Source organism: Trichocoleus sp. DQ-A2 (genome assembly GCF_039961915.1).
GTDB lineage: Bacteria > Cyanobacteriota > Cyanobacteriia > Cyanobacteriales > FACHB-T130 > FACHB-T130.
The window spans coordinates 114716-230058 of sequence record NZ_JAMPKD010000009.1; the positions used below are offsets into that span (position 1 = coordinate 114716).

The following is a 115343-nucleotide window of genomic DNA, read 5'->3' on the forward strand; positions in this document are numbered from 1 at the left end:
GTGATGCAAGGCGTTTCTCAGTTTCCAGTTCGGATCAAATGTGCTAACCTCACCTGGCATACTTTAAAAGCTGCCTTAGAATCACCCAATGGCAATCAGCCAAATGGGTTCGTCAGTAATGAAAAGGAAGACGCTTAAGTTGCCATGTTAACGACTACTTTTTTTCTAGAACTAGCCAAATGGTCGGCGGTTCTTACCATCGCCAGTGCAGTTGTAACCGTGCTGGGGTTTATTTTCCAATGGGGTATTCGGTTTAGGCTGGTGGGTAGCACTGGATTTATGGGTGTGCTAACAGCCGGTTTATTTTCTTTGAGTTTGGTACCGCTTACCCATACAGCAGTTCCAGGTTCGGTTCGCTATAAGTTGGTTTATGACACCGGCGGGGCGCAAACGGTGATTTCCGTACCGCCGACGATTTCCAACGCCCAATTAGATGCAACGATGCGTCAAGCTGCTAGCGATTTGTACTCTTATGGTCGTTTAGGTCGGGCAAAAGACAATTTACTGACCATTCGGGTACGTACCGTTATTCATCCCTCCCCTGGCGCTTCTAAACCGCTTTACTTGGGTGAGGTGAAGCGATCGCTAGCCATCCGGGATGATGAACAGCTTAACATCCAAGTCTTCCCAGAAAACCTGGCACAATTGCCAAAGTCTACCGCGTAATTACGGATCTTTCTCTATTTTCTCTAGATTGGGTCTTTCAGAGTCAAAGCGAGGCGGAGCCTAGAAACGAGTGCCTAGAAACGAGTATTAAATAGGCTGCTGCCTCCCTCAATTACTAAAGTAAAGTTATTAGAGAAATTTGTTATAAATTCTTTCATAAGCAGTATTGAGCAATTCCCTTCTTTAAACTAAAATGGTTGATTCTATGGCCAATCAATCCTTACCAGAGTTGTCTACTCAAACCGCTCCTTCGTTATTTTCGCTGATGGTGGCTCCCGGTCGGGTGCTGCGCGGTCAGAGGGCGCTGGAACAAGCGGGAGACGCGATCGCGACTTTTGGGCGGCGTCCCTTGGTTGTTGGGGGCGATCGCACGCTGTCCGTCACGCTACCCCGATTGCAGCTTGCCCTAAAACAGCAAAAAACAGACATTGCCCAGGCATCTTACAGCCCAGATTGCAGTACGCGATCGCTTGAATCTCTGCGGAAAGCTGTCACCGACCATCAAGCCGACGTAATTATAGGCATCGGCGGTGGCAAAGCATTAGACACCGCAAAACTCCTGGCTCATCAATGCCAGTTGCCAGTCGTCACAATTCCCACCTCAGGGGCGACCTGCGCTGCTTGGACAGCCCTTTCTAACGTCTATTCCGACGAAGGGGCATTTCTCTATGATGTCAGCCTCGATCGGTGCCCGGATTTGCTAGTGCTGGATTACGAGTTAATCCAGACTGCACCGCAACGCACCTTAATTGCTGGGATTGGCGACGCCTTGGCAAAGTGGTACGAAGCTTCTGTCAGCAGCGGTCACTCCGACCAAACTTTGATGATCGCCGCCGTGCAACAAGCGCGAGTGCTACGGGATATTCTCTTCCAAAAAGCCGCAGCAGCGCTGAAAGAACCGGGCAGTGAAGTTTGGCGAGAAGTCGTAGATGCCTCAGTTTTACTTGCCGGGGTCATTGGTGGTTTAGGTGGTGCCCAGTGCCGTACCGTCGCCGCCCACGCCGTCCATAATGGTTTGACCCATATCCCCGCCGCCCACGGTGCCATACATGGTGAGAAAGTCGCCTATGGCATTCTCGTCCAGTTACGGTTAGAAGAAATGCTGCAAAGCAACCAACTCGCAGCAACCGCAAGGCAACAGTTATTGAAGTTTTACGCCGAAATTGGACTGCCTCAAACTTTGGATGATTTGGGTTTGGGAAATATTACACTGGGAGAATTTCGGCAAGCCGCTGAAATTGCCTGTGCCCCTAACTCGGATATCCACCGGCTACCCTTCCGGGTGGTGCCCGAACAGCTGATGGCGGCAATGGTGTCGACAACCGCACCCGTTGAGGTAGGGCGTCCAAATCTGGGGCTGACCTCAGCGGCGAATCATAATGATGTTTGAATTTCAAAAATTGCAGGTTTAAACGCATTGAAGGTTGAAGAATCTCAAAAGTTGAAAGTTTTAATCAACCTGCTAATCTCCAACCTGCAATCCTGCCTGCCAACCTGCTTTCCTTGCCAACTTTCCTGCCTTAACCAATGACGTTAGATTGGATTAGCCCAGCGGAACGCCTGCAATCACTGCCCCCTTATGTATTTGCCCGTCTGGATGAACTGAAAGCCAGGGCACGCGAACAAGGGCTGGATTTAATTGACTTGGGAATGGGGAATCCAGATGGCCCAGCGCCTCAGCCAGTGATAGACGCTGCGATCGCAGCGTTGCAAAATCCGACAAATCACGGCTATCCCCCCTTTGAAGGGACTCTCAGCTTCCGCCGTGCCATCACTAACTGGTACGGGCGTCGCTATAATGTTGACCTCGATCCAGATAGCGAAGCCTTGCCGCTACTCGGTTCCAAGGAAGGGCTGACTCACCTCGCCTTTGCATACATCAACCCAGGCGATGTGATTCTGGTACCGAGTCCCTCTTATCCGCCCCATTTTCGCGGGCCAGCGATCGCTGGGGGCAAAATTCACCCAATAATTTTGAAAGCTGAAAATGACTGGTTGATCGATCTCGGTGACATTCCCGATGATGTCGCCCAACAAGCCAAGATTCTCTATTTCAACTATCCCAGCAATCCTACTGGCGCAACCGCACCCCGCGAGTTCTTCAAAGATATCGTTGCTTTTGCCAAGAAGCACGAAATCTTACTGGTGCATGATTTGTGCTACGCAGAATTAGCTTTTGATAGTTATCAACCAACCAGCTTGTTAGAAATTCCAGGGGCGAAGGAAATCGGCGTCGAGTTTCATACTCTGTCTAAAACTTACAACATGGCAGGCTGGCGCGTTGGCTTTGTGGTAGGCAACCAACACATTATTCAAGGGTTGCGGACACTCAAGACCAATCTGGATTATGGCATCTTTGCCGCCTTGCAATCTGCCGCCGAAACCGCCTTACAACTTCCAGATGTTTATGTAAATCAGGTTTGCGATCGCTATCGCCGTCGCCGCGATTTTCTGATTGAGGGATTTGCTGAGTTGGGTTGGACGGTTCCCAAACCAAAAGCCACCATGTACCTGTGGGTTCCTTGTCCGGTAGGAATGACCTCAACAGATTTTGCCCTCTCTGTCTTACAGCAGACGGGCGTGGTCGTGACTCCAGGAAATGCCTTTGGAGCGGGTGGTGAGGGGTATGTGCGGGTTAGTTTGATTGCGGAATGCGATCGCTTAGCTGAAGCTTTGCGGCGTTTCAAAGAAGCCAATATCCGCTATTCATCCGAAAATGAGGGCGCGTTTATCAAACAGGGATAAAACATTCAAGCTTCAATTCTTGGATTTTATCTTTAATTTGGAAATGTCCCTACTTCAAAGTAAACGCTTTGGTTTCTGTTACCCTACCACCACCTACCTTGTCATAAACCGTTAGCTGAATTTGGTAAGTGCCAGGTTGAATTTTAGGAGTTGTATTAACAGTGCCATTGGGAGAGGCTGCCACATCATCTTTTAAAGCTGTATGTCCTTTTTCTCCAATTAGGCTCTTTTTTACCAAGATGACTTCACCCTTGGCATTTTTAACTTCCATATCCATATCTAGCCAGTTTTTCCCATCCTGACCTTTCTTAAATTTGCCAACATTAAGCAAGACTAGCTGAACATCTTCCCCTCTTTTATAAACTCCATCATTGACCAGCACAACTTTTTTATCGGGAGTTTTTCTGACAAGGAAAGATTTTTCAAAAGTCAGTCGAGAAGAAGTCGGTGTAGAGGTAGTTGAAGTCTGAGATGTAGTAGATTTTGGAGAAGGAGAAGCCTGAGATGTAGCGGATTTTTCGCCTCTACCACAACCACTGACCAGCGCCATTGAAAACACGACAAGACCTGTTAACAATACATTATTTAATGTTTTTTTCATAATGTTCTCCCTGTTTATTTTTTTTAAACCTAGTTATTTGATAAACGATGAGTTGAGGTAGTTAACACAGTTGAGCTAACTACAACCATAAATTATCATAATTTATTCAAATTTATCTTTTGGGCGTAGTGGCTTTAGCAACTAGCGACGCGAACAATTGCTTTCAGACGGCACTTTGGTAATTCTCTATTGAATGCACTCCGGTTTAACCGCACCTTGTGAACCCAGAGGGCCAGGGATTAAAGATTCTCCCTTCTCCGTCCACGGAGAAGGGCTAGGGGTGAGGTTCCATCTGATGGTGTTCATCTCTACATCGTTCGCTACACTTGAAACGATTCGTTTTACTGCAAATTAAGCGTAGACTTATAGGCAAAAGGCGGTCTGTGACCTGCACAGACCGCCTTCTATTGTCAATCAATCTAAAGTATTGCTACTTAAAGGCGTTTAATTGCCGCCAGACTGGACAGCGGCGCGAGTTACGGGATTTGAATTGTCTTCGTTTATCATTTCAGGAGTCCGCTCCCACTCGCCATTTTCACCTTGACGGTATTCGCTTTTGATGGTATTCCACGCAACTTTGCGGGCAGATTCTTCGTCCATCCCGTCTTCTTGGGCACTCTTAAATGCAGCCTGGAAAATCTGCTGAGCTGCCTCAGGCAGTGCTTGTACTTCTGAAGGTAAGTTATTAACTTGTTGATCTGGTTGCTCGGTCATAAACTACTCCTATTATTTTTGCCTGGGATCATCTTAGAAAGCCAGATGTACGAATTCCTCTTCCCAGGATGTAGTTATGGCTGCTCGATATACCTATCTGAGGTATTATCTTATGTAAAGTAATTTTGTATTTACATATACAAAGCTTTGCCCCAAATCATCTGCTTGCAAATACAGTGGTTTAGCTCTCCGACTTGTTAGAGAACTCAGTGGACTCGGATTCACGAATCATTGAGGATTGCTATAGATGAGATGGAGCCGCTACCTAGTTCGTTGCTAAAGCGAGTTCAAAGCTTGGAAGCAAACAAATACCAATTCACTTTATGGCTCGAATCTCACCTGAAAAGGGGAGTTGGAGGATCTAATGTGTAATTCCACAAAAGTGAACTGGTATCATTTACCGACTAAGGGAAACCACAAGTTCCAGCCGGTACAGTGGTTCCAGACCAATTGCTAAGATCGCTGACAGAGATATTATTTGTAGACAGCGTTCCCGTTTCTATCTGGATCGCTCCTCCAAAACTGTCATTTAAGAAAAAGTTGCCAATCGTATTATTGCGGGGTTGCAGACAAATTGTATCGCCAGAACCGCTGGTTATTGCTTCGAGATCCCCGATGGCTCCGCCTGTTAAGGTGTTAAACCGGACTCCAGCAAAGATTTTGGCAGTATCGTAGCTGTTGAGGGAAAACCCGGTAAAAGCATTATCAATAATTTGATTCGATTCACTGAGGAGTTGAAGTTGGGCATTTCCATTGATGCTGGTGAATATTCCGTAAAATCCATTTTTAGAAATTTGCTGATTGTTAGAAATATTGACTGTTCCTATCGCTGCATCGGAAAGTGCGATATTCACTCCATTATCTTGATTTTCAGCAATGGTGCTATTGGTAATGTTGAAGGTTCCAGAGGTGTTATTTGAGAGAAGTATCCCAACCCCATCAAACCCGTTTTTAGAAATTTGAGTATTAGTAATATTAAACGTTCCAGTCGCGGTATCGTTTAGCTTAATAGAAATTCCATCAAATTGATTGCCTGAGATTGTGCTGTTGGCAATCTCAAATGTTCCCGAAGTATTGGATTCAAGTTCAATATTAATGCCACTAAATTGATTTGCGGTTATTTGGTTATTAGTAAGAGTAAAGGTTCCGGAAGCACTCTCGAACAGTTTTACCTCGACTCCGTCGGCGATGCTCCCGAAGCTGTTACTGCCAGTAATCGTATTCTCTGAGATATTAAAGGTTCCAGTTGCAGTATTGCGAAGTTCAAGATTGATGCCGTCCCCTTCGTTAGCTAAAGCACCATTGTTGGCGATCGTGTTTTTGACAAGAATTAGGTTAACTTGCCCCTGATTATTGCTGAGGGAAAAGCCTTCCAAAGCAGAATTTGCGATCGCGTTGTCTTGGATCAGTATCTGCCCGGTCACGTTCTCAAGTAGGAGACCCTCGCTAGCAGAATTCGCGATCGCGTTGTCTCGAATAATTGCATTGCTGATGCTGCTTCCAGCGATGCCAGAACCATTAGTTGTGGTGATAGCGAAACCTGAAAGCGTTGTCGTGTTCCCCATTGTGACCGTTCCTGTCACGTCTGCCAGTACCCCCGCATTAGACAAGGGTAATTGTAAATTGCCGAGTTCCACGGTATCTATACGCTGCACAGGGCCAGTTGAAAGCACCTGCACTTGGTCGGGAATCTTGAAAGCAGGAACCCCAGGATTTGTCCCTGGTTGCACGTAGACAATATCATTGGGTTGAGCCACAACCAAAGCTTCCGCAACCGTTCCAGTCGGATTCTCAAACGTGCCGTTCCCGGTTCCAATTCCCAAATTGACGTGCCGAAATCTCCACGGTTGACCCGTTGTAGGATTCGTGACAAATACCGTATCCTGCACGCTGAAAGACTCAGATTCGGATTGTTCATCGACTACGATATTCGCGTTTCGGGTCACAGATTCCCCCAGACGCGCCAGAACCCGATCTTCTGTTCGTATCCCTCTCAGACGAGTTCCGGGAAAATTCGCCCCCACACTCAGCACTAAATTCGTGCCAAAAGTGGCATCATTTGAGAGCAATAGTCCCAGCCTGAAAGTGTCAGTAGGACGGGCTTCTAACCGAGTCCGCCAGCCCAAAATCTCTGCACTGCCTGGGGCATCATAATAATAAAGTCCGGCATAGCCTCGGAGGTCGCCGGTTCGACTGATTTGGGCAATTTTCATGCCAGCTTCAACATCAAACCCTGCCATCGCCGCTTCAAAATTGCGATCGCGTTGAAGTTGTTGATTTCTAGTTTGACCCAAGAAATTACCCTGAAAGAAAGGGTCTGAAAACGATAAACCTGTAGAAAAAACCCTCTCTTGGGTCAGTTGGCGGGTATCTCCAACCGGAATGTAAGCATTCGCGCGAATATCCCAGTTTTCTCCTAAGCTTTCAAACCCAGCACCCAGTTGATTAAAGTTGCTATTACCCGTGTCGCGGGTATCGAAGGCAACATAGCCGCCCAAGATCCGGTTATCTTTGGCACTATAAAAGCGATGTCCTAAAACAATATTGCTGCTTATATGAGAATCTTCCGTTGACAACAGCAATCGACCTTCTAAGAAGGTGAGGTTGTCTGAGTTTTGCCATAGGGGAACAAAGCCTCCAATGCTACCAAAAGAACTTTCATAACCCACACCAGAGCCAGTGGTAAATTCAGCGCCGATCCGGGGCAGAAATCGTTGAGAACGAACTCGATCTGATGGTGCTGTTTGTTTAGTGGCAGCGCTAATCTCTTCTGTAGGAGCGGCGTTTTCTGGGGTTAGTATTTCTTGGAGTAACCCTGCTTCGCGCAAAGTCCGAGGAGGTGTTTTTACTGCTGCTAAAGGTTGAGAAATCTCAACCTCCAATGTCTCTGGGGAAGGTACGGGTTTGGGACTAGATTCTGGTGTGGGGAGTGCAGTTTTTACATTAGATATTTGGGCAACAAAACGCCCTTGTTTTAGCGTGTAAAAAGACGGTTTGGCTAAAGACTTCTGGTCCTCGAAGCTTAAGGCTGCGGGTTCCAACGCGCCTGGTGGGTGTTTTGCTACATCAAGGGTATCGCCAAAGGATGAGTCTACAGTATCGTTATTTAATTCAGGAATGCCATCAGGTAGCTGGAGGATTGTAACGCCTGTAAAGTCTGTTGTCGAGCTTGATGGATTGGGTTTTAAATTAGGTGTTTGGGCGGTAGCAGTTGAAGTTAGCGTTCCTAACAGCAGCAAAATTGTGTAGATGTACGGTGTTGATGTTCTTAGAAGCATTTTCTCTATTAGATTCTGTTCTGGCTTCAGGCTCATATCCACAGCAACTCATTGTCAATAGTTGCCAAATCAGCAGCTTTAAATATTAATTAAAGCTGCTTCCTTATACTAGATACTTACAAAAGTAGAAGCTGCATTACTCATAAACGTAGCAGCATTCACCCCAGCCAATATTGCCAGAGTCTGGTTGTTGGAATTGTCAATAATGCTGGTATTGCTACCTTGCTGAATAATCGACAACTGATTCAGTGCCAAACCACCAACTAACCCAATGTAGTCTTGACCAATTTGGAAGTCGCGGATGGTGTCAGTTCCTTCACCTTTGGAAACTGCGAAAATATCGCGCCCCAAACCTCCGGTGAGGATGTCATTCCCCAAGCCTCCGTAAAGTCGGTCATCGCCCCCATCTCCCCAGATTTGGTCATCTCCGGACTCACCGTACAGATAATCATTGCCACCACAACCGTTGATGCGATCGCTACCTGTACCGCCGTAGATGATGTCATCCATACCCATCGAACCCCCAGTCAAGAGATTATTGTTGAGGTCGCCAATCAGGGTATCGTTGCCGTCATCGCCGTAAATCCGGTCTTTTCCCAGTCCCCCTACAATCGTGTCATGACCGCCAAAACCATTGATCCGGTCGTCTAAAGAGGTTCCCACCAAGGTTTCAGAAAGCCAAGTGCCGTTAATGACATTGAGGGGTGCAGTGTCGTTGTCAATGTTGACAACAGCAACATCTTGCGGGTTCAGTCCGTTGTATTTGGCGTCGGTGCTAATAGCAGGGGCAGTAACGATGCTGTAGGCGATATTTCCATCGACAAGTACATCGTCAACTCCTTTCACCGTAATGGTTTGAGCAATATTCCAATTATTTGAAGTAAAGGTCAGCGATGGGCTGGAAACGCTGCCTTCTGTCGGATCGGAACTTCCTAAACCAAGGGTGACGTTAGCTGTAGGTTGACTATTGAGTTTGACGGTAAAGTTGGCAGCGCCTCCGGCTTCGGTGGTGTTGCCGCTAATTGGGGTGATGGTAAATCCGGCGGCGTCGTTGTCGATGTTGGTGACAGCGACATCAACAGGATTGAGTTTGTTGTAGTTAAGGTCGGTACTGACGCTTGGGGCGGTGATGATGTTGTAGGCGATATTGCCATCAACCAGTGCATCATCAACTCCTTTGACCGTAACGGTTTGAGCAATATTCCAGTTATTGGCTGTGAATGTGAGGCTGGGGCTAGAGACGGTACCTTCGGTGGTGTCGGAACTGGTTAAGCCAAGGGTGACATTAGCGGTGGGTTGGCTGTTGAGTTTAACTGTAAATGTGGCAGTACCTCCAGCTTCGGTGGTGTTGCCGCTGATCGGGGAAATAGTGAATCCAGGGGTGTCATCGTTTTTGATGATGCCTGTGGCAGTAGTGTTGCCTAGATTGGCGTTGGTAGCACTGTTGAGTTTGACGCTGAAGGTTTCATCTTTCTCAAACTTGTTGTCACCCGTGGCGTTAACCGTGATGGTTTTTGTTAAGGGGTCGCCCGGATTAAAGGTAAGGATGCCGTCGTTGTCGGTGTAGTCGCCGTCGGTTGTGGCGGCGGTGCCGTCGTTGGTACTGTAGTTGACCGTAATTGGCTGGTCGCTGGGGTTGGAAAGGGACACGGTGAAGGTGTAGGCGGTGGTGCCAGTATTGCCTTCGCTTTGAGTAACGGTGGCTGGTGCGATAGAGACGATGGGTTGAGAATCGTCGTTGGTGATGATGGCGGTACTGGCGTTCGCCTCTGGGTTAACGGTGGCGTTGGTAGCATTGTTGAGTTTGACGCTGAAGGTTTCATCTTTCTCAAACTTGTTGTCACCCTTGACGTTAATCGTGATGGTTTTAGTTAAGGGGTCGCCCGGATTGAAGGTAAGGATGCCGTCGTTGTCGACGTAGTCGCCGTCTGTGGTGGTGGCGGTGCCGTCGTTGGTACTGTAGTTGACCGTAATTGGCTGGTCACTGGGGTTGGAGAGGGACACGGTGAAGGTGTAGGCGCTGGTTCCTGTGGTGCCTTCGCTTTGAGTAACAGTGGCTGGTGTGATGGAGACGGTGGGTTTGGCATCGTCGTTAATAACCGTTACCTGTGCTGTACCTGTAGTAATCGTCGAACTTGCGGGGGCAAGTGTTAGGTTCGGTTTACTCAGGGTGACATTGATGGTTTCATCTTGCTCAAATATTGTGTCACCCAAAACATCTAGGTTGATTGTTTTGGTTGTCTCGCCAACTCCAAAGCTAAGCGTGCCGGAAAGGGCAGTTGTCCCACCTGTAACCAGTATGTTGTTGTAGTCAATGCCATTGGTTGCGGTTCCACCAATTCCATAATCAACGGTACTGGCTACCCCAATTCCGCCGCTGCGCGTGACAGTAAAGGTAGCAGTTTGCTTACCAGTGTCACCTTCAATCAAAGTTGGGTAAGCAGTAGTAATCGCGTATTGAATCGGGTCGTTGGATGCGATCGCTACCGTAGCATTGTTCTTAGCAGCATCAATGGTGTAACCTGCACCCGTCGCCAAGTTTAGCCGCAGCGTTTCGGCTAACTCTGGCAAAGTATCATCAACAGCAGTAAGAGTAACATTGACAAAACTCTGCCCATTTGGAATCACCACGGACAAACCGCCGCTACTGAGATTGTAGTCGCTTGCGATCGCAGTGCTGCTACCATCAACAGCAAGATTCACTGTCAAATCGCCCGTTGTGTTGCCAGTCCGGGTAATCTGGTAAGTTCCAGTATTTGCGCCTGCTTCTGCTGCATCAGCATCTATCGCCTGTATGCTAACTGTCGGTGTTCCAGAATTGACGGTAATTTGAAAGGTTTGCACTACTGAGGTATCGATACCACCGTTAGCAGTGCCACCATTGTCCTTAACTTGGACTGCAACTGTGGCTGTAGTAGCTGTCGCAATTGTTGCAGCAGGAGTATAAGTAAGATTACCTGTCAGCGGGTCAATTTTTGGTGCAGAGGCGAAGATACCAGGGTTGCTAGTGACGTTGACGATGTAGTTGTCGATGCTTTGACTTGATTCGTTGGCAGCACCCGGATTAAACCCACTCGCCCAGCCAGTGACAGTTTGCGCCCCTGTCCCAGCTGCGATACTTTGATTGCCACCAAGTGTGAAACTGGGGGCATCGTTTACTGGGTTAATAATAATACTGACTGTTTCAGCATCAATGCTGAAGGAAGATGCGCCGCCACCCGCCCCAGGGTTTACTCCAGTTTTACCGCTAGTGAGTCCGTCAGAAGCATCCCAAGCGCGGAAGGTAATGCCTGAAGTGACAGTACCGTTAAAATCGGCATTAGGGAGAAAACGGATGAGATCGCTTGTTGTATCTTTTAGTACGGTAGCAGCCGCAGCAGACACCGCAAAGTTATTCCAGCTACTTCCGCCATCAGTAGAATACTGCCAAGTGCCGTTGGTATTATCCACCCCAATTACAGCAATTCCCTCGACTGCACCTGCATCTGCATCGGTGATAGGATTGCTGCCAGCACCGCTAGCAATAATTTCAGAAACCAGAGTCCCCTTGTTGCTGGCGAGGGCAACATCTTCATTAATTGCTGTTAGTACCGGACTCCCAGCATTATTTAACACCGGGGCATCATTGGCTGGGGTGACGGTAATTGGTATCGTCTTGATATTGCTAGTAGCTGCACCATCGTTAGCTGTAATCTTGAGCGTGTCGCTACCATTAAAGTCTTGCTTGCCTTTGTATAGCAGTCCGTTTGTGGCGGCTAAGTTAGCGTTAATCTTGCTTTGACTGCCTGTCAGGGTGACAGTTCCCGTGCCGTTGCCATTGACTGTTAACCCAGTAGAGTTGACTGTCAAAGCACCATTGTTGACTTCTAGAGTGACGGTGATAGCAGTATTTCCCGCATCCACGTCAAATACGCTAACTCCTGCGATCGATAAATCGGTATCTTCAGCAACTGTTTGGGGTGCAAAGCTGCTGTTAGTTGTAATTGAGACATCTGATAACTTTACTTTGGCGCTGGCAGAGGTAGTACCATCCCCGAAGAAAATGAAGTTAGGGGTTTCATAGGGATCGATAGGCCCCACCCCCACCCAAGCAGTGTAATCCCGCAGCTTACCGCTAAGGATGGTAGTGCCGCCTGTTGAGAGAGTGTAAGTATCGCCAAGAACTGTCAGCTGGTAGGGAATTAAACCCGCAGTAGTGTTGAAGGTAGCGCCTTCAGCATGGGTGAACAGAAGTTGGTTGTTGCTGGCAGAAGGATTTGTACTTGGATCTGTCTGAGTTGTGCCATCTTCCTGCGCCCAGATTTCGTCATCCCAAAATCCTAATTCGATGCCTTTTTTGTCGCTGCTAAGGACTATGATGCTGAAACCAGCTCTATCGGCAATGCCATCGCCGTTTTTATCCGCTGTGCTCGTCGTATGATCTTCTGAGAGAACTTGGGCAGTGAAGCTGACGGTGTAACCAGTAGTGCGATCCAGGTTCGGCACGCTGTTAGGAGAATAGCCCGCATAAGTGCCTGAGTCGGCAGTGGTATCCAAGGTAGTTGCGCCACCGGAGGCACTTTGCGTTGCACTACCAACGGGAATGTATGTAAATCCTTGAGTGTCGGGCGTGGTATTTAACGAACCATCGTATTTAATTACTGAAGCACCAATAATCGGCGCATCGTTGACAGATGTAACGTTGATGGTTTCAGTAACAGCGGTGCTGGTGCCACCATCGCCATCGGTAACGACAAAGCGGACGGTGCGAGGAGTGGTGCTGGGGTTCTCTGAGGCGTTCTGATAGGTGATGTTTTGCAGCAGTGCAGTAGCGGCGGCGGGTATGGCGTTGGCGTTGAAAGTGACGACTAGAGGAGTGGTGCCAGTCCCGCCTGTGAAGGTGCCGATTTGCACTCCGCCGTATTTGACAATTGTGCCATCTAGCCCAATTTGCCCTGCACCGTTACCTTGGTTGCGAATTGCTAAACGGTCGGATGCCGTGCCACCTGCCGTAAAATCTACTGTCAGCTTCCCGGTGTCAAAGTTGAGGGAGTCGCTATCTGTGACAGTGGCGGTGCTATTAATGACGGTAGCAGCTGCATTTTCGGTGTAAGGCACAGGTGCAACTGTGAGAGCAATCGCCGGCGCAATGTTGGTGTTGGCGATCGTGTGGCTTCCTAAACCATTGAAGGTGTCTTGGGCGAACCCATCCCATTGAACGCTGGGATCAAATGGATCGAAAGGACTTGGATCTCCAGTTGTTACGTTACTCTTACGGCGCAGGGTATTATTTTGGGTACTGGTAAGCCCATTACCCCATTCTGTGCCAGGGTCGTTGCCAATTTGACCAATCGAGTCAATGATGGTTGCACCCTTACGCAGCACAACCGCATCGTCCCCGTTGTACCAGCCATTAAAATTGTTGGTTTGATCGGCTTGACCCAGAATGCTAAGGGCAGCATTAGCTTGTGCTAAAACAAATACATCCTTATCTGCTACTATGCCGCTCAAGTTGATAGTTAGAGTCGGGCTAGTGCTACCGTTTGCATAAAAGTCTACGGCGTAACCTGCTGCGGCTAAGTTAATTGCTGCCCCAGTACCGTTATAAAATTCAAGAGCTTTATTGTTGCTGCTACCTTCAACATACTCTGAGATGAACAGATCGCTTGGCAGGACTGAAGTATAAGTTGCGATCGCTGCTCCCCCAAACACCAGAGAAGTTTCTATCTGCCCTGTAGCAACTTCCAAATCCCAGTCACCGCCCAAAGCTGCGCTGCCTGTCAAGTCAACCGAAGCGGCAATGTCAGCACCTGTTAGCTGACTGAGTTGTTGCACAAAAGCTGCACCGACTTCCCCTGCTGCTACATCGCAACCGTAGAGAAGGATGTCAGCATCAGGGGTTAAAGCATTTGCCCACTGCTGTAACTGGCTAGTGTATGCTTCTAGGTTGCTTGAATTCAGTCGGGTTGACCCCAGTTGCAAAGTGCCTTGTGTGCCGTGGGAAACTATGTGAACGCTGGCGATATCGCTGCGTCCCGCCAGCACTTGTGCGATCTGCGCTACTCCATCCTGCATTGGGTTCAGGATAAATACTTCCGTCCCCGGTTCCACACCAGCAGCGAGACTCTGGTAATTCTCAACTGTAGAGTCAATGAAGACTATCTTTTGTACTCGCTGGGTGGGAGAAGTCTCTACCACTGAAGAGTTTTCACCAGCAATGCCCTGACCAGCTTGGTTTGATTGTTGATTTGAGGAGGAATGATTCCAAAAGTCTTGCATGATGAGGTTTGGGTGTAAATATCAATGGTTGAGATAAGTAGAGACACCAGATCGATCGCCAGCGTGTCGCTCAATAACGTAGAGAAAGCCGTCAGTTTGTAGATATTCAGGTCGCCAATAGCTGGTGAACTGAATTAATCTCAGTAGATGCTGTCATATAGTTTCCAGAAATTTTGATAAACTAGCGTTTTTAGCCTCAATTATCGAAATTCCTGTAAATATCTGGCTAGAGAGGACATTTTGTTGATAAAGGTGTATCGAGCGAGGACAAATGCAAACAATCTCAAAATTGCATTGCTTGGAAAAGTTATAGTGTAGTCTTTAGCACATTTCAATTCTTTCTGTACTTATTTGACAATTTAATTGTTTACTACTTTAGGAAGATGAAAAAATTTTGACAAAAACTTTATAAAAAATTCATTGTCACTTTATCTCTGCTTTATATAACTTTTTCTTATAGAGGTTTAGATCCGTAAACCCTAACCAGAACGATGTCCGATTACGGTCAACAGATGATTACCAATTGCTTGTTACTTAGCTAGATTGTGGTGAAATCACTGCTGGTAAGGGTGTTTGCTTGCACTCCAGTAAGCGTCGCTAATAGTTCTCCTGTGTTTGCAATCCTGATTAAAGTATCGTTTGCATTCGCACCCGTCCCTTGGGTAATCGTGAGATACTCCAACTTCAAACCATCGGACAATACAATTAGGTCTTGAGGATCGGTGAAGTCAAGAATGGTGTTTGCGCCGCTGTTATTGGATAAAACAAAGCGATCGCTACCATTACCGCCGAAGAGTGTATTTTGACCAATCCCACCATTAAGCCAGTCATCACCGTCGCCACCGGCGAGGTAATCGTTTCCTTCTCCACCTAATAGAGTGTCCTTGCCAATCCCGCCACGCAGCAAGTCATCGCCACCCAATCCTTCTAACGTATCATTGCCACCTTGACCGTTAATAACATCGTTAGAAGCATCAAAACCTTGGGTGTTGTTATCCAAATCGTTAAGGAAAGCGACGGTATTTTTGTTGAAAATCTGTTTGAGCTCCTCGTTAGCGTTAGCAATTTCAAAGCTTTTCTGAATCTGCGTTTGTCCGTTAAAGAGAATATTGCCGATGTCTACCGACGCACCTGTAGATTGTTGGAGGTTATTGAAATCTTGGAGGGTAAAATTTTTCAAGATAACCTTCGTGTTATCAACGCCATCGAATGCGATCGCTAAATCGCTACCCGTTTGAGTTAAAAGTAGATTGTTGGCAGTTAGACCAGCCCCTTCAAATTTGAGGGTATCGACTTCAGAAATTATCTCTGCGGATGGATGATTTCCCGTTCCTACGCCACCGAAATCTGTAATTGTGTCGATGCCATCGCCGCTGCGAATTACAAAAATATCTTGGTCTCCACCGCCGGTGAGGATATCATTTCCTTGCAGTCCGATCAGGGTATCGTTCCCCGCTTTCCCATCAATACGATTATTACTATTACTGCCTATCAAGGTATTAGAACTTGCGTTGCCATTGATTGGTAAGGTAAAACGGGCGACTAGCGGATCGTGGTCGCTATCTTGAGTAGCAAACTCGGCATTGAGATGCACAACATCAATTTCTGCCGTCGAGTTGAGATTTTTACTGACTAAAATGTGGTCAAGCGCTTGAGAATTCCCTTCAAAAATGTAGGTATATTGTTCGTTCTTCGGCAAAGTATCAATCAAGTTCGTGAGGTCGTTACCTTTTAATACTTCTAACGGCTTTGAGAACTGAAAATCATTAAAATCCCCCAGGACTATGACATTGGCATTGGGGTCAATTGCTAGCAGGCTATCGACAAAGTTATTAACGGTAGCGGCTTGTTGTAGACGTTGCGCTTCTGAAGTGAGTGTTGGCGGTTGAGAACTTCCGAAAAGAGGTTGATCGCCACCTTTGGAGTTGAAGTGGTTGCCGATGACAAATACTTGATTGCCCTTGAAGAGAAACTCCCCAACCAAAGGCTTGCGACTGTTGGCAAAAGCGTCACCATTGGAAAGGTTAGTGTCAAGAATGCGACCCGGACTAGCGGAAAGTTCTACGCCATCTGTGCCGCTATTTACGGTGGTGTTGGTTATGGAGGTGCCGCCAGGACGGTCTACAAACTCAACGCGATTCGGGTTGAAGAGGAAGCCGACGCGGATATTCCCCCCCGGTTGACCGCCATCTTGGTCGTCTACCGGATTAATTTGACGGTACTGGTAAGTTGCACCACCCATAGATGCGATCGCATCTATTAGGGTTTGGTAAGTTTGGTTAGCATCAACGACACTATCATTTGTGGCACCATTGTTGTCTTGGATTTCCTCCAAGCTAATAATGTCTGGTAATTTGAGGTTGTTGATAACAATATTCGCAAGGCTGCTAAATTTAGCGTTATCATCAGCAGGATTGAGATTCTCGACGTTAAAACTAGCAACCGTCAACTGGTCAGCACTTCCTGTTAATGCAGTTGTTTCCCGTGCTAAATTTCCCGAAATGACGTTAGGTAAAGGTGCAGTGTTGAGAAGCTTATAATTGCCAAAGCTGTAGTCGATGACGCCAGTGATGGAACCAGCGAAGGTGTCGCCCACATTTACTTGAGGTTCACCGTTAATAATGGCATCGTCGATAATAATCCGTTCCGGGTTAAAATCCCCCGGCTGAACTACGATACCGCCCCTGTCCGTTCGGGTGCTAGCATTCACACCATTGTCAGCCAGGACGGGAATTTCACCAAAATCATTGGTAGGCCCTACCGCTACCGCATTATTCACCTGCACCCGCATTCCTTCTAGGCTTTCGTAGAAGTCAATGCCGTCTTGCGCCGGGTTGAATATACCTAATCCATCATCAATCACTTGAGTTGGAATCGTGCGTCCGCCCTCACCCAAAATAGTGCTACTAGGTAAAGGATTGCCCTTGGAAATTGTTGCAATCCCTGCATTCCCCACAATAATTTGAGTTGTGGAGAGACTGCTGCTATCAGAACCGCTAGGAATGAATTCATCAACAATCCCGCTAACCAGAATAGAGTCCCCAATACTGACTTTGGGGGTTATCCAAGTGAGGACGAAAATCCCCTCGGAGGTAGCATCATTCGTGTCCGGATTAGGATCTTGCAGATAAAATCCATTTGACTTTACTGCGGTGACGATACCAGGGACTTTGGAAACCAACTGACCCACCAATGGCGATGTATGGCTAGCACCTTGAATGTCATGGATGCGAATATTACCAGCTTCTAGTTCGTCGTCAGTTACGGTTACGGTAATTGTGCCGCTAATATATTGGGTTGCAGAAGCTGTTAATGTCACCGTCTGAGAACCCTCTACAAACGGATCGTTCACCGCATCAATTGCGAAGGTTGCTGATGCCTGATTTGCTGGAATGGTTACAGTTGTCGCAACGGTAGCTTCGCTGGTGTCGCTGCTGAGTAAGTTAATCGTGAGTGACTTTGATAAGTCTCCGGTTCGGGTAACAGTTCCAGTGGCAGCACCTGCACCCGCAGCTTCTGAGAAGGTAGCGGAGTCAACCGTCAAACTAAGGGATTCTGTTATTTCGCTGCCAGTATTTGTCACTGTAAATGCACTACTGGGCATCGTCAACCGTTGGGTATTATTGCCCGTCCAATTCGCTGGGTTGCTGATTTTTGCAAGTAACTCTCCTCTAGTTCCGGAAGTGCCGTTAGTAATGTTATAAGTTGCGTTATCAATTTCTGGGATAGATAGCGCCGTTAATCCGTTTGTTAATCCTGGCGGTAATGCAGAGTTATTGTTACTAGTTGCATTCTCTGCCCATGCCGAATCGTTACTATTAATTGCATAAATAAAAGTGGGAGCTGTTGCCAAACCCTGGTAGGCAAGGATTTGATCTCCATCGCTTGAAAGTTTCATTGAACCAACACCCGGATTGACAATTTCGCCAACCGAGTAGTTTCTATTTGCTGTCCAAGTCAGGGTTCCTTCACCCTTTCTAAATTCGTTGCTGCTTTGCCAACCTTTATTTGTAAAGTGAATTGCAGTTCCAGAAGCAATATCTTTTAGCAAAACAAAGGCAAATTGATCGGGATCGTCAAAATTGAAACCGATAATGGCGATGTCACCAGCAGCAAGCGTTGTCGGAGCCATATAAGTCTCTTTTCATTTTCAATGGTTGTCTAGAACTGTGAAGTCAAGTGGGAGTAGTATGGCGATCGCTAAATTCCATTTTTCAGGAGCGATCGCCATACTACTGTTTCTTCACAGAGATTACTCTTTCCCTCGGCAGGTCAAATTGAGCCAACCTACTTGTGGTAAAACAGATACTTTGGCAAAATCTATCTCTCCAGAAAATTGGTTGTTTGTAGCCAACATCATCAGCACTTATCTCAGTGCCAAGGGCAGGATTTCAAACTTTCCTTAGCCTAAATAGCGCCACCCTAAAGATATTCAGTTGATGTTAACAAACCCTGATAATTAATTCTAAGTATAAATTAAGCTGGGATGAAGTTGCCGTAAATTCACGCAATCTTCATAAACCATCCTGGTACTAAGAAATCGCTATCTCTGTAGATATACTGAGAGCGGCAAAAAGTGGGCTAATACTTGTCGGCAACCACCCTCTATCTTGGGAGGGCGAACCCTGCTGCGGGGCTACCTTAAAGTCAGACAGGGAGACCCCACCCCGTCTACAGCAGGGTGGTTTCATACAATCCTTAGAAAATTTCGAGGCATTGCGACATTTTGTAGGGATATGGCAATCAAAAAGCCCCTACCGCCAACCAAAATCAACGTTACAGAATTTTCTTTTAATAAATGAAACCACCCTGCTACCGCTCCCCGTCCACAGCTACCGTGTATATACAAGTCTTCTTGAACTTGCAAGTCCCGTTTTGATCCCCCAACCCCTGCTAAATTGGGGGGCAATCAATTTACATCAACTTTGCCTTTAAAGTCACGCTGAATCCGAGACTGAAGACTCGATAAACTGTAATAAACCGACTTGTTGCATCCGCTCTTTGAGCCAGTTATTAAACATTTCGTCAATCAATCGACGGCGCATTTGTTCATCTAGCTGTGCTGGCAAGAACTTTTCAAGTCGAACGATTGCATACCACTCTTCCAGACGAGTAGGAGGCCATAACTGTCCCGGCTGACTAATGGATAGCATTTTTGCGATCGCTGGATGCAAAGCACTCAAACTTACCGGGCCAATGACTCCCCCAGTGTGAGCTTCTGTTCCTTGGGAATATTCTCTAGCTAACTCTGCGAAAGATTGCTCTCCTTCCTGAATTCTAAAGTAGACTTCCTGGGCAATTCCCATATCTTTGGTACGAATTAAGGAACACACTACCTGGTCGAGACTCGCTTTGCGAGCGATAAAATAAGACTCGACCTTTGAACTCCAAGTAGCCATCTTAAACTTCTCTAGCAGCAAGGGTCGTACAGCTAAGTCTTCCAGTTGTTCTAAGGTCATGCCTTGGGATACCGCCCAAGCTTTTCGCGTTTCTGGGGAGGTGAGTTGGTGTTGCGCGGCAAACTGCTCTACAGCCAATTGACGCTCTATATCTGTGCAAGAATAGAGCGCGATCGCTTCGTCAATAATAATCCCTTGCAAAAACTGGGGCAGCAACTGATAACGGCTCAACAAAGACGGAATCTCATGTGCCTGAATTACCTGGCTGCCAACTTGAAAAATTTCCGCCATCTCAAACGCAGCTACCCGCCTAGGTTTTCCCCGATTGCATGAGTCACTCGGATTGGTTCTCAACTCTTTGCTACTGACCAAATCTTATAGCAGATTCGGTCGTTATCTTTACAGAAGTGTGGATTGAACTAGAGAATTGCCAGATGACGCAACTATTGTTTTGGCTGAAATCAACAGAGCAATTGGGATGATTTAACAGCGGGGAAAGATGAAATAATTTCCTAAGTTAAGCGATCGCGCAACGCCATCCTCCGCAACTTGCACTTCAATTAGACCGAATTTGCAAGCAAAGTGGGTGTTATCTATCAGGATGCAGGGCACATCTTGGTTGAACATTTTGGTGTGGAGGAACACGCGATCTGCCTCAACATGGATAGTCAGCGTATCTAGATATGACATGTAGCTGCCCGCATAAGATGCCCAAGCCGAGAAATCCGGCACAAACGAAGCATCGAGTTCGATGCGTTCGCAGGGTGAAGAGTTGACCATAATATACCGTGTCGGTTCTGTTGCTTCGAGGATAAAACCGACAGGAATTTTATCTTGGCTATCTGGCTTTTGTGCAAAATAAAGGTCTTTTTTGAGCGCCTGTAAAGGCATTACCTGCTCGTTTAATTCAAGCATCAGCTGACCATCCACCACCTGAATCTTGAGCAAACCCGTCTGAGGTCCCAAGTATAATCCTGTATACTGCGACCATAACGCGGTATCGGGCGCGATCGCTTGCGGCTTCGGTGCCTGCTTTGGCAGATTCAGGAGTTCGTCAAAGATTCGGTTGACGATTTTGTAAGCAGCAAAGTCAGGGGCACGACGGTTGAACACCAGCGAAACTGCAACATCAGCCTCCGGAACCATGAGGAACCAGCTACCAAAGCTGCTAATTGCACCATTGTGTCCGATTCGACGTATCCCCTTGTAGGGATCAACCATGAAAGTCAGTCCATATCCCGCCCCTTCCGCCGTATACCAGTCTGCATGAAGTGTTTGCATTTGGGCAACCGACTGGGGTGAGAGGATCTGGCGATCGCGAAAACAACCCTGGTTCATGTGCATCATCGCAAAGTTTGCCAAATCTAGCACCGTAGAAATAACAAATCCCGCTGGATAGCCAGCCGTATTGTCAGCAAAGCGGCGATCCACACTTAACGTCCCATCCTCATTCTGGTTATGCGATTGGGCAATCGGATAAGTCATCGCCACCGTCGGATCAAATGTAGTGCGTTGCATCTCCAAAGGGTCGAAAACCAACTCTTGCATCAGTTGGGTAAATGGCTTACCGCTGACTACCTCAGCGAGATAACCCACCACCATAATGCCGGGGTTGCTATAGGAATACAGTTTGCCGGGAGGTGCAATAATCGGGTACTTCGGGATCTGGTCTCGGACGTAAGCCTCAAGTCCCTCTGGATCGCGCCGACCAAAATTTTGGGCATCCGTGGGGAGTCCAGACGTATGTGTCATCAGCATCCGTAGGGTGATGCGTTCAGCGGCTCCCTCTTCGCTGAGCGCGAACCAATCAATGTAATCTTTAATGGGTCGATCTAGGTCAAGTTTTCCGGTTTCAACCAGCCGCATCACCGCAGTCCCAGTCAGCGGCTTGGTGACAGAACCAATCCGAAACAGAGTTTGCGGCGTCACAGGGATTGAGCCATCTTCCACACTGGTGACACCAAAACCCCTGGCATAGATGACTTCCCCATTTTGCACAACCGAAAGCGCCAAACCTGGGATAGCGGAGGCTTTCATCTGTTCTTCAATTTGCTGTTCTAATTGATAAAAGTTAAGCATTTGTCTCTACATCCAGAATTTTTGTAATTAACGGATTTCATCGGATATTTTGCATCCGGGTAACAGTGAGGGCAGTTCCTGTGTCCCTAACGGTTACGCAGACTAAACCCACCTTGTATGCCGTAATGATTCGGTTCGTCCCCCCAAATCCATTACAGTTTAAAGAGATAACTAAAATCCGATCCTTAAGCTTATAGGGAAATCTGGAATGCATTTGAGTGAAATTACTCATCCCAACCAGTTGCACGGTCTATCAATTCGTCAACTTCAGCAAATTGCCCGTCAAATTCGGGAAAAGCATCTCCAAACTGTAGCCACCAGCGGCGGTCATTTAGGACCGGGATTGGGGGTCGTAGAACTGACAATAGCTTTGTATCAAACGCTAGACTTAGATCGCGATAAAGTGACCTGGGATGTCGGGCACCAAGCCTATCCGCACAAGTTGCTTACAGGGCGATATCACCGCTTCCACACACTGCGCCAAAAAGATGGCATCGCCGGTTATCTCAAGCGGTGTGAAAGTAAATTCGATCACTTTGGTGCTGGTCATGCTTCCACCAGTATTTCATCTGCTTTGGGCATGGCGATGGCGCGAGACCTCAAAGGCGATAACTTCAAAGTCGCGGCAGTGATTGGCGATGGGGCACTCACTGGCGGCATGGCGTTGGAAGCGATTAACCATGCCGGACACTTGCCCAAAACCAACCTGCTGGTGGTGCTGAACGATAACGAAATGTCGATTTCGCCCAACGTCGGCGCGATTCCTCGCTATCTGAACAAAATGCGTCTCAGTCCGCCGATGCAGTTTATTACAGATAATCTGGAGGAGCAGTTCAAGCATATTCCTTTTGTGGGTGAATCCCTGACCCCAGAACTGGAACGAGTGAAAGAAGGGATGAAGCGTCTGGCAGTTCCTAAAGTAGGGGCGGTATTTGAAGAACTCGGCTTTACTTATATGGGACCAGTGGATGGTCACAATTTAGAGGAACTGATTGCCACCTTTAAGCAAGCACACAAGATGCAGGGACCAGTCCTGGTTCACGTAGCAACGGTGAAAGGAAAAGGCTACGAAATCGCTGAGAAAGACCAAGTCGGCTACCACGCACAATCCCCCTTTAACCTCGCAACTGGGAAAGCGGTTCCTTCCAGCAAACCCAAACCTCCTTCTTATGCCAAGGTGTTTTCCCACACGCTGGTTAAACTCGCTGAGAATAATCCCAAAATTGTCGGCATCACAGCAGCAATGGCGACTGGTACGGGTTTAGACAAACTCGCCAGCAAACTGCCCAAGCAATACATTGATGTCGGCATTGCCGAACAACACGCGGTTACTTTAGCCGCCGGTTTGGCTTGTGAAGAGATGCGACCCGTTGTCGCGATTTATTCTACTTTTCTGCAACGCGGCTACGACCAAATCGTTCACGATGTCTGCATTCAAAAATTACCCGTCTTTTTCTGTCTTGACCGCGCCGGGATTGTCGGTGCTGATGGTCCCACGCACCAAGGGATGTACGATATCGCTTATTTGCGCTGTCTCCCGAACATGGTGCTGATGGCACCCAAAGATGAAGCTGAATTGCAGCAGATGATCGTCACTGGTGTTAACTACACCGATGGTCCGATTGCCATGCGCTATCCTCGCGGCAATGGCTACGGGGTGCCCCTGATGGAAGAAGGCTGGGAAGAACTACCCATTGGCAAAGCAGAAATTTTGCGCCAAGGCGATGATGTTTTGATCCTGGGTTATGGCTCGATGGTATATCCCGCCATGCAGGCAGCGGAGATTTTGAGCGAGCATGGGATTGAAGCGACTGTTGTGAATGGCCGTTTTGCTAAGCCGCTGGATACTGAGTTAATTTTGCCTCTGGCTCAGCAGATTGGTCGGGTGGTGACGCTGGAAGAAGGCTGCATCATCGGCGGCTTTGGTTCGGCTGTGGCAGAAAGTCTGCTGGATCATAATCTGATGGTGCCGATTACGCGGATTGGCGTGCCTGATGTATTAGTGGATCATGCTACGCCAGAACAGTCGATGGCGGAACTGGGTCTGACACCGGCTCAAATTGCCGAGCGAGTGCGGAAATCTTTTAGTCCTCAGCTGTCAGCAGTGATGAGTTAAAGGTAGGTTTTTTTAACGCAAAGGTACGCACAGGTAAGCGCGATCGCGCCGCTTCGCTAACGCAGAGGTACGCAATGATATCGGTTGCGCTTTGGGTGTAGTCTGAGCTTTCCTTGGTGTTCTTTTGCGTTAAGACAAAATCACCCTAAGTTTTCGGGAGAAAGCACGAGGTAAAAAAGCAGTTAGTCGGGTAAATATCGGCTAAGTTGTTAGAAACTATCATATTGATAACTAGCAACTCACCGCCAATATGTCTACCAAAACTCAAGTTTATCCGGTTATTTGGAATCAAGACCGCGTTTTGCTCATCGACCAGAACCGGCTGCCTACGGAGTACACGTTTGTTGAGATCAGCTGCTGCGAAGATATGGCGCAGGCGATTAAAACGATGATTGTCCGGGGGGCACCGGCGATTGGTGTTGCTGCTGCCTATGGGATGTACCTGGGGGCAAGAGAGATTCAGACAGACAAGCGCGAGGAGTTTTTGAGCAAGTTGGAGCAAATTGCCGAGATGTTACGGCAAACTCGTCCAACTGCGGTTAATTTATTTTGGGCGATCGCGCGGATGTTGCGAACTGCCTATGAGTCGCTCGGAACGGTAGAAGAAATCAAATCTATTTTACTGACAACTGCTAAGGCGATTAATGCAGAAGACTTGCAAACTTGTCAGGCAATCGGCGATCACGGTTTAAAAGCTTTACCCTCCAAGCCTCATAAACTGGTTATTTTGACTCACTGCAACGCTGGAGCCTTGGCAACTGCTGGCTATGGAACTGCCTTGGGCGTTGTTCGTTCTGCATGGCGAGATGGGCGTCTGGAGCGAGTCTATGCCGATGAAACTCGTCCCCGCTTACAAGGTGCGAAACTGACTTCTTGGGAATGCGTCCAAGAAGGCATTCCAGTTACGGTGATTACCGATAGTATGGCAGCTCACTGTATGAAACAGGGTTTAATTGATGCAGTCGTTGTCGGTGCTGACAGGATAGCCGCAAATGGTGACACTGCTAATAAAATTGGCACTTACAGTCTGGCACTGGTTGCTAAGGCTCACAATGTTCCTTTCTTTGTTGCCGCACCCCTCTCTACGATTGATTTTGAGTTGTCTTCTGGCAACAAAATTCCGATTGAAGAGCGCCATCCATCAGAAATCTACCAAGTTGGCGATACGCTTCTGACCCCTGCTGGTGTGGAGTTTTACAACCCAGCGTTTGATGTCACTCCCGCTGAATTAATTTCAGCAGTGATTACCGAGTATGGCGCGATCGCACCCAGTGAGTTAAAACAGTTTCAGACCAAACAATTGGTTTAGAAGGGCGCAAGAATACAACAGAAAAATAAAAAGGAACGAACCTTGGGAAAGACTACAGCCGAAACCAAACATCATCTTTTGAAAAACGAACCAATCCGTAAATTTGCGGCGTCTACACAAACAGATTCATCGTCTCTTTACAATTGGCAAGATTCCCTCAAACAGCGAAGAAACATACTCTTTTTCGCAACGGGTGTAATAACGATAGGGAGTTTGGTATTGGTAGGTAATCCCATTGCTTTCGCACTCGGGTTTCCCCCTATGTTGAAATGTGGCCCAGTTAAGCAATCAGCAGTGGAAGAAAATATTGAGTCAATTAACTTAGCTCAAGAAGCCCATTTTTCTGAAAAAAAGTCCTTTGCTAACGACTTTAATAAGTTAGGAATCCGCCTTCAAAAGCAGGGTGACGACTACGAATATTCAACCCGTGCCACTTCTTCGGCTGCCTTTAGTTACGGGATATCCCAAAGTAAAGGAAATAACAGTTACGTTGGGGCTGTGTTTGTAATACCAGCTACTGAGGCCAAATCTAAAGTTGCTAACCGTGAGACAACAGTAACAATTTTGTGCCAAGCGGATTCCCCTGGCGCAATCAAACCTGTAGAGCCAGCTTATCAAAATGGCGCAGTTGCTTGCGGCTCCAACACCACAGAAATCTACCGTTATTCGCCTTAAGGCTAACTCGGAAGAAAGGTTAGATTGGGAATTGACACTTAAGCAATCCCAAATCTAACCTTTTCAGGAATTTCTCATTTTCCCAGTGAATACTTATTAAAGCTTTTTGTGCTTTGCGTGTATGCAAAGCACAAAAAAATTATATTGGGTTTATTTACTTGACAAAAGTGAAGATGATGAGCATCTATTTTCGAGCTAAGTGGTTAAACTTTTTATTTAAAAAACATAAAAATGAAGGTATAGCCTTCTACATTGGAATTCTGATTCTTATAATAATTTTTGGTGTTTTGGCAGTTATGGCTTTGCCTATTTTTTTGAATTGTGCCAACACAGCTAATAACAAGAGATCGCAAGGAGAAATCTATATCGTCTCTATAAACAGAGGACAAGAAGCTTACTATTTAGAAAATAATACTTTTGTTGCTTCTCTGCCGAAACTCGGTCTAAGTATTCCAAGTAAAACAAAAGATTATGAATATTCTATTCGTGCAACAAAAACAGCGGTATTTAACTACGCGATCGCTCAAGAAACTGCTTCAAAACCCCTGAAGAGCTATATTGGGGCTGTATTCATCGTACCGGACAATCATTCCCGAGACTTAACTACAGTAAGGATTCTGTGTCAAGCGAATGCTCCCGGTGCAATCAAGCCTGTAGAGCCAGCTTATCAAAATGGCGAAGTCGCTTGCGGTTCTAACACCACAAAAATCTCCCGTTATTAGTCTTAAGGCTAACTCGGAAGAAAGGTTAGATTATGGATTGGTATCTAAGCAGGCCAAAATCTAAACTTTTCAGGAATTTCTCATCTTGCCAGTGAATACTTATTCAAGCATTTTGGACTTTGCACCTACGCAAAACACAAAAAAATATCCGGGGTTTGTTTACTTAAAAAGATGGAATATGAATATCTATTTTAGAGCTAAGTGGTTACAATATTTGTCAAATAGAAATGAGAACCAGGGTAATGTCTTGATTGCGCTTTTGGTTGTCGTTGTCATTAGCATTGTTGGTATTTTGGTAGCTATAGCACTTCCTAGCGCTGTGAGCTGTGGAGGCAAAGCTGGTCAATCAGAAGGGAAACAATATATCGGCTCAATGAATAGAGCACAGCAAGCCTACTATCTAGAAAATGGTGCTTTTGTGGCTTCAATTCCGAAACTAGGGTTAGGTGTTCAATCTAAAACAAAAAATTACGAATATTCCGTTCGAGCCACAAAAACGGCAGTCTTCAACTACGCGATCGCTCAAAAATCTGCTTCCAAACCTTTGAAAAGCTATGTTGGGGCTGTCTTCATAGTAACTGCATCTGATGTAGACGAGAAAGCGGCTGAAAATCACGACGAGAAAGCGGCTGAAAATCACGAGAAAGGGTCATCGTTATCAATAGTATGCGAAACAGAGACTCCCAGTAACAAACCTCCCGCCGATCCAACTTACCAAAAGGGTGCCCTCACTTGCGGTTCTAACACCACCGAAATCTACCGTTATTCACCTTAAGGTTAACCCGGAAGAAAATTTAGATTTTGGCTTTGCATCTAACTAAGCAAGCCAAAATCTAAACTTTTCAGGAATCCCTCATCTTCCAAGTGAATGTTTCTTAAAGCTTTTTATAGTTTGCACGCACGCAAAGTATAAAAAAGTATCTAGGGTTTATTTATTCAAAGAGGCTGAAATGAGCATCTATTTCCGAGCTAAGTGGTTACAATTTTTATTTAAAAAGCACAAAATTGAAGGTATAGCTTTCTACCTTAGACTTTTGGTTCTTATGGTAATTTTTGGTGTTTTGGCAGTTATAGCTTTACCTATGGTATTTCCTGAAGAGAGGATTTGTGGAGGCAAAGGCAGACTCTATGGGCAAATCTATATCGGCGTAATGAATAAAGCACAGCAATATTACTATCTAGAAAATGGTGCTTTTGTGGATTCAATTCCGAAACTAGGGACAGGTATTAAAACTGAAAACAAAAATTATGAATATTTCGCTCGTGCGACAAAAACAGCAGTTTTTCACTACGCGATCGCTCAAAAAACTGCCTCAGACCCACTGAAGAGCTATGTTGGGGCTGTCTTCATAGTACCTACATCTAAAGTAGGCAAAAAGGCAGCTAAAAATAACAAGGAAACGTTAGCAATAATATGCGTGACAGATACTCCTACTAGCCAAATCCCCGCGGAGCCAACTTACCAAAAGGGTGTCCTCGCTTGTGGTTCTAATACTCAAGCACTTGAAGTACCTGAATTTATGAGAATCGAGGAAGAGAAACGAAGGCGAAGGGACGAAGGAAAACTTAACATTCTCTCAAAGATTAAAGGACAGCAAGCTTTCTATTTAGAAAGTGGTATTTTTTTTGCTCCTACTATGTCGAAATTGGGTATGGGTGTTACAGATATAACAGGCGAAACAACCAATTATGAATATTCTGTTCGCAGAACAAAAACGGAACTCTTTAACTACGCGATCGCTCAGAAAACTGCCTCAGACCCACTGAAGAGCTATGTTGGGGCTGTATTCATAGTACCTACATCTAAGGTAGGCAAAAAGGCAGCTAAGAATAACAAGGAAGTGTTAGCAATAGTATGCGAGACAAATACTCCTACTAGCCAAATCCCCGCCGAGCCAACTTACCAAAAGGGTGTCCTCGCTTGCGGTTCTAATACTCATTCGATACCATATTCGATACCATAGTGCCACACCTAAAAAATATAGCGATTGCTCGAAGTGGCAATTTTCTAAGTCAAGTGATTCACCGAAGGTAATCATGCAGCTTAAGGATAAAGAAGAACAAAATTCAGTCAATATATCCTCACAGTTAAACCTAGCCATTCAAGCTGAAAAAAAGACTGAAAATAAGACAACAAATTCGAGTACTAAATCTCAGCTATTCCTAAATAGACTTAGTCCCGAAATTAAGGTACTCCTTGTCTTACTTGTCTTTTTTGGTCCGGTGGACTTGATAGGTCTGATGAGTCTTGGAGCTTTGTTTGCTCTCAGTATCTCCGACAATTTTGATACGTTGATTTCCGATCCTTGTGGAGAGATGCAATCGGAAGACACTATCCAGCCTCGCTAAATCCTCAAAAGGTATATGGTAGGCAATGCCCACCATAATTGATAAATAATGCCTAAAAATTATGCTTCCTGATGTTGTTAAAGGCTTTTTTTTACTGCTGTTTATATTAGTCCCCATAGAAAAGATATTTTTTTTACACAAACAGAAGATATTTCGTAAAGGATGGGTAACAGATGCAATTCATTATTTTATTGGTTACTTTGTCGGTAGAACAGCAGTATTAGCAATTAGTGGAATATTAATTGGACATTTTCTCAGCAGCTTAATCAATTCAGAAATTCAGATGAAGGTTGCTTCTCAACCTGTATGGTTGCAGTTTCTAGAAGCAATTTTTATCGCTGATACTGGATATTACATTGCCCATAAACTCACTCATAAGGTTCCTTGGCTGTGGAAATTCCATGTAATTCACCATAGCGTAGAAGATATGGACTGGTTGGCAACAGTGCGTCTGCATCCCCTTGACCAAATATTTACAAAAACTTTTCAGATAGTCCCGCTATACATATTAGGCTTTACGAAAGAAACCTTCGCTGTATTTTTTCTTTTTGGTGCTTTTGAAGCCTTCTTTATTCATGCCAATATCAAAATTAGATTTGGATGGCTTCGGTGGATAATTGCCACCCCAGAATTTCATCACTGGCATCACACTGCCGAGCGAAAGTTATATGATAAAAATTTTGCGGCACAGCTTCCAATTTTAGATTTAGTCTTTGGCACCCTCTATATGCCTAGGGGGAAAATGCCGGAGAAGTATGGGATATCCGATCCTGTACCTTCTGGGTATTTTGGACAAATACTCTACCCATTTTTTAAACGAAAAAAGTTTATGAGCCAAGCTAGAAAAATAGAAAATATATAATAAAAAAAATTATGCTTCAGGATTTTTATTTCTAATTGTGCCTAATGACATCTCGGTATTACGGTTGCTATGGTAGTGAGGTTGAGGTGCGATTCATCGGAAAATTTTATGAAAATACTGACTAAAATAACCAGTCGTTTACGTCCTTTACCTGTAATTTTAGGGGTTGTCGCTGTTAGTGTTGGTGCAATAGGTGCGGCGATCGCGTTCGCAGACATCGACATCCAAGCGATCGCAACTGGCAAATATGCAAACAAAGTGACAGTAGTGCAGTTGCAGCAGGGAAAACTAAAGCCAGTGTTTCTTATTGATGTGCGATCGCCAGAGGAGTACGCTGAAGATCATATTGCCCAAACTCTACTGGTACCTCTGACTCAGATTGAAACGGGTATAGGGATTGAGCGTATTAAGGCATTGGTGAAAAAGAGCGTTCAACCCAATCAACCCGAACCAACGGTAGTTCTATATTGCACCAAAGGAACCCGTTCAACTAAAGCCTACTGGATGTTAGAGGGAACGGGGTTGAAGATGGCAGTCTTATCAGGCGGTATCACGGCATGGCGCAAAACCGTACCTGCGGAACAAGATAAAGCGGTCTTATCTCCAATTATTTTACAAGCTAAGAAGTTGAATGCTAACTAACTTCTTGTAAAAACTGATTGAATGCAAATCAAACCTAGATTACTTTTTCCTCAGAAGTTGGTTAATTTGACTTTGCAGCTTTTCTTGTAATAGTTGTGCGTGTCGGTAAGCAGCGTTTCGGTCTTGCCGAGTAGAAGTTTTTGGTTCTGGAAGTTGCTCGTCTTCAACAACTTCGGTTGACCAAGTTTGATAGAGAGGCTGAATAAAATAACGCAGCCGACTTCGCATTGCCCAAACACCCATAGATGGGAAGAGAATGAAGAAAAACATCAAAAAAGAGACAGGCAAGAAAGGCAAGTAGATGGCTCTTGCAAATTTCTTAAGATTGATTGCCCAAGGATGCAAAGATTCATTGCCGATGCAAGCAACAGGCAGAATCGGAATGTGATAGCGATCGCTTAACTGGATAAAACTTGGATGAAAAGTGTCTAACTGATAACGCCTTTTCCACCCTTTTCCCGGCCCGCGTATGCCCTCCGGAGCGTATAGTAAGATGGTTTTTTGAGCCACCGCCGCTTCAAATTCATCAGCTTCTGCCCTAACGCCACCTAGAACTTGCGACCATCCTGGAGGTAGCCACCAAATCACCCAGGGATGTTCAAACAACGAAACACCCGCCAGCGGTTGCACAACCCATTCCCGTGTCTGGCTTAAGAGCGTTGCTAATCCCAAAATATCCCAAGGGAAACACATTCCCGCATGGTTCATTGATACAATCAATGGCCCGGTTTGAGGTAAATTTTCGAGTTGTTGTAGCTCTCCTTGAAAATAATATTTCACAATCGGAGCCAGCACTTCATCTCGAAAAGCTTGCTGATAATTTGGGTCAAACTCCCCTTCTCCCCGGCGGGGTGAACGAAAGCCGAGACGTATCCAACGAATCAACAACGCCAGATAAAATCCCCCAGGAATGAGAAACAATCCATACTCCAGCCAATTCCAACCATCGGGATCGGCGTGATAGTGTTGCCAGTGGCGGTTGAATAAAATCAGCCAGCCTGGAGGATACCAAAGACAAAACCAATCAAACCAATTCCAAGAATAATCGTGAATACGCCCAGCCATGCCATTCTCAATCTCGGCATTCTCGCTAAACCGCAACAATCGCACTTCAATCTCCTAATTGTGTTGGGCGCTATATTACCCGATATTCCAATTTTTGTTTTCTACCTTGTGGCGAGATATATTCAACGCCTACCAGAACGCCAAATCTGGTCAACCGCTTATTACCAACCCTTTTGGCAAAATATTATCCACCTGTTTCATTCAATTCCATTGGCTTTAATTGGGGTAGCGATCGCTCGCTACTACGGGTGGAAACCCCTTGAAATCGTCTTTCTGAGCATGGTGCTGCATTCCCTCGGAGATTTACCCGTCCACAGCGACGACGCGCACAGGCATTTTTTGCCCTTCAGCGACTATCGTTTTATCAGTCCTATCTCTTATTGGGATACTAACAAATACGGCACGATTGTTTCTTTCGTTGAGCGGTTGCTGGTGCTGGTAGCAAGCGTTTACGTCTTCGGGATGGTTCACTCCTACATCGGCAAAGGACTACTCATTGCAGTGAACTTGATTTATTGGCTCAGTTATCTCTACTTCTGGGTTTTCTAAGAAATATTGACCTTTTCGCCATGAAGTTACATCTTGCTCTAGGCTGTTGAAACACAGTTACACAAACAAAATCTGCCGGGAGCAGGTTACAAAACCCTTTATTTTTAGTTGGTTCGCGCTTTCCTCGCTAGAATGCGATCGCCTTTCCATTCCGAGAGCTTGGCGCAAGATGTGAGTTGAGCTATTTTAACCACGATAACCACGCAGACCAACTTTGTACTAAGTGAGCAAATTCGGCATAACCGGCAGCACCGGGGTGAGCGCCATCATTCGCTGTTGCCTCACTGATCCATACCGATGACGCTTGTAAAGGAGTAAAAACATCTAAATAAGGCACATTGCGATCGCTACATAAACGAGCTAACTGCTCAGACAAACCAGCGATCCTAAAATTTTGCTCAATCTCTGCAACGGGTGGCGATCCCACCATCAAGACTGGAAATGTTTGCCTTGCAACTTCAAGAATTGCACAGCAATTTTCTAGGGAATCCGCTAACTCCACACGAGTCTTCCCATCTTCCAGGGTGGTGTCATTTACACCAAACGAGAAGACAATCCTACCATCATATTCTTTAGGTAAGCGACAAGTAACCTCACCTAGCCAACGGGATCTAATATCTGCGCTGGTTTCCCGCCGTACCCCAAGATTGTAATAAGTAATGTCATAACCTTGCTTTCGTGCTGCTGCACAAATTCTTCCCGTCCAACCGAGGCACTCTGGATCGCCAGTTCCGTTTACAAAAGAGTCACCAATAAAGCAAATTCGCATTTTGTCTGAAATTTATTTTTAGTTTTTTCCCATATTTATTTTTCTGAATAGCACCAGCATCCTTGGCTCTAGAAGAACTTCACCGGATTGAGCGAGCGCTCTTACAGTTTTTCATAACAATTCCATTTCCTCTTTAATATTTTGCCTAGCTTGTTGTTCTAGAGCAACAAACATTTTTTCAGTAAAATATATTCGTTTTCGGTTTAAAAAGCTCTGCAATACTTGTTTCCTACCTGTTCTGTATTTTGTGGAAGAGACCCATAAATACTCTTTTCTAATTGCTTGAGCATATATTCTGTATTTAGTAGCCGATGCTCCTAATATAGAAAGGTCTGCATCTAGAAAAATTTTGCTATCAATACCGTCTATATTTTGATTGTATTTAGTTTTTCTAATTAAAGAATATACAACCTCTATAGTTGATGAGGGGATGTCTAACCCTTTCAAAATCATCGCTGCATATTCTGCACTTTTTTCCTCATTATCGTTAGCTTTTGGGTTATAAACTGCATCGTGAAACCAAGCTGCAAATTCAATTGCTGCATAGTTTTGGGATAGCGATCGCAAATCGTTAAGCGTTGCTAAAACTTGTTCTATATGCTCCAAAGTATGATAATATCTACCATCGCTGGAGTAAGCCTCGAATAATTCAAGCAACACTTTCTGACCAATCTCTTGCTCAACCTGAAACGGTTGTAGTAAAGACTCCCATCTAGATTGCAAATTAAAGCATCTTTCTGTGTCTAGATTGTAGCGCGATCGCATATTTCCCCAAAATTCTTAGCGAATCATTTGCTCTTGGTTAATGAATTAAAATACATCAACTGACTCAAACTGCTTTTGAGACTGAGCGTGTGAAGCTTCGCCACAGGTGCGGGGAGTAGGAAATATTTTACCCGGATTAGCCAAACCTTTGGGATTAAATACTTGGCGCACCCATTGCATTGTTTCTAGATCCGTTTCGGTAAACATTTGCGGCATATAGCATTTTTTATCCGCACCAATCCCGTGTTCCCCAGAAAGGCTTCCGCCTACTTCTACGCAAAGTTTAAGAATTTCCCCGCCTAATTCTTCCACCTGTTCCAACGCTCCAGGAATTGAATTATCATAAAGAATGAGTGGGTGAAGATTGCCATCTCCAGCATGAAAGACGTTAGCAATACGATAGCCGTACTTTTGACTCAATGCTTCAATTTCTTGCAGTACAAATCGCATTTGAGTCCGGGGAATTACCCCATCTTGGACATAATAATCAGGGCTGAGTTTGCCTGCTGCTGCGAAGGCTGCTTTCCGTCCTTTCCAGAGCTTTAGACGGGTTTCTGGCTCGTTTGCCGTGGTGATGCTACGCGCTCCATTGGTGGTGCAAATTTCCGCAATACGCTGTTTATTTGCCGCCACTTCCACTTCTAAGCCGTCTATTTCAACTAACAAGATAGCGGCAGCATCTCTAGGATAACAACCTGTTGCTACAACATCTTCGACAGCGTTGATGCTGATATTATCCATAATCTCCATACCGCCTGGAATTATCCCAGCGCTGATAATATCTGATACAGCGGCTCCAGCATCTTCGACACTGGTAAAATCTGCTAAAAGAACGCAAATAGATTCCGGGGTCTTAAGAATTCTCAAAGTAATTTCTGTAGCGATACCTAGCGTGCCTTCAGAACCAACAAATAAACCCGTTAAATCGTAACCAGGCATTTCGGGAATTTGTCCTCCCACGTCTACAATAGAGCCATCGGGGAGAACTAATTTTAAACCTAAAACGTGGTTGGTGGTAACGCCATATTTAAGACAATGGACGCCTCCAGAATTTTCTGCAACGTTACCGCCAATCGAGCATACAATCTGGCTGGAAGGGTCAGGCGCATAGTAAAATCCGGCACCGCTAACGGCTTGCGTTACCCAGTTATTAATTACTCCTGGCTGCACCACAACCCGCTGATTTTCTAAGTCAATGCTCAAGAGTTTTCGCATCAATGCAGTAACAATTAGCACGCAATTTTCTACAGGCAAGGCTCCACCAGAAAGTCCAGTGCCAGCACCGCGTGCAACCCAGGGAATTTGATTTTGGTCGCATATCCTCACTGCCGCTGCGACTTCTTCTGTGGTGCGCGGTAGCACAACGAGGGCAGGTTTTTGTCGGTAGCTAGTTAAACCATCGCACTCGTAGGTTATTAACTCCTCACGACGCTGCACGATGCCGTTTTTCCCGATAACTGCCTCAAATTGCTTGATGATGGGTTGCCAATTTCGTTGTTTTTTGTCTTGGGTAATCATCGGTAACTCTATGTCTGCGTAAGTCCCTTTTGGACAACCTGTTTGTAAAAATCTTCAAGAGCTGCTACACAAGTTTTGTCGTCATAAAGATAGTCATGCCGAGCCTTGATTCTTTCTGAAACGTCGTGCCGCCAAATCGGGTCTAAACCTAACCTTACAGCAATATCAATATATTCTGCTTCAGTCTGAGCAATTGTGTCTGTCACCTCAAGCCTTTTTAGAAATCCATAAGAGTGACGACCTCGCATAAATTCGCCAGGACAGGTAACAACGGGTAAACTACAGGCGATCGCATCTAGTGTCGTGTTACCGCCAGACCAGCTTAAAGTATCTAGATAAATATCTGAAACTAAATTAAGCATGAAATACTCAGCGCGAGGTAGAACAGGTGAAAAAACACAATAGTCTTTACTGTTCAAACCAACTGCCGAAAAAGCGCGTTCCAAGCGTTCTTGAGGCACACCTGCACGAAGAAACATAAACTGAGCTTGAGGCACGCGACGGGCGATTTCAGCAAAAATATAGTCATGTTGCGGTAAATACTTGTAAGGAGCTTGAGAAGATAGGTAAACTACAGCATCATCCCTTAGCTGAAAATCTGCTCGTGTCTTTGTTAGCGGAGGAATCTCTAATGTAGGATAAGCAACTCCAACATTCGGCAGACGAATCAGAGTTTCAGAGTAATGTGCTTGTGCATTTTCTGGCTCCATTAACTCGCTGGATAAAAAGTAATCAATGGTCGGTAAACCAGTAGTTACTGGGTGTCCCCATACTACGCACTGAGCAGGAGCCAGACGCAAACCGGCAAGTTGCATCGTCGCTGCATCCATACCAATTTCTGGGAAAACAAGTATATGTAGTTTATCGGCAACAATTTGTTCGCATACTGCTTCGAGATTATTAGGAATATGATGAAATGCATCACTATAATTACGAAACAACTCAGTGATATTGTCTAGCTGATTCCCTGTGTAGTAACAGTGAAATTCAAAATCTTGCTGATTGCAGTAACGCAGATAACCTAGTGATAAAAATGTTCCACTCCAACCGTGTAAGAATGCTGAGACATAACCAACACGAATTTTTTTGTTCTCCTTAAGCGGAGGCATGGATATAGCTTGAACCCATTGTGGATAGTTGGCTGCCATAATTTGATGGACTAAATTTCCATACTGGCGTTGCAATTCCAAATCGTTATGAGCCTGATACGCTAAAAAAAAGTTTGTTACACAACTAATACCGGCAAGAGCATTCTTTTTATCTTCAGGCTCTTCTAAGGATGTCTCCTGAATTAAACTTTGTATGCCTTGGATAAATCGCTGACGATAAAAGCTAATTTCATTAGCGCTATTATAATTAGTGGGTAATATTAAATTTTTAAAAATTTTAAATACATATTCATTAGGCAGGATTTGAGATGCCTTTTCTGCACTTGATATTGCTTCTTTAATCCGTCCGTTTTCCTGCAATAATTTTATAAAATAAAAGTGCAGCTTACCACTTATTGGGTAAAAGGAGATGCCTTCTTTAAGCGTATTGATAGCTTCTTCTACTCGATTTAGATGTGTAAAGCAATCACTCAGGTTAAAGTAAACCTCTGCATCTCCTGTTTGAATTTCTAGCAATTTTTGATATTGCTTAATTGCTGCTTCATACTTCTCTTGCTGGTAAAGTTTGTTAGCAAAATTTAGAAGAGCCTGAGTAGGATTCTTTTGGGCTTCTAATGCCATCGCTAGGTTATTTAATATATCAGGATTATCTGGAATTAGCGTCAGAGCTGTTTTATACACCTCAATTGCTTGCTCAATTTGATTCTGTTCCATTAACAAATTTCCCAAATTGAGGTAGCTACCAAAGTGGCTGGGGTTAGCTGCGATCGCTTGACGGTAGACTGCTTCAGCCTGCTCGCTTTCACCCGCCTGACTGAGGAGATTTCCTAAATTGTTGTAAGCTTCAATTAGTTTTGGTTCAAGAGCGAGCGCTTCTGTGTAAGCGGAAATCGCTTGAGGATTTTGATTGATTTTCTCGAAAGCCAACCCAAGGATATAATATGCTTGAGCTACAGATGAATCTATTTTTAGTAAATTAAAAATTGTTTCAACGGACTTTTGATACTGTTCTGCCTCGTAATATAGAATTCCTAAGCTTAGCCACGCTTTAGTATCCCAGTTTTTCGCTCGTATAAAGTCACAATATTTTTTTTCAGCAGCTAAAAACTGTCCTTTTTCATGCAGCGATAAGGCTTCTTGATACAGATTGTCTAACTCCCTTTCGTTTTTTCCAATAAACTGTAATTCATAGATAGCTTGAATAACTGACTTCCGGCGCATCTTACTAAAAGTATTCCAGGAATAGTTTGCTTTTTTATTTGCATCCCAACTGAGTACCTGAATCCCATTCCAAAAAGTGTGATAGCCATCTCCTGGCGTCAGCAACTCCAGCAATAATTCGCACTCTGGGTTAGCAGCCATAAAATCCCAATTAGCTTGGCGCACCGCTTCCCAATTGCTATCATCGATAATAATCAATGCCTTCTCTGCTAGAAACGGTTTGAGTAGAAGTAATCCTAATAATTGCGACCGATAGTCGTGAGCACCATCATATAAATAAACCCCGATTTTGTCATCTGGATTAATTTCTCGAAGCTCTAATAAAAATTCTTCAAAGTCTTGATTGCAAAAATAAACTCGATCTTGAATATCAAAACTTGATAAATTATTAATTAATTTATCCAGATTCTCACCGGATTGGTCGAATTCAGAAAAGTTATCTACAGCGTATGCCATTCGTTCTGGATGATCGAGCAGTGCGCCAATTAAAGTAGAACCTTGATAACAGCCAATCTCGCAATATATTTCATCTGGTTCCATGCACTCCACAGCAAAATTGAGCAACTGCATTACGTTGGCAGTAGTCATCCCTTGAACTTGGTCAAGTGCTTGCTGAAACCGCTTTGATTTAGGTACAACCGATTCGCGTCCCCAATTTTCATAAAGGCTGGGCAGTTGCTCAACAAACTTTTGGTAATCCATCGCTAACACCTTGTATGCTTACTTTTAGTTTATCTAAAGAAAAAATTAGGCACAAAGTTTTGGTTCGTTAAAATCTTGAGGAAGATGATAAACAGGGCAAAAGTTAGTGCTAGAAAGGGGAGGGAGTGCCAATCGTGCATACTTGACCTCGTAGCGTGTATTGCATCGACTGCTGGAATCACAGCGCTAGCTTAGAAGCTCGTGAATAGATTTCAACAAATCTTCTGCGGTGTAGGGCTTCGACAAAAATCTTTTAACTACGCCACCTGCGATCGCTGGGAGCTTATGGTTGGAAACCAGTCCGCTCACAGCAACAACTTTGACCTGCGGGTTCATTTTTTGTAGGGCGCGGATGGTGGTTGGACCATCCATCGTAGGCATCATCATATCAATTAACACGACATTGATTTCCGCGCGATGCTGGGCATAGAGTGCGATCGCTTCAATCCCATCGTTGGCAGTGAGTACCCGATAGTCGTAGGCTTCTAGGGATGTTTTAGTCACCTCTCGAATGGCTGGTTCATCATCAACCACAAGAATCCATTCTCCGTGACCTCTGGGCAGTTCATAACGCTCCGTAGCTTCTGGATCTGTTGTAGTTGTATTAGTTGCTGGAAAATAAACTTTAAATTGAGTTCCTCTTCCTACTTCGCTATAGACATTGATAAAACCGCCATGACCTTTAATAATCGCCAAAACAGTGGAAAGACCCAGACCTGTGCCTTTGCCAAGTTCTTTTGTCGTGAAAAATGGTTCAAAGATTCTTTCTAAACTCTCTGGCGGAATCCCACTACCCGTATCCGAAATAGTGATAACAATATAAGGTCCGGTTTTGGCATCAATATTCATTCGAGCATAGTTTTCATCGATGAGAAGATTTTCGGCGGCGATACTCAAGACTCCACCATCTGGCATGGCATCACGGGCATTCACGCAGAGATTCATCAACACCTGATGTACTTGAGTGGCATCTCCAGAGACAGGCCAGAGTTCCATCATTCGTACATCTGTATAGATTTCGATTGATTTAGGAAAGGTTTCTTTGGCAATTTTTTGAATTTCCGCAATTAAGTGCCCTACTTGAAGTGACATTCGCTCACCTTCAACTCCTCGCGCAAATGACAAGACTTGCTTAATTAGTTCGGCACCCCGTTTAGTATTTGTTTCTAGTAGATCCAAAAGCCGCTGACTGCGCGGATCGGGAATTACCATTTGCAAGATTTGAATGGCGGCAAGAATTGGCGTCAATACATTGTTTAGATCGTGGGCAATACCACCAGCAAGCGTACCGATACTCTCCATTCGTTGGGCGCGGCGGAACTGTGCTTCAAGTTGTTTTTTCTCTGTAATATCGGTGTCTACAGAGAGGATTGATTTGGGGTTTTCTTCGTCATCGCGCACCAAACTCCAACGACTGGCAACGACAATTTGTTTGCCTTCTTTGGTGACTTTATACAATTCACCTTGCCATTCACCTTTGTTGTTAACAGTCTTGTGCGCTTCTAGGAGTTGAGGCGAAGGATCGTTGTACAAAATCTCCGAGACATTTTTCCCCAGAACTTCCTCCGCCTTCCAACCGTACAGTAACTCAGCTCCTTTACTCCAAAGTACGATTTTGTCTTTTAGATTTCGCACAAGAATTGCATCTGTTGTTACATCTAGCAAGGCAGCTTGTCTGCGGATTTTTTGTTCTGCCTCCTTTCGCTCGGTGATGTCCCGATCCATGCCGCGATAACCTTGGAATTTTCCATCACAATTCCAAACTGGAACTGCACTAGTTTCTAGGACAACCAGATGACCGTCTTTGTGAACAGTCGTATTCTCAAGACACGTAATGGGTTGTGCAAGGGCAGCCATTTGCCCAAAAATATTAGCAACTCGAAAAGCTTCTTCCGGAGGCATGAGATCGAAGGGAGTTTTGCCCAGAACTTCTTCTGGTTCATAACCCAAAATGTCGCGGAGCTTCGGACTGACATACGTGTAAACAACGTTTTCATCCACCTCCCAGACCCAATCGCTAGTGGTTTCGACTAAATTGCGAAACCGTTCTTCGCTTTGACGCCATGCCTCCTCGTTAGCTTTGCGCTCGGTAATGTCGCGGGCGATCGCATACATCAACCCTTCTTCAACGACCGGAGAGGCTGTCCAGGATAGCCATTTATACGAACCATCCTGACAGATGTAGCGGTTCTCAAAGTCGATGGTTGGTTCGCCCGTGGCAAGTTTCTGGAATTCGTCACGGGTTTTTCCTTGGTCTTCAGGATGAACAAAGTTAAACAGTAGCGTACAGCAAAGTTCTTCTTGAGAAAGCCCAAGTGTTTTCTCAAAAGCTGGGTTTACGCGCTTAAAATAGCCATCCAAACTAGCAATACACAGCATATCCAACGAGAGGGTGAATAAGCGATCGCGCTCTTCCTCTGCCCGCTTACGAGCGGAGATGTCCGTTTGCAAGCCTACGAAGTAGAGTAAGTTCCCCTCATCTGAAAATACTGGCGAAATTCTTAATTCATTCCAGAATGGCTGACCGTCTTTTCGATAGTTCAGCAGCGTCGTTTGAATCTCTTTTTGTTCGGCGATCGCTTGGCGAATTTGAGCGATCGCTTGCGGATCTGTGCCAGAACCTTTCAGAAAACGGCAGTTGCGACCCATAATTTCTTCTGGCTTATACCCAGAGATCCGCGAGAAAGCTGGGTTTGCGTAAACGATCGGGTTGTCTGGCTGGTTCGGATCGGTAATAATCACTCCCTCAGAAGCTGAAGTAATCGCCCGTGCCAGGTGCCGGTTCTCGGTAGCAGCTCGCTGTAGCGCCTCCTCGGCTCGTTCGCGTGCAGCGATGCTGCGTTCCTTTTCAGCTAAATTGCGCCGTAGCTCTAGTTGGCTAATTACCTGGCGGCTTAAAGCTTTAAGTGCCTCTACTTGTTCTGGACTGAGGTTTCGCGGTACATAATCAACAACACAGATCGTCCCAATTATCTGTCCCTCAGGCGTTATCAGCGGTGCGCCCGCATAAAATCGGACGCTGGGGCAAGCAATGACGACCGGATTAGTGGCAAACTTCTTATCAGCCAATGTATCAGGAATCATTAAAATTTCGTGTTGCTCAAGTAGGGGGCAGAACCCGCTATCACGGGGGAATTCTGATACTTCTAAACCCACCTTTGACTTAAACCACTGACGGTTTTTATCCAAAAAATTTATTAACGCAATCGGGGTTCCACAAACGTGCGCCGCTAAATGGGCAAGATCGTCGAATGCCTCTTCGGGTTCTGTATCAAGAATCCGATATCGGCGCAGAGCTTCTAGCCTCGCCGCTTCCTTACTAGACTCTAAAATTTTCATCAGTACTTATTCCTACTTGGACCGGATTTCGGTAGCCATCATCTGAAAATGCTTGTTCTGCCTTGTCGCGCTAAATGTCTCAATGCTGAAAAAGCAGGAGAAAGTCTCAGCGATCAACTTTTCCGTCCGATAACCCTAGCTAGATTGTTCCCTGGCACTTCAATGGACTAACACTTCCAGGAAAATCTACATGAAAATCGCTAAATTCTACACATTTTCGCTCAAACTAAAGGTCTCCAGCCTTTTACCGCAGTGCCGGAAATGCGATCGCAACTGCTAAGGGTTATTTGTACCCGTAGGAATTAAAAAAGGCGGTTTTGCTGTTTTCATAGTCTATTAAATGGTTTTCCTATTCATATATAAATTCTATAAAATCTCTCTAAAGGTTGATGGCGGTTTAATATAGCAGAAAAGTTTATCATTGCATTTCCTGGGTAATCTGCTATACACGAATCCTTCAACTCCTTGTAGAAGAAAGCAAAGAAATCACTTCCATACAACTCGAAAATGTACGAAGTTAAGTTTAGTTACAAGAGTATAAAATTGGACAGGAAGTTAGCATCTAGCTTGAGGAGGCACATCCTGACAACTTGCGGCAATGAACTCTAGCACTCGTTGCCACACGCGCTCCAATAAATCGGGTTGATTTGCCTCAAACCACTCAATTTGGGGATAAGCACGAAACCAAGTGCGTTGTCGCTTGGCAAATTGACGAGTGTGCAAAACGGTTAACTCTTTGGCGTCCGATAGAGAAATCTCTCCAGCTAAATATTGCTTCATTTCCCTATAACCTAGCGTATCCAGCAGTGGCAGATTGCAACCGTATTTCTCACAAAGGGTTTTTACCTCGGCTTCCCACCCTGCGGCTAACATCTGTTCGGTTCGCTGTTCAATTCGGTGAGTAAGGTAGCTAGAGTCCGGGCAATCTAAGCCAATTTGGAGAATGGGATAATCGGGTGGATTCTCTCCTTGCTGCTCTGAAATCGGGCGACCCGTCACATAAAATACTTCTAATGCTCGCAATGTCCGCACGGGATCGTTAGGATGAATTTTCTGAGCGGCAACGGGATCGACTTGTTGTAGAAAAGCGTAAAGTTGGATTTGACCGAGAGATTGCAGTTGCGATCGCAATTCTTCTTGGGGCGCTACTCTAGGAATTTTTAACCCCTGCACAATAGAACGGATGTATAAACCCGTTCCTCCCACCAGTAAAGGCGGAGTTTCCTTGCCCAAAGCAGCAATTAAAGCTTGCGTCTGCTGCTGGTAATCTGCCACTGTCAAAGTTTCTGTGGGATCGCAGATATCAATTAAGTAGTGCGGTACCAACTTGCGCTCAGCATCTGTTGGCTTAGCTGTGCCAATATCAAATTCGCGGTACACTTGACGCGAATCAGCGCTAAGAATTACAGAACCCAGCCGCTGCGCCAATGCTAATGCCAGTCCTGATTTTCCCGTCGCAGTAGCACCACAGATAACAATCAGCGCTGAGGGCTGAGGGCTGAGTGAAGAGGACTGAGGGCTGAGGACTGAGGGCTGAGGACTGAGGGCTGAGGACTGAGGACTGAGTGAAGAGGAATGAGTGAAGAGGGCTGAGCGAACAGGTGATTTTCCGCTGCTCCCTGTGTCCGTTTCTCTCTCCTCCCGTTCCCTTGTGCCACCGTGCTTTCCTGCGTTGTTGCCTTTCACTGGGTACAGCCCCTAAACAAATATCTCTTGAAATTGCCCTACGGTCGCCCCGGAACCTTTTGTGCTACAATTTTGGAGTGTTTTTACATTTTTGAAGTCCCGGTGGGCTTCCAAGCCATTATTGGAGTATCCTTATTCATGACGAGCAGTTACAGTGCCGATCAGATTCAAGTTCTAGAAGGTCTTGAACCAGTCCGGAAAAGACCGGGGATGTACATCGGTTCGACTGGCCCTAGGGGACTCCACCATCTAGTTTACGAGGTGGTGGACAACTCTATTGATGAGGCTCTGGCTGGCTATTGCACCCATGTGGAGATAGACATAAACGCCGATGGTTCGGTGACGGTGACAGACGATGGGCGGGGAATTCCCACAGATACTCATCCCACTACAGGCAAATCAGCTTTGGAAACGGTGATGACGGTGCTGCACGCCGGAGGGAAATTTGGCGGCGGCGGTTACAAGGTTTCTGGTGGTTTGCACGGTGTTGGGATCTCCGTAGTCAATGCCTTGTCTGAGTGGGTGGAAGTAACCGTTTGGCGCGAGAATCGGGAGCATATCATGCGCTTTGAGCGGGGTATTCCTGTCACCGAACTCAAGGCAACGCCAATTAAAGAAGCGAGGACAGGCACCTCGATTAGTTTCAAGCCAGATTTACAGATTTTTGTGACGACTGGCATTGAGTTTGATTACACGACCTTGGCGAGTCGTCTACGGGAACTGGCTTACTTAAATGCGGGTGTCAAAATTACGTTTACTGACAACCGCCTGGAATTAATTAAGGGTGGAGAGCCAAGAGTAGAAACCTACTGTTATGAAGGAGGTATTAAAGAGTATATCGCCTATATGAATAGCGATAAACAGGCTCTCCACGAAGAAATTATCTATGTATCCGGCGAACGCAACAATGTACAAGTAGAGGTGGCGTTGCAGTGGTGCGTCGATGCCTATACAGATACTCTGCTGGGGTTTGCAAATAATATTCGTACAGTTGACGGCGGTACTCACCTGGAAGGGTTGAAGGCGGTGCTGACGCGGACGCTGAATACGATCGCTCGCAAGCGCAATAAAATCAAAGAAAATGAACCGAACCTCGGCGGCGAGAATGTCCGCGAGGGTTTAACGGGGGTTATCTCCGTCAAAGTCCCCGATCCGGAATTTGAAGGACAAACTAAAACCAAACTCGGTAACACCGAAGTCCGGGGAATTGTTGATTCCCTAGTTGGCGAAGTTCTCACAGAGTATTTAGAGTTTCGCCCAAACGTTGGCGATGCGATTCTGGAAAAAGCGATTCAAGCTTTCAAAGCCGCCGAAGCAGCGCGTCACGCACGAGAGTTAGTGCGCCGCAAATCGGTTTTGGAATCTTCTCCTTTACCGGGTAAATTAGCCGATTGCAGTACGCGAGATCCCTCGGAATCTGAGATTTATATCGTAGAAGGGGACTCAGCCGGAGGAAGTGCCAAACAAGGACGCGACAGACGCAACCAAGCCATCCTCCCATTGCGCGGTAAAATTCTCAACATTGAGAAAACCGACGATGCCAAAATCTATAAAAACACGGAGATCCAGGCGCTAATCACCGCACTGGGATTGGGTGTTAAGGGTGAGGAGTTCGATGCTTCTCAGCTGCGCTATCACTGCATCGTGATTATGACTGACGCCGATGTAGATGGGGCGCACATTCGGACGCTGTTATTAACGTTCTTCTATCGCTATCAACGGGCGCTAATCGAGCAGGGTTACATCTATATCGCTTGTCCTCCACTCTATAAGGTAGAACGCGGACGCAATCATTACTATTGCTATAGCGATCGCGAAATGGCAAACCTGATTCAGCATGAGTTTCCCGCTAATGCCAACTACACCATCCAGCGATTCAAAGGTTTGGGTGAAATGATGCCGCAACAGTTGTGGGATACTACCATGAACCCGGAAACTCGCACTCTCAAACGGGTGGAAATTGAAGATGCGGCGGAAGCCGATCGCATCTTTACCGTTCTAATGGGCGATCGCGTTGCACCCCGCCGCGAATTTATCGAAACCTATGGCCCTCGTCTCAATCTCAACGATCTAGATATTTAGATTCTCCGGTTGAAATGATTGAATACCCCAAAATTGGGCAACTAATGTAAAAATGATTAGTACATAAGGTTGCCTTGTTACAAAAGTATGGTTAATTGAGAACTTAACCATACTTTTGTCTTTTAAAGCCCCTGCACTAGATTTCCCATCAACACTGCACCAAAAGAACGCGATCGCTGTTTTTTCTGTGACATCGAAGCCTGCAAAAGGCTATAAAGCGGCTCTAAATGATTTATGAAGAAAAAAAAACCGACTTCTCTAAAAATCGGGATCTGAAGAGCCAGCTCATCACTCAAATAGAATTGCTATAGCTTGGCTATGTTATAACTTGAAGGAAACTATATTTGCAATTTCATGTCTTACTAATTTAATCTCCGACATTTCACAGGAAAATCATCAAAATTTGGATAAAAAATATCAAGCAAACACCAAAAAGTAATGAATCACTTTATCATCAACTTTGCCAAACTAGTGAAACTCCCAGTTAACAACAAGTTGATTGTATCTAGCTTATTAATCGCAATCAACGGCATCCTGGTGACAGGTATCCTAGGGACATCGGCAAATACCCCAGCCAAACCCGCACCCGCAGCGACTCCAACCAAAACCACACCAGCAACGACCGCCACCCAGCAATTTGTAGGGCAATGGCAAGCCGAAGATCCGCAAACCGGGGAGTTGGTCACATTTATATTTGCGCCAGAGGGAAAATTATTCATTGTATTTCCAACGTCTGATGGACCTCCGGTTGCCGTCGGAATTAAGTACAAGGTTAATTCCCAGGCTAAACCGGGACAACTTGACCTGGTTTTTAGCAAAAAAGAGAGCATCCTGAGCATTTTTGAATTTATCGATCGCGGTAAACTACGTCTGGAATTAGAGGGACGGCAAGCTGGACAACCCAGACCCAATGCTTTTACTGCCAAGGCAACGATATTTGAGAAAATTTCCGACAGCGCGACATTACCCAAAGACGCCAAAGTAATTGAGCTGGAAAATGCACAGAGTCAGGTGTCCGAAGATTCGCAGCTCCCAAAACCGCAAACGGAAGCCAAACTGTATATCGCGATGGTAAACAAAGCGCAACAGGCTTATTATCAGCAAAAAGGCAAATTTGCCACAAACACTGAAGATTTAGGTTTAGGAGGCGAGCCAGCCAGCGTGTATTACAACTATCGGTTGGTATCCCCCGGAAAGGACGCCCAAAGCGTGATGATCGCCGCCCAAGCCAAGAATGCTGAAATTCATAGCTACACAGGTGCGGTATTTGCCACCAAAAAGAACGGTGAAGCCACCACCCTCGTAGCGGTTTGCGAAACCCAGCGCCCCTCAACCTCGGCTCCAGCGATGCCGAAACCGCCGCAGAGTGGCTCATCAGCAGTTCAATGTCCATCGGGTTCGCGTCTGTTACAGTAATCGGCTGCCGTCGCTATTAACAACCCGATTGATTCTCTCGCGATCGCATAGATTGTTAAAATCCAGTTAAATTTTTCGCCTTGACTGCCATGAGTGACACCGTTTTAGACATCCGCAATCTGCAAGTTCAATTTTTAACTGATGAAAAGCAAATTCTGGCAGTTGATGGTATTTCCTTCAAACTGAGTCGCGGGCAGACTTTGGGCATTGTGGGAGAGTCGGGATCGGGTAAATCGGTGACTTCCCTCGCCGTCATGGGTCTGGTGCCAACTCCGGGCAGGATTAGCGGCGGTGAAATTTGGTTTCAAAACTCACAGGAACGAGGCGGATCTGTAGTGAATCTGCGGGATCTGAGTGCAGAGGAGTTGCGGAAATATCGAGGTGGTCAGATTTCGATGATTTTTCAGGAACCGATGAGTTCCTTAAACCCAGTTTTTACGTGTGGGTTTCAGTTAGTCGAGGCAATCCGTCAGCATCAAAATGTAACCCCTGCCGAGGCGAGGCGGCAAGCGATCGCGCGTCTCCAAGAAGTCAAACTCCTCGCTAGCGATGAAGAGATGCGGCAACGCTATCTAGAAGAAAGACCAGAAGCCAGAAGAGATAGCGAAGCGGAAATTAATCAGCAGGTCAATCAGCAAAAATTGGCAATGCTGGATCGCTACCCCCACGAACTCTCCGGCGGGCAATTGCAGCGGATGATGATTGCAATGGCTATTTCCTGCAATCCAGCGGTATTGATTGCTGACGAACCGACAACCGCCTTGGATGTAACGGTTCAAGCGACGATTCTGGATCTATTGCGGGAGTTACGCGACGCCCGTGGGATGTCGATGATGTTTATCGGTCACGACTTGGGGGTAATTGCTGAAATTGCCGACGTTGTCGCCGTGATGTATCAAGGCAAAATAGTTGAATACGGCTCAGTTGAGCAAATCTTTTCTAACCCTCAACATCCTTATACCAAAGGTTTGTTAGCCTGTCGCCCCAGCCTTAACCGCCGGTTGAAATACCTGCCGACCGTCGCTGACTTTATGGAAGTGGTGAAAACACCCAGCGGCGAAATCGAGATTCGAGAAAAAACAGGCGTCAAGAGTCAGGAGTCAGAAGAAATTCTGGGTTCCACTCAAAACCCAGAAGCGATAGCTCGCATCTTTACCACTGAAAAAGCTCTACTCTCTGTCCGCGACCTCCAAGTTGGCTTCCCAATCCAGGGAATGTTTGGTCAAACCAAACGCTATTTGATGGCGGTGAATGGCATCTCATTTGATGTTTATCCCGGCGAAACGCTGGGATTGGTGGGAGAATCCGGCTGTGGCAAAAGTACCTTAGCGCGTACCATCCTGCGTTTGATCGAACCCACAAGCGGGCAGATCGAGTTTGAAGGGGAAGATATTACAAAAGTCAGTAATCGGCGGCTGCGGCAATTGCGACGCGAGATGCAAATTGTCTTCCAAAATCCCTTTAGTTCTCTCGATCCGCGTCTAAAAATTGGAGATGCGGTGATGGAACCGCTACAAATCCATCACTATGGGAAGAATTCTAAGGAAAGACGCGATCGCGCAGCCTATCTCTTAGAGCGTGTAGGCTTAAATCCTGCCTGGATGAATCGCTATCCCCACGAGTTTTCTGGCGGACAGCGCCAGCGGGTTTGTATTGCTCGTGCTTTGGCACTCAATCCCAAATTCATCATCTGCGACGAATCCGTCTCGGCGCTAGATGTTTCCGTACAAGCGCAAGTGCTGAATTTGCTCAAAGAAGTCCAAAGTGAATTTGGCTTAACTTACATCTTTATTTCTCATGACTTGAGCGTGGTGAAATTTATGAGCGATCGCATCATGGTCATGAATCGAGGCAAAATCGAAGAAATTGGTTCCGCTGAAAATCTCTACCGCGAACCGAAGCAAGAATACACGCGCCAGTTAATTGCCGCCATTCCTACCGGCAGTCTAGAACAGATTCAGCAGCGTCAGCAAGACCGAATCAAGATATCAGCAGGAGGGCGAGAAATTACTAGTTAAGTATTCATCCTTAGCTCAATCTATACTTTGGGGAAGCGCAAACTATGACCTTAACGAAATCAACAATTACCGATGAGCAGTTTGTCAAACTACGCTGTAGCAGTGACAGTAAAACTCACTATTTCCCGGCTACAGGTGCTATGTATGCCCATCCGATAGATAACGATCAACCTGTTCATCTGTTTGATTTCTTAGGCGTTGATATCTCGCGCTGTATTCAAGATAATTCAACATCCCGCTGGACGCTTGTAAGTCGTAAAATTACACTTTATCTCGATCCCAAAACTGGAGAAATTCTAAAAAGTTGGAAAAACCCCTGGTCAGGTGAAACACTGAATATTATGCACCGTTCTTATGACTACCAGGAGTTCCAGATTCCACAACAGATAGATGCTCACATAACTTCAGAAATATCCTCAGTTTCATTAGATTTCAATATGAAACTGCCTAACCCGTTATCAACGAACCCCAAGTTTGCAGATTATTCGCCAGAGAAGTATGTCCAATCGTCGGATTCCTACAAATTTATTTTTCCGACAAAAATACTATCTGACGAACCCATCAGTGCTAGCGACAATCGCGCTGTTACACTTTCTTATTACCGCATGGGGCCGTGGGAACCGTGGATGAAAATGAAGGGGAAACCCGGCTTTTTAGTCTTAAATTACACTGGCAATAAAACTGATGTATTTGAAGATATCCCTGTAGCCATTAAAGAACAAATCGAACATCGGCTGCCTTTATTCCGCGAAGCTCCAACCTGTAGAATTCAGCGTTCGATTGCTACCAGTTGGAGCCGTTTTGACGAACAATTTGATGCCTACCTACGAGGAGAAGAATTTCCACTACCCGCCCCGATTATAGATGAGCCTTGTATTGAATAAAGCCGATTCTTACTCTTGACAAATAACTAAACTCAGGATTTTACCTTATAACTTCAACACTCGGAGAATAGTGCTTGTTGGCTGCTATTCAAAAAGGGAAAAAACAGACTTATTTGGGTTGATAGGTTTAGCTTGGCTAATTCATTTCTCATTAAACTTTAATTAATTCAAATCTCTACAGTTAAAATCAATTAAAGTTTAAGTAACACAGTTGGAGTTATAGCAATGACTGAAAATAGACCCTATATTGGTCTAAAAACTAGGGATATTGCGATCGCCTATTTGTTGCTGCGAATTCTGATCGGCGTGAATTACTTTAATCACGGCTTTACTCGCATCGGCAATATTCCCGGTTTTGCTGAAAATACTGTCAACCAACTTGCAAATTCTTATTTCCCGGGATTTTTGGTGAGGATCAATTCTTACTTAGTACCCCCGGTTGAATTAATCGTGGGAGTATTGATCTCCATTGGATTAGCAACGCGCAGCGCCCTAATCGCAACATTTATCCTGATGATCATCTTGATGATGGGTGTCACATCCATACAAAACTGGGGTGCAGCACAAACGATGCTTATCTACGGGATTGTGCTATTTATATTGCTAGCTGGTAGCAGCTTCAATATTTACTCCATCGATCGCTGGCTTGCCAACAGGCGGACTGTTGCAGGTTCAGGAGATCATCGCGACAAAAACATACTCAACTTTGCCAACAACTTTTGGACAAGACGCAGACGGCAAAAACGTTTGTCTACCTATACCAGTCCTAAATGATTTCTGAAAGCAAGATTCCCGACTTCTTGGATAAGTTGGGGATTTAAACCACTGGCATCTCGCAACTAAAACAGGATTGCTATATACCAGTTTTAAATAAAGGAATTGCTCATCCTCAGTCACTTTATGGGCGCTATTCTGCGATTCTCCAAACCCCATTATTAAGTCAGTCTCTTAAATAATAGGGGTTTGGAGGATCTGAGGTGTCGTCTACCCTACGCATTCACTGGGGTTTTCACCTCTTGCGGCTGTTGAACCGCGTCTTCTGCCATAAACTCTGCCAACTGCGCCTCAATTTGCTCTTTGACAATCTGGCGATACTCTACGAAATGCTCAATTTGAGCGCAAACTGCTAAATAACTGCTGATTCCACCTCGATTGTGTCGATACATACTAAACAAGTTGCGCCAGAACTGCCAACGAGTTTTACGAAGTACGCCTTGTCGCCAACAAATGATTAATAAGGCTCGAATCACGACCCAATCTATTTTCTTCTTCGCACGTTTGCCCTTATTCGGATACGTCGCTTCTCCTAATATGCGAAAGTGACGATAAGTGCGGTCTAGAAAACGCTCCGGATCGTACAATGTCCAAAATGCATCGATGTATTCGCGGGCAATGTCTTCTAGAGGACGTGTGGGCACAAAGTTCATCAATGTCGTTTGATTTATGTTGGCAGATTCGCCTCGCAGCCGCCCTTCTTTCTTTAACCGATGCCAAAGGGCTGTATCGGGTAAAGCTTGCAACATACTAAATAAAGCGGTGGGAATCGCCGTTTTCTCGACAAAATTGACAATGCGATCGCCTGCACCGGGTTTTTCTCCATCAAAGCCGACGATAAACCCAGCCATCACCCGCAATCCCGATCGCGCGATCGCTTGAACGGAATCACTTAATGAATCTCGCGTATTTTGGAACTTCTGAGTTAGTGCTAAACTCTCCTCATCCGGTGTTTCAATTCCTAAAAACACCGCCCCAAAATTACACTGAACCATCATATCCATCAATTCTTGATCTTTTGCCAAATCCACCGATGCTTCCGTAGCAAAAGAGAAAGGATACTGATGTTCCACCATCCACGGTTGCAACTCTTTCAGGAATAACTTGACATTCCGCTTATTCCCGATAAAATTGTCATCCACCATAAAAATGCTGCGTCGCCAACCCAACTCATAAAGGCGTTCTAATTCTGCTAGTAATTGGGCTGGTGTTTTCGTGCGCGGTTTGCGTCCGTAAAGGACAATAATGTCGCAGAATTCGCATTGAAATGGGCATCCCCGCGAAAACTGCACAGACATTTCTGAATAAGCGTCAAAATCTAGTAAATCAAAGCGGGGAACAGGTGTGGAACTGACATCCGGTTTCTCTCCTCCCGCCCGAAAAGTTCCCGAAGTTTCGCCACGTTGCACTGCCTCCACAAACATCGGCAGGGTGATTTCCCCTTCATCCAAAATCAAATAATCTGCGCCTACCGATTCTACTTCTTGAGGTAAAGCGGTGGGATAAGGGCCGCCGACTGCGACTAACTTACCCCTTTGCTTTGCTTCTTTGATTTGATCTAGCAAATCTTCTTTTTGGACAATCATTGCCGACAGAATTACTAAATCTGCCCATGCCCATTCAGCTTCAGTTATTTGGGTAACATTTCGATCTACTAACTTAAACTCCCACTCTTGGGGCAAAATTGCGGCAACGGTCACTAAACCTAAAGGCGGCAACATTGCCTTACGATTTAGCAAGGCTAAAGTTTTTTCAAAGGACCAAAAACTTTTCGGAAATAGTGGATATAAAAGTAAAACTCGCATTAATTGACAATCCTCACGCTTAATTGGTCATTGATGAGAAGGAATGAAAAATGGGTAAAAAATTTCCAATTCCCCATTTTTCACTTGATATCACGCACTCGCACCGACGCTGTTTTTCACAGGGGAAACTTTAGCTTCCTGTTTCGATTGTTGTGCTAGATACTCAGCTAACTGCACCTCAATTTGGTCGCGGACAATCTGGCGATATTCGAGAAAATGTTCGTTGTGGGCACAGACGGTGAGGTAATGATCCCAAACACCAGGGTTGTGTTTGATGATACTAAACAGATGGTGCCAGAACTTCCAGCGAGTGTGACGCTTAATGCCTTGTCTCCACGCCACAATTGCCAAAGCCCTTAACTCCATCAGACCCGGCATTTTAAAAGGAACTTTTACTTTGGGTGCGCCCAGCATCAGAAAATGGCGATAAGCCCGATCTAAAAACTTTTCAGCATCGTATAAATCCCAGAAGGCGTTGATGTATTCCCTGGTAATCTCTTCTACGGGTCGGGTCGGGATAAAATTCATCACATTGAACTGGTTGCCCGATGCGCTATCCAGCAATCGCCCCTCTTTTTCTAGGCGGAACCAGAGGGCAGTGTGGGGTAAAGCTTGTAGCATTCCGAAAATAGTCGTCGGAATCGCCGTTTGTTCGGCAAAGCGGACAATGCGATCGCCTGCGCCTGATTTTTCTCCATCAAAGCCAATAATAAAACCAGCCATCACCCGCAACCCTGCCCGCGTGATGGTTTCTACCGAGTCAGCAAGCGAAGTTCGGTTATTTTGAAACTTCTTCGTCATCTGCAAACTGGCTTCATCCGGCGTTTCAATTCCCAGAAACACCGCATTAAAATTGCACTCCACCATTAAATCCATCAGTTCTTGGTCTTGCGCCAAGTCAACTGATGCTTCAGTGTTAAAGCTAAAGGGATACTGGTGTTCCGCTTGCCAGGTTTTTAATTCTTTAAGAAATAACTTGACGTTGCGCTTATTGCCGATGAAGTTATCATCCACCATGAAAACGCTACGACGCCACCCCAATTGGTAGAGATACTCCAACTCCGCTAATAGCTGTTCCGGTGTTTTCGTCCGGGGTTTGCGACCATACAAAACAATAATGTCGCAAAATTCGCACTGGAAAGGGCAACCCCGCGAAAACTGCACCGACATCGTATCGTAAGCATCAAACTCCAGCAAATCAAAACGCGGGACAGGAGTTGTCGTCACATCGGGTTTTTCCCCATCGGATCGGAAAATCCCACCCTTATCACCTCGTGCGATCGCTTCCATAAACATCGGCAGGGTGATTTCCCCTTCATCCAAAATTAGATAATCTGCACCCGCATTAGTGGCTTCATCAGGCACAGAAGTCGGATAAGGGCCACCTACTGCAACCGCTTTACCGCGCCGTTTGGCTTCTCGAATTTGAGCGAGTAAATCCTCTTTCTGGACAATCATTGCCGAGAGAATGACCAAATCCGCCCACTCCCACTCGTCTTCTGTGACGTTGCGAACGTTTCGATCGACCAGCTTGAATTCCCATTCTTGAGGCAAAATTGCGGCAACCGTCACTAAACCTAGCGGCGGCAATAAAACCTTGCGATTTACTAATTCTAGGACTTTCTCAAAAGACCAAAAAGTTTTAGGAAATAAAGGATAAAGCAGTAAAACTCGCATTGAATTGGCAACCTCGGACTAATTTTAGTGATTCGTGGCAGGGGCAAATTGTTCTATCACTTTCGACGTGCGATCGCTCATGAAGGAGTCATTAAATTGACCGAATACAATATGCCGCTAGGTTTTCGCTAATGATGAATGGATATTCCATGCTAACTAACTCAGTAGATGAATGTTTATTTCTGCTGGTTAACTAGCATTCTCGTTTCAGAGCGATCGCTCTCTTTTCCCGCTGCTGTTAGCAATCCCGAAAGAACTTTGTCTTATACACCGACGGGATTTTTTTCTTTTACAGATGCCGATGAGATATCTTCTATCTGTTGCAGTTTTGCTTCTTCTGCCTGAAACTCAGCTAACTGGGCATCTATTTCGTCCCGCACAATCTGGCGGTACTCTAGAAAATGCTCATTATGAGCGCAGACTGCGATGTAATGCTCAAAAACACCAGGATTGCGTTTGAGGATGCTCAATAAGTGGTGCCAGAACTTCCAGCGAGTAGTGCGTTTGACACCCTGACGCCACATCACAATCAGCAGCGCTCGCAGATCCACTAAATTTGGTAATTTAGCAGGAGCCTTGCATTTGGGCGCACCCAGCATCAAGAAACAGCGATAAGTCCGATCCAAAAACTTTTCGGCATCGTATAGTGTCCAGAAAGCCTCAACGTATTCTCTGGCAATATCTTGCAGGGGTCGTGTGGGAACAAAGTTCATCAAGGTAGTTTGATTGATGTTGCCATCTTTCCCCCGCAGGCGACCCTCCTTGTCTAATCGATGCCACAGCGCTGTATTGGGTAAGGCTTGCAGCATTGCGAAGGTAGTGGTGGGAATGGCAGTTTGTTCGGCAAAGCGGACAATGCGATCGCCTGCGCCAGCTTTCTCTCCATCAAAGCCAATGATAAACCCAGCCATTGGGCGCAATCCGGTTCGCGTAATTTCCTCCACCGCTTCACCCAGGGAACTGCGGGTATTTTGGAATTTTTTCGTCAGCGACAAACTCTCTTCATCTGGCGTTTCAATCCCCAAGAACACGGCATCGAAATAGCACTCCACCATTAAATCCATCAGTTCTTGGTCTTGCGCTAAATCAATCGAAGCTTCTGTATTAAAGCGGAAGGGGTATTGATGTTCTGCTTGCCAGGTTTTTAGCTCTTTGAGAAATAACTTGACGTTGCGCTTATTGCCGATGAAGTTATCATCTACCATGAAAACGCTACGACGCCACCCTAATTGGTAGAGATACTCTAACTCTGCTAATAGCTGTTCTGGTGTTTTCGTCCGGGGTTTGCGACCATACAAAACAATAATGTCGCAAAATTCGCACTGGAAGGGACAGCCCCGCGAAAACTGCACCGACATTGAATCGTAAGCATCAAACTCCAGCAAATCAAAACGAGGAACCGGGGTTGTCGTCACATCGGGTTTTTCCCCATTAGAACGGAAAATCCCCTGTTTTTCGCCCCGCTGAACTGCCTCAACAAACATCGGCAGGGTGATTTCCCCTTCATCTAAAATCAGATAATCTACACCCGCTTTTTGAGCTTCCTCCGGGACAGAAGTTGGGTAAGGGCCACCACACGCTACCAGTTTGCCGCGCCGCTTGGCTTCCTTGATTTGATCAAGTAAATCCTCTTTCTGAACAATCATTGCCGAGAGAATGACAACATCTGCCCATTCCCACTCTTGTTCTGTAACGGTGCGGATATTTCGATCCACCAGCTTGAATTCCCACTCTTGAGGCAAAATTGCCGCCACGGTGACTAAACCCAGCGGCGGCAATAAAACCTTGCGATTGACTAATTCCAGAATTTTTTCGTAAGACCAAAAAGTTTTAGGAAACAGGGGATAAACTAATAAAACTTTCATTGAATTTAAAACCTCACACCTTTTTAAATTTCAGCTATTAGCTAATACATAGCACACGAGCCTAGCTGAATCTGGCAAGCTTAGGTTAAGTCTGATAGCTTTTTTAACGCAAAGGTACGCCAAGGGTGACGTAAAGGTACGTAAAAAATCAGTAAGAGGTCTTGATATGTCTAAGAAACTCTTCTGAAGACAGCCTCTAACCTCCTTGGCGTACCTTTGCACTAACCTCTGCGTACCTTTGCGTTAAAACAACCTTTTAAATCTAATTTCTACTCGTTCTTAGCTGTCAGCTGCTTTTTTTGAACTCCGCTTATTTTCAGCACATCGCTGAATGTGGCACAGTAATTCGGCAGACCCAGGGTAGCCGGGTTGACGGGATCTTGGTAGGTAAAATGACGGTAGCGCAAGCAGAACCGATCCCAAGGTGCCATCTGAATTCGGAACAAGAGGATGAAGAAATCAGCTAGCCAGGGAGACAGGGGCACGCGAAAATAAATTTTCTTGTCTAAATAAGCACAAACTTCTTCTACGGCTTCGTTGACCGTTATGGGTGCTTGACCCAAAACCAGCTGTCGAGGTTCCGAGGGGCGAGGAGGATGTTCGATCAGGAATCGTACCACTTGGGCAATATCTCGCCCGTGCATATAGTGGAAACTGCCGTCGGCTTTAAAAAAGCGAATCAGGTCAATCAACTTTGCCACCCCTGGCAATCCTGAAGAAAGATGGGAGTAGGGTTTGTTGGCATCTCCTCCGAGAACCAAGGTCGGAAAGAGGGTAGTGATGCGGGGTGCGATCGCTAATTTCGATAAGCGCTGCAAACAGTCATACTTAGAACGGATGTAGTCTGTCCCTAGTTCTCCCGCTTCTTTCAATAATGCGTTGTCGCGTCCGAGGATGCTAGCGGTAGAAAAGTAAATGACTTGTTCGCACACTGCGGGGTCGAGCAAGTTTAGCAACCGGATGGTTTTAATCACATTCACGTCAAATACCGCTTGGGAGCCGCCCCAAGCGGTTGCAGCTAAGATCGCGACATCGATTGTCTTGAGTAGATTTCCCACTCGTTCAATGTCTCGCAAATCAGCTCTTACAACGGTGATTCCCGGTCGAGATTGGTAGTCAATTTGCAGTTTGTCTGGATTTCTGACTAACAGATACAGCTCGTGTTCGGTTTCTTGAATCAGGCTTTCGCTAATGTAGTGACCAATGCAGCCACTCGCACCAGTTACCAAAATCCGCTTGGGGTTCATAAGGGTTGGTCATTCGTCCTTAGTCAAGAATGATTTGTCTTTAGTTCAATGACTAATGACTAATGATTTTTGACTGATTTGGCAGTTTCAAAGAAGAAAGCTACGTTTTCTTCGGGGGTACTGGGTAAAACACCATGACCGAGATTCATGATATGACCTTTGTTTCCGGCTTTGCGGATCGTGTCATAAATGCGATCGCGGATGAACTCTTTTGAGCCAAATAAGGCACAGGGGTCCATATTTCCCTGTACACCGATGTTTGAGCCAAGTCTTGTCCTTGCCTCTGCCATGTCTACCGTCCAATCTACGCTGACGATATCCGCGCCGGATTGTGCCATCCTCTCCAGAATGCCAGCACTACCATTGATGTAGAGAATCAGGGGAGTATCCGGATGCGTCTGTTTTACCTGGTTGAAAACTCGCTGCTGATACGGTAGAGCAAATGTCTCGTAATCTTGCGGACTCAGTTGTCCTGCCCAAGAATCGAACATTTGAATGACTTGGGCACCGCTATCAATTTGGTAGCGGACGTAAGTTGCGATCGCATCTGCCAATTTACCCAAAAATTGATGCAGCATCGTTGGCTCTGAAAAAGCCATACTTTTAATAATTGCGTAGTCTTTCGAGCTTTTGCCCTCAATCGCATACGCTGCCAGCGTCCAAGGGGCACCCACAAAACCCAAGACAGTTGCTTTGTTGCCGACTTCTTGGCGCAATGTTTGCAAAATTTCACCGATGAAAGGCAGAGATTCCCCAGGTTCTAGAGGATGCAGTTTATCAATTTGCTCTTGGCTGCGGATGGGCGGATCGATGACTGGTCCTCGGCTTTCGATGATATCAAAGGGAATGCCAAGTCCCGGCAACGGAGTTAAAATATCAGAAAATAAAATTACCCCATCTGGCTCAAAGGCGCGAAACGGCTGTAAGGAGATTTCGATTGCCAGTTCTACTTTTTCCGAGCGATCGCGAAACGCAGGATACTTATCTCTTAAATCTCGATAAGCTTTCATATATCTACCCGCTTGCCGCATCATCCACACTGGCGGACGGTCTAAAACTTCACCACGGGCTGCCCTCAGCAGATACGGAACTTGGGTTGCAACGGTCATTTACACTTCACCTAAAGACTTATTTAAAGGCATTTGTTTAGCTTATCATTGTCGGATTCCCCAAGTTTAGTTTTGCGATCGCTTCTCTTGAGTTTGCCCGCCATGAGAGAGGCAATCCACGCTAAACCCTTCTAGATAGGGTATCAACTCCTAGAGACATGGAATGTGCGTTTCCCTAGTAGTAGTCAGCGAGCCTGAGTGACTCTCCGACACGCGAAAAACCCGGCTTCTTGAATCAACCGGGTTTTTCTGTTGCGTGCTTTTTTAACTACCTATTGACGTTATTTGACAATGCAGATGCCACTAATTTCAACGGTGCATCGCGTCGGTTTCTTAGCCGTATCTAAGTTGCGGGTGGTGGGGTTATAGGTGTATTCCCCCGCCTTGAAAACGCGGTTGGGATTGGCGCAGTAAGTGTAGGTTTGACCCGCTTCGGTAAAGTTCACGACCACCAAAGAATTCTTTGCCGGAGGACAACTATCCAAAACCGTCAAGCCATACTCATTTCGCAGCAGTTGGCTTCTTTGATCGTTAGCTGTAGGTTGAGTCGGATTTTGGGAAGTCGTTGTTTTCGGCTTTAAGTCACCACTGCTAATGTCAAAGGTGTACGCTCCTGCTTTGACAAGGCGGTTAGGATTGGCGCAGTAATTGTACGTTTGACCGTATTCGGTAAACGTGACAACAACCAAAGAAGTTTTTACTTCTGGACAGGTATCCAGAACCCTCAACCCATACTCATTGAGCAGAGCTTGTTTCCGGGGGTCATTTTGAGCTGGGGTTTGAGCCGGTGGATTTTGGGCAACAGCACCCCCTGGCTTGATATCATTGCTGCTAACGTCGTAACGATATTCGCCTGCCTTGATATTGCGGTTAGGATTAGCGCAGTAGGTATAGTTTTGACCGTATTCGGGGAAGGTGACAACAACAACATTACTCCTTACCGCCGGACAATTTTCTAGGACTCTCAATCCATATTCATCTTCTAGAAATTTTTGTCGCGCATCTTTTTGACCCGCGGGAGTTTGAGCCGGTGGATTTTGGGAAGTTGTTGTCTGGCTAATCCCAGAAATTGAAAGCGTGTATCTCCCCCTAGTGTTGTTCTTACCCAACACGCGAAGTTTATATTCTCCAGTCGTTGGCACTCGATACCTCACCAAACCCGATCGGTCATCGTAGGCAACCTGCGCCCCACTCTGTGAGGAAACTAGAACTAGAATAGGCAAAAGAGTACTACCGTCTTCTACATCAACAGCGGCAACGATTGCATCACCTTGCTTAGCATTAATCAGGAATTCCTCACCATAGGCTTTCTGGACAGGAGTACCCCTTAGAGATTGGTTTTTAAAGGTGAAGGTGGGAGAGTTAGTACGGATGAACCCGTTAACGTTTTCACCATTTTTTAGTGCGGTTGCTGCTCCAGCGATATCGGAGATCCCCGTAAACATCATCCCGGCGATCGCGACACTTGCCGCAACCCTATTAATAAACTTACGACCCATCATGGTAGACCCGCTTTCCTATAAACAAGAACTGCTTCCTTCTGTTTGGACAGATGATATCCATCCATAGTTCCCAGAGTCCAGGCACCTCAAACTTGTAAAGCCGGTTTGAAATGCCTGTTCAACTGATGCAATCTAGAAGCACCTAAGTATTATTGCTCGGTAGAGGAAAAACTCAAACTGCCGCGATCTGCATCTAACTGAGCGGGGATTCCCAAGGGTAAAGCTGCATTAGGACCATCGTGACCAAAGGGGAGATCGGAGACAATGGGAATGCCAAGATTCCCCAAGCGATCGCGCAATACTTCTTCCACCGTCAAGCTAGAAATGTTCGGCGGAGCTTCGCAGCGGCTAAAGCGCCCCAACGCAATCCCTTTGACTTCCCGAAAAGCCCCTGTCATCCGCCACTGCGTTAACATTCGGTCAATGCGGTAGGGAGCCTCAGTCACATCTTCCAAGGCGAGAATGACGCCCGCTAGCTGGGGCTGTACGGGCGTGTTCAGAAAATGCGTGGCTACAGTCAGATTACCCGGTATTAAGATGCCGCTGACCTTACCGCCGCCCCAGCCGACTCCTTTTAAGGGTTCTAGGGGGCGACCTTCTACGCAATCGAACAGCCGCTGAATCGACCACTCTGGCTCTGCGGCAAGGGTAGTTAGCAACGGGCCATGAACCCCTGCAATGCCAACTTTACCGAGGCTCCACAGCAAGCCAGTGGCATCAGAAAAGCCGATCAGCCATTTGGGAGTGCTGCGTAAAAAATCTCCGATTTTCTTTTTCTGTTCCGCACCCTGCCAAGACCAATCTTCTAGTAAGCGGGCGCTACCATAACCGCCTCTGGCACAGAGAATGCCTTTACATTCAGGGTTTTTCCAAGCGTCTGCGAGGTGTTGGCGGCGGCTGTCATCGCGACCAGCAAGGTAGCCCCACCGTTCCTCTACGCCGCTGCTAATTTCGACTCGGTAGCCGCGCGATCGCCATATTTCCACACCTTTGTGGAACGCTTCCTGTTCTCGCAAGGCACCGCTGGGAGCAATGACTCGCAGCAAGTCGCCAGTTTGTAAAGGCGGGGGTAGTTGGTACGCGGAAAAATCCAAAATTCTTCTGGTTTAAGTTTTAATTTTGCAAGATATCCCGAAACCATTCTTCCATGCGATCGCCCAGTGCTTCCAGGGAATATTCCGCTTCGGCTTGTTGGCGGCAAGTATAGCGGTCAAGTTGATCGATGCGTCCAATTGCCTCAACCAACCCCGCCACGCTATCCGGCTCCACCAAAAAGCCCGTCTTCCCATCCTGAATAATTTCAGTCGGGCCACCTCTGGAATAAGAAATGACGGGCACCCCACACGCAAGCGCCTCAATCACCACATTGCCAAACGCTTCCACCCAGCGAGGCGTCATCAATAACGCTCGACAATTGCCTAGATGCTGTTGCAGTTCGGATGTGGAGAAAAATCCCGCATATTCTACAGGAGCATCGGGGTAATCTTGACAAATCTGCTTCCAATATGCTTCATCTTGCATTTTGCCAAGGATTTTTAGGGGAATGCCGGTGATTTTGGCAGCGGCAACGGCATCCTCTAGACCTTTTTCTGGAGCAATCCGACCCACCCAAGCCAAGGCGGCGGAAGGTTCTGAGCAAAATTGATAAAGCGATAAATCCAGACCACTTCCCAGAATCCGATACTGCGACGGACTGGGAAACGTTTCTGCCTGTGTCAATGTGTAGACGCCAACCGTACCGGGAAACTGAACGGCAATCTGTTCCACAATGCGATCCATCGCTGCCGAGAGAGAACCCATACTCACGAAATGGGCGATCGCTCGATTAAAAAATGGCGTTAGATAGAACGGTAGCCAATCATAGGCAATGTTGAAAATCAGATCGTAGTCAGCTTGGACTTGCCGCGCATAATCCCACATATTGCCCAGCACAGAATTCTCCGGCATGACAATCGGGGCACTCCGTCCTTGCGTCTGAGCCGTTGTCTGAAGTTTTCCAGCAATTTCGACAATTGGAATATCTCCCAGCACAGAGCCTTGGGGAGCCACAATTTTTAGGGTATGTCCCCGCCGGAGCAGCTCTTGGGCAACGTTGAGCAGGGTTAGTTCTACGCCACCCCCCAACCCTGTGCCGAGAGCGCCCACCGAGGTTGAGAGCAACAACAGTTTCAATGGACGATGCAAGATGGACAACTTTTGGACTCTAAACGATAAACAATAAATTCAAACTCTTGTAAAGACGCTGATTTAGCGGTTTTCTGATTCCTCTGACGGATGATTAGAAGAATTTTGGGAATTTGGCAAAGCGGGCAAATTATTATCCGTACCAGGATTCAAGCGAAGCCGATTTAACTGCCCTATCGCCCACCGCGCTGTTTCCTGAACCTCGGAATCCCGATCTTCAGCAGCGTGACGCAATAAATTGCTGACTTGACCGATCGTGTCATAAATTCTTGTCAAATCCCGAATTGCATTTTTGCGAACATCAGGGTTTTCATCTTGCAACGAGATCGCGAGTGCCCGGTTCATCGGTTTGAGGGTGCGGGTGCCAATTTGCGACAGCGCCTCTAAGATTAAGCCGCGCTGCTGAGAATCCGAGTCGATCATCAAATCCACCAAGGGCTGAATTGCTCTGGAGTCACCGCATTGTGCCAGTTCCCAGATCGCCTTGCGTCGTTTTGTCGGATCGGCTCCCTGTAAATCTTTAATTAATTCATTAACAATGTCAATTTTGGGGAGGCGAGTGGTTTCTCCCACCGATGCCTCGTTGCTTCGCAGCCGTGCTAATGGCTTCGCTTCGCTAACTGCTTCTGTTGGCTTTTGTGCGGTTGTTCTCCCGTCTAAATTGCTTTTTTCTAAATTGCTTGTTTCTGAAAGGGTCAAAGCAGAGGCATGATAGCCGTTATTGCCATTGTCATTTTCTATCGGGTGAGAATGGATATCTGCGGGATGATTGGCATCTTTAGGGTCTTCGTAGCGGCTTTCATCCGATTCCTCAGCTCCAGACTCCGGCTCTTCCTCTCTGTTGAGGTTGCCTAACCATTTCAGCAAGAAGTAAACTCCTAATCCGACCCCAGCTGATGCTGCTGCTAAACCTAATAACCACCAGAGGCGATTCCCTTCAGAACTCGGTTTAGCCGCCTTGGGTTTTGGGGTGGGAGCCGGTGAAGATTTTGCGGCTTCGGCTGCCTGAAGGCGCTCTTGAGTCGTGGAACCAGCAACTCCGTCAGGCATTAACCCGACAGATGTTTGAAATTTAGAGATAGCAACTGCTGTCGTTCGGCCATAAACGCCATCTACTGGCCCATTGTAGTGTCCCAAACGCTTTAGTGACTTTTGCAGTTCTGCGACTTCAAAGCCTTGAGAGCCTACTTGAAGGATAGGCAAATCGTTTTTAGGGTTTGGGGAACTCGCCTGAGCCAGTTCTAGGGAGACGGGTAAACTGGGGGGGGAAGTGGCGATCGCTGACGGCAATCCTGTGGAATTCTCACCCGAACTGGGGATAAAGCCCAGACAGATAATCCAGGTAACTAGAAGCCATGTGGAGCGGTAGAACATAGTTTTGGGAAACCTGTCTAAGTGAATACAACCAGACAAGATCCTTTGCTGATAATTTTCTGCTTAGCTTCTAGTACCAGCATGAAGTTATTCGTTCTAAATAGTTAGCGAGCAATTCATCCCTATGTTTTGGGCGAGCGGCTCTGGGAGCAAGTGTGAATATTGGGCTGATCATAACAGAAAGTTTCAACTCGCTCTCAAATCTTAACGGCTAACTTGTCTGTCATCCTATTCATTTCTACCGATTTTGCCAAATCTCGGTTTCGGATTCTTTCGCTTGTATTGGCAGTGATTGATAGGGTAATGGCTCGGATGGCTCTAAGAGAGAAATTTGCTCGGTTTTGCTTTCTTCTTGTGTCACCCTGGTTTCAACTGATGTAGAGGGTTGCCCGAAGCGAAGGCTTTGCAATCGTACCTGTTCGGCTATCTTCTCGCGCTGATTAATTAGATAGATACTGACAAGGGTTAGACTCACTCCCAGCCATTGAAGCGGGCTGAGAACTTCAGCTAAAAGCAGATTGCCAAACACGAGAGCAAACACGGGTGTCAAAAAGGTGAGGGAACTAAGACTGGTAAGATTGCCGCTAGAGGCAAAGTAGAAGAATAAACCATAGGCGATCGCGCTCCCAAATACGGCTGCGTAGCTCAATGCTATCCAGCCAGACGTATTTAGATGCACCCACTGGTCAGATTCCCACACTTGGGAGAGTGCAAACAAAGGCAATCCGCCCAAAATCATGTGCCAGCCAGTCGCCACCACCGGATCGGCATACTGGCAAACGAAACGAATCAGCACTGTTCCGACAGCCATCGATAGCGCCGCCAGCAGCATCAGCCATTCCCCGCTCTCAAACAAGTGCGTGAAGCTAAACGAGCCAGCGATCGCGTTGCCGTGGAAAAGATTGATAATCCAATCATCCGGCAAGCCAATCAAACTAATCCCCAGCACTCCCAATGCCAACCCCAGCCAGCCCCACAGCCCGATGGTTTCTCCAAACAACCAACAGGACAGCAAAGCCACTGCCAGGGGTTGAGAGTCAATCATCACCGAACCCAACCCGGCACCCGTTCGCACTAATCCAAAGGCTAAAAAGCCTTGAAACAAAGCGCCATCAACCAAAGCAAACAAACTAATCCACAGCCACGCCCGAATGCCTTTCGGTTGAGGTTTCCCCATCAAAAAGGCAGCAACTAATACCAATACCCCAGCAGGCACCAACCGGACACCAGCCATAAACAGGGGTGTCGTGTTTGGGATAACACCCTTCATTGCCACCATCGCCGTTCCCCACAAGAAAAAGGGGGCAATCAGCAGCAAGGGTGCCAACGGAATTTTGGATTCTGTGAGTTTTAGCTGCATAAAAGTTTTTTGTGGGCGTACATGATAGAGCCAAGCCAGCACTCTTGAAGCAGGTCATAACGAGCTGCCCTTCCAGAAGTCGCAACCGGATTTATCAAAAATTTTTCCAGTTTCTTGCTCTTTTTCTGGCTGGTTGCGCGTTTATTTACTTAATTGTACTTAATATGTAGTTCTGTTAAGGCGCTTTAGCAAATTGTTGGGATGCCGACAAAAGGGTAAGTTTTTACTTGTAAGTACCTGTTAAATTCGGGGAGCTAGGGAAAACCTTTTTTCTGATAAGCTTTCAGGCTTCACCCGCAAGCCAACGAAACCGATGCAGATCGTGCAAACTAGAGAAAGAGCCAGCATTACTAGGGAAACATTTACTGTTTTGCAGGATTTGCTTCCTTCTCTAATTCGCTCATTCATTCACGATTCATCGCTTGCCTGCTCATGATCTGGCCTTTTCAGCCTAAGTTTCGTAAACAAATTGCTCGGATTGAAGTGACTGGTGCGATTGGCAGTACTACCCGAAAACAAGTTCTAGAAAGCCTGAAAACGGTTGAAGAACGAAAGTTTCCAGCATTACTGCTACGCATTGATAGTCCTGGTGGTACGGTCGGGGATTCGCAAGAAATCTATGAAGCCCTGACTCGCCTGCAAAAAAAGGTGAAAATTGTTGCCAGCTTTGGCAATATCTCCGCATCTGGAGGAGTCTATATCGGGATGGGAGCCGAACACATTGTTTCCAACCCAGGCACAATTACCGGCAGTATCGGTGTAATTCTCCGGGGAAACAACCTGGAGCGCTTGCTAGAAAAGATTGGCGTTTCTTTCAAGGTGATCAAATCGGGTCCTTATAAAGATATTCTGGCTTTTGACCGGGAACTCACCGAGCCGGAAAAGAATATTCTCCAAGACCTGATTGACGTCAGTTATCAGCAATTTGTGCAAACGGTTGCTGAGGCTCGGAAGCTGACAACCGAAACCGTTAAAAGTTTTGCAGATGGTCGCATTTTCACAGGTCAACAAGCGTTAGAACTGGGAATTGTTGACCGGCTCGGCACTGAGGAAGATGCCCGCCGTTGGGCTGCGGAACTGGTCGGTCTCGATCCCGAAAAAACGAAGTGTTACACCCTGGAAGAACGCAAACCTTTCTGGAATCGTGTGGTATCGAGCAGAGTTCAGGGGGCATCTAGTCTATCAGCTGGGATAGACTGGTTAGAATTTGAACTTTCTACCAGTGGTCAGCCGTTGTGGCTTTACCGACCCTAGTCTGAAGTTTAGATTTTAGATGATTTAGATGATTCTGAAATCCAAAATCTAAAATTCAAAATCTCAATTATAAAATGGAGGATGCTTGCGTGGAGTGGCGAGTTCGAGCGATTCGCGGGGCAACAACTGCCTCACAAAACACGGCTGAGGCAATTCGAGAAGTGGTAGCGGAACTACTCGATGAATTAGAAGTACACAATCAACTACATCCCGATCTAATTATTAGTGCCACGTTCTCGGTGACGCGGGATCTGGATGCGATCTTTCCCGCTGCGATCGCTCGCTCTCGTCCCCACTGGGACAATGTTCCTCTGCTCGATGTCCAGCAAATGCACGTGGAGGGAGGGCTGGAGCGTTGCATCCGCTTCTTAATTCACGTCAATTTGCCAGCTTCCCATCCACCGATTTACCATCCTTATCTGCGGGGAGCTAAAAGCCTAAGACCGGATTGGAGTTTGTCTCAGGTTAGCTTATCCTCGCAGTCAACGATTCAGTCGTTTCATCGCTGAGGTTTTTTGTCATTAGTGATTCGTCCCCAGTCATTGACGAATCACTAATGACATTTATTAGCTATTTTCTAGGTTTTTAGGTGATTTGTTGTGAAAATGGATGCCTAAAAAAACGTCATATAAAAAGCTCCAGAAATTTTTTCCTTGCCAGATTCCCAGAGTTTGATAACAGCCTTTTTCATCTAAAAGGGGCTTGGTGGCGTAATAAGCATTTTGGTAGTGATACCAGGGGATGGAAGGCCACAAATGATGAATGAGGTGGTAATTTTGCCCCATGATCAGCAAATTGAGGATGGGGTTGGGGTAAACTCTGGCATTTTTCCAGCGATCGCGTTCTTGATGAGGGCGATGCGGCAGATAATCAAAAAACAATCCCAGCGCCAATCCTACCAGGGCAGACGGGATAAACCAAAAATTGAGAATGTAGCCTAAGAAGTGGTACTGAATTGAAATATAGAAAATCGTCCCGACAAATAAGCGGCTCAAGAACCATTCCAAAAGTTCATATTTTCGCCACAGCTGCCGTTTAAAGAAAAATACTTCGTGGTATAAAAACCGCACCGGAATTAACCACAGGGGTCCGCCAGTAGAAACGTAATGATCTGGATCGTTTTCCGGGTCATTTACATGGGCATGATGCTGCAAATGAACCCTAGTAAATACTGGGAAGGCAAAGACTAACATCAGCGCACTGCCATGTCCCAGGATGGCATTGATGACTCGGTTACGATGGGCAGAATTATGACAAGCATCATGAATCACCGTTCCACAAATGTGCAAGGCGATCGTGTTTGTGATAAAGCAACACCAGTGAGGCCACTCCCAGAGCCAATAACCAAAGTTTGATAGCACAACCATCGCTACGGCGGCTAGAAACATGAGTAGCGTTGGGCTTAGGGACGCAGGCGGTTCCAGGAAATGTCTGGGAACTGTCAGCGGCTTTTGTGCCTCCAACAACATTGTTTTCTCCTTTTGAATGATTTAAGGGTTCTGCGGGAACTTTGCTTCGGTTTTCCCGTCACTATGGCATCTAGGGGGGTATGTTGTGCAACATTGGATACAGGATAAACAGTACCCACTGATTGACAATTTTCAAAAAACACGCTCTATTTTCCTGACTTCTTACCCTTATTCCTACCAGGGAAGCGGGGGATTCTAGTCGTGCTTTCGTAGTATACGCTACGAAGACCGATTTATAAAGATTTATGAAATTAGCTCATTTAATTCAAATGATGCTAACGATAGTCAAAAAATATACAGGAGGATTGTTGATATGTCACCACATCTGTCTAGGTTCGCGTTTGAAGCAAAGTCCTTAGTGGTCAAAAGTGTGGCTTTATCTGCCGGTTTAGCAATTCTACTGAATGGCGGTATTGCCTTTGCCGGTTCTGTTCAGCAAGCGCAACTGCCGGGTGTAGAAGATGAGAATACTCAGACCTCGGACGGGGATGTTGTGGTAGACACCGATGGGAGTCCAGATAGCACCACTAGCTCAGGAACGGAATCAGAGAATAGTACAACTGCTAACAAGCCACGGTTTACCTGCCAGCTAACGAACAGTCAGTATATGGTGATGTATCACCCGAAGAGCCAACCCGATCAAGCTTATGCTTGGGCAACTCCCAGTCCTTTAGGCGGTGGCTGGACTGCTGAGAGACGTTGTAACGAAATTAGTCGCCGATTAGAATCTTATCGACCCGATGGTCTTCAGGAAATGCGGGCATCGGTGGAAAATAACTACAACGTGGTTTGCATCACGACTCAGAAAAACCCAGACTGTCGGATTGTGCTGACTGTGCCTCCTGGTGAAAATCCGCAGTTGATCCGCGATCGCGTTTTCCAAAATATCAGCATTGCTGACAGCGGACAGGTGACAGAGGGCGTTAACACCTTTGTTGGGGGTCGGGATGCTCAGATGCTCAACGATCTCTTAAACTTGGGTTTATCTTCCCTTGGCGGCAACACGAATCGCTCCAGCCGTAGGTCACAAAGCGTTAACCTGCGACCTTTCTTAGACCGAGCTGATGGTGGCACCGGCACCCAGTTGAAAGGCGGAGTGCCGATGCGCTCGAATCGAGCCAATCCTCGACTGAATCCAGGCAACTTCCGTTAAAAATTGTTGATAGGCGAGCGGGGATTCAAACCCGCGAGCGCATAATCAGCACAATCAATAGAATAGAGAAGATACAAAATTGTTTGGCTTCCCAATATTGAGCCGTCTGGAAGCCAGACAATTTTATTTATTTACAGATGGCGATCGCTCTTATGAGCTAAAACAAATAAAAGCATTCCTAACACGTTGAATCTGTCAATGTTACTTTAGGAATATTGACAACAGGGTAAGTGCATAAATATGTCAGCCGTTAGAAATATAAGGCTGTTACTGGTAGTGTTTTCACTAACAGCGATCGCTAACTCGCTTCAACCAGTACAAGCACAGCCGATTACCCCAGCGGCTGACGGCACCGGCACAATTGTTACTCCAGAGGGGAACCGTTTTAACATTAGCGGCGGCACGCTCTCAAAGGATAAAGCAAATCTTTTTCATAGCTTTGAGCAGCTAGAGTTAAATTCTGGGGAAATTGCAAACTTTCTTTCTAACCCTAATATTCAAAATATCTTAGGGCGCGTTACAGGTGGGAATGCTTCTTATATCAATGGATTAATCCAAGTCACAGGGGGAAACTCCAACCTGTTCTTGATGAATCCAGCAGGCATTATTTTTGGTTCTCATGCCAGCCTAAATGTTCCTGCTTCATTTACCGTCACCACTGCCACAGGTATCGGTTTTGGCAGCAATTGGTTTAATGCAATTGGGGCGAATGACTACGCTACATTAGTCGGAACGCCCAACCAGTTTATTTTTAACACTCCTCAACCTGGAAGCATTATCAATGCGGGGAATTTGGCAGTATCGGGGAATTTAACCCTGTTAGGTGGCACGGCAGTTACTACGGGGCAGATGAGGGCGACTGGGGGGCAAATTGCTGTAGTCGGTGTACCGGGTGAGAAATTAGTGCGGCTGAGTCTACCCGGCAGCCCTCTAAGTTTAGAAATTCAACCGCTACCTAGCTCAAATACAGCCGCGCTACCCTTTACTCCTTTATCCCTGCCTTCGCTGCTAACGGGCGGAAATCTCGCGAATGCCACAGGATTAACCGTCAATAGCGATGGCACGGTACGATTGACTGCTTCTAGTGCTGAAATTGGCACACAACCAGGTACTGCGATTGCTTCTGGCACCCTGAATGTATCGGGTCAAATTGGCGGCACTGTCTATGTCTTGGGCAACCAAGCGAGTGTCATTAGTGGCAATATTAACGCTTCGGGCACCAATGGCGGCGGTGCGGTACTGATTGGCGGTGATTATCAGGGTCAAGGCAAAGTGCCAAATGCCTTACAAACATTGGTTAGCAGCGACTCGGTGATTTCTGCCGACGCACTGCACAACGGGAATGGTGGAAAAGTCATTGTTTTTGCAGATGATACAGCTAGCATTTACGGGACACTAACGGCAAGGGGAGGCATTTATTCTGGAAATGGTGGGTTGATTGAAACTTCTAGCAAACAGTTTCTGAATCTCACCAGTACGCCGGATGCAAGCGCCCCTCAAGGGGTTGGTGGTACTTGGCTGATTGACCCGACTGATATCACGATTGTGAATAGTGGCGGCGGTGCGATTGGCACGAATACGGTGGATGTTGCCAATATTAATGCTGCCCTGAATACTGGCACTAGCGTCATCCTCGACACGGCAACTGCTGCTGGTTCTCCAGGTGCCGGAAATATTACTCAAAATAGCAATGCTTTTATTAGCAAGACATCTGGGGGAGATGCCGCGCTTACTTTACAAGCTAACAACAACATTATTCTAAATGGCGCGATCGCTTCCAGTAGCGGCAAGCTGAATGTCAATCTTTTTGCTGATAATGACATCAACGGTAGCGGCGCGATCGCCCTCACCAATGCCACGATTAGTACAAACGGCGGCAATCTTACAGGAGTTGGTCGAGGAAATGCCACCTACACCAATGGCATTCTGCTCAACAACAGCATTATTAATGTCCAAGGCGGCAATATTAACCTGACAGGCACAGGATTTCTTAGTGTTACTGGTACTACCAACAACGGGATTTCGCTTCAAAACAACAGTGCAGTGCAATCAACCGGAACCGGAACGATTACCCTAACGGGTTTGCCTGGAAGTGGAACAAATGCAAATGACGGCATAGAAATCATCCAAAACTCTAAAGTGAGTTCCGTGGATGGAAATATTAATATTCAGGGTACTGGTAACGGAACTGGTGCTGCCAATCATGGAATTCAGGTCTCTACAGGTAGCAATGTAGCATCCACTGGGGCGGGGAACGTTACCCTAATCGGTACCAGTAACGGAAAGGGTTTCAACAATGACGGCATTTCGATTGGCACGATTGGCAGCATCGTGCAATCCAATAGCGGGAATCTTACCCTGACAGGCACCAGCGGCACTGGGGCGGGAAGTCAGGATGGAACGGCTGTTTATGGAAGCGGCAGAGTGCGATCGCAAGCTGGAAATATTAATCTGTCTGGCACTGTCAAGGGAACGGGCAGCGACAGCTACGAGATTATTATTGTCTCTGAAAGCGTCGTGGAATCTGTTGGGACAGGGGCGATTACCCTCAATGGCACTGGTGCGATTGATGCAGCAGGCATTCTCTTACAAGACAGCAGCATTAATCCGACTGGAATTGGGGGTAGCGGTAATATCACTCTTACCGCTAATGAAATTAATTTTATTGACTCCACGAATCCTGGCACCCCGCAAATTAAGGGCAGCGGTATGCTTCAATTGCAGCCTCTGACTTCCAGTTTGGGTATTACCATTGGCGGGACAGTCAACGACAACCGCTTAAATCTCAACACCAGCGAACTCAATTTTTTAGAAAATGGGTTTTCTCAAATCATCATCGGACGGGCAGATAGCAGCGGTGCAATCACTTTGGCTGGCAACACCACCTTCTTCGATCCAGTCACCGTGCGATCGCCCGTAGGTTCTGGTTCTATAACCACGACAGGTTATACTCTCGCCGGAGATGATAACGCGACGCTTACCCTGTTAGCCAACCAAAATATCACGACTGGCAATATCATCAATTCCGGTCGTCAGATTACGCTAACCAGCTTCCTCGGCAGTATCAATACCAGTGCAGGCAAGCTTGATACTAGCGCTTATAGCAATAACGGCGGCGCGATCGCCTTGAATGCTTTCGGCAATATTACCACTGGTGACTTGAAATCTTGGTCGGTTGAAGGCGATGGCGGGGATATTTTCCTCTCTAGTAAGGCAGGAAGCATTAACACTGGCATCTTAGACGCAACCACTTTTGACGGCAATGGCGGTGCGATCGCGCTGATGGCTTTTGGAGAAATTACAACAAAAACCTTGCAATCTTGGTCAGATTATGGTTTTTCTGGAGAGATTGCCCTGTTTGCCAATGGAAACATTACCACGGGCAGTCTAGATTCTCGCTCCTATGATTCTGGGATTGGGGGTGACATCACCGTTATTAGCAGTGGGGGAAGCATCACAAGTGGAGACTTATTCTCCTACTCCCAGACTAATGATGCGGGTTCGATTAACTTATTTGCCCCTCAGGGCAACATTACCACTGGTATCCTCAACACAGGCTCTTATGGTCTGAGTGCAGGCATTACGGGAAACATCACCCTTACCGCTGGTAGCAACATTAACACCAGCTACATTCATGCTTTTTCAAATGGGTATGGCAATGGGGGAAAAATTTCTCTGACAAGCTATACAGGAACGATCGACACCCAACAAGTACGATCAAATTCAAAGGGTGGTGATGGGGGCGCGATCGCATTTGATGCAAAAGGCAACATTACTACCGCTGACTTGAACGCTTTCTCAAACAGTGGGGATGCTGGTGATATTTATCTTTACAGTGACCAGGGAACTATCCAAACTGGGGCATTAGATGCAACTTCCTTGGAAGGTTTTGGGGGCGCGATCGCGTTTGATGCAAAAGGCAACATTACCACCAGTAAGGTGGAATCTTGGTCAGTGAAGGGTGATGGCGGTGATATCTCTATCTACAGTAACCAGGGAACTATCCAAACTGGGGCGCTAGATGCAACTTCCTTGGAAGGTTTTGGGGGCGCGATCGACCTTGAAGCCAATGGCAACATTACCACCAGTAAGGTGGAATCTTGGTCAGTGAAGGGTGATGGCGGTGATATCTCTATCTACAGTAACCAGGGAGCCATTAATACCGGGTTGTTAGATACAACCTCCTCTGAAGGCTACGGGGGATTTGTCACCCTAGAAGCTAATGGCAATATTACGACAGGTAACGTGGAATCTTGGTCAGTTGATAACGATGGAGGAGCGATCGCTGTTTCTACCAACAGTGACATCACAACTGGCACTCTAGATTCTGGTACTTATGGTTTCGGCACGGGGGGTGGCATCACTCTCACGAGCAATACTGGAAAAATTTCACTTTTAGAGGTGTATTCTGACTCTCAGTATGGCGATGCAGGGGCGCTCAACTTTTCTGCCAAGGGCGACATTACCACCAGCAATTTGAATGCAAGATCTTATGGTGGTTTTGGCAAAGGCGGGGACATCACGCTGAGATCGGGAACGGGAGGCATCAGCACTGGATCGGTCATTAACACCTCGACGACCTTTACGGGGGGTGCCATAACCTTTTCTGCCACCGGGGACATCACCACCGGCAATCTAGAATCTTACTCGCAGAGTGGGAATGGGGGAGCGATCGGCTTAACTGCTAACAACGGCAACATTACTACCCGTACCATCAATGCCCAAAGTCTGGGAAGTGGCACTGGCGGAACTGTTAATATTACTGCTGGTAAATTCTTTCGGGCTACAGGCACGTTTACAGACCGCAATAGCCTAAATTCCAGTATTTCGACCGCTGGTGGAACCAACGGCGGTGACATCACCATCCGTCACAGTGGCAGCACGACCACTCCCTTCGTCATTGGGAATGCCACCATCAACGGGACAGCTGGATCGATAACCAGTGGAGCAACTAATACGATTGCCACTATCTTTTCAGTACCCGTACCGCCGGACACTTACATCCAGGGCAACATTAAAATCATCACCTTCAGCCCTACTCCCGATTTTATCCCTGCTCAAACCCCCTCACTGCCCGTCGAAATCCCACAGCAAGAAGCATCACAACCGCAGGAGACTACTTCGCTTTCCCCTCCGGCCAATACCAGTCAGTCCTTGGTTGAAGTTGATTCTGCGTTGGCTCAAATTGACGAACCCTTCACCCAAGAATATGAACAATATCTAGGCGTAAGCGATACCCCCACAAGGAGCCTTTCCGATGCCCGTAGTACCCTGCAAAGCATTGAAGCATCTAGCGGTATCAAAGCGGCACTCATTTACGCTGTTTTTACTCCCACAACTGCGGTAGCAAATGAGGCAAAAAGCCCATCTTCCTCAATTGATCATTCCATTAATCCTGACAGCCTAGAACCGCAAAAAACGGAAAATTATCAAGATCAGCTGGAACTCGTACTAGTGACGGCAGATGGACAACCGATTCGGAAAAGAGTCACAGGCGCAACCCGCCAAAAAGTTCTCAAACTTGCTAACCAATTCCAGACGCAAGTGACCAACCTTAAAAGCGCTCGTGGCTACCTAGCATCCTCTCAGCAGATGTATCAATGGCTGCTAGCACCGCTAGAGAAAGATCTGCAAAGACTCGATATTCAAAATCTTGTCTTCCTCATGGACGAGGGTCTACGCACGATCCCCATCGCTGCTCTCCACGATGGTAAAGGGTTTATCCTTGAGCGCTACAGCGTTGGTTTGATGCCCAGCCTTAGCCTCACCGATACTCACTACCAGAGTTTGAAAAATGCTCAAGTTTTGGCAATGGGCATCTCAAAATTTACGGATAAAAATCCTTTACCAGCAGTACCAAGGGAATTATCAGCAATCGTCCCCTATCTGTGGAAAGGCAAGTCCTTTCTCAATGAGGATTTTACGCTAAAGAATCTGAAGGCGCAGCGTCAACAACAGCCGTTTGAGATTGTACACCTGGCAACTCACGGAGAGTTTAATTCAGGTTCTCCCAGCAACTCCTACATTCAGTTATGGGACACCAAATTGCGACTCGATCACTGGCGGGAACTGGGTTGGGACAACCCACCAGTAGAGCTATTAGTGCTGAGTGCCTGTCGCACAGCAGTGGGGAACGAGCAGGCAGAGTTGGGCTTTGCGGGATTAGCGGTGCAAGCAGGGGTGAAATCAGCGTTGGCAAGTTTGTGGTACGTCAGCGATGAGGGGACTCTGGGACTGATGGCAGAATTCTACGAAGAATTAAAAACAGCTCCGATTAAGGCAGAGGCGCTACGTCAATCTCAGTTAGCGATGCTCAGGGGGCAAGTGCGACTGGAAGGAGGAAAGTTACGGACTCGCAATGGGGATATCTCTTTGCCACCCCAATTGCTAGGAATCGGAAATCAAGTCCTCTCCCATCCTTATTACTGGTCTGCTTTTACAATGATTGGCAATCCTTGGTAAAACCCAGATTCCGCAGGTTGCTGGTAGAGTCAGAGGTATTTTTAAGCAATGACTCAACAGCCCACCAACATCCAAGTCAAAGATATCGATCATTTAGGCATCGTGGCAGGCATCATCGACCAGATGAGTTGGGTCGATGAAATTAATCAATTAGTCGGCACACACTCACTTGAACAAGTGAGTACAGGACAACTCCTCAAAGCAATGATTCTTAATGGTCTAGGCTTCGTGGCTGCTCCGTTGTATCTGTTGGCTCAGTTCTTTGAAGGGAAAGCCACGGAGCATTTGATTGGAGAGGGAGTCAAGCCAGAACACTTAAGTGATGACCGATTGGGACGAGCCTTGGACAAATTCTACCAAGTGGGAGCGACTCAAGTGTTCACGACTCTGGCAATGAAAGCGGTAGAACAGTTTGGGGTATCGGTGACAAGCATCCATCTAGACTCCAGCTCATTTCATGTAGATGGAGAGTATGTATCCGAGTGTAGCGAGAACTCTTCGAGCCAGGAGTCTGCCGCCACTAGTAATTCGGCAACCTCAAGCGAGTCAGCTAGTCCTCAAGAGCCGGAAGGGGACGAACCAAAACCGATCGCTATTACCCACGGTTACTCAAGAGACCACAGACCTGACCTCAAACAGTTCATCATCGATACGGTTTGCACGGCTGATGGAGATGTGCCGTTGTTCCTGCGCGTAGCTGACGGCAATGAAGATGACAAAACCAGCTTCACTAAACTATTTGAGAAATTTCGAGAGCAATGGACATTTGAAGGTTTGTGTGTTGCTGACAGTGCCTTGTACACGGCTGACAACTTGATAGCGATGAAACAGCTCAAGTGGCTAACACGAGTACCCCTGACCCTTGCTCAAGCCAAGGTAGTCTTGTTGGAGATTCAAGCCAATGAATGGCAGACCAGCCGCCTCAAAGGTTATCGCCTTGCCGAGCGTCAAAGCTGCTATGGTGGGGTCCAACAGCGCTGGTTCATTGTGGAGAGTGAACAGCGTAAACAGGCTGACATCCAGCAATTGCATAAGCGCATCGACAAAGAATATAAGCAACAATCAGTTAAACTTCGGCAACTCTCAACTCAAGAGTTCGCTTGTGAACCTGATGCTCGTGCGGCGGCAGTGAAGTTTGAGCAATTGTTGAAGTACCACCGTCTAGAAGACCTCAAATTCATCCCTCAAGCTTACTACGATAAAGCTGGTCGCCCCCGCCAAGATGAAGCACCCAGCCGTATCACTTATTCTGTTCAAGCCACTGTGGTTCCTAACCCAGAAGTGATTGAAGTGGAGATGCTCCGAGCCGGTCGCTTTATCCTCGCGACTAATGTTCTAGATGCTATCGAGCTGAGTCCAGACCAGGCGCTGAGTGAGTACAAAGACCAACAAAGCAATGAACGGGGGTTTCGTTTTCTCAAAGACCCGTTGTTCTTCACCTCCAGCATCTTTGTCAAGTCTCCCAGACGTGTGGAAGCTTTGGCGATGGTTATGGGACTGTGTCTACTAGTCTACGCTTTGGCTCAGCGCCAGTTACGTCAAGCTCTAGAGCAGACCGACGAAGCCATCAACAATCAAGCGGGTAAGTTAACTCAACGTCCTAGTTTGCGTTGGGTGTTTCTGAGTTTCCAGGCGGTGCATCTGCTGATTGTCGATGACCTCAAGCAGATTACCAATCTCACACCCGAACGACGGAAAATTCTCCGCTTTTTGGGAACCGATGCCAGTCGTTATTATCAACTCTGTTGACCTAACAGCTTGATTTGGCGTAGCTTGCCGTTGACTCCTCTTTCAAAAAATCTCTTTGACTCTACCCAGAACCTGCGGAATGTAGGGTAAAAGCACATGACTCATGACAAAGTAGACAAACTGAATTGTTTTTAGGATAAGTTTTCCTGCCGCTCTACCCATCAAACCCGTTTCCATCAAACCCGTTTGAGTATTCAGTTTGGGACTTCAAACAGCAGGCTCTTAATGTGCAGAAAAAATAGACACGAGGTCGGTTCCCAGCGTACAAAATGACAAGCTTTTATTCAATTCATATCTCCTGCTGAATGACGGCTCGCTAAGAAACCGCCAATAGGGAAACTTTATCCCGACTTTCTAAAAAATTTTCAGCTTTCATAATTGCGTAGAGGTTGACATCAGCTTCTAAAAGACAAGCATGACCGCTCTTCGGCAGTATGACCATTTCCGCGTCGGGTAGGCAAGAAGCTAAGCGCTGAGCTTCACTTACAGAGGGCAGTAGTCGGTCTGTACCTCCGGCAATCACCAGGGTAGGTTGGGTGATGCGACGTAATTGAGAAGCATCAACATCAAAATCTCTGATGAGGGACAGTCGCCAAAGGACAGTTTTTGGGGGTACGGAGTGGATAGCGTCTAGAAGGGCGCGGCGATCGCGCGGTGCAACCCGTTCTAAATGAGCTAAAAACGGCAATAACCACACCGATCCCACTCGGTAGAGGACTTCCGGTATCCAGCCGCTCACCAGCGATCCCCAAGCTAGCAGAGGTCGCTGATTAAAGGAAGAAGCGGGGTTGATCAAAATAATTCGGTCAAATAGTTCAGGCGATCGCAACGCTACTTTCATCGCCAAACAGCCCCCAAATGACTCGCCGCACAGATAAACTGACCGATTAGGTTGTTTTTCTACTTCTGCTTCAATCAGCGCTACCACTTGATCGGTTAGATCGTCCCAGCTGGTCAAGTCATCGGCTGGGATGACCAAACAACGGATATCAAAGGCTGCTTCTAACCCCTCGGTCTGCGCTCGCAACAATTGACCCGTGCCATCCATGCCTGGGAGGAACACGAACAGCGGGCAGTCTGGATTAAACAGCCTGGGGGTGAGAAAACAAGGATGGCTTTTTACGTCTGGCATTTCGTAATGTCCATTTAAAAACAACAGGTCAAAAATTTATTGCTTTCTTTGGGGCGGATGCGAACGATTCGAGGACTCAAGACACTTCGGTGAAAAACTAGGCAAGTCTAAATTCTTGAAGGCGACGGTTACTGAGAGCGGACTTTGCCCATTTGCCTACCCTTAAGCCATCTACCTGTAGACGTAGGTATTAATTCTTATTCTATGGCAGACTCCCATCCTTGCGAACTAATACCAAACTTGACGAAGTAAACCAGCAATTTCTTCCTGACAGTAATTGATAAGACTGGCAACAGCAGTTTTGGCTTGTTTTCCTTGATATTGTTCCCGCACTTGAGACGTAATCCAACAGGGACGCCCAATTAGGATGCTAGATCGACGGTAAATGACCATCGGATGCCACCCTGCCTGTTTAAATAGGGGTTCGGAAGGGTCAAATAAACTTAATAATCGCAGAGGGATTGCCGAGTTATTGGTTTCTTCCTGGGATGCGATCGCCACGGGTAAAATTGCCAAATTTTGCACCGGCGCTCGCAAAGCTAAATGAGCAAATCCCCGATGAAAGGTTTTCATTTCATTCGGCTGGGTTAGGCTTACCATTGGTTGGGCACCTTCGGGAAATATCCCAACCACCTGCTGGGACTGCAACAGGCTGATTGCCTTGTTAAAGAAATCTTGCTGGCGGTGTTCTGGCGTCTCCAAAGGGAAACAACCCAGTTGATTGACAATCTCCCGCATCACGGGCACTTGTCCCATGTAGTGATGACAGGCAAAGCGAATCGGACGATTTAAAGCTGCCATCAGGATTGGCGCATCCATGACGCTGCGATGATTGCTCACCACTAAAACGCCACCTTCTTGAGGAACGCGATCCTGATGGTATATATACATCTGCGTTCCCATTGCCTTCATCAGCAAGCGAGAAATCTGTAATGGGTTATCTGAAGACATGCTTTCTATAGGCTTTCTTGCAGGAAGCGCGATCGCTACAGTCAACAGGCAATCGGCTTGATTATAAATGGCTAGAGTCTAGAGGTAGACTGAATCTTGACTCTTGAGTTCATTCTCCACTTTTTACCAAGCCTGGACTTTATTCGTTGAGCAGATGCGATCGATCGCCCCATAACTTAACTTTTCTTAATACAATTATTAACGTAACTTCCTCACCTATACGAATCTCTCAGGGTGGAAATCGCTGGTAAAGATTTTTTACGATTTTAATTTTGTCAAGAAAAAGTAACATTTTATACTTATATTTCCCAGAGCTAAGTGGAACTCTCAAGACAAGATAACGAAAAGATACAAAATTGCAGCCCGAAGTATATGATCAAAAGCAAGAAAGGGGTTGTTTTTTATATTTATGAGTGCTAATCATACAAGTAAAAATTCATTTGCAATTACTACACCACTGTATTATGTGAACGACGTACCCCACATTGGCAGCGCTTATACAACAATGGCGGCGGATGTGGTGGCTCGGTTTGAACGGCTCCGGGGAAAGCCTGTGCTGTTGATTACCGGCACGGATGAGCATGGGCAGAAAATTCAGCGCACAGCAGAAACCAAAGGGCTTTCACCGCAAGCTCACTCGGATGAAATTGCGGCTGGATTCGATGTCCTTTGGCAAAAACTCAATATCCAGTACGATCGGTTTATCCGCACAACGAACTCTCGCCATCAAGCCATTGTTAAAGAGTTTTTCCTGCGCGTCTGGGAAAAAAACGACATTTATTTGGGGCAACAAAAGGGCTGGTATTGCGTCTCTTGCGAGGAATTCAAAGAGGAACGCGACCTTCTAGAAGGACACCACTGCCCCCTCCACCCCAACAAAGAAGTCGAGTGGCGGGATGAACAAAACTACTTTTTTCGCCTCTCTAAGTACCAAAGCCAGCTGGAAGACTTATATCGCCAGCAACCAGATTTTATCCAGCCAGAAATTCGCCGCAATGAAGTTTTGAGCTTTGTCAGTCAGGGGCTTCAAGATTTCTCCATTTCGCGAGTGAATTTAGACTGGGGCTTCCCTATACCCGTCGATCCTAGCCACACCATCTATGTCTGGTTTGATGCCTTGCTGGGCTATGTCACGGCGTTGCTTGAACCAGATAGCGAACCGACGCTAGAGAATGCTTTATCCAAGTGGTGGCCGATTAATATGCACCTGATTGGTAAAGACATTCTGCGGTTTCACGCGGTCTATTGGCCTGCCATGTTAATGTCAGCGGATCTGCCGCTACCCGCTCGAATATTTGGACATGGCTTCCTGACAAAAGACGGGCGAAAGATCAGTAAAACGGTTGGTAATACGATCGATCCCATCGCTTTAGTCGAACGTTACGGAGCTGAGGCTATTCGTTACTATTTTCTCAAGGAGATTGAATTTGGGCAAGACGGAGATTTCAACGAAACTCGGTTTATCAATATCCTCAATGCTGACTTAGCAAACGATCTGGGCAATTTACTCAATCGGACGATGAACATGGCAAAGAAATATTGCAATGGCATCGTGCCTGACTGCTTAGCTGAAAACATCCCCGCAGATAACACAATTAAAGCAATTGGCCTTAGTTTAGGCGATCGCGTTGCTCAAGCTTATGAATCTCTGGCGTTTAGTGATGCGATCGCAGATATTTTCACTCTAATTCGAGCCAGCAACAAATTTATTGACGATCAAGCTCCTTGGACTTTATATAAGCAAGGGCAACAACAGGCCGTCGAACAAGTCCTGTATGCGGTTCTAGAATCTGTTAGACTAGCAGCTTATCTGCTATCACCGATTATTCCTACCATCAGTAGTGACATTTACCAACAGCTAGGTTTTTCAATTGACTTTAATAACAAAACGTTAATAGATGTTTCGGCTGCGTTTTCCGCTCATGCCACTTGGGGAACACTAACTGCAAGACAAGCTTTAGGTGAAGCCAGACCTGTTTTTCCAAGGCTGGAACTCCCCTGAAGAGTTTCGTCTTAGTAGCTAATAGCTGTTGGCTGTTGGCGGATTGACCATCGGGTGCTGATACATACAAAAGTAAAAACTCTGGTACAGACCGCTCTCTCAAAAGCTAAAAGTTCATCAAAATCGCTAATTGCTTTTTTCATAAAAAAATCGAGGCATAACAATCATGTTGAATAATTTCAGCAGTAACGACTCTGTATTCACGCCAGAACAGGTTTTAGAAAATCGCGGTCGTGTAGCCATTTTTATCGATGGATCAAATCTATTTTATGCAGCACTACAGCTCGGTATAGAAATTGATTACACCAAGTTGCTGTGCCGCTTAACCGCTGGGTCTCGCTTGTTACGCTCTTTCTTTTACACCGGCGTCGATCGCACGAATGAAAAACAACAGGGTTTCCTGCTGTGGATGCGGCGCAATGGATACCGAGTCATTGCCAAAGACTTGGTACAGCTGCCGGATGGCTCGAAAAAAGCCAACTTGGATGTGGAAATTGCTGTCGATATGATGGCTTTAGTGGGGTCTTACGATACCGCTGTTCTCGTCAGCGGGGATGGGGATTTAGCTTACGCTGTCGATGCCGTTAGCTATCGGGGTGTCCGCGTGGAAGTGGTCAGTTTGCGCTCCATGACCAGCGATAGTTTAATCAATGTATCAGATCGATACATTGACCTGGATAGCATCAAAGAAGATATCCAAAAGACGCCCAGACAAAATTATACTTACCGTCCACTGTCGGGCATTGGCTTTATGGATGACCAAGAAGATAGATAACGCAACCTAAGAAATAAAGACATAAATAGGCAATAGAAATGAAAAAAGTAGCTCCTCGCAAAAAATTATTTCTTTTGCCTATTTACTTTTTGCTATTCACTTTTTTAGTTAGTGCTTGTAATACCGAAAAACGCACGGAAAAAAAATTGCAGAAAGATACTGCTTCCGTGACAGATTTTGAGGGGAGTTTAGTATTCCAAAATGTGACCCTGGATCAGGCAGATGAGAAGGGACAACCTTTGTGGAAAGTGAAGGCAAAGCAGGCAGTTTATACCAAAGATAAGAAAGCTGCTCGCATCCAAAATCCTAGCGGGGATTTGTTCCAAGATGGAAAAATGATTATGCAAATCACCGCAGATAGTGGCGAAGTTCAAGAGGATGGTAAAAAAATCTTTCTGAAGGGTCAGATTGTTGCCACAGACCCTCGGAATGGGGCAGTTTTAAAAGGGAATGAATTAGAGTGGCGACCAAAGGAAGACGTTGTGATCGTGCGTCAAAATCTCGTCGGCACCCATCAAAAGATGGTGGCAACAGCGAAGGAAGGACGATATTTTAGCCGGTCGCAGCATATGGAATTATTGGGTCAAATTGTCGCAACATCAAAAGACCCAGCGGTACAAATGAGAACCGAACATTTAGTGTGGCAAATTCCCCAGCAGATGGTAGTTGGCGATCGCCGCATCCAGATTGACCGCTACACAGGCAATCGCGTGACAGAGCAAGCAGCAGGAGATTCTGGTCAGGTAAACCTGAAAACGAAGATGGCAACGCTGACAAAGAATGTTCAGATGACTTCTTTAGAGCCGCCGGTGCAAATCGCTGGAAATTCTGTCACCTGGAACTTAGACACACAAATGGTTACGTCAGACCAACCCGTGAAAGTGGTGCATCAGCAGCAGCAAGTGACGCTGACGGGGAACCGGGGTCAGGTAGATCTGAAGGGAAAAGTGGCTCGTCTGGTTGGTGGCGTCCAAGGCGTTGGCAGTCGGAATAAATCCCAACTTTACGCCAATCAGGTGACTTGGAATATTCCGACTGAAGAATTTGATGCTCAAGGCAATGTAATTTATCATCAACAAGTTGACCCGCCGCTGCACTTGACGGGTTCCAGAGCAGTCGGTAAGTTTCAAGGTCAAACGGTTGTTGTCACAGGTGGCGGTGGTGCTAACGGTGGTAGTAGCAGAGTGGTGACGGAAATTATTCCTTGAATCGAGAAGCGATGGTCATAAAAACCAAAATGGTATAGCAATCCTATTTGAGTTGTGAGATGCCAGTGGTTGAGATCCCCGCCTTCTTGGAAAGTCGGGGATCTTGCCTTCACGAATCATGGGGAGTGCTGGGCGATATTATCGTCGCGCTTGAAAATCTGAGAGAATTTCATTGCGACTGGCGTCACCGAGAAATCCAGCAATATCAGCTCGCCCAGTGCTAGGAAGAATCGCTGCTGGTAGAGTGGGGGGAATGCCCCATCGTTGCACCAGTTTTTGAAGTATTTGGTCTTGCTGTTTTCTAAAACCATCGACATCACCACCCCGGTTGATGATCGCAAAGCAAACTAGACCGCGATCGCGTGTCGGCATTACCCCAGCAAGGGCGCTGACATCGCGCAGGGTGCCAGTTTTGATAATCGTGCCTGTGGGGATGTGGCGAGATACCATCGTTCCCCGGCGATCGCGTCCCGATATCGGGAAGAGGTCGGCTACCGTTAGCTGATGGGGTTGTAAATAACTTTCAATCGCCGTCAGCATTCCGCAAACAGCGCGGGGCGAGATGCGATTTTCCACCCCCAAACCAGAGCCATTTACCAGCTGAACTTCCTGTTGGGGGACACCGGCAGACGTAGCCCCCAACTGAGCGACGGCAGGTGCCCCCCCAAGAGATTTTGCCAGCATCTCCGCCATGTCGTTGTTGCTGTAAATGTTCATTTCCTTGAGGATTTGTGCTAAGGACATTGAGCGATGACGCAACAACAAAATTTGCTTGGGAATTGCAATTGACGAAACTTTGACCGAACCCGCGATCGCAATTTGTGGTTTTGGCGTTCCTGGGGGCATTAAGTTGTATAGATATTGGGCATCTCTGGGCCACGAGGTGGGGTTAAATGCTTGTTTGAGCATCTGACCCGCCATATAAGGGTGGGATTGGTAATTCATGTAAAAATCGCCCACAATCACCAAATTGCCGTTTATGCGACGGATGCCCCGTTTATTTAAAGCATTCCCCAGAGCGATCGCTTCTTCCCACACAAAAAAGGGATCGCCACTGCCATTAATCACCAAATCTCCCTGCAAAACTCCATTTCTCACAGGCCCGGTCGTGCCAATTGAGGTTTCAAACTGATGGCCTGGACCCCAAGTCTCCAACGCAGCAGCAGAAGTCGCAATCTTGGTCAAAGAAGCTGCCGGTAAGGGAATATTTCCCTGATGAGTTGCCAAGGGCATAGAACCCGACTGAATCCACACCCCTTGAGCCGCCTCCCCCATGCCTTTAGCGCTCCAGCCCTTCAAATATTGCCGCATAGTGTTTTCAGCTACCGGATCGGTCGCCATCGATAGGGAAAACAAAGGAACTCCCCGCCACGCAGCCAGTTGGGTAGTATCTATCTCTGTTGTTTTTACCCCAGCCATATTCATCCACAGCGCTACCAATCCAGAGCCAAATAATTGCAACATTCCTCACTTTCCTTTATTCACTAAACAAAGAGCCTGCCGGATGTGCAAGCTACAAAAAAAGCCCAAGGCGGAAATTGCTTCCGCCAGAATGAAGATATTTTTTCGGGAGTTCGCGTATAGGTAAAGCACAAGCAGGGACAAGGAATGAGTAATCGGTGAGCAAGCGAAAATGGATAAACTCTCCCGTGGGACAACTAGTTCTCTATCTTTACCTATTTAGGAGTACCATTTTTTTCAGCATTCTTTTATTTATCCTTCCTCCGTCCTCTTTCATCCTCCCGGATTGACCCTGGTTTCTCCAGGAGTCATCGGGTACTGGTAGAATTTTTAAGGTTTATATCACTTTGATCAATGGGATCGACTCGCGCACGGATCGCAATTGACGCTATGGGTGGCGACCACGCCCCCGCCGAAATCGTTGCTGGAGCGCTTAGGGCACAGGAAGAATTAGACGTAGAGGTTTTGCTGGTGGGCGATCCTCATCAGATTGAAGCTTCCCTAGGGCAACACACCAGTTCTCATCTTCCTCAAATTGTGCCTTCTGAGGGCACAATTGAAATGCACGAGGAGCCTCTAAGTGGTTTAAAACGCAAGCCCAAGGCTTCAATCAACGTAGCAATGGATTTGGTAAAACAAAAACAAGCCCAAGCAGTGGTGTCAGCGGGTCATTCAGGAGCCGCTATGGCATCTGCTCTGCTGCGACTGGGACGCCTTCGGGGGATCGACCGCCCCGCGATCGGCGCAGTTTTGCCAACGATGGTAGCTAGTAAATCAGTGCTCATTCTCGATGTCGGCGCAAATGTCGATTGTCGTCCTAAATTTTTGGAGCAGTTCGCACTGATGGGATCGATTTACAGCCAGTATGTGCTGGGTGTAGACGTTCCTAAAGTCGGGTTGCTCAACATTGGTGAAGAAGAATGTAAGGGGAACGATCTAGCGGTTCGCACTTACCAAAGGCTGCAAGAGAATTCGCAAATTTGCTTTGCTGGCAATGCCGAAGGGCGCGATGTCCTGACGGGTAATTTTGATGTGGTCGTTTGCGATGGTTTTGCCGGGAATGTTTTGTTGAAATTTGCTGAAGCCGTTGGCGAGGCAGTCTTGCAAATCCTCCAGGAAGAGTTACCTCAAGGACTGCGCGGGCAAGTCGGCACGGCTCTGTTGAAACCAAACTTGCGGCGAATAAAGCAGCGGGTAGACCACGCGGAACATGGCGGTTGCTTGTTGTTGGGGGTCGGAGGCATTTGTATTATTAGCCACGGTAGCTCCCAGGCTCCGTCAATTTTTAACGCGATTCGCATAGCGAAAGAAGCAGTTGATAACCAGGTACTGGAGCGAATTCAGTCTCAAGATATCAGTGCTAAACAATCGGCAATCGGCGAATAGCAACAAGGATGAAGGATGAAGTGTAAAATGTGACATTCCAGCGTCGATCGTTTAGAATTAATCGATTTAGCTAAAAGCTAAAATGCTGATAGCTGATACCTAAAGACCCCAGCAAGCATGGAGAGCAATGTTGCAACAAACAGGCGTCGGCGTCGCCATTACCGGAAGCGGCTCTGCGATCCCCTCAGGTTCTCTGGATAATCATGGACTCACTCAGCTGGTAGATACTTCCGATGATTGGATCGCCAGCCGCACCGGGATTTGTCAGCGACGGCTGGCGGGTGAGGAGTCTTTATGTTCGATCGCCACACTCGCGGCACAAAGAGCGATCGCAATGGCTGGGATCGCCCCAGAAGACCTGGATTTAATTATTCTGGCAACTTCAACTGCCGATGATTTGTTCGGGAGTGCCTCAGCAATTCAGTTTCAACTGGGAGCATCTAGGGCGGTGGCTTTTGATTTAACAGCCGCTTGCTCTGGATTTGTCTTTGGTCTAGTTACGGCATCGCAGTTTATCCGCACCGGCGTCTATCAAAATGTCTTGCTGATTGGGGCTGATATTCTGTCGCGCTGGGTAGATTGGTCAGATCGGGGAACCTGCGTGTTATTTGGGGATGGTGCCGGTGCCATTGTCATGCAGGCGAGCGATCGCGATCGCCTGCTGGGATTTGAACTCCGCAGTGATGGAACCCAGCACAAATCCCTCAGCCTAGCCTACACGGCACAGCCTAAAGAACTGGTTCCTGGGATCAACGTCCAAGCTGGCACTTACCACCCCATCACTATGAACGGTAAGGAAGTTTATCGCTTTGCCGTGCAAAAAGTGCCGGAAGTGCTGGAAAAAGCCATGTTTCGCGCAAATATCAGCATTGAACAAATTGACTGGTTGCTTTTACATCAAGCCAATCAGCGAATTCTTGATGCCGTCGCCCAACGCTTAAAGATTCCTGCTGAAAAAGTCATTAGCAATCTTGCTAACTACGGCAATACTTCTGCTGCTTCCATTCCCTTAGCACTGGATGAAGCTGTGCGAGAAGGCAAAATTAAACCAGGAGATATGATTGCTACTTCGGGCTTTGGCGCGGGTCTAACGTGGGGCGCAGCGATTTTCCAATGGGGCAGATAAATCAATTTTAGATTTTTAATTTTGCGGAGGTCGGATCTCCGCTTCCAATAATTTTCGATAGGTGGATCGGTAATGGGTAATGAAAGTTAGGAGTGTTAAGGATTGAGTTTTAAGGCAAGAAAGAAATTCTTGAAGCCAAAACTCAGACGCGATCAATTGCGCCTCTAAAACTGAAAACTTTTCTCCAATTACCTATTGCTAATTGCCAATTACGAATTACCAATTACCAATGACCAATGACAAAGACCGCATGGGTGTTTCCTGGGCAAGGTTCTCAGGCAATCGGAATGGGAGTGGATTTATTAGACTTGCCAGAGGCAAAGGCTAAATTTGAGCAAGCCGAGCAAATTTTAGGCTGGTCTGTACCAGAAATCTGTCAGAGTCAGGAAGATAAATTATCCCGCACTCTTTATACCCAGCCCAGCCTGTATGTGGTAGAAAGCATTTTAGCAGATCGAATGCAAGCTGGGAGACATCAACCTAACCTCGTTGCCGGTCACAGTCTGGGAGAATACGTTGCTCTCTACGTCGCCGGTGTCTTTGACTTTGAGGCGGGGTTGCGCCTAGTGAAACGTCGGGCAGAATTTATGGATAGTGCGTCCGATGGCATGATGGCAGCGCTGATTGGCTTCGACCGCGAACAGCTAGAACAACAAATTCAGCAGACCCCCGACGTTGTGTTAGCCAACGACAACAGTTCCGCCCAAGTCGTCATCTCTGGAACGCCGGAAGCGGTGGAGGGAGTGCTAAGTCAAGTAAAGGTTAAGCGTGTTGTCCGCTTGAATGTCTCAGGAGCCTTTCACTCTCCCTTAATGGCGGAAGCTGCCGCCGAGTTCCAGGTAGTTTTGGAGTCAGTTCCATTTAATTCTGCTCAAGTGCCAGTGCTGTCAAATGTGGAACCTGTCCCATCTGTGGACGCTGATATTTTAAAAGAGCGCCTCATCCGTCAGATGACCGGCTCGGTGCGGTGGCGAGAAATTTCCCTACAATTGCCAGTACAAGGAATTTCGCAGGTTGTGGAAATTGGTCCAGGGAAAGTCCTTACGGGTTTAATTAAACGTACTTGCCCCGATTTAACTTTGGAAAACGTGGGTAGTGTTGCAGAGTTGCCGAATGCAGAATAAAGTCCGGCGACCGCAACAGCGCGTGCGAGTGAGAGAATGGAAAAATTCCCTCCTTCCCTCATCAGCCAGGGAACGAGAAAAATCAGACAAGGTGGTTAAAGGTTTACAGCGAGAGTACGGTGGATAGCGAATTATCTAATCTGGGCAGAAGCCGCGAGCCTGTTTCGAGTTTAGTTCTATACCACCTGTTTAAGTGGTCGGTGGTCAGCCCCGTGCTTCATGCCTACCTGCGAGGTCGGATTTATGGATGCGAACACGTTCCTCCGATTGGACCACTTCTAGTGGTTAGCAATCATGCCAGTGATTTTGATCCGCCGATTTTGTCCTGCTGCGTGCGACGACCCGTAGCGTATATGGCAAAAGAAGAACTGTTTCGAGTCCCTGTTTTGAAGCAGGCAATTAAGTTGTATGGTGCTTACCCCGTCAAGCGGGGTTCCGCAGACCGGAGTGCGATTCGTTCGGCGCTGTCTCTCCTAGAGGAAGGGTGGGCAGTCGGTGTCTTTTTACAAGGAACGCGGACGCCAGACGCCAGAATTTCAGACCCAAAGCTAGGTGCTGCGCTGATTGCCGCCAAGGCGAAGGTGCCACTGCTGCCCGTTAGTTTGTGGGGTACGGAAGCGATTTTTAAGAAAGGTTCGCTGGTTCCGCGTCCGGTGCCAGTAACGGTGCGGATTGGTCAGGTAATTGAGCCTCCTAATTCAACAGACCGGGATGAGTTACAGGCGGTAACGCAAAAATGCGCCACAGCGATTCATGCTTTACACGATTTAGGCCGTTAAAGAATTTCAAAAGACAAGATTTTCTCGGCGAAATTAAAACGTTGGGATGATGTCCTGACAGTTGCGCTTTCAGTAGGATTAGGTTATTCCAAATCTGTCTGGATATCCGGCTATTGGTTCATTCAATAAAGAAATGAGTCAATCACCGGGATTCTGGATTAAATCACCATCCCAAAAAGAAATGAGCGAACCTTCTGCCAAGTATCTTTTGCAGCGACTGAACAATTTGGCATTGGTTAGATTTTTGCTTTTCGTTGCTTCTGGCTGGGCGTTTGTAAAAGTTTTAGCTTACTTTGAAACAGTTATTGTCATTTTTACATTTGCAGCTATTGTCGCTTTTCTACTGAGTTATCCCGTGCGATCGCTAACTCGTTTTGTGCCTCACGGTGTTGCTGTTACCGTGGTCTTTATTCTAGGCATGATCGTGATTGCTAGTCTTACTGTCACAGTTGGTTTAACAGTTGTATCGCAAGGGCAACAATTAATTTCTAGCTTAACAACCTTTTTAAATTCTTTAATTCCTTTGGCTTATCAAATAGAAAAATTCCTTTTAAGATTCAATGTTCAAGTAAATTTGAGCATAATTCAAGAACAATTTCAGAATCAAATCGTCTCATCGCTGGGGTTAGGAATCGGTTATAGCTTAACGACTATACAAGTATTTTTTGCCAATTTTCTTAATTTGATATTAATTTCCGTTATTTCTTTTTTTATGTTGCTAGATGGAGAAAAGCTTTGGAAGCTTATTCTTAAGCTTGTTCCTGCACATTTACAAAATAGATTTACCATTGTCATTCAACGCAAGTTTCTCGGATTTTTTCGAGGACAGATGGTTTTATGTTTATTTCTGACTACGACTACTTTTTTGGTTTTTTTAATTTTAAATGTACCATTTCCCTTACTTTTGGCAATTATTGCTGGATTATTCGATTTAATCCCTGGGATTGGAGCTACTTTAGGGGTGGGTATTGTTTTTCTTATTTTATTGTCTCAGAGTGTTTGGTTAGCCGTTCAAGTAGTTGTTGTTTGTATCATAATTCAGCAAGTACAAGACAATTTCATCACGCCCCGGATTATGCAAAATTCGCTTAATATTAATCCAGTTGTTGTATTTTTCGCCTTACTAGTAGGTGCTAGAGTAGCAGGATTACTTGGAATTTTTATTGCAATTCCGATTACTGGAGTCATTGTCAGTTTATTTGAAATTGACGAAATGAAAGCAGAATCTTAGAGGAATGACATGAAGAGTAGCAGCTTCTATAAAATAGATTAAAATAAAATTTACTGGAATCAAAACAAGTAAAAATGCAGGGTTTAAGAGAAGAATTAGCAGAATTGCTAGATGAGGCTGAGTGGAACTGGCTGATGCCTCATGCGGAACGGGAGGCTGTGGTTATCGTAGCTCAAGAGCTGGACTTGCTAGATGTTGGGGTAGCGATCGCTAATGATGATGTTTCCTCTGTGCAGCACTGGATTAGCGAACAATTGATTTACAAGCCCTCCGAAGCTCAGAAACAAGATTGGAACGACAACAAAAACAAGCGATTCAGCGCTCTGATTGTGTCGCCTTATGTCTTGGTGAAAGAAACGGCAACGATTCCTGCTTAATCTGATTTGATGACTGACCGAGGGTGGCTCCCGTATAGCCGGTAGTCACCCAAAGAATGGCTCTGGCTCCATCCCGAATTGATTTCTCAATCGGCTCCTGCGGTATGTCCGAAGGCACGATCACGGGCTTTAGAGTAATGCCCCGACTGCCTAAAACAATCTCTCCAATGACTCTGGCGCGGCGCATATGATAGTCCGAGGTAATTAAATAGATGCTGGTGATCCCAAGACTCTGCAACTCATCAACCAGCGTCGTAAAGTTCGTAACCGTATCCACCGCCTGATAGTCCAAATGCAGGCGACTAGGGGCAACCCCAGCTTTGGCAAAAACCCGTTTAACGTAAGCTTTGTTAGTGCTACCTGAAGAAACCCAGATGGGCAAATCTGAATGCTGACGAGCCATTCTTGCTGCCAGCTTCTCCCGCTCCAAGGCTGAGGTAGAGCCACCCAAAACTAACATTGCCTGGGGTTTGACCAGGCTTTTTTTAACTTCCTTGTAACCAAACCACAGCGCCACGGGTAGAGCGAGCATTAGCAGCCGAGAATATCTACTTTTAGAGCGCGAAGGCTTGGAAGACAAGTGTTTTTGTCGGCTAGCACCAATTTTCAGGATCATCAATCAATTGAAAAAGCCGTGTTTACATGGGAAGCGATACGCACGAAGCGCGATCGCTTACTGGTTAAAATTCCCTATCCTAGCTAGCGTCCACGTAGATACACTCCACTGGGCGACTAACTGTTTTAGAGAGTAGCAGACAACGGGACTGGCCAGGCTCGAACCGGCGACCTAGCGCTTAGGAGGCGCTCGCTCTATCCAACTGAGCTACAGCCCCAATTCTAAGGCGATCATAGCAGCCTAAGGGCAGCATTACCCAGTTGAATTTAAGTAGACCGCCAGGTTTCTTCCCAAGGGCCACCGCCTGTTTCCAATCCACATAGAGAACTGCCAGCTTTCAGGATGATTTTAGATTTGTCACCCCGTTGGCGCAGTTCCAGGTCAACTTGACCGTTCATCGTGTCGCGACAACAAAAGATTAAACCCTTTTCCGTGGGGGCACGCAGGAGAGTCCCCGGTAGATTTGTAGTAGCGGTTAACTCAACTTCAAATTCGGAGTTATGGGCTTGCATTTGCCAGCTGCCCCAAGGCTCAATATTCCAACTTACTTTCGAGTTCCACGGTACAAATTCATAAAATTTGCCTTGATAGTGCAAGCCAATCATCGCCACCGATTCCATCCACCACAGCACCCCGCGTCTGCCTCCACCAGCCGTTAAGGCAATATCTGGAGACTCATCAAAACTATTGCAATTCAGCCAGAACCATTTTTGAGGAAAAGAGCGCCCCCAGTTTTTTTCACCGTAGGCAGGGGCGTTGGTGAAGTCGTAGCGTTTTCCATTCCACTCAATCCAGCCAGTTGCCAGCCCGTGAGCCATCAAAATTTGCCATCCCGGTTCAAAAATCGGGAAAGAAGACAACCATCCGGCTGTTGATTGTTGTGGCTGATTTAGATTTCCCCATCCATATACAGGTTTAATTTCATACTGCCAACGCGCTTGAGAACCCGTGCCCGGATCGTGTAAAGCTCCCTGATGCCAAGTAGCGGTGGCTTGATAGCCATCCTGAACGTGACGCTCAAAAGCCTCTGGAGGGAGGGAGGCAGGTTTGGTGGATAAATCGGTTTTGCCCCAGTGTCCCAAGGCTAAAACGTCCCGCGATGCCCAAAATTTGTTGACATCTGGGAAAGTCCGGCAAAGGTAACTATCTTCTGGGCCCAGAATTTGGGCAGCACCGCCGCTGTGGGGTTGATTGCCCAGGGGATCTTCGAGGGAGTACATGAAAGCAAAGGTATGTCCGCAATCTGGTAAGGTGACGCGGTAGTACCAACCTTCAAAGAAACGCTGACTGGTGCCGTCCCAGTGGTAGCCACTGTGAGGCGTTTGTAAAGGATTTTGCATCAATTCAAATTCCTAACTGTTTCTCAGAATAGCGATCGCCTTTTCTCGGCTCCCTGGATGCTGGATGCAAATACCCCAGATCCAGTTTGTGCATGAATTCGTGTAGGCAAAGTTCTTTATTAGAAAAATCTGGCTCATGAATCGCAAAGAAAAAGGATCTGAGGAGTTGCCTTCAATTTTCACCCGAAAACGCTGGAGAAAGACGCGATCGCGCAGCGTCTACCCAGAAGAATAACGACCCTCCATCTGGAAATTTCCTAAATTTTTGGCGTCCGGAGCCAAAAGCTGTTGAAATCGCGACAACGACGGTCGGGCGGGCATTGCCCGCCCGACTACTCCTATTTATGTAATCGTTGTGCGTACAGCTTCCGCAGGGTCTTGGGCTTGCAGTGGCTCAGGCGTAGAGGTTTGAACGCTTTCCTCATCGACTTGAGTCCACTCGGTATGGAAGAACCCTGCTTTGTCAATGCGCTCGTAGGTATGAGCACCAAAGTAGTCGCGCTGAGCTTGGGTAAGATTTTGCGGCAAGCGATCGCGTCGGTAACTATCGAAGTAATCTAGCGACGCGCTGAATGCCGGAACTGGAATCCCCAGCTTCGCCGACTGCGCTAATACCTCCCGCCAAGCATCCTGGCGATCCAAAATGGTCTGCTTAAACTCAGGAGCCAAGAGCAAATTCGGCAACTCTGGATTGTCCTTGAAAGCAGATTTAATCTTATTCAAGAATCCGGCTCGAATAATGCAACCACCCTTCCAAATCCGGGCAGTTTCGCTCAAATTCAAGTCATAGGAATAAGCCTTCGACGCCGAACTCAATAGCGCCATCCCTTGAGCGTAAGAGCAAATCTTCGAGCAATACAGAGCATCACGGATTTGGTTAATGAAGGTTTTGGCGTCTCCCTCATACTTGCCGCTAGGACCCGTTAATATCTCTGAAGCCGCCACCCGTTCCTTCTTAAAGGCAGACATGATCCGGGCATTCACCGCCGCCGTCATCGTTGGAATAGCGATCCCCAGCTCCAGCGCACTCTGCACCGTCCAGCGACCCGTCCCTTTCTGCCCAGCTGCATCGAGAATCACATCGACCAGAGGCTGACGAGTGTCGGGGTCTCGGTAATTGAAAATATCAGCTGTAATCTCAATCAAATAAGAATTGAGTTCATCAGTGGTATTCCATTCGGCAAATACTTCGTGTAGTTGGTTCGCGTCTAGCCCCAACGCATTCTTGAGCAAGTCATATGCCTCTGCAATCAGCTGCATATCGCCGTACTCAATGCCATTGTGTACCATTTTGACGTAGTGACCGGCACCCGCAGGGCCGATGTATGTGACACAGGGGCCATCATCCACCTGAGCCGCAATTTTCGTCAAAATTGGTTCCAGATACTCATAGGAGCTTTTCGTACCTCCCGGCATCAGACTAGGGCCATTCAGCGCTCCTTCTTCACCTCCACTGACGCCCATCCCGATAAATCTGAACCCAGATGGCTCTAATTCGCGGGTGCGACGAGCGGTATCGTCAAATAAGGAGTTGCCACCATCAATAATGATGTCACCCTCATCCAGTAACGGTTTGAGCTGGTTAATCACCGCATCTACCGGCGCACCCGCTTTCACCATAATCAGGATTTTGCGAGGGCGTTCTAAGGATTGGACAAAATCTTCAATGGAATAAGCAGCATAGACATTTTTGCCCTGCGCTCGCTCAGCCATAAAGGCATCCGTTTTTTCTGGAGTGCGATTATAGACGGAAATGGGGAACCCATTACGCTCCACATTCAGCGCCAAGTTCTCGCCCATGACCGCCAAACCAATCACACCAAAGCTCTGCTGTGTCATAAGATTCAATGTTCAACTCTGCAATGCTTTTGAACAGTTGCTTTTCCTTCAGAGTAGCCCGATATCCTGAGAGTTTTCCCTAAAGAAGATATTAAGAGTCGCAAAAGTAGTACAGCCTCCTCCGGCGAAGAATCAACAATTGAAACAGCAGATTTAGTTTTTATTTGTATCTAAGTCAACAATCTCTAGCAGAATTGAAACATAGACACAAGTTTTGGAGCATCCACGAAATGCTGGCATATATCCTAGCGATCGCTGTTGCAGTCGGTAGCTTCGCCCTTTACATGGCGGCTTTCTTTTTCCCCGAAGTACACCGAAAGAGTGATTTTATCTGGAGTGGGGTGGGATTGTTCTATGCCCTAGTTTTATGGGTGTGTGCTGGACGCATCACCGGCGGTGTGCTGCTAGGTCAAATCGCTAGCGTAGCGCTAGTCGGTTGGTTAGGTTGGGAAACCCTGACATTACGACGCAGTCTCACCCCCGCAGCGCAGCAAACTGAGATTCCGAGTCCCGAAGCATTGCAGGAAAAACTGACCAGTTTATCCATACCGCAGCGGATAACCAGTCTATTTGCAACTTTTAAGGACAAAGCTCAGCAGACGGCAAGTAAAGTGACTCAGGGCAAATCGGGCACTGGAACCACCCAAACAGGGGCATCCAAGACGACACCTGCGCCTACCTCCACCGACGCCGGAAAACCTCGTGTTACCGTGCTGGATAACCGGACGGATGAAGATGAGGATGAAACGGTGTTACTCAATCAACCACCCGTTCCACCCGCACCCTCAAAGCCGGAATCCCAGCCGGAATCTCAGATGGAAGTAATATCCGTCCCATTTGAAGAAAGTGTCCAAGACACAGACTTGGATGACTTGGAACCCCCAGCATCTGTAGAAGCAACTACAGGAGAAACAGCCATAACTGCACCAGAGACTTCCCCAGCATCACCCTCAGAGGATGACTTGGAACCCCCAGCATCTGTAGAAGCAGCAACGACAGGGGAAACAGCCACAACAGCCCCAGAGACTTCCCCATCATCACCATCATCACCCTCAGAGTTGGAGGCTAGCCCAGAAAACGTACCCGAACCCGTTCGTCCGAACCCTCCCGACCCCGAACTGGTGGAAGCTGCTCTAGAAGATGCTGAAGAAAAGCATATTCCAGCTTCACCTCCAGAACCAGCCCATGAAGAAACAAGTGACTCGGTGAGTGGAACAGAGCAGGCAAATCAGCCGTTAGAAAATCCACCCAACCCAACTTGAAAATAAAGGTTAGGAGGAGAATGAGCCGCAAAGCCGTTGTATGGTGCCAAGGAAGCAGCGGAAGGGATAGCAGTCCTAACGCTTTGTGAAGGCGAGATCCCCGACTTCCAGACAGAAGTTGGGGATCTCAAGGGCTGGTATCTCTCAACTAAAATTAGATTGCGATCGCTGCTTATTCCATTTTCTTGCTTTGTGTTCTGTGCATCTTTGCGGTTCATTTTTCCGCTGCAACTTGAAGAGATTGCGATTTGTAACCGATAATGATTGAAAGCAACTCAATCATTTCTCGGCATTAAACTGTGACAGAAACAGGGAACTACAAAGACACCGTTAATCTGCCCAAAACCCAATTTGATATGCGGGCGAACGCTATTAAGCGGGAACCGGAACTGCAAAAATTTTGGGCAGACCAGCAAATTTACGAGCGACTGTCGCAGAACAATCCCGGCAAAATTTTTGTTTTGCATGATGGGCCGCCCTATGCCAATGGTTCGCTCCACATTGGTCATGCTTTAAATAAAATCCTCAAAGACATCATCAACCGCTACCAGCTCCTGCAAGGGCGCAAAGTTCGCTACGTTCCGGGTTGGGATTGTCACGGCTTGCCGATTGAGTTGAAAGTCCTTCAGCAAATGAAGCCAGCAGAGCGGCAAAATCTGACGCCTTTGGATCTCCGCCACAAAGCGAGAGATTTTGCCCTCAAGACAGTAGACGAGCAGCGCCAAAGCTTCCAACGTTACGGTGTCTGGGGCGACTGGGAGCATCCGTATCTGACTTTAAAACCAGAGTACGAAGCCGCTCAAATTGGCGTCTTCGGTGAGATGGTGCTGAAGGGATATGTTTATCGCGGTTTAAAGCCAGTTCACTGGAGTCCTAGTTCTAAAACGGCGCTGGCTGAGGCAGAGTTAGAGTATCCCGAAGATTCTGAAGGTCGCCCAGCTCATACCTCGCGCAGCCTTTATGCAGCTTTCCAGATGACGAATCTGGGGCCAGCCGTGCGATCGCAATTGCAACCATTCTTGCCCGATCTCGGTGTGGCAATTTGGACGACGACGCCTTGGACGATTCCCGCCAACCTAGCGGTAAGCCTGAATCCAGAACTGACTTACGCAGTGGTGGAAGTGGAGGCAGATTCTCTGCCGATTTCGACCAAATACCTGTTAGTGGCTGCGGATTTGGTGGAACGGTTGTCAACGACGCTCTCGACGAATCTCACGGTAAAGGCGACAGTACCGGGTAAAGATTTGGAACACAGCACTTACCAGCACCCACTCTTCGACCGCGAGAGTCCGATTGTGATTGGGGGCGATTATGTCACCACCGATTCTGGTACCGGATTAGTTCACACGGCTCCCGGTCATGGGGATGAGGATTACAAGGTTGGTCAACGCTACGGTTTGCCGCTGCTGTCGCCAGTAGATGCCGATGGCAACTTCACGCAAGAAGCAGGGCAGTTTGCGGGGTTGAACGTCCTGGGTGATGGAAATCAGGCAGTGATTGATGCGCTCAGCCAAGCGCGATCGCTACTGAAAGAGGAACCCTACGTTCACAAATATCCTTACGACTGGCGCACGAAAAAGCCGACCATTTATCGAGCCACAGAACAGTGGTTCGCATCGGTGGAGGGATTTAGAGAAGAGGCGCTAAAAGCGATCGCTTCCGTAAACTGGATTCCCGCTCAAGGTGAAAATCGGATCACGGCAATGGTCGCGGATCGTTCCGATTGGTGTATCTCCCGTCAGCGCAATTGGGGCGTGCCAATTCCCGTTTTCTACGACCTAGAAACCAATGAACCGCTACTGAATGAGGAAACCATCGCCCACGTCCAGGCAATCATCGCCGAAAAGGGTTCGGATGTCTGGTGGGAAATGCCGGTAGAAGAACTTTTGCCAGAAAGTTATCGCCATAACGGTCGCACCTACCGCAAAGGCACCGATACGATGGATGTCTGGTTTGACTCTGGCTCCTCTTGGGCGGCGGTAGCGCAACAGCGACCAGAATTGCAATATCCAGCGGATATCTATCTAGAAGGCTCCGATCAGCACCGGGGTTGGTTTCAATCCAGTTTGCTTACCAGTGTGGCAACGAACGACATCGCGCCTTACAAAACCGTCTTGACCCACGGCTTTACCTTGGATGAGCAGGGGCGCAAGATGAGTAAATCTCTGGGGAATGTCATCGACCCCTCGATTGTCATCAATGGGGGCAAAAATCAAAAAGAAGAGCCACCCTACGGTGCTGACGTTTTGCGCTTGTGGGTTTCTTCGGTGGATTATTCTTCAGATGTCCCCATCAGCAAGAACATCCTCAAACAGATGGGAGATGTTAGAAACAAGATTCGCAATACGGCGCGGTTCTTATTAGGAAATCTACACGATTTTGACCCAACTAAAGATGCAGTACCTTACGAACAACTGCCAGAACTCGACCGCTATATGTTGCACCGGATGACAGAAGTCTTCGGGGAAGTCACGCAAGCATTTGAGAGTTTCCAGTTCTTCCGCTTTTTTCAAACAGTGCAGAATTTCTGCGTTGTTGACTTGTCCAATTTTTATCTAGATATTGCCAAAGATCGGCTTTACATCAGCGCTCCAGATAGCTTCCGTCGCCGTAGTTGTCAGACAGTTGTGGCGATCGCTCTGGAAAATTTAGCGCGCGCGATCGCGCCAGTTCTCTCTCATACAGCAGAAGATATTTGGCAATATCTCCCCTATTCCACACCTTACAAATCTGTGTTTGAATCGGGGTGGGTGAAGTTAGAGGAGCATTGGAAAGCTCCAAAATTGGCAGGATTCTGGCAACAATTGCGACAAATCCGCACTGAGGTGAATAAGGTGATGGAGCAAGCAAGGGCAGAAAAAATGATTGGCTCTTCTTTGGAAGCCAAGGTATTACTTTATGTCCCAAATGCTGAGTTCCGCTCTTTACTGCAAGCCTTGAATTTGACTTCAGCTTTCCATTCTCATTCTCCGTCTTCAGGATTGAGTAATCGAGTAGATGAGCTGAGATACTTGTTTATCTCCTCCCAAGTAGAGTTGCTAGATTCTCCGGAAGCATTGCAAGGCTTAAAATACAATTCGCAGACAGAAGCTTTATCGATTGGCGTAGTGAAAGCAGACGGGGAAAAATGCGATCGCTGCTGGAACTACTCGAGTCATGTGGGCGAATCTGCCGAGCATCCCCTATTGTGCGAACGTTGCATTCCCGCCTTAGAAGGTAAATTTTAGTTCACAAAAAGCGATGGCTTCGCCTCGGCTAAGAGCCTACGCCCTTCCCTCCGCCCTGCGCTATCCCCTACAGCTCCTAACCCCTCCCCGCAAGCAGGGAGGGGTTAGGGGTGGGGTTCTTTTATGATGAGCAATTAGTATAGATTTTTCACCATTACATAGCATTACATAGCGTCAGAGTAGTCAACGCCGCTCAAATTTGCCCCAAATTTAGAAACTTCAGATTTTGAGTAAAATTGGCAATTTATTAATAATTTCGCGCTCAAGAACAGGCTGATGCAAAGGTAAAAAACAAATATTAATAATCTTTAGTTAATTTCATCTACCAAAAGTTATAAAAAAATTATTAAAGCTTAAAAGCAAACTCTTCCTATAGCAATATTCCTTCAAAAATTCTCTTGCGGAAGAGACTCAGATACAGGTATTGTCGTAGATCGTAGAAACCTGGTAGTGTAAGTTTCACCTAATCAGGGTCTATACCCCTCAGGGAGCATCAGGGAGTCTACCACCACAATTTCTTTATCTCTCTAACAGTCCAGCAATGGGGTGTTTTGTTTAGTTAATCTCTGAAGAATGAAATCCCTGCAACCTCTGTTGGGGCGTACCTACCTGCGTCTAACAGCTATCCTAACGTGTTCGTTTGCTTTTGCTTTTCAGTCGTTGCCCGTTAGCGCAATAGACATCTTGAATACCGCCTCTGCTGCGGGTGACAATCTCCCCCCAGAAGGCGTGAAATCCAATGAAACTTCAGTCACAGCAGGTCAAGCGGCTCTAGAACTGATCAAAACAGGCGATCGCGCCGCAGCAGAACCGGGCGACACGGTTGTTTATCGCTTGGCGTTGAAAAATACCGGCACAGCCACTGCCAGCAATATCAGCATTACAGACACCCTACCTGTGGGCTTACGGTATGTGCCGGAGTCCTTGCAAGCCTCGCTGACCACTGGCTCCAGTACTGCCCAAATCACTATACAACCCGCTACTACGTCCAACCGGACAGTTACCTTTAATTTTCCTAAACTTGAGCCGAACCAAACCCTGAACGTGGTTTATGCCGCCGTGGTAACGCCAGACGCTATTCGCGGTAACGGGAGAAATCAGGCACAAGAAACCAGGAGCAACATCGCCAGCCATCAGTTGCGGATTCGACCCGGCATTTTGTCAGACTGCGGCACCCTGATTGGGCGAGTATTTGTCGATAAAAACTTTGATGGCGAACAGCAGCCAGGAGAACCAGGAGTGCCCAATGCTGTAATTTTTATGGATGACGGCAACCGCATCACAACCGATGCCAACGGTTTATTCTCACTTGCCAACGTTATCTCTGGCTACCGCACCGGAACGCTGGATTTAACCAGTCTACCGGGCTACACTCTGGCTCCCAACCAAAAATTTATTGAGCGCAATAGTCAGTCCCGCCTGGTGCAACTCGAACCGGGAGGATTAGTACGGATGAATTTCGGGGTGACACCCACCTATCGGGAGGGCAAGCAGTGATGAACCAGGCAAAAGGCAAAAAGCAGCCGCCAAAAGATGGGATTTTGACGTATTTCTCGTTCTTTTTACTGTTTACTTTTTATTTCTTACTTCCTCGCTCCGCGAAGGCAAATGAACTGTCTGCACTACCTCAAGGTGGACTCGCAGAAGATTCTGAGTTTGCAATTAAAAATTCCACCACTCTCCCTGCAATCGAGCAGGCGGCTGCCCTAGAGAGGACACCAGAGAATTCAGAAGTCTTGGGCACAAATTCTGAATTCGCCGTCCAAGATTCAGCAGAAATTCTAGATTTAGCTCAAAATACTATACCGACGGATTCACCCCTCCCTTCAGTAGAGACGGTAACGGTAGAGGAATCGGCAAAACCAGCAACAGCAGCGCCCAGCCTCGTAGCGCCTGAAAATACCGCACCGACGGCTTCACCCCTTCCCGAACTTCGAGAAGAGGTTGGGACAGCGCCTGAGAACTCGGCAACGATCGTACCAACCGCCAGCGAGCTGAAACAGTCGATCCCTCAAACAAATGCCCAGCAAACCTCTCAGCAAACTTCCGATGGGATTTTGGCACCTACCGAAGTTCGGATTTTGACCCCTGGAAGTGGAGTATTGGGGGAGGCTTCTACGAGTCTCGTCGTCCAGTACCACACCCAAGCTCAGGTACAAGTCAGCGTCAATAGAAAACCACTGGATGCCAAAACATCCACCCAGATAGAGCGAGACGAAGCCCAAAATATCATTACTCAGGTTTGGTACAACGTCCCTCTAGAGAAGGGAGAGAACACAATTACAGTGCAAGCGAATAACGGCACCTCGGCAAGTGTCAAGCTAACTGTAAAAAGGACAACTGCCCAAACCTTAGAAATTGCTCCGGTGAGCGATGCTCGGATTCCCGCTGATGGGCGATCGCTATTGCCCCTAGCAGGGAGAATCACCAATGAGAATGGGGAATTAATCCGCGAAAACACAATTGTAACTTTAACGACTAGCGCCGGTAAGTTTGTCGGTGCTGACGAGGATAAAGATCGAGCCGGATTTCAGGTGATTGCCAGAGGAGGACAATTTACCGCCCAACTGCAATCGGGTTTGGAAGCGCAGAAAGTCCGCATTCGAGCCGCTACAGAGGGGAATCGGTTAGAAGGGATTCGGGTTGGGAAAGACGCTCATCCTACCCCAATTAACCAATCCCCAAACTCCAATCCCCTATCTCCCAATCTCCAGCAATCTCCCATCCCCTCGAATACCCAATACCCGCCAGTACCGCCGACTGATAACCCCGTTGCTTATACCCAAGATGAAATATCTGCTAACACCCTTTCCGCTAACACCCTAGAAACTTATACGCAGGTAGAATTCATTACCAATCTGCGTCCTTCCTTGGTTTCGGGCGTGGTGAATCTGCGAATTGGCCCTAAAGGAACAAACTTCTGGGGACCGCGCCGGGAGTTTCTGAATCCAGATACGATCGACGAGGGCACCAATATCGATTTGAGTGCTGCTGTTTTCGCTACGGGTAAAGTGGGGGAGTGGCTGCTCACGGGGGCATATAATAGCGCTCGTCCGCTCAACCAAACTTGCGATGGCATCACCACCCTGTTCCGGGGACCGCAATTCTGCGAGCAACAATATCCCATCTATGGCGATAGCTCCACCGTTGATTATCTAACCCCTTCAAAAGATAGCCTGTATTTCCGTCTGGAACGTACTTCCCCGGTTTTTGGTGCCGAACCAGACTATGTAATGTGGGGAGATTACAACACCACAGAATTCGCCCGCGCCTCCCAGCTATTTAGCGCTACGTCTCGCCAGCTACACGGGTTCAAGGGCAACTATAACCTGGGCAATCTGCAAATCACTGCCCTCTATAGCCCGGATGTCGAAGGATTCCAGCGAGATACTGTTGCTCCCAATGGTACCAGCGGCTATTACTTTCTGTCCCGTCGTCTGCTTGTCCCCGGTAGTGAAAGTGTTTTCCTGGAAACCGAAGAAATTAATCGTCCGGGAACGGTGACATCGCGCAAACCCCTGGTTCGTGGGCCTGACTACGAAATTGACTACGACCGGGGGACGCTGCTATTCCGTCGTCCCATCTTTGCCACGCGATTTGACCCGTTTGGCGTGACTCAGGTGCAGCGAATTGTCGTCACTTACCAGCATGAAGGGGTTGATAGCGAAGAGACAAATATTTATGCAGGACGAGCGCAGTATAACTTCTCTCAGGACTTGAATCGCCAAGCCTGGGTGGGAGGTAGCTATTTTCGGCAAGATGAGGGATTGCAGGATTTTGAGCTATTGGGTGCGGATTTCCTGTTCCCTTTAGGGAATAGCGGTCAAATTGTTGGGGAATATGCCCGCTCAGCCCATAATTCTCCCTTTAACGGAGATGTGAACGGCAATGCTTATCGACTAGAAGCGTATGGTGCGATCGCTAAAAGCATTCTCGCTCGCGCTTATTACCGTTCTGTCGAGGAAAATTTCTCCAATAATGCGACAACCAGTTTTACCCCCGGTCAAACGAGATACGGGGCAAATATTGCCGCCCAACTTAGCCAAACCACTTCGCTTACTGCTGGCTACGACCACGAGGTAAATTTTGGCACTGCGCCCTTAGAACGGGTGGAATTTTTTGATATTTTTAACCCTCAACCCCAACCCACACCCGGAGAAAAAGTTGATAATTCTCTGACCACGATTCGCGCCGGAATTCTACAAAAGTTTGGGGCTTCAGACCTCAGCCTAGAATACGTCAACCGCTCCCGCGACGACCGCATCGGCGACACCTTCGATAGCAACGCCAGCCAACTTGTTTCCCGCCTCAACGTTGCTTTAAATGATGCCCTCACTTTTCGGGCACAAAATGAACTGAACTTGGGAAACAGTAGCGACGCCCTTTATCCCGACCGTACCACCTTCGGGCTGGACTGGGCAGTCATGGAAGGCGTAGCTTTGCGACTCGCCCACCAATTTGTAGACACCAGAGTCTTTGGTCGCAATTCCATCACCAGTCTGGACACACTGGTAGAACAAAAACTCGGCGAAAACACCTCCATTACAGGTCGCTACTCGATTATCAGCGGCTTCAACACCATCACCGGACAAGGGGCGGTCGGTTTGAACCATCGCTGGGTTGTTGCCCCCGGATTGCGAGTGCATCTGGGTTACGAGCATATCTTCAGCGACTTGTTTAGCCGCACCGCCGCCGGACCGCGATTTGAACAGCCCTACGCGACCGGACAAGGTGCCTCCGCCTTGGGACTCAGCGGCGGTGATGCCTATAGTGTCGGGGTGGAATATACCGACAATCCCAATTTCCAAGCATCCGCCCGATTCGAGCATCGCACCGGCTCTGGCGGCAGTAACACTGTGATTTCTGGCGCTGCTGCCGGTAAACTCTCTCCCTCCTTGACTGCTTTGGTGCGCTATCAACAGGCAAGTGCTTCTAACCAGTTGTTATACGCCTTGGGAGACACCATGAATGTCAAGCTGGGCATGGCTTACCGCAATCCCAATTCTGACAAGTGGAATGGTTTGTTGAGTTATGAATATCGCCGCAACCCCTCCACAATCCCAGAGACGTTGCTACTCGGGAGTGGCACGGGTTACAGAGATCACATCATCGCGGCTGAGGCGATTTATGCTCCTTCCTGGCGGTGGGAATTTTATGGCAAATATGCCATGCGAAACAGCACTACTGATTTAGCCAATAACTTCAGTAACTCTTCGACTGTATTTCTGGCACAGTTCCGGACGATGTACCGCCTGGGCTATCGCTGGGATGTGGCGGGGGAAGCTCGCTGGATTGGACAACCTGATACGAATTTTAATGAAACCGGCTTTGCTCTAGAGGCAGGTTATTATGTGACGCCAGACTTGCGAGCGTCTCTGGGATATAGCTTTGGCAGTGTAGATGACCGCGATTTTAGCGGCTATCGGTCAGAGGGTGGCGTTTATTTTGGCTTAACGCTGAAGGTAAATGAATTACTCGGCGGCTTCGGGCGACAAAAAGTATCACCGCCACAGCAGCAAGAGTCCCAGGTGCAACCAGTCGCGGTAGAGAGGTAATGGGGAATGAGAAAGGGGTAATTGGTAATGGGTAATCGGTAAAGAATAACCAATTATCAATCGCTGATCGCTAATCACGAATGACTACAAATGAACGCTAAAAAGTTTCTCTTACCTTTTGTTTTTTTACTGTTGCCTGTTTCTGCAACTGCTCAGACAGAAAATTTAAAAGTTGTTGTTAATAGCAACCAGGATGGAGCCGTTAATCCAGATGATGCCTTAACGCTGAGGGAAGCGATTGAGATTGTTAATGGGACATTACCTTTAGATCGTCTTAGTAGTGCCGAACAAAGTCTGGTTTCAAGTAATGTTGGTACGACGCTGATTGCTTTTAATTTGCCGTCAGCAGATACCACCATCCGCCTCGTTGAGGTGTTGCCACCATTAGCTCGTCCGGGATTAATTGTTGATGGTACAACGCAACCAGAGTATGACCCCGAAGGATCTGCAACTGCCGAGATTGCAATTCCGATTCCGGTAGTCGCGATCGCTCCCGCTGCCAATCGAGAAGTCTTCCGTGGCTTAACAGTTGTTGCGGATGGGGTGACGATTCGAGGATTAAGCCTCTATGGTTTTACCTCTCGCCATCGCGCCACTGCAACCTTGCCACCCGCAGATATTTTTATCGATAATCCTCAATCTGCTGCGATTAAGGGAGCTGCGAATGGTCAAAAGTTAATAGAGAATCAGGAAGGCGAACTAACACCCATTCCTAATTCCCCAAAAAATGTAGTAATTGAAAACAACTGGTTAGGGATTTTGCCCGATCAAAGTGTGCCACAGCAAACTTCGGCATTTGGGGTATTTGTCTTTAACAGCTTAGGAACAACGATTCAACGCAACCGAATTGCTAACCACGATGGTAGCGGGATTATTACCTCTGTCCAAGCTGAGAATTTGCAAGTGACAGAAAACATTATTGTTGGCAACGGGATTGCGGGAATGCCCGATGCGATTCGCTTAGAAGGAAGGATTGATAACACGCAGGTTAGCGCTAATTTGATTTGCGGCAACGATGGTAGTGGTGTCTTTTTATTTAAACCCCAAGGCGCGGCGCAGATTAATAATAACCAAATTATTTATAACGGTCGTCGCTTGCGTCGGGCAGCCGTTTACTTAATGGGGAACGATCATCAGGTGATCGAGAACCAAATCGGTCATCAAACCGGACCGGGTGTCGTGGTTGCATCGTATCCCAAGAGCGATCGCAATCTCATTCAATCCAATCGCTACTTCGATTTAGACGGTTTGAGCATTGACTTAATTGCTCAACAAAACACGGGTGTCCAAGAGTACCAACGAGGAGATGGCCCTAATCCACCTCGGAATTCGCCCAATCGTCGCCTGGATACGGCTAACTCAGCGATTAATGCTCCCCAGTTTATTAGCCGCGAATTTTTTGTACTCGGTAATAAAACGAATCTGTCTGGAACTGCCGATCCGGGTTCTCAGGTGACAGTTTATCAAGTGAAGGAGAATACCGAGACGCCCTATGCCCCTCTCAGCGAACCGTTGACGACGATAGCAGCAGATGACGAGGGGAAATTTAGTGTCACGGTTGATAATTTGCAACCGGGAGATAGAGTCAGCGCGATCGCTACAATCCCAAAATACGGTACCTCCGAACCCGCTGCCAATGCTGAAATTGTGTCACCGTCACCAGTCGGCGATCAGGTGAACCTCTCTTCTACCACCAACTTTACCAGCACGAATATATTGCGAAGCAGACTGCGGACAATTCCTCAATGTACCACCGCACCCGCTCCGCCAGTGGTACAAGTGCCACCGGAAGAACCACCGCCAGAACCCATCCGCATCCAGGTGCCAACCAACGTCCACTTTGCCCTCGACAAAGCCACGATTAGTCCAGAAAGTGCCAGAGTTCTGGAGCGAATTGCCGAAATTTTACAAGCAAATCCCCCGATTGTGGTTGAGCTTCGAGGTCACACCGACCCTCGTGCTAGCGATGCTTATAATTTTGACTTGTCAAATCGGCGAGCGATCGCAGTGAGAAATTATTTATTACGGCAAGGCATTGCCCCAGAACGCATGACAATTCGCGCTTTGGGTGAATCTCAACCACGAGTAACTGGAAGAAACCGTCTAGATCATGCCCGGAATCGTCGGGTCGAATTTATCTTCCAAGATGCCAGAGGCATTGAGCTATTTGTCCAAGAAGAAGATTTGCAGTTGGAGTAAGAATCGTTACCCATCGGTTTCTAACCGCCATTAACCCGTTATCTGTTCCCTCCCATCTTGATGTCTTCACCCCTAGCGAGAGAAAGCAGAGTGAGTTCGCCGTTAAAATCCCAACACTTGCAAAACATTAGCGCCTCCGTTAGCCGCTGGATTTGTCGCTTCAGCAGCCTTGCCCTATCCATTTGCGCGATTAGCGGTTGGACTCAAGCAGCATTTGCTGAAGGCAGCCGGGAACTGACCAACAACACTGGCTATCGTCCTTACTTGGAATATTATCTAAACGAGCCTTTTCTAAACACTCCAATAGCACGTAGAAGCCGAATTCGAGTTTTCGCTAATCCAGGAGAAACCATCTATCTTGGTTCCAGCGCTGTCGGCATAGGAGCAGGGATTATCAACTACACTCGTCCTAATGGTAGTACTGGGAGTTGCGGGAACACGGGTCTGATCGCCAATCGTGCTCAAGAGCTTGCCGGTCCTCAGATTCAGGCTTCCAATCCCCAAGGATATAGCCCTTGTGAAGTTGAAGTTGCAGATGGTCAAGGTGGTGTTTGGGAAATCGACTTTGTCAGTCCAGATCCTAATGTTTCTGCTTTTGGTAACGACCCGCCCGCAATCCTTGCCAACGCTCCTACTAGCTGGACTCAGCCCACCGATCTTGCTGTGGTGACAGCTTGGGATGTTACTGTCGCACAGGGGTCTACACCTATCCCCGGTCGAGCCTATGCCAATTATCTGTCTCTGAATCTAGGAGGGGACGGACTCCCACTCCGCTCCCAAGCCTTTATTCTGACCGATGAAGGCTATCAGTACCAAATCGATCTAAATGGTCTCCAACCCTTTGGATTTATTTTCTTTGCCAATAACAAAGGTTTCACGGCAAATCCAAACGGCGATCCGATTTACCAATCTGTTCCACTGGTAGGGAGTAATGTATACAACCCGGATCAGCCAGATTTCGGGACGGATGTTACCTATAAAATTTTCTTTAACAAACCGAACAATGACCTGCCGCAATCTGCACCCATCAATCCAGCCAGCGCTCCTGCAACCACTCCAGGTTCCGTTTGGCTGCTGACGCCAGCCGTTGTACCTCCGACTCCCACTGATTTTAAATTTATAGGCACGGAAGGGACAAGCGGACAAGCGGGTACAACTGCTCCATTGGGGGGAAATTTCAGCTTTAACACTCCGGCATCGGGCAGTTATCAGATTATTCTCGATCTCAACCAAGACAAGACATACGGCAACGCAAACGATCGCGTACTGGTAGGAACCGCAGATGTTGGGATCAACACCGTACCGTGGGATGGCTTAGATGCGAATGGAGCGACTATCCCTCCTAGTAATATCGCTTACGGTGCCCAAATCGCACTTAGTGCAGGTGAAATTCATTTTCCGTTTCTAGACCCTGAAAGCAACCCAAATGGCTTGAAAATCCTGCGACTTAATAATCCCTCTCCGGCAAGTAATCCGCCTCCTGCTCCTGATACCGTCTACTATAATGACGCTCCTTTAGTAAACAACCTTCAATCACCTCCGGCAGAAGCACCTAAACCTTTAAGCGCCCTGGCGGGGATTTCCAGCAGCAATGGTGCCCATGCCTTTCAAGGCTCTGGTCAGCAAGGTTTTGGTAATGACAGAGGTATTGATACCTGGACATACTACCCATCTACACTCACCAATCTTGAGCAAGGCATCACCATATCCGAAGCCGATTTGCAGATTCAAAAAACCTTGGTGACGAACCCAGTGGTTGCAGGCAGTCCTGTTACCTACACCCTCACCGTTACGAATAACGGTCCCTCTAATGTAACTGGAGCAACGGTAACAGACAACGTCCCCGCTCAAATTACTGGGGTCACTTGGACTTGCGCCATTACTACAGGCACGGGTAGTTGCGGACAAGCTAGCGGTACGGGAAATGCTATCAACACAACAGTAAATCTAAATAGCGGAGCTGTTGCTACCTACACCGTTACAGGTGCTATCTCTCCCATAACTCCATCTGGAGAATTAAGCAACACAGCAACAGTCACGCGACCCAATGATGTAACTGACCCCAATCCCAATAACAACACATCAAGCACTACGACTACCATTCAACCGAACCCAGTTACGCCCACTGGCATCAAATCAGTTCGTCTAGTCACAGACGCAGATGCTAGCGCTTCTGTCACCACTGGAGATACGGTTGAATTTACGATTACCTATGTTAATAACTCTGCTACCCCAGTCACTAACTTTCTAGCAACTGACAGCATTGATGCCAGTAAATTGAGTTTTGTCGCTGGCAGTTATAGCTTTACAGCCTCTGGTACTGGAACAACAGTGACACAGAATCCCAACTACAACGGGACAACTGACCCGAACCTTACCAATTCCACAAGCTTGGGCACATTAAGTGGAAATGGTGGTCGGGTGGTCATCAAGTTTCAGGCAATTATTACGGCGGCTGCTGGGGTGCAAATTAGCAACCAAGCTGTTGCTACATCAACAGGTGGCACCGTTAACTCGTCGGTTACAGATGCCATTCAAGGGAATGGCGACTTGCCTCAAATTGTAGATGATGGAATTGATCAAGGAAACCTTGCCAATACTGGAGATGATGATCCGACTGTGCTGACGGTTGCTTCCCCTGGGAATGGGAATCTGCGTTTGGTGAAGCGAATCACATCTGTGACTAGAAACGGTGCGCCGCTGAGTGGGGTTAACTTCAATAGTTTTGTAGATGACCCAAATAGCGACAATGACAATGCAGCTGGCTGGTCGCAACTGTCGCCTATAGGAGTTTCCACCATAGCGGCTGAAACAGCTTTGAGAAGCGGCGACGAAGTCGAGTACACGATTTATTTTCTCTCTGATGGGACGGCTCCAGCTAACAATGTCAGATTCTGCGATCCAATTCCCACAGGGACAACCTTTAGCGCTGATAGTTTTGGTGCAGGTACGGGAATTTCGGTGAATCGTGCTGGAACAATTGCGTCCCGGACTAATGCTTCAGATGCAGATGAAGGGACATTTTTCTCACCGCTTACCCCATTGCCTACGGGGAATGGTTGTCCTAACCAAAATAATGCTGACGGAGCAGTAATTGTAAATCTGGGCAATATTTCTAATGCAACGAGTAGTAATTACGGTTTTACCCGCTTCCGCGTCAAGATAGATTGAGTAAAGCACTAATTCAAGATTTGAAATTATAAATAAAAATGAATGAAGTAAAAAATCAAATCTTGTTGAATGTTACTATTGTTTAACAGAAATTGTTTATAAACAAATTGCAACGATTTGTTTATAAAAATCTTTGACTTTCTAAAAAAGAAATGTATAAATAATTTATTTCTACCAAAAAGTTTTAACTTATCTAAGTATTCAAAATAAATTTTTACTTAAATTGATCTAACTCCTACAAATTCATGCGTCTATCTCTAAAAAAGAATACGGTAGCAAGACCCACCAGAATTTCCTGGGAAGGATTACTTGTTAGTAGTTTTGCCCTTTCAATATGTGGTTATACATTCTGGGTGCAACCTGCTCATGCGGAAGGGACTAAACAAATAGTAGCGGGGGGGGGAGCCAGGCCCCTAACAGAATGGAGACCTCAAGCTTTTATATCTGGTGTTCCTCGACGCACTTTATTACAAGTTTATGCCAACGCTGGAGAAGTTATAAATCTGGGTTCAAGTGCTGTTGGTGTACCAAATGCCAATAGTACTACGGTCGGAAATGCAGTTGTATTTGCTCCTGGGGTAAATGTTACTTCTACAACAACTCCTTTATTAGATTGTCAAGCAACCCAGCCTACTAAGGGTAAGATTACCAGCAGCAGCCAGGAAAATGCTGGACCGTTGCCTGCGGCTGGTGGTTACGACCCTTGTATTTTCACAGTTCCTAGTAATGGAATTTACCAAGTAGCCTTCTATGGTCCGGCAGGGGGGAATCCAGCTAGTATCGTTCAGGGAACGCCTACAGCCAGCATTACAGATGATCCTGACAATTTTAACTCTCAGCAGGGTAGTGGCGTTGCTATTTGGGATATTACAGTACGCGCTAATGCTGCCTCTACTCTAGATATAAATGGTCGTGTGTTTAGTAATTATTTGGCACTGCTTACAGGCGGTAATGGACTAAATTTTAAAGTAAATTCAAATCTGTTCGTTCAAACAAAGGATGGCTTTCAATACAGTGTTGATACCAACAACCTCGATCCAAATGGATTTATCTTTTTCTCAAATAACCGAGGATTTACTTCTGGCGGTCAGGCACTTTATCACTCAATCAATCTAGGACCACCACAATCTAATTTTCCACCACTAAACGCAACATTCCAGCAACCTGACGATCCAGACACAGCACAAGACTTTACTAATAAATTATTCTTCAACGCTCCCAATCTATCTGCGATCGCTGGACTCAGTACGGCACTCGGCTATGCAACTACTCCACAACTTCCTTCTCCTGGCACAAATTTTACTTTTACGGGAGCAGAAAATAACACTCCAAATCAAGCCGGTACTTCACCGCTTGGTGGAAATTTTAACTTCATTAATCCTAATTCCTCCCAAGGCAGCTACACCATTAGCATTGATGTTAATAACAATGGTAGTTTCACAGACCAAATTGACAGAGTAATCCTAGGTACAGCCGCACCAGGACCTAATACAGCCTTTTGGGATGGTAAGGATGGATTAGGCAATCCCGTACCTGCTGCCACCTTTACCTATAATGCCCAACTAACTATCAATGCTGGGGAAGCACACTTTCCTTTGCTAGATGCAGAAGGTTCTGGAGGGCTAATTATAACCCGAACTCAGCCAGGAGCCGGCCCTAATCCCTCTACTGTCTACTATGACGATACAGATGGAAACAACACTCCTTTAGGTAACACTGGTGGACCATCCAATCCCATTAAGCTGTTAGTGGGTGGTAACAGTGCCCCTGGAAATATACATCAATTCGGCAACAATACAGGTACGGGCTTTGGGGATCTAAAGGGCATTGATACTTGGACTTACTACCCTTCTCAGGCAACAGGTCTTATTGGCGGTATCAACATCAAAGCAGCTGACTTGCAGATTACCAAAACACACAGTCCAGCGGCTGTAACAGCAGGTGGCCTCATTACCTACACGATAGAGGTTTATAACGATGGGCCGAGCGATGTAATAGGAGTTGGGGTACAAGACACGATTCCCGCATCAATCACCGGTGTCAGCTGGACTTGCGTCATTTTAACAGGTTCTACCACGGGTACCTGTGGTGCCGATAGCGGGACGGGAAATGTCATCAATACAACTGTAAATTTAAACAGCAAGGCGAGGGCACGTTATACCGTAACTGGTACTGTATCTCCCACCGCTACAGGAACGTTAAGTAACACGGCAACTGTAATCCGACCCAAGGATGTGACCGATCCAGTTAACCAAGACAATCTCGGTGGTCCTACCAACATCAACGAAACTGCTACTGACACGACCACCATTAGTGCTGGTCCTCCTGCTGTTTCTGGAACGAAATCCGTTCAATTTACAACAGATGCAGATGGGTCAGGTTCGCTGACACCGGGCGATCGCATTCGCTATACAATTACCTACACCAACACAGGCTCATCTGCTGCTACTAATTTCCAAATAGTCGATCCTCTCCCTGCTGGGTTAACCCTATTTGGCACACCCACTGTCACCCCTGCGGGAACGGGTACCAATGCCAGTGTAAATACCGCTTACAATGGTTCTGGTGTAAATACTCTACTCAATCCCGAGGCAGTGCTAGCACCCAGTGGCACAATTACTGTTACCGTAGAGGCTACTGTTGGCAGCGGTGTTACGGGCAACTTATTCAACCAAGCTACTGCTTCTTCAAATACCCCTGGTTTCCCGCCTGGTGGAGTGCCTACTGATGCCACCACTCCGCAAGGAAACATCGATCAGTCCCCATACCCAAATCAAGGTTCTCCAAGCACGCCAACGGGTATCACGGTCGGCTCAGCTCCCGTACCACTTGCCAATAAATCCGTCCGCTTTGTCAACGACAACGATGGTACTCAAACACTCACCATCGGTGATGGCCTTCAGTACACAATTATTGTCAGAAATCCTACTAACACCCCTATCAATAACTTAGTTATCAGTGATGTGATTCCGGTGCAGTTGCGGGTACTGCGGAATACCATCAATGTTTCTGGAGGTTTTACACCCGCTTCTAGCCTACCTAGTGATGATTTCAATGGCACAGGGAACCCTATTGCATTGACCAATCCCGGAACCCTAGCAGCAAATTCCACCGTGACTCTTACCTTTAACGCCCGTATTCTACCCGGATCTGCTAGCCCGATTGCTAACCAAGGAAGAGTAAATTATGCAGGCGATAATGGCAATCCTGTACTCACAGACGCCAGTGATAGCAATAATCCAACGGCACCTGGTTCTAACAACAATCCGGGCGATCCTGGTGTAGGTACAGGCAACAATGTCACCCAGCCCACTGGCGGTCCTAATGACCCGACTATCATCAAATTTATTAGCCCGTTTGAACCTAGCGGAACTAAATCTGTACGTCTATTCACGGATGCCGATAACAATGGTGTTTTAACTACTAACGATGTGGTGGAATACACCGTTACCTATACGAACTCCAATCCCAGCACCGTTATTACTGACTTTCTAGCAACTGACCCTCTCCCCAATAGCTTAGCCTTTGTTCCCGGCAGTTATAGTTTTACTTTTTCTGGAAATGGGACAACAGTAACAGGGAACCCCAATTACAACGGCACAACTGACACGAATCTCACTAATGCTAACCCTACAGGGGCGCTGGGTTCAGGCGGCGGTCAGGTGGTCATCAAGTTTCGTGCTCGGGTGACGGCGGGAGCGAATACGACGATTGCCAACCAAGCTAGTGCAACATCAGTAGGAGGATTGAGTCCCTCAATTACAGATGCAGTGGCAGGTCCAAGCGATCTGCCGCAGGGATTGGATGATGGGACTAATCAGGGGAACTTGGGGCCTACAGGGGATGACGACCCAACATTACTGAGTGTGGTGGCAACGCCCATCGTTTCCGGAACAAAGTCCGTCGCCCTGGCAACGGATGCGGAGGGGACAGGTTCGGTGACAGCGGGCGATCGCGTCCGCTATACGATTACTTATACAAACACGGGATCTGGTGCCGTTAACGAGTTCCAGATTGCAGATGTTTTACCGACTGGACTAACTCTGGCTGCAACACCTACCGTTACGGTCGCCGGAACGGGCAGCAGTGCTGCGATTAATACAGCTTATAACGGTGCTAGCATCAATACCCTACTCGCTGCCGGAGCCGTGTTAGCACCGAATGGCACGATTACCGTCACAGTGGATGCTACTGTTGGCAGTGGAGTCACTGGCAACTTATTCAATCAAGCTACTGCCACCTCTACAACCCCTGGCTTTCCACCTGGAGGAGTGCCTACCGATGCTAACACTCCATCTGGCAGCATTAATCAAGCGCCCTATGGAGATACTGGTCCTGCTGACAAGACTGGCTTGACGATTGCTGCTTCTGGAGTACCGCGTCTGCGTTTGGTGAAGCGAATTACCAATGCAACGAGAAATAGTATTCCGATTAGCGGGATTAATTTCAGCAGCTTTGGAAATGACCCCAATGACGCAAATGATGATGCTTCGGGCTTTTCTCAACTATCTCCCATTGGAGTTATCAAAATACCATCAGAGAATTCTTTGACTAGCGGCGATGAAGTTGAATACACCATCTACTTCTTATCTGATGGTGGTAGCCCAATTAATAACGTCAGATTCTGTGACGCAATTCCATTAGGGACTACATTTATCACCAATAGTTTTGGTTCAGGTAGCGGGATGTCGCTGAATCGCGCAGGAACGGTTACTAACCCAACGAATGCTTCAGATACAGACGCTGGGGCATTCTTATCACCTTTGGTCCCATTACCGACGGGAAATGCTTGCTCTAACCAAACCAATCCGGATGGGTCGGTTATTGTAAATTTGGGTGATGTTTCTAATGTTGCTGGTAGTAACTTTGGTTTTGTCCGTTTCCGCGTCAAAATCAATTAATGGGCTGTGGGTAATCGGTCATCGGAATGAACAATTACCAATTACCCATTTTCCAATTCCCAACACCTTGATTTGTGTACCGATATCTGATTTTTTACAAGCCTTATGGCGTCTTAACTCAGTTTACGGACAACACTCCAACTGAGCAGAAACGCAGCACGCTGAAAGATTACATTCCCGTTCCCTCGGTTTATCCAGTCGGTCGTTTGGATTGGGATAGTGAAGGATTGTTGCTGTTGACGAATGACGGGCAAATGCAGCATCGCTTGAGCAATCCTCGATTTGGGCATCCCCGGACTTACTGGGTGCAGGTGGAACGTATTCCGGATGAAGAGGCGCTGAGACATTTGCGCGAAGGTGTGGTTATTCAAGATTACCGGACGCGAAAGGCATTGGTGCAGTTGTTACCCGATGAACCACAACTACCGCCTCGCGATCCACCGATTCGCTTTCGCAAGAATGTGCCGACAGCATGGGTGGAAATGACTTTGACGGAGGGACGGAACCGGCAAGTACGACGGATGACGGCGGCGGTAGGGTTTCCGACGCTGCGGCTGGTGCGAGTTGCGATCGCTCACTTGTCTCTTGTGGGTCTAGAACCCGGACAGTGGCGCGATCTAACTTCAATTGAGTTAGAACTATTAAAGAAGCTGTGTCAAACTGATGCTAGCCGCATTCAGTAGTGATGAGTTGCGATCGCTATCCACTGAGCGATCGCGTAATGTAGACGTAGCACGAATCATTGAGGGTGCAAGACGTGCGTATGGCATCCCCGTCTGCTAACGCTGACCTTAAGACTTCTACCCGTTGAAGTTGGAAGCTTCGATTGTGACGTGGCAAACTAGATCGCAGTTACTTTGTCTCCCTTAAGTTAAAACACCACACGGGAATCGAGGAAGTTCCGCCATGCTTGTCTGTCCCCAGTGTCAGTTTGAAAATCCAAATACCAACAAGTTTTGTCAAAAATGTGGAACTTCCCTAACCCACAAAGTTTGCCCTGAATGCACAACTCAAGTGCCATTTAATCTCGTAGAGTGTCCCAAATGTGGTGCCACGACGGGAACGGTGTGGTGGGCAATTCTCTCGAAAGATTTAAACTCGCAAGTCGCCGCAGCCGCCACTCCCATGCTTGGGCAGGAAGCGGCAACATCTGATTCTC

Annotated in this window: 75 protein-coding genes and 1 tRNA gene (2 of these 76 running past the window's edge); 44 read left to right on the forward strand and 32 right to left on the reverse strand. The window is 46.9% G+C overall.

Features of this window, described 5'->3' with window-relative positions; all coding sequences use genetic code 11:
- From sufU to NC997_RS11025, 4 genes are all read left to right on the forward strand, one after another.
- Window positions 1–138 carry the final stretch of a Fe-S cluster assembly sulfur transfer protein SufU gene (sufU, locus tag NC997_RS11010; RefSeq protein ID WP_190426735.1) on the forward strand. The gene continues 345 nt to the left of window position 1, outside the view, so the window shows 138 of its 483 coding nt (coding positions 346–483); its start codon lies beyond the left edge, outside the window; the stop codon is at window positions 136–138.
- A 6-nt stretch (window positions 139–144) separates the two neighbouring features.
- Entirely contained in the window at window positions 145–666 is a 522-nt protein-coding gene (locus NC997_RS11015) for a Ycf51 family protein (protein ID WP_190524608.1), read from the forward strand.
- A 205-nt stretch (window positions 667–871) separates the two neighbouring features.
- Window positions 872–2056, forward strand: coding sequence for an iron-containing alcohol dehydrogenase family protein (locus NC997_RS11020; RefSeq protein ID WP_190524726.1), 1185 nt, complete (start codon window positions 872–874; stop codon window positions 2054–2056).
- A 137-nt stretch (window positions 2057–2193) separates the two neighbouring features.
- On the forward strand, window positions 2194–3411 hold the full coding sequence (locus tag NC997_RS11025) for an aspartate aminotransferase (RefSeq protein WP_190524609.1): 1218 nt from the start codon (window positions 2194–2196) through the stop codon (window positions 3409–3411).
- A gap of 49 nt (window positions 3412–3460) precedes the next feature.
- Here NC997_RS11025 and NC997_RS11030 read toward each other — a convergent pair whose 3' ends face one another.
- From NC997_RS11030 to NC997_RS11050, 5 genes are all read right to left on the reverse strand, one after another.
- Window positions 3461–4012, reverse strand: coding sequence for a hypothetical protein (locus tag NC997_RS11030; RefSeq protein WP_190524610.1), 552 nt, complete (start codon window positions 4010–4012; stop codon window positions 3461–3463).
- A 444-nt stretch (window positions 4013–4456) separates the two neighbouring features.
- A complete protein-coding gene (locus NC997_RS11035; protein WP_190411133.1) occupies window positions 4457–4726 on the reverse strand; it encodes a ChaB family protein in 270 nt (89 codons plus the stop codon).
- A 404-nt stretch (window positions 4727–5130) separates the two neighbouring features.
- Entirely contained in the window at window positions 5131–8004 is a 2874-nt protein-coding gene (locus NC997_RS11040) for a right-handed parallel beta-helix repeat-containing protein (protein WP_190524612.1), read from the reverse strand.
- 108 nt (window positions 8005–8112) lie between these two features.
- A complete protein-coding gene (locus NC997_RS11045; protein ID WP_190524614.1) occupies window positions 8113–14262 on the reverse strand; it encodes a DUF4347 domain-containing protein in 6150 nt (2049 codons plus the stop codon).
- A 538-nt stretch (window positions 14263–14800) separates the two neighbouring features.
- Window positions 14801–18394 (reverse strand): endonuclease/exonuclease/phosphatase family protein, encoded by a 3594-nt coding sequence (locus NC997_RS11050; RefSeq protein WP_199306017.1) that lies wholly within the window; start codon window positions 18392–18394, stop codon window positions 14801–14803.
- Window positions 18395–18431: 37 nt separating this feature from the next.
- Here NC997_RS11050 and NC997_RS11055 point away from each other — a divergent pair, with 37 nt between their 5' ends.
- A complete protein-coding gene (locus tag NC997_RS11055; protein WP_190668435.1) occupies window positions 18432–18668 on the forward strand; it encodes a hypothetical protein in 237 nt (78 codons plus the stop codon).
- A gap of 531 nt (window positions 18669–19199) precedes the next feature.
- On the opposite strand, the gene NC997_RS11060 is transcribed toward NC997_RS11055, so the two are convergent.
- A complete protein-coding gene (locus NC997_RS11060; RefSeq protein WP_190524616.1) occupies window positions 19200–19952 on the reverse strand; it encodes a peptidylprolyl isomerase in 753 nt (250 codons plus the stop codon).
- A gap of 192 nt (window positions 19953–20144) precedes the next feature.
- The gene (locus NC997_RS11065; protein WP_190524619.1) at window positions 20145–21740 is read right to left on the reverse strand and encodes a serine hydrolase domain-containing protein; all 1596 of its coding nucleotides are present in this window, start codon (window positions 21738–21740) and stop codon (window positions 20145–20147) included.
- A 208-nt stretch (window positions 21741–21948) separates the two neighbouring features.
- Between NC997_RS11065 and dxs the strand changes: the two genes are divergently transcribed.
- From dxs to NC997_RS11110, 9 genes are all read left to right on the forward strand, one after another.
- A complete protein-coding gene (gene dxs, locus NC997_RS11070; protein WP_190524620.1) occupies window positions 21949–23856 on the forward strand; it encodes a 1-deoxy-D-xylulose-5-phosphate synthase in 1908 nt (635 codons plus the stop codon).
- 250 nt (window positions 23857–24106) lie between these two features.
- Window positions 24107–25165: an S-methyl-5-thioribose-1-phosphate isomerase gene (mtnA, locus tag NC997_RS11075; protein WP_190524621.1), complete on the forward strand. Its 1059-nt coding sequence runs from the start codon at window positions 24107–24109 to the stop codon at window positions 25163–25165.
- A 42-nt stretch (window positions 25166–25207) separates the two neighbouring features.
- Window positions 25208–25840: a type IV pilin-like G/H family protein gene (locus NC997_RS11080; RefSeq protein WP_190524622.1), complete on the forward strand. Its 633-nt coding sequence runs from the start codon at window positions 25208–25210 to the stop codon at window positions 25838–25840.
- A gap of 173 nt (window positions 25841–26013) precedes the next feature.
- A complete protein-coding gene (locus NC997_RS11085) occupies window positions 26014–26562 on the forward strand; it encodes a type IV pilin-like G/H family protein (RefSeq protein WP_190524623.1) in 549 nt (182 codons plus the stop codon).
- Between the two features lie 91 nt (window positions 26563–26653).
- Window positions 26654–27337 (forward strand): type IV pilin-like G/H family protein, encoded by a 684-nt coding sequence (locus NC997_RS11090; protein WP_190524624.1) that lies wholly within the window; start codon window positions 26654–26656, stop codon window positions 27335–27337.
- Between the two features lie 175 nt (window positions 27338–27512).
- Entirely contained in the window at window positions 27513–28526 is a 1014-nt protein-coding gene (locus NC997_RS11095; protein WP_190524626.1) for a type IV pilin-like G/H family protein, read from the forward strand.
- A 73-nt stretch (window positions 28527–28599) separates the two neighbouring features.
- Window positions 28600–28911: a hypothetical protein gene (locus NC997_RS11100; protein ID WP_190524628.1), complete on the forward strand. Its 312-nt coding sequence runs from the start codon at window positions 28600–28602 to the stop codon at window positions 28909–28911.
- A gap of 61 nt (window positions 28912–28972) precedes the next feature.
- Entirely contained in the window at window positions 28973–29773 is an 801-nt protein-coding gene (locus NC997_RS11105; RefSeq protein WP_190524631.1) for a sterol desaturase family protein, read from the forward strand.
- Window positions 29774–29881: 108 nt separating this feature from the next.
- Entirely contained in the window at window positions 29882–30415 is a 534-nt protein-coding gene (locus NC997_RS11110; RefSeq protein WP_190524632.1) for a rhodanese-like domain-containing protein, read from the forward strand.
- Window positions 30416–30454: 39 nt separating this feature from the next.
- Here the strand turns inward: NC997_RS11110 and NC997_RS11115 are convergent, their stop codons facing one another.
- A complete protein-coding gene (locus NC997_RS11115; protein ID WP_190524634.1) occupies window positions 30455–31480 on the reverse strand; it encodes a 1-acyl-sn-glycerol-3-phosphate acyltransferase in 1026 nt (341 codons plus the stop codon).
- Here NC997_RS11115 and NC997_RS11120 point away from each other — a divergent pair.
- Window positions 31463–32029 carry a hypothetical protein gene (locus NC997_RS11120; protein WP_190524636.1) on the forward strand — a complete coding sequence of 189 codons (567 nt, stop codon included), beginning with the start codon at window positions 31463–31465 and terminating at the stop codon, window positions 32027–32029. The genes NC997_RS11115 and NC997_RS11120 overlap by 18 nt on opposite strands.
- Window positions 32030–32210: 181 nt before the next feature.
- Here NC997_RS11120 and NC997_RS11125 read toward each other — a convergent pair whose 3' ends face one another.
- From NC997_RS11125 to miaA, 6 genes are all read right to left on the reverse strand, one after another.
- Window positions 32211–32798 carry a GDSL-type esterase/lipase family protein gene (locus NC997_RS11125; RefSeq protein ID WP_190524639.1) on the reverse strand — a complete coding sequence of 196 codons (588 nt, stop codon included), beginning with the start codon at window positions 32796–32798 and terminating at the stop codon, window positions 32211–32213.
- Between the two features lie 111 nt (window positions 32799–32909).
- On the reverse strand, window positions 32910–33563 hold the full coding sequence (locus tag NC997_RS11130; RefSeq protein WP_242031228.1) for a hypothetical protein: 654 nt from the start codon (window positions 33561–33563) through the stop codon (window positions 32910–32912).
- A 45-nt stretch (window positions 33564–33608) separates the two neighbouring features.
- Window positions 33609–35081 carry a glycolate oxidase subunit GlcD gene (glcD, locus tag NC997_RS11135; RefSeq protein ID WP_190524641.1) on the reverse strand — a complete coding sequence of 491 codons (1473 nt, stop codon included), beginning with the start codon at window positions 35079–35081 and terminating at the stop codon, window positions 33609–33611.
- 8 nt (window positions 35082–35089) lie between these two features.
- On the reverse strand, window positions 35090–38113 hold the full coding sequence (locus tag NC997_RS11140) for a tetratricopeptide repeat protein (protein ID WP_190524642.1): 3024 nt from the start codon (window positions 38111–38113) through the stop codon (window positions 35090–35092).
- A 186-nt stretch (window positions 38114–38299) separates the two neighbouring features.
- A complete protein-coding gene (locus NC997_RS11145) occupies window positions 38300–41452 on the reverse strand; it encodes a PAS domain S-box protein (RefSeq protein ID WP_190524644.1) in 3153 nt (1050 codons plus the stop codon).
- A gap of 555 nt (window positions 41453–42007) precedes the next feature.
- Window positions 42008–42934, reverse strand: a complete 927-nt coding sequence (miaA, locus tag NC997_RS11150) for a tRNA (adenosine(37)-N6)-dimethylallyltransferase MiaA (protein ID WP_190429379.1) — start codon at window positions 42932–42934, stop codon at window positions 42008–42010.
- A 342-nt stretch (window positions 42935–43276) separates the two neighbouring features.
- Between miaA and gyrB the strand changes: the two genes are divergently transcribed.
- From gyrB to NC997_RS11175, 5 genes are all read left to right on the forward strand, one after another.
- Window positions 43277–45220, forward strand: a complete 1944-nt coding sequence (gyrB, locus tag NC997_RS11155) for a DNA topoisomerase (ATP-hydrolyzing) subunit B (RefSeq protein ID WP_190524731.1) — start codon at window positions 43277–43279, stop codon at window positions 45218–45220.
- Between the two features lie 438 nt (window positions 45221–45658).
- Window positions 45659–46636, forward strand: coding sequence for a type IV pilin-like G/H family protein (locus NC997_RS11160; RefSeq protein WP_190524646.1), 978 nt, complete (start codon window positions 45659–45661; stop codon window positions 46634–46636).
- A gap of 89 nt (window positions 46637–46725) precedes the next feature.
- Complete coding sequence (locus NC997_RS11165; RefSeq protein ID WP_190524648.1) at window positions 46726–48654, forward strand: ABC transporter ATP-binding protein; 1929 nt, start codon at window positions 46726–46728, stop codon at window positions 48652–48654.
- A gap of 44 nt (window positions 48655–48698) precedes the next feature.
- A complete protein-coding gene (locus NC997_RS11170; RefSeq protein ID WP_190411111.1) occupies window positions 48699–49538 on the forward strand; it encodes a DUF1838 family protein in 840 nt (279 codons plus the stop codon).
- A 225-nt stretch (window positions 49539–49763) separates the two neighbouring features.
- On the forward strand, window positions 49764–50312 hold the full coding sequence (locus NC997_RS11175; protein WP_190524650.1) for a DoxX family protein: 549 nt from the start codon (window positions 49764–49766) through the stop codon (window positions 50310–50312).
- A 215-nt stretch (window positions 50313–50527) separates the two neighbouring features.
- Here the strand turns inward: NC997_RS11175 and NC997_RS11180 are convergent, their stop codons facing one another.
- From NC997_RS11180 to NC997_RS11225, 10 genes are all read right to left on the reverse strand, one after another.
- Window positions 50528–52117: a B12-binding domain-containing radical SAM protein gene (locus NC997_RS11180; RefSeq protein WP_190430938.1), complete on the reverse strand. Its 1590-nt coding sequence runs from the start codon at window positions 52115–52117 to the stop codon at window positions 50528–50530.
- A gap of 90 nt (window positions 52118–52207) precedes the next feature.
- Window positions 52208–53794: a B12-binding domain-containing radical SAM protein gene (locus tag NC997_RS11185; RefSeq protein WP_190524652.1), complete on the reverse strand. Its 1587-nt coding sequence runs from the start codon at window positions 53792–53794 to the stop codon at window positions 52208–52210.
- Window positions 53795–54057: 263 nt separating this feature from the next.
- Window positions 54058–55659, reverse strand: coding sequence for a B12-binding domain-containing radical SAM protein (locus NC997_RS11190; RefSeq protein WP_190524654.1), 1602 nt, complete (start codon window positions 55657–55659; stop codon window positions 54058–54060).
- A 269-nt stretch (window positions 55660–55928) separates the two neighbouring features.
- Window positions 55929–56906 (reverse strand): NAD(P)-dependent oxidoreductase, encoded by a 978-nt coding sequence (locus tag NC997_RS11195; RefSeq protein WP_190524656.1) that lies wholly within the window; start codon window positions 56904–56906, stop codon window positions 55929–55931.
- Window positions 56907–56965: 59 nt separating this feature from the next.
- Window positions 56966–58015 carry a uroporphyrinogen decarboxylase gene (gene hemE / locus NC997_RS11200; protein ID WP_190411105.1) on the reverse strand — a complete coding sequence of 350 codons (1050 nt, stop codon included), beginning with the start codon at window positions 58013–58015 and terminating at the stop codon, window positions 56966–56968.
- Between the two features lie 281 nt (window positions 58016–58296).
- Window positions 58297–59517: a hypothetical protein gene (locus NC997_RS11205; RefSeq protein ID WP_190415666.1), complete on the reverse strand. Its 1221-nt coding sequence runs from the start codon at window positions 59515–59517 to the stop codon at window positions 58297–58299.
- Between the two features lie 149 nt (window positions 59518–59666).
- Window positions 59667–60614 (reverse strand): LD-carboxypeptidase, encoded by a 948-nt coding sequence (locus NC997_RS11210; RefSeq protein WP_190524733.1) that lies wholly within the window; start codon window positions 60612–60614, stop codon window positions 59667–59669.
- 16 nt (window positions 60615–60630) lie between these two features.
- Window positions 60631–61704 carry a glycosyltransferase gene (locus NC997_RS11215; protein WP_190524735.1) on the reverse strand — a complete coding sequence of 358 codons (1074 nt, stop codon included), beginning with the start codon at window positions 61702–61704 and terminating at the stop codon, window positions 60631–60633.
- Window positions 61705–61764: 60 nt separating this feature from the next.
- Window positions 61765–63075, reverse strand: a complete 1311-nt coding sequence (locus NC997_RS11220; RefSeq protein ID WP_242031229.1) for a HEAT repeat domain-containing protein — start codon at window positions 63073–63075, stop codon at window positions 61765–61767.
- Between the two features lie 238 nt (window positions 63076–63313).
- The gene (locus NC997_RS11225) at window positions 63314–64435 is read right to left on the reverse strand and encodes a DMT family transporter (protein WP_190524658.1); all 1122 of its coding nucleotides are present in this window, start codon (window positions 64433–64435) and stop codon (window positions 63314–63316) included.
- Between the two features lie 432 nt (window positions 64436–64867).
- Between NC997_RS11225 and sppA the strand changes: the two genes are divergently transcribed.
- The gene (sppA, locus tag NC997_RS11230) at window positions 64868–65689 is read left to right on the forward strand and encodes a signal peptide peptidase SppA (protein WP_190440760.1); all 822 of its coding nucleotides are present in this window, start codon (window positions 64868–64870) and stop codon (window positions 65687–65689) included.
- 74 nt (window positions 65690–65763) lie between these two features.
- Window positions 65764–66198 carry a chorismate mutase gene (gene aroH / locus NC997_RS11235; protein WP_199291973.1) on the forward strand — a complete coding sequence of 145 codons (435 nt, stop codon included), beginning with the start codon at window positions 65764–65766 and terminating at the stop codon, window positions 66196–66198.
- 57 nt (window positions 66199–66255) lie between these two features.
- Here the strand turns inward: aroH and crtR are convergent, their stop codons facing one another.
- A complete protein-coding gene (gene crtR, locus NC997_RS11240) occupies window positions 66256–67158 on the reverse strand; it encodes a beta-carotene hydroxylase (RefSeq protein WP_190415660.1) in 903 nt (300 codons plus the stop codon).
- Between the two features lie 313 nt (window positions 67159–67471).
- Here crtR and NC997_RS11245 point away from each other — a divergent pair, with 313 nt between their 5' ends.
- The 3 genes from NC997_RS11245 to NC997_RS11255 all read left to right on the forward strand — a co-directional run bounded on the left by NC997_RS11245 (window position 67472) and on the right by NC997_RS11255 (window position 76522).
- Window positions 67472–68311 (forward strand): COP23 domain-containing protein, encoded by an 840-nt coding sequence (locus tag NC997_RS11245; RefSeq protein ID WP_190524659.1) that lies wholly within the window; start codon window positions 67472–67474, stop codon window positions 68309–68311.
- Between the two features lie 240 nt (window positions 68312–68551).
- Window positions 68552–74773: a CHAT domain-containing protein gene (locus tag NC997_RS11250; protein WP_242031230.1), complete on the forward strand. Its 6222-nt coding sequence runs from the start codon at window positions 68552–68554 to the stop codon at window positions 74771–74773.
- 48 nt (window positions 74774–74821) lie between these two features.
- Complete coding sequence (locus NC997_RS11255) at window positions 74822–76522, forward strand: IS1634 family transposase (RefSeq protein ID WP_190524661.1); 1701 nt, start codon at window positions 74822–74824, stop codon at window positions 76520–76522.
- Window positions 76523–76838: 316 nt separating this feature from the next.
- Here the strand turns inward: NC997_RS11255 and NC997_RS11260 are convergent, their stop codons facing one another.
- Window positions 76839–77654, reverse strand: a complete 816-nt coding sequence (locus NC997_RS11260; RefSeq protein ID WP_190440765.1) for an alpha/beta hydrolase — start codon at window positions 77652–77654, stop codon at window positions 76839–76841.
- Window positions 77655–77882: 228 nt separating this feature from the next.
- Window positions 77883–78605, reverse strand: coding sequence for a lysophospholipid acyltransferase family protein (locus NC997_RS11265; RefSeq protein ID WP_190524663.1), 723 nt, complete (start codon window positions 78603–78605; stop codon window positions 77883–77885).
- A 409-nt stretch (window positions 78606–79014) separates the two neighbouring features.
- Here NC997_RS11265 and metG point away from each other — a divergent pair, with 409 nt between their 5' ends.
- The 3 genes from metG to lptC all read left to right on the forward strand — a co-directional run bounded on the left by metG (window position 79015) and on the right by lptC (window position 82590).
- Window positions 79015–80607, forward strand: a complete 1593-nt coding sequence (gene metG / locus NC997_RS11270; protein ID WP_190524665.1) for a methionine--tRNA ligase — start codon at window positions 79015–79017, stop codon at window positions 80605–80607.
- Window positions 80608–80773: 166 nt separating this feature from the next.
- Window positions 80774–81382, forward strand: coding sequence for an NYN domain-containing protein (locus NC997_RS11275; RefSeq protein ID WP_190415651.1), 609 nt, complete (start codon window positions 80774–80776; stop codon window positions 81380–81382).
- Window positions 81383–81420: 38 nt separating this feature from the next.
- The gene (gene lptC / locus NC997_RS11280) at window positions 81421–82590 is read left to right on the forward strand and encodes an LPS export ABC transporter periplasmic protein LptC (RefSeq protein ID WP_190524667.1); all 1170 of its coding nucleotides are present in this window, start codon (window positions 81421–81423) and stop codon (window positions 82588–82590) included.
- A gap of 138 nt (window positions 82591–82728) precedes the next feature.
- Here lptC and NC997_RS11285 read toward each other — a convergent pair whose 3' ends face one another.
- Window positions 82729–84054, reverse strand: a complete 1326-nt coding sequence (locus NC997_RS11285; protein WP_190524669.1) for a D-alanyl-D-alanine carboxypeptidase — start codon at window positions 84052–84054, stop codon at window positions 82729–82731.
- Window positions 84055–84405: 351 nt separating this feature from the next.
- Between NC997_RS11285 and plsX the strand changes: the two genes are divergently transcribed.
- The 7 genes from plsX (at window position 84406) to NC997_RS11320 (ending at window position 90074) form a co-directional block, all read left to right on the forward strand.
- Window positions 84406–85437 (forward strand): phosphate acyltransferase PlsX, encoded by a 1032-nt coding sequence (gene plsX, locus NC997_RS11290; RefSeq protein WP_190428835.1) that lies wholly within the window; start codon window positions 84406–84408, stop codon window positions 85435–85437.
- Window positions 85438–85564: 127 nt separating this feature from the next.
- Window positions 85565–86563, forward strand: coding sequence for a beta-ketoacyl-ACP synthase 3 (locus NC997_RS11295; RefSeq protein WP_190524670.1), 999 nt, complete (start codon window positions 85565–85567; stop codon window positions 86561–86563).
- Between the two features lie 236 nt (window positions 86564–86799).
- Complete coding sequence (fabD, locus tag NC997_RS11300) at window positions 86800–87687, forward strand: ACP S-malonyltransferase (protein WP_190440784.1); 888 nt, start codon at window positions 86800–86802, stop codon at window positions 87685–87687.
- Entirely contained in the window at window positions 87677–87814 is a 138-nt protein-coding gene (locus tag NC997_RS11305; RefSeq protein ID WP_190428837.1) for a hypothetical protein, read from the forward strand. Before fabD ends, NC997_RS11305 begins: the two co-directional genes overlap by 11 nt.
- Window positions 87815–87827: 13 nt before the next feature.
- The gene (locus NC997_RS11310; RefSeq protein WP_190415746.1) at window positions 87828–88466 is read left to right on the forward strand and encodes a lysophospholipid acyltransferase family protein; all 639 of its coding nucleotides are present in this window, start codon (window positions 87828–87830) and stop codon (window positions 88464–88466) included.
- A 181-nt stretch (window positions 88467–88647) separates the two neighbouring features.
- Window positions 88648–89697: an AI-2E family transporter gene (locus tag NC997_RS11315; RefSeq protein ID WP_190441275.1), complete on the forward strand. Its 1050-nt coding sequence runs from the start codon at window positions 88648–88650 to the stop codon at window positions 89695–89697.
- A gap of 74 nt (window positions 89698–89771) precedes the next feature.
- Window positions 89772–90074, forward strand: a complete 303-nt coding sequence (locus NC997_RS11320; protein ID WP_190415638.1) for a DUF2288 domain-containing protein — start codon at window positions 89772–89774, stop codon at window positions 90072–90074.
- On the opposite strand, the gene NC997_RS11325 is transcribed toward NC997_RS11320, so the two are convergent.
- The 4 genes from NC997_RS11325 to gndA all read right to left on the reverse strand — a co-directional run bounded on the left by NC997_RS11325 (window position 90013) and on the right by gndA (window position 93869).
- Window positions 90013–90690, reverse strand: coding sequence for a YdcF family protein (locus NC997_RS11325; RefSeq protein WP_190428839.1), 678 nt, complete (start codon window positions 90688–90690; stop codon window positions 90013–90015). The two genes, NC997_RS11320 and NC997_RS11325, sit on opposite strands and share 62 nt — an antisense overlap.
- Before the next feature lie 143 nt (window positions 90691–90833).
- Window positions 90834–90907, reverse strand: a tRNA-Arg gene (locus NC997_RS11330).
- Between the two features lie 49 nt (window positions 90908–90956).
- Window positions 90957–92030 carry a tocopherol cyclase family protein gene (locus tag NC997_RS11335; RefSeq protein WP_190524672.1) on the reverse strand — a complete coding sequence of 358 codons (1074 nt, stop codon included), beginning with the start codon at window positions 92028–92030 and terminating at the stop codon, window positions 90957–90959.
- Window positions 92031–92372: 342 nt separating this feature from the next.
- Window positions 92373–93869 (reverse strand): NADP-dependent phosphogluconate dehydrogenase, encoded by a 1497-nt coding sequence (gene gndA, locus NC997_RS11340; RefSeq protein ID WP_190524674.1) that lies wholly within the window; start codon window positions 93867–93869, stop codon window positions 92373–92375.
- A 230-nt stretch (window positions 93870–94099) separates the two neighbouring features.
- Here gndA and NC997_RS11345 point away from each other — a divergent pair, with 230 nt between their 5' ends.
- From NC997_RS11345 to NC997_RS11385, 9 genes are all read left to right on the forward strand, one after another.
- On the forward strand, window positions 94100–95131 hold the full coding sequence (locus tag NC997_RS11345; RefSeq protein ID WP_190524676.1) for a Ycf66 family protein: 1032 nt from the start codon (window positions 94100–94102) through the stop codon (window positions 95129–95131).
- 299 nt (window positions 95132–95430) lie between these two features.
- Entirely contained in the window at window positions 95431–98358 is a 2928-nt protein-coding gene (gene ileS, locus NC997_RS11350; protein WP_190524678.1) for an isoleucine--tRNA ligase, read from the forward strand.
- 573 nt (window positions 98359–98931) lie between these two features.
- Window positions 98932–99855 carry an isopeptide-forming domain-containing fimbrial protein gene (locus NC997_RS11355; protein ID WP_190524680.1) on the forward strand — a complete coding sequence of 308 codons (924 nt, stop codon included), beginning with the start codon at window positions 98932–98934 and terminating at the stop codon, window positions 99853–99855.
- Window positions 99855–103913: a hypothetical protein gene (locus NC997_RS11360; RefSeq protein ID WP_190524682.1), complete on the forward strand. Its 4059-nt coding sequence runs from the start codon at window positions 99855–99857 to the stop codon at window positions 103911–103913. Before NC997_RS11355 ends, NC997_RS11360 begins: the two co-directional genes overlap by 1 nt.
- A gap of 90 nt (window positions 103914–104003) precedes the next feature.
- Window positions 104004–106112, forward strand: a complete 2109-nt coding sequence (locus NC997_RS11365; RefSeq protein WP_190524684.1) for an OmpA family protein — start codon at window positions 104004–104006, stop codon at window positions 106110–106112.
- A gap of 90 nt (window positions 106113–106202) precedes the next feature.
- Window positions 106203–109283: a DUF11 domain-containing protein gene (locus NC997_RS11370; RefSeq protein ID WP_190524687.1), complete on the forward strand. Its 3081-nt coding sequence runs from the start codon at window positions 106203–106205 to the stop codon at window positions 109281–109283.
- 245 nt (window positions 109284–109528) lie between these two features.
- Window positions 109529–114184, forward strand: coding sequence for an isopeptide-forming domain-containing fimbrial protein (locus tag NC997_RS11375; protein WP_190524689.1), 4656 nt, complete (start codon window positions 109529–109531; stop codon window positions 114182–114184).
- A gap of 74 nt (window positions 114185–114258) precedes the next feature.
- Window positions 114259–114867: a pseudouridine synthase gene (locus tag NC997_RS11380; protein WP_190415615.1), complete on the forward strand. Its 609-nt coding sequence runs from the start codon at window positions 114259–114261 to the stop codon at window positions 114865–114867.
- Window positions 114868–115090: 223 nt separating this feature from the next.
- On the forward strand, window positions 115091–115343 hold the 5' end (the start) of the coding sequence (locus tag NC997_RS11385) for a serine/threonine phosphatase (RefSeq protein WP_190524691.1). It continues 2060 nt past the right edge of the window; 253 of the gene's 2313 nt are visible here — the first part of the coding sequence; it begins with the start codon at window positions 115091–115093; the stop codon falls past the right edge of the window.

Coding starts and splice junctions, on each gene's coding strand:
- NC997_RS11165 (WP_190524648.1), top strand. CDS start 46,726: ATGAGTGACACCGTTTTAGACATCCGCAATCTGCAAGTTCAATTTTTA.
- NC997_RS11295 (WP_190524670.1), top strand. CDS start 85,565: ATGTTGCAACAAACAGGCGTCGGCGTCGCCATTACCGGAAGCGGCTCT.
- NC997_RS11265 (WP_190524663.1), bottom strand. CDS start 78,605: ATGTCTTCAGATAACCCATTACAGATTTCTCGCTTGCTGATGAAGGCA.
- NC997_RS11285 (WP_190524669.1), bottom strand. CDS start 84,054: ATGTTGCAATTATTTGGCTCTGGATTGGTAGCGCTGTGGATGAATATG.
- dxs (WP_190524620.1), top strand. CDS start 21,949: ATGCATTTGAGTGAAATTACTCATCCCAACCAGTTGCACGGTCTATCA.
- NC997_RS11065 (WP_190524619.1), bottom strand. CDS start 21,740: ATGCTTAACTTTTATCAATTAGAACAGCAAATTGAAGAACAGATGAAA.
- NC997_RS11245 (WP_190524659.1), top strand. CDS start 67,472: ATGTCACCACATCTGTCTAGGTTCGCGTTTGAAGCAAAGTCCTTAGTG.
- NC997_RS11260 (WP_190440765.1), bottom strand. CDS start 77,654: ATGCCAGACGTAAAAAGCCATCCTTGTTTTCTCACCCCCAGGCTGTTT.
- gyrB (WP_190524731.1), top strand. CDS start 43,277: ATGACGAGCAGTTACAGTGCCGATCAGATTCAAGTTCTAGAAGGTCTT.
- NC997_RS11225 (WP_190524658.1), bottom strand. CDS start 64,435: ATGCAGCTAAAACTCACAGAATCCAAAATTCCGTTGGCACCCTTGCTG.
- NC997_RS11305 (WP_190428837.1), top strand. CDS start 87,677: ATGCAGAATAAAGTCCGGCGACCGCAACAGCGCGTGCGAGTGAGAGAA.
- NC997_RS11060 (WP_190524616.1), bottom strand. CDS start 19,952: ATGGCGGAAATTTTTCAAGTTGGCAGCCAGGTAATTCAGGCACATGAG.
- hemE (WP_190411105.1), bottom strand. CDS start 58,015: ATGACCGTTGCAACCCAAGTTCCGTATCTGCTGAGGGCAGCCCGTGGT.
- NC997_RS11095 (WP_190524626.1), top strand. CDS start 27,513: ATGAGCATCTATTTCCGAGCTAAGTGGTTACAATTTTTATTTAAAAAG.
- NC997_RS11025 (WP_190524609.1), top strand. CDS start 2,194: ATGACGTTAGATTGGATTAGCCCAGCGGAACGCCTGCAATCACTGCCC.
- crtR (WP_190415660.1), bottom strand. CDS start 67,158: ATGTTGTTGGAGGCACAAAAGCCGCTGACAGTTCCCAGACATTTCCTG.
- NC997_RS11195 (WP_190524656.1), bottom strand. CDS start 56,906: ATGAACCCCAAGCGGATTTTGGTAACTGGTGCGAGTGGCTGCATTGGT.
- glcD (WP_190524641.1), bottom strand. CDS start 35,081: ATGATTACCCAAGACAAAAAACAACGAAATTGGCAACCCATCATCAAG.
- NC997_RS11190 (WP_190524654.1), bottom strand. CDS start 55,659: ATGAAAGTTTTATTAGTTTATCCCCTGTTTCCTAAAACTTTTTGGTCT.
- NC997_RS11320 (WP_190415638.1), top strand. CDS start 89,772: ATGCAGGGTTTAAGAGAAGAATTAGCAGAATTGCTAGATGAGGCTGAG.
- NC997_RS11185 (WP_190524652.1), bottom strand. CDS start 53,794: ATGCGAGTTTTACTGCTTTATCCTTTATTTCCTAAAACTTTTTGGTCT.
- NC997_RS11140 (WP_190524642.1), bottom strand. CDS start 38,113: ATGGATTACCAAAAGTTTGTTGAGCAACTGCCCAGCCTTTATGAAAAT.
- NC997_RS11275 (WP_190415651.1), top strand. CDS start 80,774: ATGTTGAATAATTTCAGCAGTAACGACTCTGTATTCACGCCAGAACAG.
- NC997_RS11360 (WP_190524682.1), top strand. CDS start 99,855: ATGAACCAGGCAAAAGGCAAAAAGCAGCCGCCAAAAGATGGGATTTTG.
- NC997_RS11250 (WP_242031230.1), top strand. CDS start 68,552: ATGTCAGCCGTTAGAAATATAAGGCTGTTACTGGTAGTGTTTTCACTA.
- NC997_RS11105 (WP_190524631.1), top strand. CDS start 28,973: ATGCTTCCTGATGTTGTTAAAGGCTTTTTTTTACTGCTGTTTATATTA.
- NC997_RS11050 (WP_199306017.1), bottom strand. CDS start 18,394: ATGGCTCCGACAACGCTTGCTGCTGGTGACATCGCCATTATCGGTTTC.
- NC997_RS11355 (WP_190524680.1), top strand. CDS start 98,932: ATGAAATCCCTGCAACCTCTGTTGGGGCGTACCTACCTGCGTCTAACA.
- NC997_RS11205 (WP_190415666.1), bottom strand. CDS start 59,517: ATGATGGGTCGTAAGTTTATTAATAGGGTTGCGGCAAGTGTCGCGATC.
- NC997_RS11315 (WP_190441275.1), top strand. CDS start 88,648: ATGAGCGAACCTTCTGCCAAGTATCTTTTGCAGCGACTGAACAATTTG.
- NC997_RS11045 (WP_190524614.1), bottom strand. CDS start 14,262: ATGCAAGACTTTTGGAATCATTCCTCCTCAAATCAACAATCAAACCAA.
- NC997_RS11020 (WP_190524726.1), top strand. CDS start 872: ATGGCCAATCAATCCTTACCAGAGTTGTCTACTCAAACCGCTCCTTCG.
- NC997_RS11345 (WP_190524676.1), top strand. CDS start 94,100: ATGCTGGCATATATCCTAGCGATCGCTGTTGCAGTCGGTAGCTTCGCC.
- NC997_RS11175 (WP_190524650.1), top strand. CDS start 49,764: ATGACTGAAAATAGACCCTATATTGGTCTAAAAACTAGGGATATTGCG.
- NC997_RS11180 (WP_190430938.1), bottom strand. CDS start 52,117: ATGCGAGTTTTACTTTTATATCCACTATTTCCGAAAAGTTTTTGGTCC.
- NC997_RS11145 (WP_190524644.1), bottom strand. CDS start 41,452: ATGAAAATTTTAGAGTCTAGTAAGGAAGCGGCGAGGCTAGAAGCTCTG.
- sppA (WP_190440760.1), top strand. CDS start 64,868: ATGATCTGGCCTTTTCAGCCTAAGTTTCGTAAACAAATTGCTCGGATT.
- NC997_RS11110 (WP_190524632.1), top strand. CDS start 29,882: ATGAAAATACTGACTAAAATAACCAGTCGTTTACGTCCTTTACCTGTA.
- NC997_RS11085 (WP_190524623.1), top strand. CDS start 26,014: ATGATGAGCATCTATTTTCGAGCTAAGTGGTTAAACTTTTTATTTAAA.
- plsX (WP_190428835.1), top strand. CDS start 84,406: ATGGGATCGACTCGCGCACGGATCGCAATTGACGCTATGGGTGGCGAC.
- NC997_RS11335 (WP_190524672.1), bottom strand. CDS start 92,030: ATGCAAAATCCTTTACAAACGCCTCACAGTGGCTACCACTGGGACGGC.
- metG (WP_190524665.1), top strand. CDS start 79,015: ATGAGTGCTAATCATACAAGTAAAAATTCATTTGCAATTACTACACCA.
- fabD (WP_190440784.1), top strand. CDS start 86,800: ATGACAAAGACCGCATGGGTGTTTCCTGGGCAAGGTTCTCAGGCAATC.
- NC997_RS11255 (WP_190524661.1), top strand. CDS start 74,822: ATGACTCAACAGCCCACCAACATCCAAGTCAAAGATATCGATCATTTA.
- NC997_RS11325 (WP_190428839.1), bottom strand. CDS start 90,690: ATGATCCTGAAAATTGGTGCTAGCCGACAAAAACACTTGTCTTCCAAG.
- NC997_RS11030 (WP_190524610.1), bottom strand. CDS start 4,012: ATGAAAAAAACATTAAATAATGTATTGTTAACAGGTCTTGTCGTGTTT.
- NC997_RS11040 (WP_190524612.1), bottom strand. CDS start 8,004: ATGCTTCTAAGAACATCAACACCGTACATCTACACAATTTTGCTGCTG.
- NC997_RS11365 (WP_190524684.1), top strand. CDS start 104,004: ATGAACGCTAAAAAGTTTCTCTTACCTTTTGTTTTTTTACTGTTGCCT.
- NC997_RS11100 (WP_190524628.1), top strand. CDS start 28,600: ATGCAGCTTAAGGATAAAGAAGAACAAAATTCAGTCAATATATCCTCA.
- NC997_RS11130 (WP_242031228.1), bottom strand. CDS start 33,563: ATGCGATCGCGCTACAATCTAGACACAGAAAGATGCTTTAATTTGCAA.
- NC997_RS11160 (WP_190524646.1), top strand. CDS start 45,659: ATGAATCACTTTATCATCAACTTTGCCAAACTAGTGAAACTCCCAGTT.
- lptC (WP_190524667.1), top strand. CDS start 81,421: ATGAAAAAAGTAGCTCCTCGCAAAAAATTATTTCTTTTGCCTATTTAC.
- NC997_RS11115 (WP_190524634.1), bottom strand. CDS start 31,480: ATGGCTGGGCGTATTCACGATTATTCTTGGAATTGGTTTGATTGGTTT.
- NC997_RS11035 (WP_190411133.1), bottom strand. CDS start 4,726: ATGACCGAGCAACCAGATCAACAAGTTAATAACTTACCTTCAGAAGTA.
- NC997_RS11220 (WP_242031229.1), bottom strand. CDS start 63,075: ATGTTCTACCGCTCCACATGGCTTCTAGTTACCTGGATTATCTGTCTG.
- NC997_RS11015 (WP_190524608.1), top strand. CDS start 145: ATGTTAACGACTACTTTTTTTCTAGAACTAGCCAAATGGTCGGCGGTT.
- aroH (WP_199291973.1), top strand. CDS start 65,764: ATGGAGGATGCTTGCGTGGAGTGGCGAGTTCGAGCGATTCGCGGGGCA.
- gndA (WP_190524674.1), bottom strand. CDS start 93,869: ATGACACAGCAGAGCTTTGGTGTGATTGGTTTGGCGGTCATGGGCGAG.
- NC997_RS11375 (WP_190524689.1), top strand. CDS start 109,529: ATGCGTCTATCTCTAAAAAAGAATACGGTAGCAAGACCCACCAGAATT.
- NC997_RS11125 (WP_190524639.1), bottom strand. CDS start 32,798: ATGCGAATTTGCTTTATTGGTGACTCTTTTGTAAACGGAACTGGCGAT.
- mtnA (WP_190524621.1), top strand. CDS start 24,107: ATGTCTACCAAAACTCAAGTTTATCCGGTTATTTGGAATCAAGACCGC.
- NC997_RS11170 (WP_190411111.1), top strand. CDS start 48,699: ATGACCTTAACGAAATCAACAATTACCGATGAGCAGTTTGTCAAACTA.